The sequence below is a fragment of the Bradyrhizobium sp. C-145 genome (genome assembly GCF_023375135.1).
Lineage (GTDB): Bacteria > Pseudomonadota > Alphaproteobacteria > Rhizobiales > Xanthobacteraceae > Bradyrhizobium > Bradyrhizobium zhanjiangense.
This window is the reverse complement of record NZ_CP088150.1, coordinates 8,103,605-8,216,796: the sequence shown is the minus strand read 5'-3', so window position 1 is coordinate 8,216,796 and position 113,192 is coordinate 8,103,605. Positions and strand designations below refer to the sequence as shown.

The window sequence follows — 113,192 nt, the reverse complement described above, 5'->3', positions numbered from 1 at the left end:
AGGCCTTCGGAAGTGTCGAGCAGCTTTGCCACCCGCTCGTCGGCGTTCTTGAGATCGCGCGAGGACAGATCGACGCCCTTGGCGAGCTCGTTGAGCTCGCTGATGACGGTGTCGCAATGTCCGAGATTGGAGGTCGCCGCGCGCGTGACGCTGTCGATCTCCGCTTCCACGGAGGCAAAGCCCTGCTGGACGCGTGAGATGATGCCGGAGATCTGCTGGGCACCTTCGCCTGCGGTCTTCGCGCGCTGCGAGGCGTCGCTGCTCTCGCCGATCAGGCCCTCGATCTGGCCGTCGAGATCGCGCACGGTGTCGGAGATCTGATGCGTGGCCTGGCGGGTGGCTTCCGCGAGGTTCTTCACTTCGCTCGCGACCACGGCGAAGCCGCGGCCGGCATTGCCGGCGCGCGCCGCTTCGATCGTCGCGTTCAGCGCAAGCAGATTGGTCTGTTTCGCGATCGCCTCGATCGAGCCTGATACCTTTGCCACCTGCGCCAGCGCCGAGCCGACGGCGCTCAAGCGCGCTTCGATGCGCTCCACCGCGGCGACGAGCTCGGAAATGTGGCTGACCGCGGTATCGACTGCGCTGCGCGACTGCACGATCTCGCCGACCGCCGCGGACGTGGTCGTTTGCACTGCCTGTGATGCATTGGCGATGTCGTGGTTGGCCGAGACCATCGTCTCGGCCGTCTTCTGGAGGTGGTGGAACCGTTCCGACTGGTTCGCGACGCGGTTTGCGACTTCCTGGACGTTGCCGGCGATGTCGGCGAGCTCCACGCCGAGGCCGCCGATGCGATCGGCGAGCTGGTCGATCAGTCGTTCGGCCAGCGTCCGGTTGGAGCCGGTGTCCATGACTGCAACTTGAGCGACGGACATGTTCGATGAATCCTCCAGTCAGAGCCGTTCGCCGGCTCGCGGCGGCATTCCCATTCCAATGATGACTTAAGGGATGATTCGCCGCCGCCGTCTTGCCTGAGCGTGCACGAGGGCCATTCTTTGGTTGGAGCATGGTCTTGTAGAAAGACCGCTGCACAACTTTTCCGATTATGCTCTAGAGCTTGTAAGCGGTGCGGAATCCACCCCAGTGCCGGCCCTGCACGCGGATCGGGACGTCGATCTCCCGCATCATGACCGTGTTCCCGTTGCCCATGTCGCGCGCATAGCTTTGGACCAGGTACGAGCGCAGGTTGCGTGCCGCGGCCAATCCGGCCGGATCGTTGAATATCCGCCGGTTGCGGCTGTTGGCCATGTTCCAGGCGACATCGCCCGGCCGCTGCGGATGCGAATAGATCTTGTTGTGTACCGGCAGGAAGCCGTTGCGGTCGACCATGGCGCAGAACGCCATGCGCGGCTCCTTCGCCAGAAAGGCTTCCTGGAACGGAGGCAGCGCCCGGTCGGCCCAGTCGAGATACTTCGTGCGATATTGCTGCGGATTGGTGCCGGCAATTTCCACATAATCGGTGTCGAAGAGGTCGTCGATCCTGACCTCGCCGCGCGCGATCGCCTGCTCGAATATCCTGGTCAGCGCGTTGCCCGCTTCCATGGCGCGGGTGACGAACTCCGTGTTCTCCTCATGGATCGACCACAGCCTGTCTTCGATCTTCTCGCGGAGCTCGGTATTGGGATTGACGAATTGCGCGCGGGCGCCGGCCTTGGATTGCTCGACCACGCGCAGGCGGCAGGCGCCGACGTGTTCGAGGCTGCCTTCGATCAGCGCTTGCGGCGCAAGCCGGCCTGCGTCTGCGCCGCCGATCAGCACGCCGTCCATCGCGATTTCATAGACCGGCATCACGCCGCGCGCGGTTTCGAACTTGAGATGGCAGGGCAAGCGCTCGGTCTTGCGGCGGTCGTCGTGCTCGCTCTGGCGGAGCAGCACGGCGCAGCGCGATTTCAGCTTCTGCGCGAAAGTGGTGACGGCGCGGCCGGCGCTGGCGACATTCTCGCCATGGGTCTCGGCCGCCTTGGTCGCGGCATCGATCTCGGCCGCGCTCTCGCCGACCGAGACGATGAATTCCGACGCGCTTGTCGCATTGCCGGAGACTTCGCTGGTGGTGGCGTTCTGCTCGGCGACCGCGCCGTTGACGGTCGCGAACACCGGGCGGATCGCCTCGATCGCCTGCGAGATGCGATGCACCGCATCCGCGGAGCCGGCAGCGTCGCGCTGGAGCGCGTCGATCTTCCGGGTGATCTCTTCGGTCGCGCTCTGGGTCTGCACCGCGAGGGCCTTGACCTCGGTGGCGACGACCGCGAAGCCTTTTCCCGCAGCGCCGGCACGAGCGGCCTCAATGGTCGAGTTGAGCGCGAGCAGCGTCGTCTGCCGCGCGATCTGCGCGATCAGATTGACGACATTGCCGATTGCGGCGGAGGATTCGCGCAAGCGGTCGACGTTGGCGCGGGCTTCCTGCGCCGCGGCGCTGGCCTCGTCGGCGAGCTTGCCGGCCTCGCGGACCTGCGCCCCGATTCCCAGCGCGGACTGCGTGAACTTGTCGGCGGCATGGGCGAAGGTGGAGGCGGTCGATTGCGCCGCGTTGGTGCGGCCGGTCAGGGCGTCGGTGCGGTCGCGAATGGCGGCAAGGGTTGCGGCGGTCGCCTCGGCGCCGCCGGCCACCGAATTGGCGGCGCGCTCGAGCTGGCGGATCATGGCGCCCAGCTCGAGTTCCAGCAATTCCAGGATCTCCCTGGCGGAATCGCCGTCCGTGGCGGGGACGGGCTCGAAATTGGCCACCGGCTGCGGAGCTGCCGCGGGCGCAGCCATCTCCGGCAGACGCTTCCGAAATAGTCCGAACGCCATCACGTCTCTCTTGTCGGGGAACGGGCGGACGCTATTTTCGCAGGCCGAAATGAAATCAGGGTTAACAATGCCCGACCTCTAGGCACGGACCATTACGGTGGCTACCTCTACAGTGCTACCTTAAAGTACCAGAGCCCTTTGATTCCGGTGGGTTGGCGGCCTATAAGGCCGCGCTTCCCACCCCATCGGCGAACGATTCCAAAGACCATTCAAGAGATCACGCATGGCCGGACATTCCCAATTCAAGAACATCATGCATCGCAAGGGGCGGCAGGATGCCCAGAAGTCGAAGCTGTTCGGCAAGCTGGCGCGGGAAATCACCGTCGCGGCCAAGCTCGGCACCCCTGACCCCGCCATGAACCCGCGCCTGCGCGCCGCCGTGATCGCCGCGCGCCAGGAGAACATGCCGAAGGACAATATCGAGCGCGCCATCAAGAAGGCGCTCGGCAGCGACGGCGAGAACTATGACGAAATCCGCTACGAGGGCTACGGCCCCGGTGGCGTCGCCGTCATCGTCGAAGCGCTGACCGACAACCGCAACCGCGCCGCTTCCGACATCCGCTCCTTCTTCACCAAGTCCGGCGGCAATCTCGGCGAAACCGGCTCGGTCTCGTTCATGTTCGACCGCACCGGAATCATCGAGTACGACCGCAGCGTCGCCTCCGACGACGCCGTGCTGGACGCCGCGATCGAAGCCGGCGCAGACGACGTCGTTTCCGGCGAGGGCGGCCACGAGATCTATGCCTCGACCGAAGGCTATCGCGACGTCGCCAAGGCGCTGGAAGCCAAGTTCGGCGAGCCGCGCAAGGCCGCGCTGATCTGGAAGCCGCAGAACACGGTTGCGGTCGACGACGAGACCGGCGAGAAGCTGCTCAAGTTGATGGACCTGCTGAACGAGCACGACGACGTCCAGAACGTCTACGCCAATTTCGAGGTGTCGGACGCGCTGATGGCGAAGATGGGTGGGTAGGGCACTCTCGTGTCCCGGACGCGCTGCAGCGTGAAACGCTGCTGCGCAGAGCCGGGACCCATCATTCTCTAGGCATCGATGGCTAAATGGGCCCCGGTTCAGCGCCGCACCGCTTTGCGCTGCGTCGCGCCCGGGGCACCAGACCGGCTTTCCCCTGTTACTTCCGTTCTGTTTCTGTTTCGCTTCCAGTGGCCAGCCGCTATCACTGGCGCATGACTGCGCTCCCGATTCGTAGCCCCGTTCGCATCATCGGCATCGACCCCGGCCTGCGCCGCACCGGCTGGGGCGTGATCGAGGCTGAGGGCAATCGCTTGATCTACGTCGCCTGCGGTTCGGTGGAACCGCCGGACGATTTGCCGCTGTCGAGCCGGCTGCTCGCGATTCATGAGGGGCTCGCTTCCGTTCTTTCCGCTCACAAGCCGATGGAAGCCGCGGTCGAGCAGACGTTTGTCAACAAGGACGGCGTCGCGACGCTAAAGCTCGGCCAGGCCCGCGGCGTTGCCATGCTGGCGCCGGCGATGTTCGGCATCAGTGTCGCCGAATATGCGCCGAACCAGGTCAAGAAGACGGTGGTTGGCGCCGGTCACGCCGACAAGCAACAGATCGCGATGATGCTCAAGATTTTGCTGCCCAAGGCCGAGCCGCCGTCCGCGGACGCCGCCGACGCGCTCGCCATCGCCATCACCCACGCCCATCACCGCCAGAGCACGGCGCTTAGGCTGAAGGTGGTGGGGATATGATCGGCAAGCTCAAGGGCCTGATCGATTCCTACGGCGAGGATTTCGTCATCCTCGACGTCGGCGGCGTGGGCTATCAGGTGCACTGCTCGTCGCGCACGCTGCAGCATCTGCCGTCGCCGGGTGAAGCGGCCGTGCTGTCGATCGAGACCTATGTCCGCGAGGATCAGATCAAACTGTTCGGCTTCCGCACCGACCAGGAGCGCGAATGGTTTCGCCTGCTTCAGACCGTGCAGGGCGTCGGCGCCAAGGTCTCGCTGGCCGTGCTCGGCACGCTGGCGCCAGCCGACCTCGCCAATGCCATTGCGCTGCGCGACAAGGCCGCCGTATCCCGCACGCCGGGCGTTGGCCCCAAGGTCGCCGAGCGCATCGTCACCGAGTTGAAGGACAAGGCGCCGGCCTTTGCCAATGTCGATCCAGCCGTGTTGCATCTCGCCGGCGCCGTCGACGACCAGCGCGCGCCGCGCCCCGTGGCGGATGCGATCTCGGCGCTGGTCAATCTCGGCTACGGCCAGCCGCAGGCGGCTGCGGCGATTGCGTCCGCGTCGCGCAGTGCCGGTGAAGGCGCTGAGACGGCGCAGCTCATTCGCCTCGGCCTGAAGGAGCTCGCGAAGTGAGCGACCCCAAGGCCAACCGCATGGTCTCGCCCGAGCGCCGCAGCGATGATGTCGGCGACACCGCGCTGCGGCCGCAGTCGCTGTCCGACTTCGTCGGCCAGCAGCAGGCGCGCAAGAATCTCTCGATCTTCATCGAAGCGGCGCGCAAGCGCGGCGAGGCGCTGGATCACGTGCTGTTCGTAGGTCCCCCCGGCCTCGGCAAGACCACGCTGGCGCAGATCGTGGCCAAGGAGCTCGGCGTCGGCTTCCGTGCGACCAGCGGCCCCGTGATCGCCAAGGCCGGCGATCTCGCCGCGCTGCTTACCAATCTCGAAGAGCGCGATGTGCTCTTCATCGACGAGATTCATCGTCTGAGCCCTGCGGTGGAGGAAGTGCTCTATCCCGCGATGGAGGACTTTCAGCTCGACCTCATCATCGGCGAAGGGCCGGCCGCGCGCTCGGTGAAGATCGAGCTGTCGAAATTCACCCTGGTTGGCGCTACCACGCGCGCGGGCCTGCTGACGAATCCGCTGCGCGACCGCTTCGGCATTCCGGTCCGGCTCAATTTCTACACCATTGAAGAACTCGAGAGCATCGTCAGCCGCGGCGCACGCGTGCTCAATGTCGGCATGAGCGCGGACGGCGCCAACGAGATCGCGCGCCGCGCCCGCGGCACGCCGCGTATCGCGGGCCGTCTGCTCCGCCGGGTGCGCGATTTCGCTTCGGCAGCCGATGCCGACAAGATCGACCGCAAGATCGCCGACCACGCACTCAGCGCGCTCGAAGTCGACGCCGCGGGCCTCGATGCCATGGACCGCCGCTACCTCACGACCATCGCGCTCAACTATGGCGGCGGACCGGTCGGCGTCGAGACCATGGCCGCCGCACTGTCCGAGCCGCGCGATGCGATCGAGGACATCATCGAGCCCTATCTGATCCAGTGCGGCTATCTCCAGCGCACCCCGCGCGGCCGACTGCTCACCTCGCACGCCTTCCGCCATCTCGGTCTTGCCGAACCCTCGCGCGATGCGGCCCAGTTCGGCTTGTTCGGCACCGACCAGGCCGAGGACGACTGACTGCCTGAGACGGTGAACCCACCGGTTCAATCCCATCACTAATCCGAACGCGCGGCGAACGGCATCGCCGCTCACGCACACGGATTGGAGTGGGAAGCAATGGGGCCGACGAACGACACCGGATTGCTCGAGCCGCGCCGCGATCGGGTCGACCTCATCCTGGAGATGCTGAAGATCGAAGCCAATCCGGTGCTGCTATCCCTGCTGGCCGCGGGTCCCCTCGAAGACGTGATCAGCGCCGGGACGATCGACCGCATCGAGCGTGAGGCGCGTGTCAATGAACGTTTTCGCGATCTGCTCGGCGGCGTCTGGTACTACCGCGCGCCCGATGACGTGAGGACGCGGCTGGATGCGCTGATTGGCGAGAGCCGCTGGTCATTTCTGTGCAGGCGTCTGCACCAGGATGCAGACGGTCTGCACGAATGCACCCCAATTCCGCTTCAATCGGGTCGCATCGAGAAGCTGCATCACCATCGAGCGTCCATGATCACTCGCCGCCATCTCATCCGTTCCATTGGCGCCCTGTCCGCCTTCGGCGCCTCGACTGCGGCCTATGGTGTCGGCGTCGAGCCGATGCTGCGGCTTCGCGTTACCCGCTATCATCCGATGCCGCGGCAGTGGCCGGCGGATCTTCCGCTGAAGATCGCTGTCATCGCCGACATCCACGCCTGCGATCCCTGGATGCCGCTGGACCGGATCGAGGCCGTCGTCGACCGCACCAACGCGCTGAAGGCTGATATCATCGTGCTGCTCGGCGACTATGTCGCCGGCCTGCAGCAGGTCACGCGTATCATCCCGTCGAGCGAATGGGCCAGAGTGCTGGCCGGCCTCAAGGCGCCGCTCGGCGTCCACGCCGTCATGGGCAACCACGATTATTGGGACGACAAGACCGTGCAGCGGGCCGGACTTGGCCCGACCATCGCGCATCGCGCACTGGAAGCCGCCGGCATCCCCGTCTACGAGAACGATGTCGTGCGCCTCACCAAGGACGGCCGACCGTTCTGGCTCGCCGGTCTCGGCGATCAGCTCGCCTTCCTGCCGGCGCGACGCTTCCGCAGCATGGTGCACTTCGGTGCCGACGATCTCAACGCAACGCTCGCCAAGGTCACGGACGACGCGCCCATCATCCTGCTCGCGCATGAACCCAACATCGCGCCGCGTGTGCCCGCGCGCGTCGCGCTGCAACTGTCCGGCCACACCCATGGCGGCCAGGTCCGCCTGCTCGGTTGGTCGCCGGCGGTTCCGCCGCAGCATGGCATCCGGCTCGCCTATGGCCATGTCCGGCTGAAATGTGACGTCATCATCTCCGGCGGCCTCGGTTGCAGCATCATGCCGCTCCGCGTCGGCGTGCCGCCTGAGATCGTCGAGGTGACGCTGGGGCGAACCGCACCGGTTGTGTCCTAGCCACGCTTGCGCGACCGCCTGTTTTTGCGCAAAACGGGCGGGTTACAGAGAAGCGAAGAGGCTCGCGACGTGACAGCTCATCTCGACGGCGAGATCCGCGACGGCCGCCACCACATGCAGGTCCGTGTCTATTACGAGGACACGGATTTCTCGGGCATCGTCTATCACGCCAATTATCTGCGCTACATGGAGCGCGGCCGCACCAATCACCTGCGGCTGATGGGCGCCGAGCAGCAGGCGCTGTTCGAGCAGGTGGAGACGGAAGGCGCCGGCTTCGCCTTCGTGGTGCGCTCGATGCATCTGGACTTTTTGAAGCCCGCGCGGATGGACGACGTGCTCGACGTCGTGACCTGGCCGATCGCGGTCAAGGGCGCCTCGATCATGCTGGGGCAGGAGGTGAGGCGTGGTGAGGACGTGCTGGTGAAAGCGGAGGTGCGCGTCGCCTTCATCAGCGGCGGCCGCGCGCAACCGATTCCGAAATCGATCCGGACCTTGATGAAGGCCGATCTGATTTCGTGATCGCCTGATTTGTAATGGCCTATCGACTTCGCCAATCGCAGCGATAGATTGCGGCCCCAACCAACCGATGAGGCCATCATGTCGCGCCCGCCGCTTCCGCCTTTCACCCGAGAGACCGCTGCGCAAAAGGCGCGCATGGCCGAGGACGCCTGGAATTCGCGCGATCCGGCGCGCGTCGCGCTCGCCTATACCGAGGACAGCCGCTGGCGCAATCGCTCGGAGGTTTTTCAGGGCCGCGAGGCCATCGTCGCCTTCCTCACCCGCAAATGGGAGAAGGAGCACGACTATCGCCTGATCAAAGACCTCTGGGCCTTCGACGGCAACCGCATCGCGGTGCGCTTCCAGTACGAATGGCACGATGCCGGCGGCCAGTGGTATCGCTCCTACGGCAACGAGCAGTGGGAGTTCGACGAGCACGGCCTGATGAAGCGGCGAGAGGCCTCGATCAACGACATCGCGATCGCGGAGAAGGACAGCCGCTTTCACTGGGCCGCGCCGGGGCCGCGGCCGGCCGATGTGCCGGGGCTGGGAAGCGATCCGTTCTGAGGTGCTTTCTCTCCCTCTCCCCGTTCTTACGGGGAGAGGGTTGGGGTGAGGGGCTGCTTCAGCAAATTCGATGGCTGACGGACTCGCGGAGAATCCCCCTCACCCGGATTGCTCAGGCGCGCAATTGCGCGCCAAAGAAATCCACCTCTCCCCGCAAGCGGGGCGAGGTGAATCACCGCCGCGCCAAGAACCTCGTAATCGCGCCGCCGAGCGTCGCGTTGTCCATCGGCTGCGCCAGCGACTCCCTCGCCGTGGCGACGACATCATCCGGTGCCTTGCCGTCGCGTAGATCGCAGCAGACTTGCGCGAATTCCACGTCGAATTCCGGATGCGGCTGCACGGTCAGCGTTGCGCCGTTGGCGTAGAGCAGGCCGGCATGCGGGGTGAACTCGGAGGAAAGGATCGTCAGCGCATCGTTCGGCGGTTCGATCACCTGGTCCTGGTGCGAGGCGGCGATCGCGACCGCCTCGCCGTCGACCACGCCGTTCTCCGGCAGCACCTGATAGACGTGACGGCCGATGCCCCAGCCCTTCTCCGACTTGCGCACGGTGCCGCCGAGCGCCTGCGCGATCAGCTGATGGCCGAAGCAGACGCCGACCATCGGCGTCTTGTTGGCGTAAGCCGTGCGCACGAAATCTTCCAGCGGTGCGATCCAGTCGAGCCCGTCATAGACCCCGGCCGCCGCGCCGGTGATCAGCACGGCCTCCAAGCCGCGCGGATCGGGCAGCGCATCACCATTCGGAATGCTGACGATGTCGACTGTCGCCGTCGGGTCCTCGGCGCGGATCATGCGCTCGAACATGTCCGGAAACGAGCCGTGGCGCTCGCGATGCTTTTGAGGAACGAGCCCGGTCTCGATGATGGTGATGCGTGCCATGTGCTGCCCTGCTGAGACAGGGAAGATACAGCAGGACCTGCACGACGTCCAAGTCAGCCGGGCGCAAAACCGTTTGCGGACTGGTCTTCGAGCTCGGTGAGCGCCTTGCGCATGGTCTCGACCAGATCCAATGCCACCGGCGAGGGGCTGCGCTGCGCCGGGAAGACGGCCGAGAACTCAAAGTCGATGCGCGGCAGGAAGCGGCGTACGACGACGCCGCGCGTGGCAAATTCCTGCGCGGTGAAGGGATCGCAGATCGACACCCCAAGTCCCGATGACACCATGCCGCACATGATCTCCGACAGCGTGGTCTCGACGCGGAGCACGCGGCGGACATCGTGGCGGTGGAAGGCTTGGTCGACGAGGTGCCGGCTCGACGATCCCGCCGACAGCGAGATGAACGTCTCGCCCTCGAAATCGCGCGGCTGCAGCACTTCTTTCTCCGCCAAATGGTGCCCGGTCGGCAGCACCGCGACACGCGCCAGCGCCGGCAGTCGCAGACTTGGCAGGCCGGAATGCGCGATCGGCACCTCGGCAAAGCCGATGTCGCACTGGTTGTTCAGCACCCAGTCGACCACGATCGGCGAGATCACGCCGAAGAAAGCGAGGTTGAGGTTGGGCCGCTCCTTCAAAAAGTGTCCGGCGAGCCGCGGCAAATAGCCGTTTGCCAATGCCGGCAGCGCGGCGATGCGCAGCGAGCCGGTGCGGCGACCGCGGATTTCTTCGGCGGCCGCGGTGATGCGTTCGAGACCGACGAACGAGCGCTCGACTTCCGTGTAAAGCGCCATCGCCGCCGCGGTCGGCACGAGGCCGGTGCCACGTCGTTCGAACAGCTCCATCTTCAACAGCGCCTGGAAGTCGCGCAGCAAGCGGCTGACGGCGGGCTGCGTCACCACCATCAGCTTCGCTGCCTCGGTGACGCTGCCGGTCAGCATCGTCGCGCGGAAGGCCTCCACCTGCCGCGAATTGATCCGCGCCATCCCGCAATCCATTCATAACATTTTTGCATGCAGAGGGTGCCATTATTCATTGGACGATGGAAGTATACGTCTGCGATCTTTTTCATCAGAGCTGGAGCCAGCCCGCTTTTTCGGCAGATTGGAGGGGTTCAAACCTCCAGATCGCGCCAAAACCCGCCGAGCAGGGGCCGGAGCCCTGATTGGAGAGGATTGCGCGGAAGGAAATGCGGAAGGCGCTTCGGCCGGAGACTTGTCGGCACGTCACCTCATTCCGGTATGGAGATCGGTCCACATGAAGACTTCTCGCCTTCTGACTTCGCTCAGCATCGTGGCGCTCATGGCCGCCTCGTCGGCCGCCTTGGCCCAGCAAAAGACGCTCTACGTCGCCGGCTACGGCGGCTCGTTCGAGAAGACGATCCGCGACGAGGTGATCCCGACTTTCGAGAAGGAAAACGGCGTCAAGGTCGAATACGTCGCCGGTAATTCCACCGACACGCTGGCAAAGCTCCAGGCGCAGAAGGGCAATCAGCAGATCGATGTCGCCATCGTCGACGACGGCCCGATGTACCAGGCGATCCAGCTCGGCTTCTGCGGCAAGCTCGACGGCCTGCCCGCCGATCTTTACGACACCGCGCGCTTCAAGGACGATCGTGCGGTTGCGATCGGCATCGTCGCGACCGGCCTGATGTACAACACCAAGGTGTTCAAGGAGAAAGGCTGGGCGGCGCCGACCTCGTGGAACGACCTGAAGGACACCAAATACGCCAAGCAGCTCGTGATCCCGCCGATCAACAACACCTATGGCCTCGAAGCGCTGGTGATGCTGTCGAAGATGAACGGCGGCGGCGAGACCAACGTCGATTCCGGCTTCAAGATCTTCAAGGAGCAGATCAATCCGAACGTGCTCGCCTATGAGCCGTCGCCCGGCAAGATGACCGAGCTGTTCCAGTCCGGCCAGGCCGTGATCGCGGTGTGGGGCACCGGCCGGGTGCAGAGCTTTGCCAACACCGGCTTCCCCGTCGACTTCGTCTATCCGAAGGAAGGTGCCGCGACGCTGCTGACGACGGCCTGTCCGATCAACAAGCCCAACGCTTCGCCGCTGGCCGCGAGCTTCGTCAAGATGCTGCTCGATCCCAAGATCCAGCTCGTGATGCTGAAGGACTACGGCTACGGCCCGGTGCTGAAATCGCTGGTGATCCCGCCCGAGCTCGGCAAGATGGCGCCGATCGGCGAGCGCGCGGCCGAGCTCTATAATCCGGACTGGACCGTCATCAACGAGAAGCGCGAGGAGTGGACCAAGCGCTGGAACCGCGAGGTCGAGCGCTGATCTGATCGTCACAGCGGAGACCGCGCATGGCCTATCTCGAGCTCGATCGGGTCGCCAAACAATTCGGCACGCAGACTGTGGTCGACAACTTCAGTCTGTCGGTGGGGAAGGGGGAGTTCATCTCCTTCCTTGGCCCGTCCGGCTGCGGCAAGACCACGACGTTGCAGATGATCGCGGGCTTCCTTGATCCCACGCGCGGCGCGATCCGCCTGGAGGACAAGGATCTGACCGCGATTCATCCGGCCAAGCGCGGGCTCGGCATCGTGTTTCAGAGCTACGCGCTGTTTCCGCACATGACCGCGGCGGAAAACGTCGCATTTGGTCTGGAGATGCGCAACGTGCCGCGCGCTGAGCGAGCCGAGCGCGTCCGTGCCGCGCTCGCGATGGTCGGCCTTGCCGGTTACGAGGACCGTCACCCGCGCCGGATGTCCGGCGGCCAGCAGCAGCGCGTAGCGTTGGCCCGTGCGCTGGTGATCAAGCCGAGCGTGCTGTTGCTCGACGAACCGCTGTCCAATCTCGACGCAAAGCTGCGCGAGGAGATGCAGATCGAGCTGCGCCAGATTCAGCGCACCATCGGCACCACTACGATCCTGGTCACCCACGATCAGAACGAGGCGATGTCGCTGTCCGACCGCATCGTGGTGATGAGGCAGGGCCGCATCGAGCAGATCGGCACGCCGCAGGAGACCTATGAGAAGCCGGCCTCGGCCTTCGTCTCGCAGTTCCTCGGCAAGACCAACGACTTTGCGGCGACGATCGATCGAACCGTGATGCCGGCGCGGCTGACTGCGGGCTCCTGGAGTGCGCCGGCACCGGCGGGCCTGAATGGCCCGGTGACCATCAGCATCCGCCCCGAGCGCATCGGTTTTGGCGGTGCCGGCCTCAGCGCAAAAATCGTCACCCGCATCTTCCAGGGTAACCACTGGCTGTTCCAGTGCGAGAGCGAATGCGGCCCGGCGATTGTGATCCGCCAGAATGATGGCAACGCCCAGCCAACCGAAGGCGAGGCCGTTCATCTCGCCTGGCGGCTGGAGGACATGAGCGTGCGCGCGAGGAGCGTCGCATGAGCGCGGCCGCCGAGGAGCGCAGTGCGCGTGCGCCATGGGCGCTGACGGCGCCTGCGCTGATGCTGTTCGTCGGCGTGCTGCTGATCCCGCTGGCGATGACCGTGATGCTGTCGTTCCACGATTGGGGCCAGTACAAGGGCATCGAGCCGGTCTTCATCCTGAAGAACTGGCACGAGATCGCGACCGATCCCTATTACGCAGAAATGTTCTGGCGGACGTTTCGGATCGCTATTCTCACCACGCTGCTCACCGCCGTGCTCGGCGCACCCGAAGCCTACATCCTCAACCGCATGAGCGGCCGCTGGAAGAGCCTTTTCCTGCTGATCATCCTCGGCCCGCTGCTGATCTCCGTGGTGGCGCGTACGCTCGGCTGGGCGCTGCTGTTCGGCGGCAATAATGGGCTCGTCAACAAGCTCTTGATGTCGCTCGGGATGATTCGCTTCCCCATTCCCTTCATGTTCACCGAAACCGGCATGGTGGTCGCGCTCGCGCATGTGATGATGCCGTTCATGGTGCTGTCGGTGTGGGCGGCGCTGCAGCGGCTCGATCCGCAGATCGAGAATGCCGCAATGTCGCTCGGCGCGACACCTGCGACCATCATCCGCCGCATCATCATGCCCCAGATCATGCCGGGCGTGCTCTCGGGCGCGATCATCGTGTTCTCGCTATCGGCCAGCGCCTTTGCGACGCCGGCGATCATCGGCGGCCGCCGGCTCAAGGTCGCTGCGACGCTCGCCTATGACGAATTCCTCAACACGCTGAACTGGCCACTCGGTGCTGCGGTCGCGACGCTCCTTCTCGTGGCGCTGGTGCTGATCGTGGTCGGCAGCAACGGGCTGGTCGAGCGCCGCTATGCGGAGGTGTTCCGATGAGACGGAACGGCCCGCTCGCGCTGATCTTCCACACCATCTTCGTCATCGTCATGGTGGCGCCGATCCTGGTCGTCTGCCTCGTCGCGTTTACACCCGAGGGCTTCCTGTCGTTGCCGACCAACGGTTTTTCGCTGCGCTGGTTCAGGACGATCGCGAACTACCCCGAATTCATCCACGCCTTCTGGGTCAGCCTCGGCCTCGGGGCGCTGTCGTCCTTGGTGGCGCTGCTGTTCGCGGTGCCCGCGGCGCTTGCGATCGCGCGCTACCGCTTCCGTGGCCGCGATGCGCTGGCGGCGCTGTTCCTGTCGCCGCTGATGATTCCGCATGTTGTGCTCGGCATCGCCTTCCTGCGCTTCTTCACCTCCGCCGGTCTGGGCGGCAGTTTCGCGGCGTTGATCATCGCGCATGTCATCATCGTGTTTCCGTTCGCGTTGCGGCTGACTCTCGCGGCCGCAACCGGCATGGATCTTTCGGTTGAGATGGCGGCGGTCTCGCTCGGCGCGGGCGGCTGGACGCTGTTCCGCCGTGTGACGTTGCCGCTGATCCTGCCCGGCGTCATCAGCGGCTGGGCACTCGCCTTCATCCAGTCCTTCGACGATCTCACCATGACCGTCTTCCTCGCGGCGCCCGGCACCGAGACGTTACCGGTGCGCATGTTCCTTTATATCCAGGACAACATCGATCCGCTGGTGACGTCGGTCTCGGCCTGCGTGATCGCGATCACCATGACCGCCCTCATTCTGCTCGACCGCTTCTACGGGCTCGACCGCGTGCTCGCCGGCAAGGGCGATACGGGACGATAGGAGAATCTATGTCTAAAGCGTTTTCGAGCGAAGTGGACGCCGGTTCGCGTAAAGAAAACGCGTCAAAACAAAAGTCTGAATATGACGTCGCCGTCGTCGGCGGCGGCTTGCTCGGCTCCGCCATTGCTTGGGGCCTCGGCCGGCTCGGCAAGCGCGTAGCCGTGCTCGACGAAGGCGACATCACCAAGCGCGCCTCGCGCGCGAATTTTGCGCTGGTCTGGGTGCAGAGCAAGGGACTCGGCATGCCCGCCTATACGGTGTGGACCGTGCAGGCGTCGCAGGCGTGGGGCCGGCTGGCGTCGGAGCTGAAGCAGCAGACTGGCCTCGACGTCTCGCTTCAGCAGAACGGCGGCTTCCACCTCACGCTCGGCGAGGACGAATTCGGCCAGCGCGCCGAGCTGGTCAAGCGCATGCACAACCAGGTCGGCGCGGCCGACTACAAGATGGAGATGCTCTCCGCTTCCGACGTGAAGAAGTCGCTGCCGCTGATCGGCCCGGAGGTGTCCGGCGGCAGCTATTGCCCGCTCGACGGCCACGTCAATTCGCTGCGCACGTTCCGCGCCTTCCACACCGGCTTCATTGCGTTCGGCATCGACTATTTTCCGGAGCGTCCGGTCTCGGCGATCAGCAAGAGCGGCGGCGAATTCCGTCTGACCACGCTGAAGGGCGAGCTGCGCGCCGCCAAAATCGTCCTTGCCGCCGGCAATGCCAACCAGACGCTGGCGCCGATGGTCGGACTCTACGCGCCGATGGGCCCGACCCGCGGTCAGATCGTGGTGACCGAGCGCACCATGCCGTTCCTGCCGCATCCGCTGACCACGATCCGCCAGACCGACGAGGGCACGGTGATGATCGGCGACAGCAAGGAGGACGAGCTCGACGACCGCGCGCTGAAGCATTCGATCAGCGCCGTGATGACCGATCGCGCCCAGCGCATGTTCCCGCATCTGTCGCGACTCAATGTCGTCAGAAGCTGGGCCGGCATCCGCGTCATGCCGCAGGACGGCTTTCCGATCTACGACCAGTCGGAGACGCATCCCGGCGCCTTCGTCGCCTGCTGTCATTCCGGCGTGACGCTCTCCTCCAACCACGCCTTCGAGATCGCGCGCATGGTGGCCCAGGGCGCGCTGGAGCCCGAGCTGGTCGGCGCGTTCTCGGCCAGTCGGTTTGGCGGTGCCGGCGCTGCGAATAACAGCGGCTATTAGAGATCCAAGGAAGGAGCCAAGAGGCATCCCCATGTTTAGACGATCCGAACAGGACAAGCGCCCAAACGTGCAGATCTTCGTCGATGGCGTTGCCGTCGCGGCACGTCAGGGCGACACCGTCTCCGCGGCGCTGTTGGCCTCCGGCTGCGACGTGCGCAGATCGACCGCGGTGAGCGGCGCGCCGCGTCTGCCCTATTGCATGATGGGCGTGTGCTTCGACTGCCTCGTCACCATCGACGGTGTCGGCAACCGGCAGGGCTGTCTCGTGCCGGTCGCCGACGGCATGCAGGTCGAGATCCAGAAGGGCAAGCGGGAGATCGGAAAATGACTGTGGCTCCCAAACGCGAAGCCTACGACGTCGTGGTGATCGGCGCCGGTCCCGCCGGCCTCGCCGCGGCTGCGACATCTGCTGAAGCCGGCCTGTCGACGCTGCTGCTCGACGAGAACATCGGTCCGGGCGGTCAGGTGTTCCGCGCCATCGCCTCGACGCCGGTGACAGAGCGCAACCAGCTCGGGGCCGACTATTGGGCCGGTGCCGATCTCGTGCAGGCGCTGCGCGCCAGCAGCGCCGAGGTCATCCATCGCGCGACGGTCTGGAGCCTCGACCGCAATCTCGAGATCGCGGTCTCCATCGGCGGCGCCTCTGCCTTCGTCAAGGCGCAGCGTGTGATCCTCGCGACCGGCGCGCTGGAGCGGCCGTTTCCGATTCCCGGCTGGACGCTGCCGGGCGTGATGACGGCGGGCGCGGCGCAGACGATGTTGAAGTCGTCGGCGCTGGTGCCTGACGGACGCACGGTGATCGCCGGGCAGGGGCCGCTGCTCTGGCTGCTCGCCGCGCAGATCCTGCGTCTCGGCGGCCGCATCGACCGCATCCTGGACACCACCGAGCGCGGCAATTATTTCGCCGCGCTGCCACACGCCTTCGCCTTCCTGACCTCGCCCTATTTCGCCAAGGGCCTGTCGATGATGCGCGAGGTGAAAGCAAAGGTGCAGGTCGTATCAGGGGTGACGGAGCTCTCTGCGTCCGGCGAGGGTCAGCTCGCGAGCGTGAGCTATGTCGCCGGCGGCAAGCGCGAGACCATTCCTGCGGATCTGCTGCTGCTGCATCAGGGGGTCGTGCCCAACGTCAATCTGGCGATGGCGGCCGGCGTCGAGCATCGCTGGGACGAGCTGCAATTGTGCTGGTCGCCGGTGCTCGATGCGAGCGGGGCTTCGTCGGTCGCAGGCATCGCGATCGCCGGCGACGGTGCCGGCATTGGTGGCGCGAATGCCGCCGTGGTGCGCGGTCGCATCGCGGCGCGCGCGGCGGTGGAAGCGCTGGCGCCAGCGGCTGCCGCGAAGCTCACATCGTTGGCGGCGCTTCGTGCCGATCTCGCCAGGGCCGAGCGCGGCCGCGTCTTCCTCGACACGCTGTTCCGCCCCGCGCAACAGTTCCGCATTCCCACAGGCGACACCATCGTCTGCCGCTGCGAGGAGGTCACCGCAAAGGACGTTCTCGACTCCGTCGCGATCGGCGCGACGGGGCCGAACCAGCTCAAGGCCTATCGCCGCACGGGCATGGGTCCGTGCCAGGGCCGGCTCTGCGGTCTCACCGTCACCGAGCTGATGGCGCAGGCGCGCGGGAAGACGCCGCAGGAGATCGGCTATTACCGGCTGCGCGCGCCGGTGAAGCCGATCACGCTCGCCGAGCTCGCCGCCGTCCCGAAGAGCGAGGCCGACGTCAAGGCGGTGGTGCGCGGATGACCAAAAACGTGGATGCGATCGTCGTCGGCGGCGGCATCCACGGATGCTCGACCGCGCTGCATCTATGCCTTGCTGGCATGAAGCCGGTGCTGATCGAGAAGGACTATGCCGGCCGGCACGCCTCGGGCGTCAACGCCGGCGGCGTGCGCCAGCTCGCGCGGCACATCCCTGAGATTCCGCTCTCGATCCGTTCCATGGGGATTTGGGAGAAGATCACCGAGCTCGTCGACGACGATTGCAGCTTTGAGAGCCATGGCCAGGTGCTGGTTGCGGAGAACGAGGAGGAGCTTGCGGTCTGCCGCGCGCGTGTGGCCGAGCTCAATGCGCTCGGCTTCACCCATGAAGAGCTGATCGATGCGGCCGAGCTGCGGCGGCTCGTGCCCGCGGTCGCCGAGACCTGTCCCGGCGGCGTCGTGTCGCGTCGCGATGGAGCTGCCAATCCGGCGCAGACGACGACGGCGTTCCGGCGCAAGGCCGAGCAGCTTGGCGCGACCGTGCGCGAAGGCGAGGCCGCCGGCAACATCCGGCGGAATGACGGTCTGTGGCATGTCGACGTCGGCTCGGACACCTATGCCGCACCGGTGCTGGTCAACGCGGCGGGCGCCTGGGCCGGCAAGATTGCCGCTGCCCTCGGCGAGCCCGTTCCTGTCGAAACCGTCGCGCCGATGCTGATGATTACCTCGCGCGTGCCGCACTTCATCGATCCCGTCGTGATCCTGCGCGGCCGCAAATTGTCCTTCAAGCAATTCTCCAACGGCACCGTGCTGATCGGCGGCGGCCATCTGGCAACGCCCTATCAGGACCGCAACGAGACGGTGCTGGACTGGAAGAGCCTTGCCATCAGCGCGCGCACCGTGTTCGAGCTGTTTCCGGTGATGCGCAGCGCCACGATCATGCGGGCCTGGGCCGGTATCGAAGCGAAGATGAAGGACGATATCCCCGTGTTCGGCCCGAGCTCGCGTCACCAGGGCCTCTATCACCAGTTCGGCTTCTCACTGCACGGCTTCCAGCTTGGTCCTGGCGCCGGCGCCGTGATGGCGGAGCTGATCGTCAACGGCGGCACCCAGACCCGCGTCAGTGATCTCGGCATCGACCGCTTCCATCCTTCCACGCTCTAGGAACAAGAAGTTGTCGTATCCGATCGATTGCCCCGAGCTCGCTCAACCTCTCCCGCTTGCGGGAGAGGTCGGCGCGAAGCGCCGGGTGAGGGCTCTCTCCACACGGGGAAAGTCCCAATGCGGAGACACCCCCACCCCGGCCCTCCCCCGCAAGCGGGAGAGGGGGCGCACCTCCTTCGTGGCCCTCAGCCGAACTCAACTCCTTCCACGCTTTAAGAAGAGGACATCATGAGCATCACCCGCAGCATCCGCACGCCGATCATGCACCGCGCCGTCGAGGCCAACGGCTTCGTCTTTCTCGGCGGCACCATCGCCGACGACACCTCGGGCTCGATGGGCGAGCAGACCCGCAACATCCTCGGCAAGATCGCCGGCTATCTGAAGGAAGCGGGAACCGACAAGAACCGCATCGTCAGCGCCTCGATCTTCGTCACGGATCTGTCCAAGAAGAAGGAGATGGACGCAGCCTGGACCGAGTTCTTCGGCGACAATCTGCCGACCCGTGCCACCGTCGGCGTCGCCGACCTCGGCGGCAATGCGCTGATCGAGGTGGTGGTCACCGCGCTCAAGGGTTGATCGCGCCGACCACTAGGGATGTCAGCGCTTTCCTCGCGCTGTCGTCCCTTCAAACTGCGGCTTGATCTTGCGCTTCTGCGGCACTAGTTAGAGAGATCTCAATCAGGAACTTCGCAGCCATGGATTTTACCCCGACCGCAAAGCCCATCCGCCTTGCTCACGGGGAATTCCATGCCTGCTTCGATCATCCTGTCGAACCTGTCGCTGTCCACGCCTGACGGCCGTTCGCTTCTTTCCAACATCGATCTGACATTCGCGGCCGAGCGCACCGGTCTCGTCGGCCGCAATGGCGTCGGGAAAACGACGCTGCTTGCGTCGATTTTGGGCGAGCATGTTCCGCAGTCCGGGCGCATTGTTGTCAACGGGACCATCGGCGTGCTGCGCCAGGACGTTCAACCGCCTGCAGATGCGACGGTGGCCGATCTGTTCGGCGCGCGGCGGGCGCTAGAGCTGCTTCGCCGTGCGGGGCAGGGCGACGCCTCGGTCGATGACATCGCCACGATCGACTGGACGCTCGAAGCGCGGCTTCAGGCCGCCCTCGCGCGCCTCGGCTTCGATCCGTCTCCCGACACGGAGCTGTCCTGCCTGTCCGGCGGCCAGATCACGCGCGTTCGCCTCGCCGCACTGGTGTTTGCCGAGCCCGACTTCCTGCTGCTGGACGAGCCCACCAACAATCTCGATCAGGATGGACGCAAGGCGGTGACTGATCTCCTCGCTGCCTGGCGCGGCGGCGCGATCGTCGTCAGCCACGACCGGGGCCTCCTTGAAACCATGGACGCGATCGTCGAGCTGACCTCGCTCGGGTCAACCCGATACGGCGGCAATTGGAGCAGTTTTCGCGCGCAGAAGGCCGTCGAGCTCGCAGCGGTCAGGCACGACCTCGCACATGCTGAGAGGCACCTGTCCGAGATTGACGGCAAGGCACAGGAGGCTACGGAACGGAAGGCGCGCAAGGACAGCGGCGGCAGGAAGAAGCGTGCCAAGGGCGACATGCCGCGCATCCTGGCCGGCGCGCGCAAAGATCGCAGCGAAGACAGCGGCGGCAAGACCGCGCAAATCGCCGAGCGGCGGCGCGCGGAGGCGCTCGCGGCTGTCGACACGGCACGCCGGCGCGTCGAGATACTTCAGCCGTTGTCGGTGAAACTGCCGGCGACTGGCCTGCCGGCGAGCAGGGAGGTGCTTTGGCTCGACGGCGTCAGCGCAGGCTATCGGCCGGAGCAGCCGGTCTTGCGCGATCTCTCGCTTGCGATCGTCGGGCCGGAGCGCGTTGCGGTCATCGGGCCGAACGGCTCCGGCAAGACAACGCTGCTGAAACTCATTGCCGGTGAGTTGCGCCCCGTTTCGGGTACCGTGCGGGTCAGGCCCGACTTCGCGCTGTTCGATCAGAAGGTCAGCCTGCTTGATCCCGCGATCTCTATCCTGGACAATTTCGGCCGTCTCAATCCAACGGCAGGTGCGAACGCGTGCCATGCCGCGCTGGCTCGCTTCATGTTTCGCGCCGATGCCGCCCTGCAGATCGTGGGAAGCCTGAGCGGTGGACAAATGTTTCGCGCGGGCCTTGCTTGCGTGCTGGGCGATTCAAAGCCGCCGTCCCTGCTGATCCTGGACGAGCCGACCAATCATCTCGACATCGAGTCCATCGAAGCCGTTGAAGCGGGCCTGAGGGCCTATGACGGCGCGCTGCTCGTCGTCAGTCACGACGAGGCATTCTTGCAGGCGATCGGGATCACGCGCCGGCTCGAACTTGCCGGCAAGGCGCTTCACGTCAATGGCGGGATCATCTGATCCCGCCTTACGTCCCGATATGGCGGCTAGTCCTGGCGGAGATTTTCAAAAGCCCGACGCCCTGCCCCCAGCGCGTCGGGCGGAAAGATTGACTATCAATCGGTGATCCCAACGTCATTGTTGTGACGGGTATCTCACCGTTTTTCCATTCCGGGAAACTACCGCATCGGAACCGGGGTGCTATGTACTGCCGCCCGGTTCCAGCGCCTCGCCGATCTCCAGCGGATGGGCCATGGTCTCGTGCAGGGCGTCGCGGTCGAGCTCGCCTTCGGAGAGGCTGATGACGACGCAGGCGACGCCATTGCCGATCAGATTGGTGAGCGCACGGCATTCGCTCATGAACTTGTCGATACCGACCAGGATCGCGATCGACTGGATCGGGATATCAGGTACGATCGAGAGCGTCGCGGCGAGCGTGATGAAGCCGGCGCCGGTGACGCCCGACGCACCCTTCGAGGTGATCATGGCAATGCCCAAAATGCCGAGCTCCTGCCAGATGGTCAGATGGGTGTTGGTGGCCTGCGCCAGGAACAGCGTCGCCAGCGTCATGTAGATGTTGGTGCCGTCGAGATTGAAGCTGTAGCCGGTTGGGATGACGAGGCCGACCACCGAGCGCGAGGCACCGAGATGCTCCATCTTCTGGATCATCTGCGGCAGCACCGTCTCCGAGGACGAAGTACCGAGCACGATCAGCAGCTCGTCCTTGATGTAGGCGATGAAGCGCAGGACCGAGAAACCGGCGAGCCGTGCGATCGCGCCCAGCACGATCAGCACGAACAGGATGCTGGTCAGGTAGAATGTGCCGATCAGCGCGGCGAGGTTGAGCAGTGAGCCGAGCCCGTAGGCGCCGACGGTGAAGGCCATCGCGCCGAAGGCGCCGATCGGCGCCACGCGCACGATGATGCGGATGATGCCGAAGAACATTTTTGCGGCCTTATCGATCGCGTCCGCAATGGGCTCGCCGGCCTTGCCGAGGAAAGCGATGGCGAAGCCTGACAGAATCGAGATCAACAGCACCTGAAGCAGGTCGCCCCGCGCGATGGCGCCCAGATAGCTGTCGGGGATGATCGCCATCAGATGGGCGACGATGCCCTCTTCCTTGGCCTTGGTGACGTAGGTCGCCACCGAGTTCGGATCGATCGTGGCGGGATCGATGTTGAAGCCGCGCCCGGGCTGGAGAATCTCGCCGACGAGCAGACCGACCGCAAGCGCGACGGTCGAAACCGTCTCGAAATAGATCAGCGATTTCAGCCCGACGCGGCCGACGCGCTTGAGATCGCCCATCGAGGAGATGCCGTGCACCACGGTGCAGAAGATCACCGGTGCGATCATCATCTTGATCAGCGCGATGAAACCGTCGCCGAGCGGCTTCAAGGCCTTGCCGAGATTTGGATAGAAGTAGCCGATGAGCACGCCGAGCGCGATCGCGATCAGCACCTGGACGTAGAGGATCTTGTACCAGGGCTGGTGCCGGCGGAGGACGGCTGGCTGGATCGCGACTTGTGTCATATTGTAGGCCCCGGAACGTATTGATCTTGCTTGATTTGCATCATGTGATGGCCTTCGCGGGAGCGACAATCACATTTTTGTCGGATCGCACGAAGATCGTCCGCTGCACGGCAACTCGGGGGAAACATGTCGACTGCAACAGGCTCCGACGAGCAAATGCAAGGCTATTTTCCGCGCTGGAAACTCAAGACCTCGGGCGTGATCATGCCGGAGGAGCGGCTGTCTTGGGGCCAGACGATTGTCTCCGGTCTCCAGCATTGCGTCGCAATGTCGGGCTCAACGATCATCGCGCCGCTGCTGATGGGGTTCGATCCCAATGTTGCGGTCCTGTTCTCTGGCATCGGCACGCTGATCTTTTTCGTCATCGTCGCGGGGCGCGTGCCGAGCTATCTCGGCTCGAGCTTCGCATTCATCGCCGTCGTCATCGCTGCCACCGGTTATGCCGGGCAGGGGCCAAACCCGAACCTGTCAGTTGCGCTCGGCGGCATCGTCGGAGCCGGTGTGCTGTACGGCCTGATTGCACTGATCGTGATGTGGTCGGGCGTTGGTTGGATCGAAAGGCTGCTGCCGCCGGCGGTCACCGGCGCCGTGGTCGCCGCAATCGGACTCAACCTTGCGCCCGTGGCTGTGAAGGCTGTGAGCGCCGGCACGTTCGACACCTGGATCGGGCTTGCGACCGTTCTGATCATCGGCGTGGTCGCCGTCACGGCGCCGGGCCTATGGCGCCGCTTGCCGATCATTGTCGGTGCCATCGGCGGATATCTCCTGTACTTGCTGTTCGCAAACGGACTCGGTTTCGGCAAGCCGATCGACTTCGCGCAACTTTCGGCCGCGCCGTGGTTCGGCCTCCCCAACTTCACCGCGCCGAGCTTCCATGCCGATGCAATCTTCCTGATCGCGCCGGTTGCGATCATTCTCGTCGCCGAGAACCTCGGTCACATCAAGGCCGTCGGCGCGATGACGGGCCGGAGTCTCGATGCCTATCTCGGCCGCGCCCTGTTTGCCGACAGCCTCGCGACCATCGTGGCGGCCTGCGGCGGCGGTACCGGCGTCACCACCTATGCCGAGAACATCGGTGTCATGGCGGCGACGAAGGTCTATTCCACTTTGTTGTTCGCGTTCGCGGCCACGGTGTCGATCCTGCTCGGCTTCTCGCCGAAATTCGGCGCACTCATCCTGTCGATCCCCGGCCCCGTCATCGGCGGCCTGTCGATCGTGCTGTTCGGGTTGATCGCGGCGATGGCGGGACGGATATGGGTCGAGAACAAGGTCGACTTCGCAAATCCCGCGAACCTGATGACCGTCGCGGTGGCGCTCACCGCAGGCGCCGGCGATCTCACGCTCAAATTCGGTGCATTCACGATCGGCGGAATCGGCACCGCGACCTTCGGCGCCATCATCCTCTACCAGATCCTGACCTTGACGGTCGCCCGCCACGCCAAATGAATCACAGCAATGCGTCGAGAGATGGAACAAAGGGCGGGTTCCGTCGATGATCAGGCATCCCCGGAGAGAACTCATGCCACAAACTAATCGCTCAACCTCCTTTCCCTCGCGCCTCATCGGCCAATACGCGCTGGTGACCGGCGCTTCACAAGGCATCGGCCGCGCCGTCGCCATCCGGCTCGCCCAGGAAGGCGCGACCGTCGCCATCAATTATTTCGATCACCCCCAAAGCGCCGAGGAGACGCTCGCGCTGGCACGGACGGTGTCGGGCGATCGTGGCCACGGCAGGCTCGATCACATCATCGTCAAGGCCGATATCGGCAACGAGCAGGACATCGCCGCGATGTTCGAGACGATCCTGGCGCGCTGGAAGCGCCTCGACTGTCTGGTCAACAATGCCGGCTTCCAGCGGGAATCGCCGAGCGAAGCACTCGACGTCGAAACCTATCGCCGCATCATCGACGTCAATCTGAATGGCGCCGTGCTTTGCGCCCAGAAGGCGCTCGCGCATTTCGTCGCCCGCGGCGGAGGCGGCAGCATCATCAATTGCTCCAGCGTCCACCAGATCATCCCAAAGCCGGGCTATCTCGCTTATTCGATCAGCAAGGGCGGCATGGCCAACCTGACGCGAACGCTGGCGCTCGAATTTGCGGGCCAAGGCATCCGCGTCAATGCGGTAGGTCCCGGTGCGATCGATACGCCGATCAATGCGGCCTGGACCGGCGATCCCGAGAAGCGCGGCGTCGTCACCTCCCACATTCCGCTCGGCCGCGTCGGCACCCCCGAAGAGATCGCCGCCGTGTTCGCCTTCCTCGCCTCGGATGATTCGAGCTACATCACCGGACAGACCATCTATGCCTGCGGAGGCCTGACGCTGTTCCCCGAATTCCGGGACAATTGGGCGAGCTGAACGTCAACTTGGAAGCGTGCGCATCTGCGGCGGCCCGACCGGGTTGCAACGATTAGATCGTGGTCTCGAGGTAAGCCTTCCCACTGGGCCTACCTGGACACCGATGCACCGCGCAGGAGTGGCGGTTTGCGGCCGGGTAGGGGTCTGCGGCGCCGTGTGCTATCGACCGTGGACGACGCTGCCGCTATTGGCAGGCGCCGACACATGATGGGCTCGTGACCACAACCATAAACATCAATGCCTACAGTGACGCGCTGGTGGTCCTCGGCACTGCCGGCGTGGTGGTGCCAATTGTCCGCCACTGGGGCATCAACCCGGTGCTGGGCTATCTCGGCGCCGGCGCCATTCTCGGCCCGCTCGGACTCGGCTCGCTCATTCGAGAACTCCCGTTCCTGTACTGGTTCACCGTGGCGGACGCGCAGAACGTCGAAGGCATCGCCAATCTCGGCGTCGTGTTCCTGCTATTCCTGATCGGGCTCGAGCTGTCTTTCAGGCGGCTCGTGACGATGCGACGCCTGGTGTTCGGGCTTGGCGGCCTGCAGGTGCTGACGACGTCCGCGATCATTTTCGGCGCGACGCTTCTCGCGGGGCAGAATTCCGATACCGCCGTGATTCTCGGCGCGAGCCTTGCGCTGTCCTCGACGGCGATCGTGCTCGAGCTTCTGTCCACCGAGAGACGGCTTGCGACCACTGCGGGGCGCGCCAGCTTCTCGGTGTTGTTGGCTCAGGACCTTGCAGTGATTCCCATTCTGGTGCTCGTCTCGGTGCTTGGCGCAGGCAGCGGCGGCTCCGTCGTGGCGCACATCTCCAGTGCGATCTTGAAGGCCGGAGTAGCGGTCGCTTTTCTCATTCTGATCGGACGGCTGCTGATGCGTCCGCTGTTCCAGCTGGTTGCGGGCACCCATTCGACGGAGCTCTTCGTCGCGGCGACCTTGTTCGTCATCGTCGGCGCAGGCCTTGCCGCGCACCAAGCCGGCCTGTCGATGGCGCTCGGAGCATTCGTTGCAGGACTGATGCTGGCGGAAACGGAGTACGGCAAGGCCATTGAGGCCACCGTCGATCCATTCAAGGGCCTGCTGCTAGGCATCTTTTTCTTCACCGTCGGTATGGCCATCGACTTCCGCGTGTTCATGCGCGAGCCCGGTTGGCTGCTGGCAGCCGTTATCGGCGTTCTGACCGGCAAGGCGATCGTGCTCATCATCCTGGGCCGCCTCTTCAGGCTCTCGTGGCCGTCGGCGATCGAGATCGGCTTCCTGCTGGGTCCAGTCGGCGAATTCGCTTTCGTAAGCATCGGGATGGCGGCGGCGCTCGGCCTGATCGAACCTCGCGTGTCGAGCTTTGCCGTCGCCATCACCGCCGTGACGATGGCATTGACGCCGCTTTTGGGCGTGCTCGGACGACGATTGGCCGCGAAACTGGGGAGCGAGCGCACCCTCGATCCCGAACTGACGGTTCGGCCGCCCGGCGACCGGGCGCAGGCCATCGTGGTCGGCTACGGCCGCGTTGGAAAGGTCGTCTGCTCGCTGCTGACCAGCCACGGCCTGAACTACATCGCGATCGATAACGAAGCAGTCGCCGTGGCGCGCGACCGCCGCGATGGTCACAAGGTCTATTTTGGTGATGCGACAGAACCGGGCTTTCTCGAAGCCTGCGGCCTGATGCAGACGACCGGTGTGATCATTACCATTCAGTCGCGAGCAGCGATCGATGCCGTCGTCGAGCGGATTCGCGCAGTGCGGCCGGACGTGCTGATCGTCTCACGTGCGCGGGACGCCGATCATGCCCGCCACCTCTATGCGATCGGCGCAACCGATGCGGTGCCGGAAACCATCGAGGCAAGCCTGCAACTTTCCGAAGCCGCACTGATCGGCCTCGGAGTCGCGGTCGGGCATGCGATCGCCTCGGTGCACGAGAAGCGGGACGAATTTCGGCTGACATTGCAGCAAGCCGCCCGCATTGCAGCAGAAGAGAAAACTCGTCTCCTCGATAGCACGGGGCGCCGGTCCCCGAGATAGCCGCCTATCCGGGCGGCCGTGCGCTGCGGACTGTCGTGATCTGGCAAAACCCGCCCGCGCGGACTACATCTGCGCCATGACAAATGCTCCGCGGGCAAACCCTCCGCTCCAGGATTTCATCGGCCGGCACGAACGGCTGTTCGTGCTGACCGGCGCCGGCTGTAGCACCAATTCGGGCATTCCCGACTATCGCGACAGCTACGGCAATTGGAAGCGGACCCAACCGGTCAACTTCCAGGCTTTCATGTCGGACGAGCATACGCGCCGGCGCTATTGGGCGCGCAGTCTGATTGGATGGCGGCGGTTCGGCCAGGCGACGCCGAATGATGCGCATCATGCGCTGGCCCGGCTCGAGGCGAACGGCCGGTGCGGGATGCTGCTGACCCAGAACGTCGATCGGCTGCATCAGTCTGCCGGCCACCGCCAGGTGATCGACCTGCATGGTCGGCTCGATCTGGTCCGCTGCATGGGCTGCGGCGGCAAGACGCCGCGCGATGAGTTTCAGCACGCGCTTGGTCGCGCCAATGCGGCCTGGCTGACGCTCGATGCCGCCGATGCACCTGATGGCGACGCTGATCTGGAGCACGAGGATTTTTCGTCCTTCGAAGTGCCGGCCTGCGAAGCCTGTGGCGGCATCCTCAAGCCCGACGTCGTGTTCTTCGGCGAGAACGTCCCCCGCGACATCGTCGCCACGGCGCAGGATCATCTGGCGCAGGCCGACGCCATGCTGATCGTCGGCTCCTCGCTGATGGTCTATTCCGGATTCCGCTTTGTCCGGGCTGCCGCGCAGCGCAATATTCCGATTGCGGCGGTCAATCTCGGCCGCACCCGCGCCGACGATCTCCTGACGCTGAAGGTCGAGGAGCGCTGCGAGGCGGCGCTCGCATTCCTGCTCTGAAGATGGACAGCTAGCTGGACTTCGGATAGAGCTTCAGGAGCGCGGTCGACGCCTCGCTTGCTCGCCGTGCGATCTCGTTAGTGCTCGGGCGATTGGTGGCCTGTAGCAGTAGGCCCGTCATCAGATCTCCCCACAACAATCCAAGAAATTTCTCGGTCGTCGCGTCGGGGTCACCGGCAAGAAGACCTTTTGATCTGGCGTCCGCCATGATCATCCGCAGTGAATCGCGGATGGGCTTGCGGGCGACGGTATCTAGCGCATGCGCAACTCTTGGTGCATGTACGGCCTCGGATATGGCCAGCCGAAACACGGCGACGACGACCGGATCGGTCGTTTCCGTCAATAGCTTCGACCCAAACGCGGCAAGCACTTTTGCCAGCATGTCCCTGCTGCGGATCGTGGGAAGGTCCGCCGGTGCCTTGAGCCGCTGGGCGCGTTCGGTGATGCATGCGACCAGCATCGCCTCCTTGTTGCCGAACAGCGAGTAGAGCTCGCGTTTGGAAACGCGCGCACGCGTCGCGATCTCCAGAGTGCTCGTCTGCGCGTAGCCACCTTCCATGAACGCGGAAAGCGCTGCGTTCAGGATCCGCTTCCGGGCCTCAAGTCCATCGGCGTTTTCCTGGGGCGGCTCCATCTTCGGACTCATCGACGCAATCTTCCTCTTGACTTGGTACCAATCGGTACCATATCCGTTTTCGCGTGGTACCGCATCGTACCAGAATGTAGTGAAACAGGAAAGGACCGAGACGATGAGAGAGACAATCCTCGTGACCTCCGCCGCAGGTGGCACCCAAGGTCAGACCGGCCGGCACGTGTCCGAAATGTTGCTCCGGCGCGGCCATCAGATCCGCGCGCTCGTGCGCCAAATCGACAGTCGTTCCGACAGGCTCAAGTCGCTCGGCGCAGAGATTTTCGTCGGCGACTTCCTCGACGTCCGATCCGTTGAACAGGCGGCAAAGGACGTCTCGGCGATCTATTTTGCCTATCCCGTCCAGGACGGACTGGCAGAAGCAACCGCGGCAATGGCCTTCGCAGCACGCCGGCATGGTATTTCGCGGCTTGTCAATCTCGTGATGTATCAGTCATCGATCGATGCACCGACCCCGCGCATGCGGCAGAATTATCTGTCCGAACAGGTTTTCGAATGGGCAGGCGTCGGCCCGTTGCATTTGCGGGCCACCGTCTTCTACGAGAACGTGGCTCGTCTTGTCGGCGCGAACCTGCCGGAGCGCGGTGCAATCCGCCTGCCGTTAGGTGACGAGAGCACCATTCTGCCGTTGATCTCGGCTGAAGACGTGGCGCGGGTCGCCGTGGGTCTCCTCGTTGGCCCCAAGCAGGTCGCGGGATCCGCCTATCCCATCATCGGGAGCGTCAATTCCATCGGCGACATCGTCCGGGCGTTCGCGCACGTCTTCGACAGGGACGTCCACTACGAGGAAATCACCGACGCGGAGTGGCGCAGCGAAGTCCTGTCGCGAGGCTGGAATGCGCACGCGGTCGAGCACCTCTCCTCGCTCTGGAAATCGCTGCGGGCTGCCCGGCTCCCGGCTGAAGCTGCGCGTTTCGTTGCGACGGATACCATCGAAAAAATCGGTGGTGCACAGCCGAAGACATTTCAACAATTCGTTCGCGAGCGACAGTCCGAGTTGCTTGCGCCTGCTGCGAAGGCCTAGCCCGAGGGGAATGCACATGGACAGACGCCGGTTTCTGGCTGCGGCCTTGGCTCCGCTCGCATTGCAGGCGGCGCCCCGCGCAATGTCATCAAGCGCTTTTGCGGCAAGTTCGGAACGAGGTGAAAGAATGACTGGGATCAAGCAGCGAATTATCGAAACCAACGGAATCCGCCTCAACATTGCCGAGCAGGGTGAAGGGCCTCTGGTGCTGCTGGTCCACGGCTTCCCCGAGACGTGGTATTCTTGGCGGCATCAGATCGGCGACCTTGCCGCCGCCGGTTTCCGCGTCGTCGCTCCCGACATGCGCGGTTATGGAAAGAGCGACGCGCCGCAGGCGATCGACCAATATACGATCCTGCATCTCGTCGGAGACATGGTCGGCATTCTCGATGCGTTGGGCGTGCCGACTGCCGTCATCGTCGGGCACGATTGGGGCGCCAGCGTTGCCTGGCAGGCGGCTCTCACGCGCCCTGATCGCTTCAGGGCCATCGCCGCGCTCAGCGTCCCGTTCCGGCCGCGCGCAAAGGCGCCACCGACCAGTCTCATGCCGCGCACCGAGACTGCGCAATTCTATCAGCTCTATTTCCAGGAGCCGGGTCCTGCGGAGGCTGAATTTGGACGCGATCCGCGCGCAACGCTTCGCAACATGCTGTTTGGCGCGTCCGGCGACGGCGTGGCCGCGGCTCGCGCGGCCGGCGGGACACCGACGAACCTTGCGATGGTCCCGAAGGGTGGCGGTTTCCTGCAAGGACCCGGTGCGCCGGCAACGTTGCCATCCTGGATCAGCGAAAGCGACGTCGACCATTACGGAGAGGAGTTTCGACGAAGCGGCTTTCGCGGCGCGCTAAACTATTACCGTAACCTCGATCGCAATTGGGAAATCACGGGTGCCTTGACGGGCCTTCAGGTCACCATACCCGCGCTCTACATGGCGGGCGATCGTGACTTCCTGCTGTCTTCCCCCGGAACGGACCAGTTGCTCGCAAATCTGAAGACTCTCGTTCCCGGCTTGCGAAAGGTCCAGATGCTTCCGGGGTGCGGCCATTGGACTCAGCAGGAGCGGCCAGGCGAAGTCAGCGCCGCGCTCGTCGAATTCATGCGCGCACTGCCGAGCCGCTCCTGAGCGATTTGGCTTCCGCAAAGCGTCGTCATCAGGGCCGGTCGAACAACCGGCCCTGATTTGCAAGGGAGGTCGTCCAAGCCAACTTGGCAATGCTGCATAGGTGCCACGCAAAACCGCCTTCTCGACCGGCACGTTCGCTGGTATGAAAATTGCTCAGTTTCACCCTGAGTTATGACGATCAGCGCGGAGAATTTGGAATGCTTGAGGGAGCCGAGGTGCGGCTTGCCGTCGATATCGGGGGCACATTCACCGACATCGTGCTGGACGTGGGCGAGGCGCGCAAGACGCGCAAGGTGCTGACGACGCCGCAGCGGCCGGAGCAGGCGGTGCTGGACGGGATGCGCCTCATCCTCACTGATGCGCGTGCGCATATCAGCGACATCGACGTCTTCATTCACGGCACTACGCTCGCCACCAATGCCATCATCGAGCGCCGCGGCGCGAAAACCGCTCTGATCGCAACGGACGGCTTTCGCGACGTGCTCGATATCGGCACCGAGAGCCGCTACGACCAATATGATCTCAGCATCGACAAGCCGAAGCCGCTGGCGCCGCGCAGCCTGCGCTTTACCGTGCCCGAGCGCATCGACGCGCACGGTGCCGTTCGGCTCCCGCTGGACGAGATTGCTGTGCGCGCGCTCGCGCCAAAATTGCGCGAGCGAGGCGTCGAGAGCGTCGCGATCGCCTTCCTGCACTCCTACGCCAATCCCGAGCACGAGCGCCGCGCCGCAGCGATCCTGGGCGAGGAGATGCCCGGCATCTCCGTGACCGTGTCGTCGGCGGTGTGTCCGGAAATTCGCGAATATGAGCGCACCTCTACCGCGGTAGCGAACGCCTATGTGCAACCGCTGATAGACGGCTATCTCGCCCGCATGGCCGATGCCTTGCAGGTCGAGCAGTTCCGCGGCGCCATCTATCTCGTCACCTCCGGCGGCGGTGTCACCTCGATCGAGACGGCGCGGCGCTTTCCGGTGCGTCTCGTCGAATCCGGCCCGGCCGGCGGCGCCATCTTCGCGGCGCAGATTGCCGCAAGGTTGGGCGAGAGCAAAGTGCTGTCGTTCGACATGGGCGGCACCACTGCAAAGATCTGTCTCATCGAGAAGTACCAGCCCGAGACCTCGCGCGTGTTCGAGGTCGACCGTGCCGCGCGCTTCCTCAAAGGCTCCGGCCTGCCGGTGCGCATCCCCGTGATCGAGATGGTCGAGATCGGCGCCGGCGGCGGCTCGATTGCGCATGTGGACGCGATGAAGCGTGTCACCGTCGGTCCCGAGAGCGCCTCGTCCGAGCCGGGACCGGCCTGCTACGGCCGCGGCGGCCAGCGTCCTGCCGTGACGGACGCGGACGTTGCGCTCGGCATGATCGATCCCGATGCGTTTGCGGCGGGCACTATCAAGCTCGATCCGGAGCTTTCGAAGCAGGCGCTGCTGCGCGACGTCGGCGAGCCGCTCGGCCTGTCGGCGGAAACCGCGGCCTATGCCGTGCACGAGGTCGTCTGCGAGAACATGGCGAGCGCGGCGCGCGTGCATGCGGTCGAGCGCGGTGCCGTGGTTGGCCAACACACGCTGATCGCCTTCGGTGGCGCTGCGCCGTTGCATGCGGCGCGCGTCGCCGAGAAGATCGGCGTCTCCCGTGTGATCGTGCCGTCGAATGCCGGCGTCGGCTCGGCGGTCGGCTTTCTGGCCGCGCCGATCGCCTATGAGCTGGTGCGCAGCCGGCACGTCCGCCTTGATGATTTCGACACCGAGGCGGTCTCCGACCTCTTGCAGGAAATGGCAACCGAAGCGCGTGCGCTGGTCGAGCCTGGCGCTGCCGGCGCACCGGTGCGCGAGCGCCGCGCGGCCTTCATGCGCTATGTCGGCCAGGGCCACGAGATCACCGTCGAGCTGCCGAACCGGCGGCTCACCTCGGCCGATCTCGCCTCGCTGCGCCAGAAGTTCGAAACCGACTATTCCGCGATGTTCGAGCGGCCCATTCCGGGCGCGGCGATCGAGGTGTTGAGCTGGTCGGTGCTCGCCACCACGGAGCCGCGCAATCCGCCTGCCGTTGCGGCGGTGGCGCGCAAGGCCGCGGCCAAGGCGTCCGGCAGCCGCAAGTTCTTCGACGGCCGGGCCGGAGAAGTGATCGAGATCCCGCTCTATCGGCGCGAGGACATGGCGCCGGGGGCGACCATCGCGGGTCCCGCCGTGATCGCGGAAGACGAGACCTCCACCTTCGTCTCCACCAGTTTCGACGCCCATATCGACGGTGCTGGCAGCATCGTCATGGAACGAAAGGCGGCCTGATCATGAGCAAGGCAAATGGCGCAAGCCTGATCGACCTTCAAATCATGTGGCACCGGCTGATCGCCGTGGTCGAGGAGCAGGCGCAGGTGCTCTTGCGCACCGCCTTCAGCCCGATCGTGCGCGAATGCGGCGACCTCTCGGCCGGCGTGTTCGACCTCAAGGGGCGTATGCTGGCGCAGGCGGTGACCGGCACGCCCGGCCACGTCAACTCGATGGCGGAATCGGTCAAGCACTTCATCGCGCACTTCCCGATCGAGACGATGAAGGAGGGCGATGCCTACATCACCAACGATCCCTGGATGGGGACCGGTCATCTCAACGATTTCGTCGTCACCACGCCCTGCTTCAAGGACGGCAAGGTCGTCGCGCTGTTCTCCTGCACCAGCCATCTCATGGACATCGGCGGCATCGGCTTCGGGCCCGACGCCACCGACGTGTTCATGGAGGGGCTCTACATCCCCATGCTGAAGCTGATCGATCAGGGCGTCGTCAACGAGACGCTGATGGCGATGATCCGCACCAACACGCGGCTGCCGATCGATACCGAGGGCGATACCTATTCGCTCGCCGGCTGCAACGACGTCGGCTGCGAGCGCCTGGTCGAGATGATGACCGAGTTCGGCATCGACACGCTCGACGAGCTCGGCGATTACATCTGCGAGCGCTCGCGCGAGGCCGTGCTGGCCGAGATCGCAAAGCTGCCGAAGGGCAGCTGGCGCAATACTATGGTGGTCGACGGCTATGATGCGCCGGTGACGCTCGCATCGACGCTGACGATCTCGGACGAAGGCATCCACGTCGATTTCGACGGCACCTCAGCCGCCTCCAATTTCGGCATCAACGTGCCCCTGTCCTACACCACGGCCTATACCGTGTTCGGCCTCGGCTGCGTCGTCGCCTCGCACATCCCGAACAATGCCGGCTCGCTCTCGCCGCTGACGGTGTCGGCGCCGGCGGGGGCGATCCTCAATGCGCCGAAGCCTGCGCCGGTCGCCTCGCGTCACGTCATCGGCCAGATGCTGCCCGACGTCGTGTTCGGCTGTTTGCGCCAGATCATTCCCGAGCGCGTGCCGGCCGAAGGCACGTCGTGCCTGTGGAATCTCAATGTCCGCGGACAGACGCGAAGCGGCGCCGGCGGCAATTACGGGTTCTCGATGGCGGTGACCTCCAATGGCGGCACCGGTGCGCGCTTCGGCAAGGACGGCCTGTCGGCCACCGCCTATCCCAGCGGCGTGCGCGGCACGCCGGTCGAGATCGCAGAGACGCAGACACCTTTGATCTTCTGGCGCAAGGAGCTGCGTCCGGATTCCGGCGGGGCAGGGCGCACCCGCGGCGGGCTCGGTCAGATCATCGAGGTCGGCAGCGGCGTCAATGCGCCGTTCGACATCCTGGCGGCGTTCGATCGCATCGATCATCCGCCGCGCGGGCGCGATGGCGGCCGGGACGGCGAGGCCGGCTATGTCGGCCTCAAATCCGGCAAGAAGCTGCGTGGAAAAGGCTTTCAGCAGGTGCCGCCGGACGACCGGCTGGTGGTGCTGACACCGGGCGGCGCCGGCATTGGCGATCCCGGCAAGCGCGAGCGCGCGGCGGTGAAGGACGACGTCGAGAGCGGTTTCGTGTCTTCAGACAATGCAGTTGCAGTTTATGGGTACGCGCGGTGACGCGATGGTAAACGGAGGGGAGCAATGATCACGCGAAGGAATTTCACCGCGGGTGCAGCGACGCTGCTGGCCGCTGGTCACATCTCCACCCGCGCCCGGGCGGCTACGGTCAGCTGGGACATGTCAACGGTCTGGCCCGACGGCAATTTCCACACCCAGAACGCTTTTGCCTTCGCGGAAGAGGTGAAGAAGCAGAGCAGCGGCTCGGTCGCGATCACCGTGAAGGCCGGGGGCCAGCTCGGCTTCAAGGGCCCCGAGCATCTGCGCGCCGTGCGCGACGGCCTGGTACCGCTCGCTGACGTCCTCAACATCCAGCAGGTCGGTGACGAACCCTTCATGGGCGTCGAGAGCATCCCCTTCCTCTGCGGCTCGATGGACGAACTGAAGGTGCTGCACAAATATGTGCGGCCCGAATACGAGAAGGTCGCCGCCCGCAACAACCAGAAGATCCTCTACATCGTGCCGTGGCCGACGCAATATCTGCACCTCAAGGTCAAGGTCGCCGACGTCGAGGGCCTGAAGAACATCAAGATCCGCGTGCCCGACAAGAACGCCGTCGACATGCTGGCCGTGGTCGGCATGGCGCCGGTGATGATTCCCTGGGGCGAGACGATTCCCGCGCTGGCGTCGGGTGCGGTCTCGGGCGTTTCCACCTCGGCGGTCTCGGGGGTCGACGGAAAATTCTGGGAGTTCCTGAAATACATCTACCCGACCAACCACGTCTGGTCGTCGCAGATGCTCACCGTCAATCTCGATTCCTGGAAGGCGCTCTCCAGCGATCAACAGAAGCTCGTTACGGATATCGCGGCGAAGATGGAGCCGGCATTCTGGGCCAATTCTCTCAAGGCCGACGTCGACAGCCTCAACCGTCTCAAGGAGGGCGGCATGGAGGTGGTGCCGGTCTCGGACGCGATGATGACGGCCATCCGCAGCAAGACCGCACCGCAGCTCGATGCGTTCCTCAAGCGTGTGCCGGCGGCCGACAAGCCGGTGCGGGCCTATCTCGCCGAAATGAAGCGTGGCTGAGGGTGACGTCGTGGTGAGCGTCTCGCCCGAAGCTCCGCAGAGTCTCAATGCAGCGGCGCCGGCGCCGCTGCGCATCCTGCTCGACTGCATCGACCGCCTCGGCCGGCTCGACGGCTGGATCGGCGGCGGCTGCTTGTTGATGCTGACACTGCTGATGCTATGCGAGGTCGCAACGCGCTTCCTCTCGAACTTCTTTTCATTCTTCCCGCCGTCGATCTCGATCGCCTGGGAATACTCGTCCTATCTGATGGCGGCGTCCTTCACCTTCGGCGCCGCCATGACCTTGCGTGTCGGCGGTCACATCCGTGTCGTGCTGCTGCTCGAGAACGCGCCGGCCTTGGTGCAGCGTGCGCTCGAGATCCTGTCGGCGGCGGCCGGCTTCGCCTTCATGGCGTTCCTGACCTCGGCGATGGCAAAGTTCGCCTTTGGCGCCTATGTGCGCGGCCAGGTCTCGACCTCGAGCGATACGCCGCTGTGGTTTCCGCAAGCCGTCGTCACCTTTGGCATGCTGCTGCTAACGCTTCAGTTCCTGGCGCGTGCGATCCAGGCCATGCTCGGCCTGCCGCTGGAGGATCACCGCATGAAGGCCTCGCCCGTCGAATGATCGCCCACGCGCCAATCCCCGCACAGCGGATCCCATGACCATCGAAGTCGTCGCCCTGTTTGCGATCCTGTTCGCGCTGCTGGCTTGCGGCGTCTGGATCGGCCTGACGCTGGCGCTCACCGCGACGCTGCTGCTCGCGATGTTCCGCTCGATCCCGCTCGACAAGCTGTTGCCGCAATATGCCTGGAACATCCTGACCACGCAGGAGCTGCTGGCGCTGCCGCTCTTCATCCTGATGGGCGAGCTGTTGTTTCGCACCCGCCTGTCGCGCTCGCTGTTTCAGGGGCTCGCGCCCTGGGCCGGGCTTTTGCCCGGCCGCCTGCTGCATGTGAACGTGATCGGCTGCACCATTTTCGCGGCGATCTCGGGCTCGTCGGCCGCGACCACGCAGGTGATCGGCCGCATGTCGCTGAACGAGCTGCTGCGCCGCGGCTATTCCCGCGACATCGCGATCGGCTCTCTCGCCGGTGCCGGCACGCTCGGCTTCCTGATTCCGCCGTCCAACATCATGATCATCTATGGCGTGCTCGGCGACGTCTCGATCCTGAAGCTGTTCACCGCCGGCGTGCTGCCTGGTCTGCTATTGGCCGCCACCTTCATGGCCTGGGTGATGCTGCACACCAGCCTCAACGGCACCATGGTGCCGGAGACGGAAGCAAAACTCTCGCAGGTGCCGTGGAGCGAGCGCTTCGCGGCGCTGAAGGACCTCGCGCCGGCGCTGTTCCTGATCGCCTGCGTGCTCGGCTCGATGTATGGCGGGCTGGCGACGCCATCGGAGGCCGCGGCTGTCGGCGTGCTCGGCGCGGCGCTGGTTGCCTGGGCGCAAGGAGCGATGTCGCAGCAGGTGATGAGGGACGTGCTGATCGGCTCGGTCGTGACCTGCTCGATGATCGCACTGATCGTGCTCGGTGCCTCGATCCTCGGCAACGCGGCGGCCTTCCTCGGCATCCCGCAAGCGGTGGCGGCCTTCGTCAAGGGGCTTGGCCTGTCGCCTTTCATGCTGATCGTGGCTTTGGTCATCTTCTATCTCGTCCTCGGCTGCTTCCTCGACGGCTTCTCGATGATCGTGATGACGCTGCCGATCGTGCTGCCGATCGTGAAGGCGGCGGGCTTCGACGAGGTCTGGTTCGGCGTCTTCCTGGTTCTCGCCGTCGAGATGGCGCAGATCACGCCGCCGGTCGGCTTCAACTTGTTCGTGATCCAGGGCCTGACCGAGGACGGCCTCGGCTACATCGCGCGCGTGACGATGCCGTATCTCATGATCATGATCGGCTTCGTGCTGCTGCTCACATTGTGGCCCGGCATCGTCACGATCCTGCCGCGGGTGCTGTACGGATAGATTTGCGCCGTCCCGGCTGAGTGGCCGGGACGGCATTTCGATGCTTTCTGGCTTACGCCGCCGCCTTCTTCCGCGCCTGCTCGGCCTTGTACAGCTCGAACTCCTCCGCGATCGCCTTCGCGATCGAGGGCCGCTGGCGCAGGCGCTCGTAATAGGCCTTCAGGTTCGGCCATTTCGCGAGCTCGATCGGCGGAGTCGCCATGGTCCAGTTGATGACCGTGACGAGATAGGCGTCGGCGACGCTGAAATGGTCGAGCAGGAATTCACGTCCCTTGAGATGATTGTCGAGGTAGTCGAGTCGCGACAGATTCTTCTCTAGCGCATAGGCCTTGGCTTCCTGCGGCGCTTTGCGGTCGAGCACGGGCACGAACAGGGCCTTGTGCAGCTCGGTGCCGATGAAGCAGAGCCATTGATGTAGTCGCGTGCGCTCGATGCCCGCAGCGGCGCCGAGGCCGGATTGCGGGAAACGGTCGGCAACATATTGCAGGATCGCGGCGTTCTCGGTCAGCACCACGCCCTCGTCGGTGCGCAGCGTCGGCACGAGGCCAATCGGGTTTACGCTGCGGAAGTCGGAGCCGTCACTTCGCACTGTCTTCGTCGGTGGATCGACTTCGAGATAGTTCGCTTCGGCGCCAGCTTCATACAGCGCCACGCGGGTCGCCATCGAGCAGGCGAGCGGCGAGAAATAGAGATCCATCTGTAGCCTCCTTGGGCAATTCCTTCTGGGTGTCGCTCAACCTGGCCAGATTGATTTTTGTACTGTCTTGCATAATATAGGGTCGGTCAAGGATTATTTTGCGAAATGGTACAAAAATCGAAACCGCCAGCTGCTGCCAACGGACCCAAGCGCCGTGGCCGGCCGCGTGCCTATGAGCCCGATGTCGCGCTCGGCAGAGCGCTCGACCTGTTCCGCAAGCAGGGCTTTGCCGCGACCTCGCTCGACGATCTCAGCGAAGCCACCGGCATGAACCGCCCGAGCCTCTATGGCGCGTTCGGCGACAAGCGCGAGCTCTACATCAAGAGCTACCAGCGCTACCGGGAGGAAGCGCGCGCATCGATGGTGGAGATCTTTCGCCAGGAGATGCCGGTGCGCCAGCGGCTGGAGCGCATCTTCGCGTCCGCGCTGAACATCTATCTCTCGGGTGACACTGGTCCGCGGGGCTGCTTCACGGTGGTGACTGCGGCCTCCGAGGCGGTGAGTGATCCTGAGATCCGCGCCATGGTGCTCGAAGGTCTCACCGAACTCGACAAGGCCTTTGCCAATTGCTTCCGCCGCGCCAAAGAGAAGGGCGAGCTGCCTGATAGCGCCGACCCGGCGGTGCTGGCGCAGGTCGCATCCGCCACGGTGCACACGATCGCCATCCGTTCCCGCGCCCGCGTCCCGCGCAAGGAGCTCGAGGCCATCGTCAGCGGCGCGATCGACGTGATGGTGGGGGCTAAACCCTAGCTGTCGTCCTGGCGAAAGCCAGGACCCATAGCCACCGAATGCAGTTTTGGCGAAAGCTCGGGGTTCGTGCCGCAACTTCTCCCTGGGGTAATGGGTCCTGGCCTTCGCCAGGACGACATCCAATTTGCAGCGCAGCTACGCCGCGCGGATATGCGCGAGGAAGCGGTCCACTTCGTCCCGCAGCCGCTGCGACTGTTTTGACAGGTCGATCGCCGATCCCAGCACTTCCTCAGCCGCGGTGCCGGTCGCCGCGATGCCGGCGGTGACGCCGGAGATGTTTTGCGAGACCTCGCCGGTGCGAGCCGCGGCCTGCTGGACGTTCTGCGCGATCTCTTGTGTCGCCGTGCCTTGCTGACCGACGGCTGCCGCAATCGCGGCCGAGATTTCGTCGACCTCCCGGATCGTCGCACAGATCGACTGGATGCCGTCGACAGCACCGGTGGTCTCTCCCTGTACCGCTGTCACCTGCGCGCCGATCTCCTCCGTCGCCTTCGCGGTCTGGGTCGCCAGCGCCTTCACCTCGGAGGCGACCACGGCAAAGCCGCGGCCGGCTTCGCCCGCGCGCGCCGCCTCGATCGTCGCGTTCAGCGCGAGCAGATTGGTCTGTCCCGCAATGCCGTTGATGAAGGAGACGACGTCGCCGATCTTTTGCGCGGCGTCGGCAAGGCTCTGCACGCGCGCATTCGATCGTTCCCCGTCGCTCGCAGCCTTGCCGACGACCTCGGTCGCATGGGCGAGGCGGCGGCTGATCTCGGTCATGGACGAGGACAGTTCTTCCGCGGCGGCCGCCACCGTCTGGACGTTCTCCGAGGCCAGCGCCGAGGCCGAAGACACCGTGCGGGTCTGTTGTCGCGACTGCTCGACGATCTCGGACATCGAGCGGGCGGTGTGCTCCATCTCGACCGCGGCCGAGGATACCGTGGTGACGACGTCGCGGATGCTGGCTTCGAAATTGTCGGCGAGCGCGCCGAAAGCGCGCCGCTTCTCCGCTTCGGAATGCGCCTTGGCCTCGAGCTGCTCGGCCTGGAGTTTGCTAAAGCTTACGGCATTGTCGCGGAACACCGCGACGGCCTTCACCATTGCGCCGACCTCGTCATTCGCTTTGCTGGCGGGAATGGCGACGTCGAGCCGACCATCTGCGAGCTCGCGCATCACGCTCGTGATCGAGATGATCGGGCGCGAAATGCTGCGAGCAATGAGATAGCCGACGATCGCGGCCAGCACGAGCCCGAGCGCGGCGATCCCGATCGCGAGCATCCAGGCGCGGTCGGCCGAGGCCTCGTAGTCGGCATTGTCCATCACCAGCTCGACCGCGCCGAGCGGTTTGCCGGAAAAATCCTTGATCGGTCCGAGCAGCGCGGCGACCGGCGTGGTGTCGAGCTTGGCCTGCCGCACCGTGAAGTCGCCGCCGGTGGCGCGGCCGTAATCGGCCGCATCGAAGAAGCTCTTGCCCTTCAGCGTGCCACCGAACAGCTTGTAGCTTGAACCGTCGGCGAGATGGAAGGCGACGTCGACATGGCGGTTGGCCTTGAAGTCGTCGAAGAACGGTTGGCCGAAGGTCAGACCGAATTCGACCGTGCCGAGATGCTTGCCGGTTTGCGCGATCGGCACCACGCCGCGGATGCCGAGCCCGGCCACACCGCCCTCGAGACCGACCACGACCTTGCGGTCCTGGTTGGCGACGACGACCGTCTTGCGAAAGCCGGAGAGGTCGCCGCCGAATTTCGCCGGCTGGTGCACGCGCAAGAACGAGGTCGCCGGCGCCACATGGAACTGGAACTGATCGACGCCGTAGTCCGACTTGGTCGCGGCAAAGACCGGTCCGAACAGGCGCACCAGCGCCTCGCGATCCTGCTTCGCCATGGCCTCTTGCGTCGCCGGCATCGCCGCGACCACGGCGCTCATCGCGGCGGCGCGATGCGATTCCTCGGCGATGCGCGATTGCAGCGCATCGTAATGACTGCGCAGCTCGCGCTGGTCGGCGCGGTCGATGATCCCGGCGATGATCCACATCGCTCCGAGCACGGCAAATAGGGCGGTCGCCGCCGCCGTCACCGCCAGCGCAACCGTGATCCGCATCCTGAGGCCGAGGTTCGCTCGCATGTTCGACCCATTCGTTGAGCGTTGATTAACAACGTCTATCAACTTCTCGCTAAGAGAGGGTGAACGGGGATGCTGGTGGGGAGGGGCGGGGCGACGAGCCCAACAAAGCTGTCGTCCTGGACAAGCGCAGCTCTTGGCAACGCGTAGCGTTGTCCAGGGCGGAGCGCAGATCCAGGACCCATTACCCCCAGGAAGTGGTTTGGCGAAGACTCCGATTACGACTTCGCGCCGCAACTTCTCCCTGGGGTAATGGGTCCTGGCTTTCGCCAGGACGACATCGAAAGTGAGGCGCGGTCGTGCCTCTTCCAACCAGGCGAGGCCTCAATACCCCCTGGCCCGATCCACCACATTCTCCAGCACACCGCCCGCTTCGAACCGCGCTATCTGCTCGGCGACGTAGGCCGAGATCGCGTCCGCGTCGGTGTCGGCCGCATTGTGCGGGGTCAGCAGCACCTTGGGGTGGGTCCAGAACCGGCTGTTCGCCGGCTGCGGCTCCTGCACAAAGACGTCGAGCGAGACGGCGCCGAGCGTGCCGTCGTCGAGGCAGGCCAGGATGTCGGCTTCGTTCTGCAAGCCGCCGCGGCCGGCATTGATCAGCACCGGCGCGCCGAGCGGGCTGTTGTGGCTGAGCTTGGTGAAGACGTCGCGATTGAGGATGCCATGCGTGTCCGCCGTCAGCGGCAGCAGGCAGACCAGGATGTCGGTCGCGCGCAGGAACGCGTCGATTCCGTCCGTGCCGTGGAAGCATTCGACGCCCTCGATCGTGCGCCGGCTGCGGCTCCAGCCGGCGACGCGGAAGCCGAGCCGGCGCAGCACATCGGCCGCATCAGTGCCCAGCGTGCCGAGCCCCATGATGCCTACCGTGACCGCGCTCGCCGGCCATTGATATGTCGGCTCCCAGCGCTTGTCGCGCTGGCACTGGCGCAAATAGAGCTCCTGGCGATGGTGCATCAGCACATGCAGCACGACATATTCGGTCATGCGGTTGGTCAGGTCGGGCACGGCGACGCGCACCAGCGGCACATCGGGCAGGCTCTTGTCTGCCATCAACGCGTCGACGCCGGCGCCGAGATTGAAGATCGCACGCAGATTGGGGAACGCACCGAGATCGCCCGGCACCGGTTTCCACACGGCGGCATAGTGCACCTCGGCCGGATCAAGGGCGGAATCGGGCAGCAGCACCACGCGCCGGCCGCCGCAGACCGCGTCGAACCGGGCCTTCCAGCGCTCCGGCAGCCAGTTCTGCTGCGTGCTGTTGATCAGGACGGCCAGTGTGCCTTTGGTCATTCGAAGTGCCTCGTCGAGTTCCGCTTGAGAAGGCCCTCCTTTGGCACGATCTGCCGGATTTTTCTTGCAAATTTTTTCCGCAGGCCTGTCGGGGCGGGGCATATTGGCGCGTCTTTAGAACAGACGAGGAAAGTGTCGCCCATGCTTTATGCCATTCTTTGCTATCACGATGAGGACTTCGTCGGCTCCTGGAGCAAGGACCAGGACGAGGCCGTGATGAAGAAGCTTGCCGTGGTGCAGGAGAAGCTCACACAGCAGGGTCGGCTCGGCCCGGTTGCGCGGCTGTTGCCGACCACCGCGGCGGCGACGCTGCGCAAGGAAGATCCGCCGCTGGTGCTCGACGGCCCCTATGCGGAGACCAAGGAGCAGTTGCTCGGCTTCTATATCGTCGACTGCAAGAACCTCGACGACGCGCTCGATGTCGCGCGCGAGCTCGGCGCTGCCAATCCCGGCGGTGCCTATGAGGTGCGTCCCGTCGGTGTGTTCAGGCCCGGAGGGAATCTGACGTGAGCGAGGCCGATACCGCCTGGATCGAGACTGCGCTGACCTCGGCGCGCCCCCAGGCGGTCGGCGCGCTGCTGCGCTATTTCCGCGATCTCGACACCGCCGAGGAGGCTTTTCAGAACGCCTGCCTGCGTGCGCTGAAAACCTGGCCGCAGAACGGGCCACCGCGCGATCCCGCGGCCTGGCTGATCATGGTCGGCCGCAACGTCGCGATCGACGAGGTCCGCCGCGCCCGCAAGCAGCAACCGCTGCCAGAGGACGACCAGGCGATCTCCGATCTCGACGACGCCGAAGGCGCGCTTGCCGAGCGGCTCGACGGCTCGCATTACCGCGACGATATTTTGCGGCTGATGTTCATCTGCTGCCATCCGCAGCTGCCGGCGACGCAGCAGATCGCGCTGGCGCTGCGTATCGTCTCCGGTCTCACGGTGAAGCAGATCGCGCGCGCCTTTCTGGTCTCGGAAGCCGCGATGGAGCAGCGCATCACCCGCGCCAAGGCGAAGGTCGCTGACGCCGGCGTACCCTTCGAAGCGCCCGGCGCGGTCGAGCGTTCCGAGCGGCTCGCCGGCGTCGCGGCGATGATCTACCTGATCTTCAACGAAGGTTATTCGGCGAGCGGCGATACCGCGGAGCTTCGCAAGCCGCTGTGCGAGGAGGCGATCCGGCTGGCGCGGCTGCTGCTGCGGCTGTTCCAGAGCGAGCCGGAGATCATGGGCTTGACGGCGCTGATCCTGTTGCAACATGCGCGCAGCGCCGCGCGCTTTGCCGCGGACGGGTCGCTGATCCTGCTGGAGGACCAGGACCGTTCGCTGTGGAATGGCACCATGATTGCGGAGGGCCTCGCCCTGATCGACAAGGCGATGCGCCACCGCCGCAGCGGGCCCTATCAGATCCAGGCCGCGATCGCCGCGCTGCATGCGCGCGCATCGGCGCCGGAGGAGACCGACTGGACGCAGATCGACCTGCTCTACGGCGCGCTCGAACTGGTGCAGCCCTCGCCGGTGGTGACGCTCAACCGCGCGGTCGCGGTCTCCAAGGTGCGCGGACCGCAGGCCGCGCTCGAGCTGATCGAGCCGCTGGCGCCGAAGCTTGCCAACTACTTCCATTTCTACGGTGTGCGTGGCGCCTTCCTGATGCAGCTCGGCCGCAACGACGAGGCCCGCATCGCCTTCGACCGCGCCATCGCGCTTGCCAACACCTCCGCGGAAGCCGCCCACATCCGCATGCATCTCGATCGCCTGATCCGGGACAGCCAGCCGAAGCCGGAGGAAAGCGCTAAGGAAAGCGCTAAGGCGAAATAGGGCAACACCATCTCCGCCGTCATGCCCGGGCTTGTCCCGGCATCCACGTTCCCTCTTGGCGTTCAAGGCGTGGATGGCCGGGACATCTGTGCGACGACGCGCTTCGCGCTAATGCCCGGCCACGACGTAGGGCGGCATTGTGCCAAAAATTTCGCTTCGGTCTTGTCGACCGGGGTCTCCCTCGTTCGTCCTACGCACGTATCCCGGGAGCCAATCCATGCTGAAAGCCATTGCCGTCATCGCCATCGTCCTCGCGGCCGGAATTGCGGCCGTGCTCGTCTTTGCCCTGACGAAACCCGATACATTCCGCGTCGAGCGCAGTCTCGCCGTGAAAGCGCCGGCCGATGCGATCTATCCGGTGGTGGCCGATTTCCGCCGCTGGACCGCCTGGTCACCCTATGAGGGCCGCGATCCCGCCATGAAGCGGACCTTCGGAGGAACCGCGGAAGGCAAGGGCGCGACCTACGCCTGGGACGGGAACAACAATGTCGGCGCCGGTCACATGGAGATCCTCGAGGCCAACGTGCCCTCGAGGCTCCGCATCAAGCTCGATTTCGAGCGCCCGTTCGAAGGCCATAACAACGCCGAGTTCACCTTTGTGCCGCAAGGCGATGCCACACTGGTCACATGGGCGATGTCCGGTCCGGCCCCCTTCCTGTCCAAGGTGATGCAGGTGTTCATCAACATGGACAGCATGATCGGCAAGGATTTCGAGGCCGGACTCGCCAGCCTGAAGAAGCTCACGGAGAAGCAATAGGCGTTACTACACACGAAGAGGAGAGAAACGATGCTCAATCCCTATCTGTTCTATCAGGACACCTGCGAAGCGGCATTCAACCATTACGCCAAGGTTCTCGGCGGCAAGATTGATGCAATGATGCGTGCATCGGATGCGCCGCCGGAGGTGCCCGCCTCGCCGGGTCGCGAGAAGATGATCATGCATGCGCGGATGTCGCTGCCCGACGGCAGCGTATTAATGGGCTCCGATGCGCCGCCCGAGCATTTTCACAAGCCGCAGGGCTTCTCGATCTCGATCACGGTCAAGGATCCCGCGGATGGCGAGCGTAAGTTCAACGCGCTCGCCGACGGCGGCAGCGTCACCATGCCCTTCAGCAAGACGTTCTGGGCCAAGGGCTTTGGCATGTGCGTCGACAAGTTCGGGATTCCGTGGATGGTGAACTGCCCGGCGGAAGGAATGTGACGGGCGCGACCGCCCACATGATCGATTGAAATGTGATCCCCTCTCTCCAAACCCGCGGGAGAGGGGACACATAGCGCCTCGTACGGAGCGTAGAGTCGTTCCGTCGCGCGCGGATCGGCCGCTTGCCTCTCACCGGGTTGATCCGGTCACGTCCCCGTCCGGCGGCGCCGGTTGCACGCAGCGAGGACAGATCACGAGCTTGGTGCCGAGCTGCCTGTCGTTTTCCGCTTCGATCTCGTCATGGACCGCCCACCACGCGTCGGAGTACGGCCGCAGGGTGCCGAGCACTCGTTCCCGCTCCTGATTGGGATCACTTGTCGCGGGCGCGGGGTTCGTTGCGGGCCGCTTCGCGATATGAGGGCGGTTCGGGCCTTTGTTGGGGTCTTGGCCGAGGCCATCCCATGCGATCGGACGACGCTCCTGCGCCGGGGCGACTGCACATCCAAGCAGCGTTGTGCAGAAAGTGAGCAAGATCAAGCCATGTCGCATCATGCCGGGACCCAAAGTTCGGCGCGCGACGGGCAAGATACGCGTGGGGAAACTTGCATCGCGTCGGTCAAATGGAACTTAAGGCAAACCAATTGGCCGGCATGCCGAGCAATGAACTTACGATTCGCATCACTCTGCGCGAGCAGTGCGGCTGCTTCGTGAAACGATGCGGACTGCATCGCACAACAATTGACGCAATATTGGGCTGTGATCTGCAAGTAAGAATCGGTATTTGTGAGTCATAAAATCTACAAACTGGGATGGACGTCACTTGGAAGGGGAGCGACCGATGGCAGCGGCGCTACAGATCAATTTTGCTCTTTGGGGGATGCTCATTTGCGCCAGCATGAAGCTGGTGCCGGTGATCCAGACTCTCTTTTGAAGCCAGCCAGCGCGTGATGGCGAAGACCCCCGGTGCGCACATTGCGTGCGAGCACAGGGAACCTGCCGTATGGCCTCGGACCAGGCAAGCCAAAGGCCATTGGAGCGGCTGCCAAATTCGTCAGCGGCAGCGCGGATAGATCGCGGCGAGATCACGCCCCTTCAGCAAGAGCAACCGCGAGGTGAGGCCGCCACGGCGGCTGATCCAGTCGCGCACCGGGCCGGGATAGGCGGCAAGCACCGCGACCGATGCTTCCGGCTCGGCATAGAAGCGCCCGCGCCCGTCGACCGAGCGCGCGGCATGGAAGCCGAGCACCGCACGCTTGGTGACGCAGATGCGCTCGCCCGGCACGATGCTCAAGACCAGCGTGCAGGCTGACAGGCAAGGACCGTCGATCACCACGCGTTCGCCGCTCTCGCGCACCTTCTCGAACAGGTCGAGAAACGGCCCGACCGCTCCGCCCGGTGATTGGATGATGCGGATCTCGGCGGCCGCGGGCGCAGAGGTGAGCAGAGCTGTCGCGAGCATCAAGGCTTTGAAGGTGACGCGTCGCATGGCACTCTCCGAACTCTCGACATCGTAAGGGTGGGCAAAGTGAAAGCGTGCCCAACTATGGCGCAAATCGGGGGAGGTGAGTGGGCACGGCGCTTTCGCGCCTTTGCCCACACTTGTACAAATTCCACGCCTACCCGTTGCGCCGCTGGCCGCGCAGCGTCGGCAGGCCGATACCCGCCGCATCGAAGCCGCCATCAACGGCCAAAATTTGGCCGGTGATGTAGCTCGCATTTGCCGAGCACAGGAAGTAGATCGCTTCCGCGAGTTCCTCTTCCAGGCCGTAACGGTTGAGCGGAATGGCGTCGTGATAGTCGGCGCGGATCTCCCTGCTGTGAACCTGCTTCGCCATCGCGGTGTCGACAGGCCCCGGCGCGACCGCGTTGACGCGGATATTGAGCGAGGCGAGCTCGACCGCGAGCTGCTTGGTGAGGTGCGCCAGCCCCGCCTTGCTGGTGCCGTAGGCCGAGCGCAGCGTCGAGGCGCGCACCGCCGAGATAGAGGTGATGTTGACGATGGCGCCGCCATTGCCGTCGCGCATCAAGGGCACCGCCGCCTTGGTGCAGAGGAACGGGCCGGTGAGGTTGACCTCGAGCACGCGGCGCCAGTCAGCCTCCGACGTCTCCATCAGCGGCGCGAACACGGCAATGCCGGCATTGTTGACGAGCGCATCCAGCCGACCGAACCGCCGTTCGACCGTGGTCATCGCCGCGCCGACCGCCGCCTTGTCCGAAACGTCGCAGGTCAGCGCCAGCGTCGTCTCGCTTTGGCCGATCTCGGCGACCGCGCGGCCGAGCAACTCGCCCTCGATGTCGAGCAGCGCCACGCGCCAACCCTCGGCGAGGAACTTCTTCGCGGTCGCAAGCCCGATGCCACGTGCGGCTCCGGTGACGAGGGCGACTTTTTGCGGGGCTTGCGGCATTGGCTGATCTGTCCTGTGTCCGGGAGAGGGGCGCGTGAGCGCGGGCTCCTTTTACTTCGCTTTCGTTCCGGCAAGAAAGGCCTCAGGCCGAACCTATCGATCCCGATCCGGCCCGAATGCGCCTGCCGCGGCCGCACTGGCGCTGCCTCCAAATATTTTCTGCGCCGCTGTCGGGGCGGCGAGAGGTCGTTCGTCTTACAGGGGAATGCGGGCCGGCTGGACTTCGTCGCGCCCCGGAATGACAGCGAGCAACAAGGAACCCCCATGCGATTCATGATGCTCATGATCCCGCTCGGTTACGAGAGCGCGCCGCCGGATGTGCAGCTCGATCCGGAACGCGTTGCCGCGATGATGCGCTACAACGAGGCGCTGAAGGATGCCGGCGTGCTGATCACGCTCGATGGCCTGCATCCGCCCTCGATGGGCGCGCGTGTCTCGTTTGCGACCGGCGTGCCCATTGTCACCGATGGACCCTTTGCTGAGGCCAAGGAGGTTTTGGGCGGTTACTGGATGATCGAGGTTGCCTCACGCGCCGAGGCGATCGCCTGGGCGAAGAAGTGTCCGGCTTCGCCCAACGAAATCATCGAGATCCGGCAGGTGCAGGAGATGAGCGACTTTCCGCCCGATCTGCAGCAGGCCGCCGCCGGATTCGACGATCTGAAGAGGTAGCCACGGCGGGTCGCGATGAAATCGTGGCTGACGTCAATCGATCAACAAGGAGAGAACCGATGAGCACCGAACACAAATTCCTCGCCGTCTATCTCGGCAGCATGAACGGCGCGAAAATGGCGGCCTGGCGCGCGCTGCCCGAGGCCGAACGGAAAGCAAAGGAACAGGAGGGCATGGCCGCCTGGCACGGCTGGGTCGAGAAGCACAAGGCTGTCATCGTCGAGATCGGCGGCCCGCTCGGCAAGACCCGCAGGATCGACGGAAGCGGCGTTACAGAGATCAGCAATGCGCTGACCGGCTTCACGGTGGTGCGGGCTGCCTCGCAAGAGGAGGCTGCAAAGCTGTTCGAGAACCATCCGCATTTTGCGATCTTCCCGGGCGAGGCGATCGAAGTCATGCCCGTGCTGCCGATTCCGCAGATGTAGCTTCGGGCGAACTCGTTTCCGGCTCGATGTCGACGCATCGGCCCGGCACGACCGTGAAAGTACGGGGTTAATCACGCCGCATCGCCGCTAGTGACCTTCACGCCCGGCTCATGTAAAAGTCGTTCACATGAGCTGGCGCAAGGAGCAACGCCGCGCCGAGCGCGGCTATCACCACGGCAATCTGAAAGAAGCCCTGTTGCAGGCCGCTCTAGGCCTGATCGCCGAGAAGGGCGCGGCCGGATTCACCTTTGCCGATGCCGCGCGCATGGCCGGGGTCAGCGCGGCGGCGCCCTACCGGCATTTCCGCGACCGCGACGAGCTGTTGTCCTCGATCGCCCAGCGCGGCTTCGAGCAGTTCGAGGTGCGCCTGGCCGCGGCCTGGGACGACGGGCACCCTGATACGGTTACCGCGTTCGAACGCGTCGGTAAGGCCTATCTCGCCTTCGCCCGCGAGGAGCCCGCCTTCTACAACGCGATGTTCGAATCGGGCGTGCCGGTCGATGCCAATCCGGCGCTTCAGGCCGCGAGCGAACGTGCCTTTAACATCATTCGCGCCGCGGCCGAACGGCTTGCGGCGCTAACGCCGCCGGGAACGCCGCGGCCGCCGGCGATGATGATGGCGCTGCACATCTGGTCGATGGCGCACGGCGTGGCCTCTTTGTTTTCCCGCGGCGATGCCGCACGGCGAAAACTGCCGATGTCGCCGGACGAACTGCTCGAAGCCGAGGTGCTGATCTATCTGCGTGGCCTCGGCTTCCCGACCGACCGCCGTCCGCCAGCGAAGAGCGCCGAGCCGCCGCCGGTACCACCGGAGGCGTCCTCCGGTTCTGGCGTGCCGCCCGGCGGTCCTTGGGGCAAGCCGAAATAAAGTTGCGCAAATAATTCCGCGAGCCTGTCTTGCGGCCGGCTTGACAAAATCACGGGATGGTCTAGCTATGTAAATGTTATTTACATTCACAACGGCGCTGATGCCGTGATGGAGATGGGAAATGGCCTACACCGCTGATGTCAATCGATGGCGCGGCCCCTCGGACCAATACCAACAGTACCAACGTCCTCACATGCTCGAGACGCCCTGGCATCCCGGCTGGATCGCCGTGACCATTCTCGGCTTCATCATCTGGTGGCCGATCGGACTTGCCCTTCTCTTTTTCACACTCGGGAGCAGAAGAATGTCGTGCTGGAGCCACCAGGATCGCTGGCAGAACAAGATGGAGAGGATGCAGTACAAGATGGACCGCATGCGCGATCGCATGGAGCGTCGTGGCTTCGGCTTTGGCTTCGGCCCGCCGTCATCCGGCAACCGCGCCTTCGACGAATATCGCGCCGAGACGCTGCAGCGGCTCGAGGAAGAGCAGCGCGAGTTCAAGGATTTCCTGAGCCGACTGCGTCACGCCAAGGACAAGGAAGAGTTCGACCAGTTCATGGCGCAGCACAAGACGCGTCCGACCCCGCCGCCCAACGACCAGCAGCAGGGCTGATCTGGGAACTGGCACCTCTCAAAGCCTTCAGGCGCATGCCCCCAAAGTCCTGATGGCCCCGAGCCGCCCGCCTGCGCAACCCGCAGGCGGGCGGTTTGGTTTTTGGTGCTTTCTTTCCTCGTCCGCCGTGCCTGCGAGGGATTGTCATGCCCAGGCTTGTCCCCTGGCATCCACGTTCTTGCATCGCCGGGCAAGGCGTGAACGGCCGGGGCTCGGCTCCGCCAAGGCTGCGCCGGGCCCACAACGTGGTCGGCCACCGAAACTTCAGCGAAGGCGCCAAGCCCGGTCATGACGTTGCGAAAATGTCAGCGCCGGTCCTCGAACGGTGCGTCTATCGACACTAGGATGTGTGCGTGCCGCTTCGCCGATGGGCGCAGGTTATTCCAGGACGAAGTTCATGGACCGCCACACCCGATTGCTGCTCGGCATCACCGCGTTCGCGGTGTTGGGCTATATCGGCCTCATCTACGGCGGCTGCGCGCTTGATCCGGATTGCCATTTTGGCCGGTGTCCGGGCCAGCGCTCGTTCTGCGGTGTGGTCTACGGGCACGTGCAGGACCAGAAGGTGCCGTAGAACCCGGGCCGCGGGAGGCGCGACCAAGTCCTGACAACGCGTTTTCCGCGTGGGCAGGTATCACCATGACCGATGCCGGGAAGCAGGGCGGACGAAGCTGTGCTTACAGCAACTTGTCGCAAGAGCTGCCATCGGGTCCGTGATTGTCGGAGCCAGATCGTCGAGCGTCAAGACATCTCCGCTGCGCGGATGCAACGCGCGCGGCGGTCAGCCGCGACGTTCAGGTCGTGGTCGCGAGCTGCGCGCGCACCGACGCCAGGAAGTGTTCGTAGGCGTGGTCCACGATCTCGTTGAGCGATCGTGTTCGCGCGAACATCGCCTTGGCCTCGGCGAGAAACTCGTCCCGGGTCGGTATCTTCGGCAGATGCAGATGCGTCAGCGCATCGACGCCTTCATGCGCGCGATTGAGGATGTCGTGCAGGGTCGGCAGTTGCAGCTGGGCGAGGTCGGCCCGGCGCCGCGCCGACGAGATCGCATGCGCGAGCGTCTGCGCATCGAACCGTCCGGCAAGCTCGCGGGCCGCCCGATTGATGACCCGTGCGCCGAGCGGCTGCTCGTTGCGCAGCACCTGTTCGGGCGGCGCCTTCATGTTCCAGACGACGCCGATCCACGACAAGACCTTCAGGACGTAATAGGTCACGTCGATCTCCCACCAGCGGAAGCCTTGTCGCACGCTGCTCTGGTAGGCGTGGTGATTGTTGTGCCAGCCCTCACCCAGCGTGAACAGCGCCAATAGCCAGTTGTTGCGGGAGTCATCACCCGTCACGTACCGCTTGCGTCCATGCACGTGGGCGAGGGAATTGATGCAGAAGGTCGCGTGATAGAGCAGCACCGTGCTCCAGAGGAAGCCAACGACCAGGCCTGACCAGCCCGCCGCCAGGAAGCAGAGCGTTGCAAGCGCGAAAGCCGGCAGCAGCTCCAGCCGATGCAGCCACATCAGCTCCGGATAAGCGGCGAAATCACCGACCTTCACGAGATCGGTCGTGTCGTGTTGCCGCGAAAAGATCCAGCCGAGATGGCTGTAGAGGAAGCCGCGGTGACGCGGCGAATGCACGTCGGTCTCGGTATCGGAATGCAGGTGATGGTGCCGATGCTTGGCCGCCCACCACAAAACGCTCTTCTGCGCGCTGCTCTGCGCGAGGCAGGCCAGGATGAACTGAAACATCCGGCTGGTCGCAAACGCCCGATGTGAGAAGTAGCGGTGGTAGCCGGCTCCGATCGCAAACATCCGCACGCAATAGAGTGAGACGCAGATCGCGACGGCCTGCCAATCGATGCCTGACCAGATCGCCGCAAGACAGCCGAGATGGACCAGGAGAAACGGCAGGGCGGAGGGATACATGATGTCGTCGTGCTGGTCGTCGTCGGCGGTATTGGGCGACATGTTTTCGGAAGGACCTTGAACCAAGAGGATGCGGGATTCGCTCCGGCCGAGCTAAAGTCGGCCGCCTGCGAAAAACCCCGCTGATGGCGTGCCACCGCGGGGTCGTGAACGAGATGCTTTGCCGGGAGATTCCGGCCAAAGCAGTCGGCCGAAGCTCGATAATTGAGCATATGGTCCTGAATGCCTGCTATGCAAGCACGTAGTCTCACGGAAAGCGGCGCTGCGGCGCTGACCGCTTGATGCGCGCCTCGCTCAGGCGGCCCGCCGGTCGCTCTCGCCGCCATGAGGCGGCATGACCGGCTCCGAGCTGGTCTGGCCTGGCGCGTCCAGCACCGCGACGTGATGCCGGTGCACCATCTCCCAGCCCTTCCATCCCGTGAACAGGAGGATGCCGACGACGATGAGCGACAGAACCACGCCCCACGGCTTGACCGCAGCTTCAGTGCCTTGCGCGTAACGGAGATAGAAGTTGACCAGCGCCAGCACGACCGCCGCGAGATTGCCGACCATGTGATACCAGGCATCCTCGAGGCTGCGGATTCGGGGCTCGCTCAAGAAGTCGGTAAAACCGGCTACGGCAGCAACGAGCGCCATGACGATGCCGGCGCCGATCAGCCAGATCGCGGCGCGGGCCCAGAAGGCATCGCCGGTTCCGATGAAGGCCAAGTCGGCGATCGGCGCGCCGACCAGGAAGGCGACGGGGAACGGAATCAGCATAGGGTGCAGGGGGTGATCGCCGATCGCGGCAGTCGTTTTGGGGTTGATGCTCATGGCAAAACCTCGCCAAAGATGAATTTCCGGGACAACTTTTCCGGGCGAGGGCTGGTTCCTGCAGGCGCGAGGGGCGCTCCTCATGCTATGTGCGGGGAGGAAGCGGAACTCTGGTGTCCCGGACGTAGCGGGCCCTGTCCCCCCATCCCCCTGCGCTGCCTGCCTTTCCCGCAGCCAAATTCGTCCCCGGTAACCCCGCATTAACCAACGCCGGGCTCTGGTAATTGCGGACAGTCGCGCCCGAAGCCGTGTCGAGGCCCATAGTTTTGACATCTTGGCGGGGAATGCAGGCGGCCGGCTTTGGAGAGCCTTTGGACGAGCCCTGCACCCCAAAAAACCAAGGCTTTGAGCGGGCTTGCCGGCCGCGCCGGTTCTAGCGCGGCTGTTAGAGGATACCGGCCGCCATTTGCTGGCCGAAGGACATTAGGTAACGATCGCCTTGAGAGGATACTGCTTATGAATCCGGCCGACGTGGCTCAGTCAGCCCTTCCGGTTGCTGCCTCCGCCGACGTGTCGCTGATTGCGCTGTTCTGGCAGGCTCACTGGATCGTGAAGGCGGTGATGCTGGGACTTCTGTCCTGCTCGGTCTGGGTCTGGGCGATCGCCATCGACAAGATCTTTCTTTACGCGCGCACACGGCGCTCGATGGATCGTTTCGAGCAGGCCTTCTGGTCCGGCGAGTCGATCGAGGAGCTCTATCGCACGCTTTCGGCCAAGCCGACCCATTCCATGGCGGCCTGCTTCGTGGCGGCGATGCGCGAATGGAAGCGTTCCTTCGAGAGCCATGCCCGCTCGGTCGCGGGCTTGCAGATGCGCATCGACAAGGTGATGAACGTCTCGATCGCGCGCGAGGTCGAGCGGCTGGAACGCCGGCTCCTGGTGCTCGCGACCGTCGGCTCCGCCGGCCCCTTCGTCGGCCTGTTCGGCACGGTCTGGGGCATCATGTCGAGCTTCCAGTCGATCGCCGCGTCGAAAAACACCTCTCTGGCGGTGGTGGCCCCTGGTATCGCGGAGGCGCTGTTTGCCACCGCCGTCGGTCTCATCGCCGCCATTCCTGCCACTATTTTCTACAATAAGTTCACCTCCGAGGTGAATCGGCAGGCCCAGCGGCTCGAAGGCTTCGCCGATGAATTTTCCGCCATTCTGTCACGTCAGATCGACGAGCGGGGCTGACGGAGGGCATGTATGACGGCATGTATAGTGTGAAGGGCAATTTGGGCATCAGACCATGGGCATGAACGTCGCGAGTTCGTCCGGAGGCGGCGGGCGCCGCAGCCGGCGCAAGCCGGTCATGGCCGAGATCAACGTCACCCCCATGGTCGACGTGATGCTGGTGCTGCTCATCATCTTCATGGTGTCGGCGCCGCTGCTCACCGTCGGCGTGCCACTCGATCTGCCGCAGACCCAGGCCAAGAGCCTCGAGCAGAACGACCAGAAACCGATCCAGATGTCGGTCGACATCAAAGGCAAGGTGTTCATCAACGACGCCGAGATCGCAATCAACGAGCTGGTGCCGAAGCTCAAGGCGATCACGGACGCCCGCGGCGGGCTCGAGGAACGCATCTATCTGCGTGCCGACAAGAAGGCCGATTACGGGACGGTGGCCAGGGTGATGGGCCTGCTGTCCGGCGCGGGCTTCAAGAAGCTCGCCCTCGTCACGGAAGCGGAGCAGGGGTAGGCCGTGAAGGTGAAGGTCGACAAGACACTCGTTGCGTCGATTGCACTCCACGTCCTCGTGCTGGGATGGGGCCTCGTCACCTTTAGCAGCAAGGCTTACGTCGCGCCGGAAGAGTCGCTTCCGATCGACATCATCTCCACCGATCAACTCGCGAAGATGATGGCGGGGCAGAAGACCGGGGAGAAGGACAAACCGAAGCCCAAGGTCGAGAAGATCGCGGAGCCCAAGCCCGAGGAAGACGCCGTCGGCAAGGTCACCGAGAAGAAAGAGCTGATCAAGACCAACTCGACGCCTGAGCCGCCGCCAAAACCCGTCGAGAAGCCGGTCGAGAAGAAGCCCGAGCCGCCCAAGCCTGTCGCCGAGGCAAAGCCGAAGGAAGAGCCGAAGCCGCAGGAAAAGAAGCCTGATCCGGCCAAGGAAGATCCGATCGCCGAGCTCCAGAAGAAGCTGGACACCAAGAAGCCGCCGCCGAAGCCCGTGGAGCAGAAGGTCGCGGCGGTGCAGCCGCAACAGCAGCCCAAGCCCAAGGAGCGCACCTTCGACCCCGCCCAGATCCAGCGCGATCTCGACAAGCGCGCCGCCACCCGGCACGAACAGACCGGCTCGGCGCTGAATGCGTCGGCCTCGCTGGGATCGGCGACCGGGACTGCAGCCAACAACGTCGCGACCTGGCGCGGTGCATTCCAGGGCGCGGTCAAGCGCTGCTTCACGCCGACCTACAACGGCCAAGACGCCGACCAGTATGAAGCCGACATCGACATTCCCATGAAGATCGACGGATCGCTGGCGGCCGAGCCAATCGTCGTCGCGGTGCGCGGACCGTCGCGGTCGATCGCCCAGGCTGTGGCGGAGAGCGCCAAGCGCGCCATCGTGCAGTGCCAGGTCTATTCGTTCATGCCGAAGCAGCAGTACGAGAGCTGGAAGCTCATTCCGATGACTTTCGGTCTGAAAGATATGTTGTGACATCCGAACAAAAGAATTTTGCGATGAATGATGCCCGTTCGATGAACCGCCGCCGTTTCATGACCGTCACCGGATCGGCACTCGCGATGCTCGGGGGTGGACACGCTTTCGCCCAGGGGCAGCCGCGGCTTCGCATCGATCCCACCGAATTCCAGCCGGTCCCGATCGCGATCACCAACTTCCTGCCGGGCTCGCCGTCCGACGGCGACGTCGGCAACGGCGTCACGCAAGTGATCACCAACAATCTGAAGCGCTCGGGCCTGTTCGCGCCGATCGACCAGGCCGCCTTCATCGAGCGCATCAGCAACATCGACGTCGCGCCGCAATTCCAGAACTGGAAGACCATCAACGCGCAGGCCCTCGTCACCGGCCGCATGACGCGGCAGCCGGACGGCAGGCTCAAGGCCGAATTCCGCCTCTGGGACGTGGTCTCCGGCCAGCAGCTCGCCGGCCAGCAATATTTCACCTCGCCGGAATATTGGCGGCGCATCGCCCACATCATCTCCGACCAGATCTACGAGCGGATGACCGGCGAGAAGGGCTATTTCGACAGCCGCGTGGTGTTCGTGGACGAGAGCGGGCCGAAGGAGCGCCGCGTCAAGCGGCTCGCGATGATGGACCAGGACGGCGCCAATGTGCGCTATCTGACGCGCGGCTCCGACCTCGTGCTGACGCCGCGCTTCTCGCCGAACTCGCAAGAGATCACCTATATGGAGTTCGGCCAGGGCGATCCGAAGGTCTATCTGTTCAACATCGAGACCGGCCAGCGCGAGATCGTCGGCAATTTCCCGGGCATGACCTTTGCGCCGCGGTTCTCGCCGGACGGCCAGCGCGTCATCATGAGCTTGCAGCAGGGCGGCAATTCCAACCTGTTCGTGATGGATCTGCGCTCGCGCTCAACCACGCGCCTCACCGACACGCCGGCGATCGACACTTCTCCTTCTTATTCTCCAGATGGCACCCGCATCTGCTTCGAATCCGATCGCGGCGGCAGGTCGCAGATCTATGTGATGGCCGCGGGTGGTGGGCAGGCGCAGCGCATCTCGTTCTCTAAGGACGACACCAACGCCACCTATTCGACGCCGGTGTGGTCGCCGCGCGGCGACTACATCGCCTTCACCAGGCAGGGCGGCGGGCAGTTCTCGATCGGCGTCATGAAGCCGGATGGCAGCGGCGAGCGGCTGCTCACCTCCGGCTTCCACAACGAGGGTCCGACCTTCTCGCCGAACGGCCGCGTGCTGATGTTCTTCCGCGATCCCGGCGGCAATGCCGGACCGTCGCTGTACACTGTCGACATCTCCGGCCGCAACGAGCTGAAGGTGCCGACGCCGGGCTTTGCCTCCGACCCGGCATGGTCGCCGCTACTGTCCTCGACGGCAGGTCAATAGGACGGCAGGTCAATAGATCGCGCCTCTGGACGCGCGATGTTATCGAAAAAGCGTGCAGTTTTTTTCGGCTTCGGTGAGGAAAGCAAGCTTTCCTTCACCTTGCCCTCGGCAAGGCTTGCCTAGTTGATTGAAATATCAGCAGAAACAGGTTCGCTATTGCCGAAAAACAACTCGACTTTAACGATGTTCCCTCAGAAAGGCTTCATCTGGTCTGGGTAAGACTACGCGCCAAACAGGACGCGTAGCAACTCAATGCAGCTGGCCGACCAGAAGCAGAGCGATCGAGACGAGCTGGAGCCGATACTCTACGCCGCTCTCATCAACTCTATGGTGCAGAATTTCTGGGCGATCTTCCTCGGCTCGGCCTCCGCGGCCGTGGCCGCGGTGATGACTGCGCTGAAGACCGGCGACGTGTTGCTGTGGCCGATCGCGTTTCTGATCATTGCCATCGGCACCGGGCGCGCGTTTCAGATGCGGCCCTACGAAAACCGCGTGCCGGGCTTGACGTTCCAGCAGGCCAAGCATCTGGAGCCGCGCTATTGGTTCGGCGCGCTCGTCTACGCCGCGGTCATCGGCGTGTGGTGCTTCGTCGTGATCTTCAACAACGACGACGCGGTCGCGAACATGCTCTGCGTCGCAGTCACGGTCGGCTACACCGCCGGCGGCGCCGCCCGCAATTACGGCCAGCCCAGGGTCGTGCAGTGGCACGTCGCGCTCGCCTGCGGTCCGATGTCGCTCGCCTTGCTGCTGCACGGCGGATTCTACTATATCGGGCTCGCGATCCTGCTCGTGCTGTTCTTCATCGCGCTGAAGAACATCAACCTCAGCCTGCACGCGATCTTCGTCAAGGCGCTGACCTCGAGCTTTCGCGAATCCGCGTTGGCCAGCCCGTTCGACACCGCGCTCAACAACATGCCGCACGGCCTGTGCATGTTTCGCGCCGATCGGCGCCTCGCCGTGATGAACCACCGCTTCAGCGAGCTCATGGCGCTGCCCGAGGACCTCGTCAAGCGCGGCGCCACGGCCGCCGACATCGCCTCGGCCTGCGTCGCTGCCGGGTCGATCTCGCCGGAGAGCGGCAATCAGATCCTGTCCGAGATCGAGAAGGCGCGAATCTGCGAGATCGTCACCGCCGATCCGGATCAGGCGCGCGGCCGCACGCTGGCCTGGACGTTCCAGCCGATGACCGGTGGCGGCACGGTATTGCTGCTGGAAGACATCACCGAACGCACCAGCGCCGAAGCCCGGATCAGCCATCTAGCCCGCTATGACGAGCTCACGGCGCTGCCCAACCGCGTCAGCTTCCGCGACGAGATCGAGCGGCTGCTGGCGCATTCGCGTCATTCCGAACGGCTCTCGGCGCTGCTGTTCGTCGACCTCGATCAATTCAAGCAGGTCAACGACACGCTCGGCCATCCCTGCGGCGACCAGCTGCTGTGTGCGGTCGCCAACCGCCTGCGCGAGATGTTGCGGCCGGAGGATTTCGTCGCCCGCTTCGGCGGCGACGAATTCGTCGTGTTCCAGCAGAACATCTCCTCGCCCGAAGACGCAGCTAGTCTCGCCCGCCGCATCGTCGAGCGGCTGAGCGAGCGCTATCGCATCGACAATCATCTGGTCGAGATCGGCGCCAGCGTCGGCATCGCGCTGACCTCGCCGGATGGCACCAGCGCCGATACGCTGCTCAAGAACGCCGACATGGCGCTGTACCGCGCCAAGGCCGACGGCCGCGGCACCTTCTGCTTCTTCCGCGACGAGATGGCGGCGACCGTCGAGGCCCGCCGTATCCTCGAGCTCGACCTGCGCAAGGCGCTCGCCAACGAGGAGTTCGAGCTGTTCTATCAGCCGCTGGTCAATCTGAAGTCCGGCAAGATCACCACCTGCGAAGCGCTGCTGCGTTGGAATCATCCGGTGCGCGGCACCGTCTCGCCGGTCGACATCATCCCGGTCGCCGAAGACATGGGCCTGATCGTCGATCTCGGCCGCTGGATCCTGCGCCGCGCCTGCATGGAATGCATGAAGTGGCCGGAGGGCGTCAGCGTCGCCGTCAACTTCTCGCCGCAGCAATTCCACCAGCGCGACGTGCTGAGCGAAATCCGCTACGCGCTCGAAGTCTCGGGGCTTCCGGCCCATCGCCTGGAGATCGAGATCACGGAATCCTCGCTGCTGCGCAACACCCAGCTCACACATGACATCCTGTCGCAACTGCATGCGCTCGGTGTGCGCATCTCGCTCGACGATTTCGGCACCGGCTATTCCAGCCTCAGCTATCTGCACAATTTCCCGATGCAGAAGGTGAAGATCGACCGCTCCTTCCTCGAAGGCATCGACACCGACCGGCCGCTGACGCTGCTGCGCGGCGTGGCGCGGCTGTCCGCCGACCTCGGCATGGCCGTCGTGGTCGAAGGCATCGAGACCAACGAGCAGCTCGAGCTGATCAGCGCCGACGGCACCGTCTCCGAGGGGCAGGGTTATCTGTTCAGCCGTCCAGTGCCCGCGGTGCGAATGCGCCAGCTCCTCAACGCCTCGCATGGACGCCGGGGCGACAGCGCGCTCCAGGTCGCCTTCTCGCGCTCCTTCGCTTAAGACCGCCTCTCAAAAAATTTTCTGTCGTTTCAGTCTGTTGCGGCCACCGTAGTGCTACGGTGGTTAACCCTAATCTTTCGATTGCTTTGCATAGATGTTAAGAAGCTGTTAATAAATCATGACGCGCGTGGAAGTTGTTCTGGAGAAATCCTCCTTTCTTGCGCGCGTTTGCAGTGAGCGGTGTGGGTTGTGGGTAAGGAGTTGGGATGCAGTCCTCGGCCAAAGCGGTCATTTCGGCTGTTGGGCGGGGGGCAGAACTCCTCACCGACCTCGACTATCATCTCGCAGAGACGGCAGACGAGAAGGAGGAGATCTACAATCTCCGCTACCGCGCCTATCGGCGCGAAGGCGCCGTCAAGGAATCGGCGGACGCACGGGTCACCGACCGCTACGACGAACTGCCGAACGCGTGGACCTTCGGCGTCTATCTCAACGGCGAGCTCTGCAGCTCCGTGCGCATCAGCGTGCTGACCTCGGAATGGCGCGAGTCCACCTCGGCCGACGTCTTCCCCGAGATCCTGCTGCCACGGCTCGACCGCGGCGAGGTCATGATCGACCCGACCCGCTTCGTCGCCGATCCCGACCAGGTCAAACGTGTCCCGGAATTGCCCTATCTGACGACGCGCCTCGCCTACATGGCCTGCGAGCATTTTAATGCCGATCTCGGCCTTGCGATCGTGCGCCCCGAGCATCAGGCCTTCTACCGCCGGGTGTTCCTGCACCAGACCATCGCCGAGCCCCGGCTGGTTCCCGGTCTCACCAAGCCGTTCGGGCTGATGGCGGCGGACTTCCCGACCTTCCGCAAGAAGGTGTTCGAGCGCTATCCGATCATGCGGTCGACCGCCTTCGAGCGGCGGATGCTGTTCGGGCGCGGTGGTCAGCGCCAGGCGCCGCAACGGTCCGTTCCGCAGCGGCCGGTGTTCGTGGCGGACGCCGTTCACGCCTGATTCCGAAGCGGCGCCTCGGGCCGCCGTACGCCTTTCGGCCTAGAATCCCGGCAAAAAACAGTGCTGTGCCGGCTGGCGCGGCTTGCCTTCACCCTCGCGCCACATTTACAACCCATTAACCATCATGGGTGCTTTTCGCTGGTTGGGGGCATTTGATCGGCTGAGGCAAGGTTCCGTCAAGGTTGACGGAACGTTCGCTTAACCAACCCCCTGTAGACCGGACAGCAGTGGACTAACGCGAGCGTGGAGGCTCCGGAATGAAACATCCTATGCGTATCCTCCAGGGATTGAAGCTGGCCGCGGTGCTTGCCGTCGCGCTGTCGATGGGCGCCTGCGCCAACAAGAATGCTGCGACGGATGCGATGGCCAACGCGGCGACGCCGGGCAGCCAGCAGGACTTCGTCGTCAACGTGGGTGACCGCGTGTTCTTCGAAAGCGACCAGACCGATCTGACCCCTCAGGCGATCGTGACCCTGGAGAAGCAGGCGCAATGGCTCCAGACCTATCCGCGCTACAGCTTCACCATCGAAGGTCATGCCGACGAGCGTGGCACCCGCGAATACAACATCGCGCTCGGCGCCCGCCGCGCCCAGTCGGTGCGTTCGTTCCTCGCCTCGCGCGGCATCGATCCGAACCGCATGCGCACGATCTCCTACGGCAAGGAGCGGCCGGTCGCGGTCTGTAACGACATCTCCTGCTGGTCGCAGAACCGGCGCGCCGTCACCGTCTTGAACGCGAGCTCCTGACGTTCAGTCAGGCGCCGTTCAGCTTCAGAACTGGATGATGCCGGCGCCCTCTCGGGCGCCGGTTTCGTTTCAGCATTCTGTGACAGAAACCCCTTGGTACCAGTCACATTTTTGGCGTACTCCACTTCAATGTGTGGCGCGTCGAATGTTCCGTCGCAGGCCATTTCGCTTTTGTCGTCAGGGCAAGATGTCATCCAGATTTAAGGTCTTTACCGGCACCGCGGCGATTGCCGCGCTGCTCTCTTTGTGCTCGCCCGCATTTGCGCAGCCGGTCTTGGCGCAGTCGGATGATGCCGACCCCGAGATGCGGATCGAGCGGCTGGAGAACCAGCTGCGCCAGCTCACCGGCCAGAACGAAGAGCTGCAATATCGCAACCGCCAGCTCGAGGAGCGGCTGCGGGCGCTCGAAGGCGGCGCGCAAGCCGCGCCCGGACAGGCGCCCAACGTCGCGGCGATGCCGCCCGCCCAGATCGCACCAAGTCAGGTCGCGCCGGGCTATCGCCAGCAGCAGCCGCAGCAGCAGGCCGTGCAGCCGAATTACGAGCAGCCGCAGATCGCCGCTCCCGCGCCGATCGTTCAGGAGCAGCCGGCGCCCGGCACGCGCCGCCGCGGCGATGCCTTCGATCCGAACCAGAACCCGAACGCGCCCGGTGCGCCGCGCGCGCTTGGCGGCGGTCAGCAGCCGATGCCGGCAGGAGCTCCCAGTGGTGCCCCTGGCGGCCGCGGCGCCGGCGAGCCGCTCGATCTCGCCAACACCAGCCCCCGCTATCAGCAGCAGGCGGCTCCTCCGGCGGCGCAGCCCGGCTATCCGCCGGCCCAATCCGGCCATCCCGCGCCATCAGGCGGCGCTGGCCTCACAACGCTGCCGCCCTCGGCAACGCCGCGCGACGAGTTCGACCTCGGCATCGGTTACATGCAGCGCAAGGACTATGCGCTCGCCGAGCAGACCATGAAGAATTTTGCGCAGAAATACCCGAGCGATCCTCTGCTCGGCGACGCGCAATACTGGCTCGGCGAGAGCTACTTCCAGCGCCAGCAATATCGCGACTCCGCGGAAGCGTTCCTCGCCGTCACCACCAAATACGAGAAATCGGCCAAGGCGCCGGATGCGCTGCTGCGGCTCGGCCAGTCGCTCGCCGCGCTGAAGGAGAAGGAGGCCGCCTGCGCCGCCTTCGGCGAGGTCGGCCGGAAATATCCGCGCGCCTCCGCCGGCGTCAAAGCCGCGGTCGATCGCGAGCAGAAGCGGGTGAAGTGCTGACGCGTGGCGTTAGGGTCCTGACAATGCGGATGGTGCTGCGCTAAACATCGCAATCATCCGCTGACGATTTGCTGGGCCGTCATGTCAGACGACGACAATTCTCCGATCTCGCGAGGCGAGGCGAGGCGGCTGTTCGCGGGCCTGAAAGCTGCGCCGGCGCTGGTGCTCGCGGTCTCCGGTGGGCCGGACTCGGTCGCGCTGATGTGGCTCGCGGCCCGCTGGCGGCGCAGTCTTGTGCGCGGCCCGCAACTCACCGTCGTCACCGTCGATCACGGACTGCGTCCGGAAGCGGCCCGCGAGGCGCGCGAGGTCAAGCGTCTGGCAACCGAACTCGGGCTGCCGCACCGGACCCTGCGCTGGCGTGGCGCAAAGCCGAAGACGGGACTACCTGCCGCGGCGCGCGAGGCCCGTTACCTGCTGCTCGCACAGGCCGCGCGGGCCGTGGGCGCCAGCCATGTGCTGACGGCCCACACCCGCGACGACCAGGCCGAGACCCTGCTGATGCGAATGCTCCGCGGCAGTGGACTTGCCGGGCTGTCGGCGATGGCCAGTGTCAGCGAGCGCGATGGCATCGTGCTGGCGCGTCCGCTGCTCGACGTCCCGAAGGCGCAGCTGATCGCGACCTTGAAGCGGGCGAAGGTCGGCTTTGCCGACGACCCCACCAACCGCGACACCGCCTTCACCCGGCCGCGGCTGCGCGCGCTGCTGCCACAGCTCGCGGCCGAAGGCGGCGATGCCCGCACGCTCGTGCGGCTCGCGGCAAGGCTGGCGCGCGCCAATGCGGCCGTCGAGGTGCTCGCCGACGGCGCCGAGCGCTTCCTCCGCTTGCGGGATCGCGACGTTGCGCCGCAGGCGGGCGTTCGAAGCTTCGAGGCATCGGCGTTTGCCGTCCTGCCCGAGGAGGTCCGGCTGCGGCTGCTGCTGCGGGCCATCGCCGCGCTCGGGCACGAGGGGCCGGCGGAACTCGGCAAGGTCGAAACCCTGATGTCCGCGCTTGATCGGGCCATCGCCGCAGGACCCCGTGCAGCCGCAAATGGCCGGCCGGTCCTGAAGCAAACCCTTGCGGGAGCCTTGATCAGCCTCGCCGGCGGGCGTATCCACATCGCGCCGGCGCCGGCCCGGCGGCGCAAGGGTGCGTGAAGGGTGCATGAAGCGCCCATGAGGGCTGCATGAGGTCGGATCATGACACCGGCCGTTTCGGCTCGGCGCCGTCAGGCGACCTTAACCAGGCGGGAAAAACCCGGGCTAGGACGCCATTATTTCAGCGGGAATCGCGCTAAGATGGGATAAATAGTCCCATCTCGTTCCCTTGGCAGCGACCGGGGCGGCACCTAAATTGTATGCGTCTAACCGAGAGGATTCCTTGGGATTTCCTCGCATTGACCAAAGTAACTCCCCAAGGATCAAGGCCGCGATCCGCGCGACCACGAAGGAAGATCGATGAACGCCAATCTGCGCAATTTCGCCCTCTGGGTCATCATTGTCTTGCTGCTATTGGCATTGTTCACGCTCTTCCAGAATCCAGGTCAGCGCGCGTCCTCGCAGGACATCGCCTTCTCCCAGCTGCTGAGCGAGGTTGACCGCGGCAATGTCCGCGACGTCGTGATCCAGGGTCCCGACATCCACGGCACTTTCACCAACGGCTCCAGCTTCCAGACCTATGCGCCGAACGATCCGACGCTGGTGAAGCGGCTCTATGACAGCAAGGTGCAGATCACCGCGAAGCCGCCCGGCGACAACGTGCCGTGGTTCGTCTCGCTGCTGGTCTCCTGGCTGCCCTTCATCGCGCTGATCGGCGTGTGGATCTTCCTGTCGCGGCAGATGCAGGGCGGTGCCGGCAAGGCGATGGGCTTTGGCAAGTCGCGCGCCAAGATGCTGACCGAAGCGCATGGTCGCGTCACCTTCGAGGACGTCGCCGGCGTCGACGAGGCCAAGCAGGACCTCCAGGAGATCGTCGAATTCCTGCGCGACCCCGGCAAATTCCAGCGCCTCGGCGGCCGCATTCCGCGCGGCGTGCTGCTGGTCGGCCCTCCCGGCACCGGCAAGACCCTGATCGCGCGTGCGGTCGCGGGCGAGGCCAACGTGCCGTTCTTCACCATTTCCGGTTCCGACTTCGTCGAGATGTTCGTCGGCGTCGGCGCGAGCCGTGTCCGCGACATGTTTGAGCAGGCCAAGAAGAACGCACCCTGCATCATCTTCATCGACGAAATCGACGCCGTCGGTCGTCACCGTGGCGCCGGTCTCGGCGGCGGCAATGACGAGCGCGAGCAGACGCTGAATCAGCTGCTGGTCGAGATGGACGGCTTCGAGGCCAACGAGGGCGTGATCCTCATTGCGGCGACCAACCGTCCCGACGTGCTCGATCCCGCGCTGCTGCGTCCGGGCCGCTTCGACCGCCAGGTCGTGGTGCCGAATCCTGACGTCGTCGGCCGCGAGCAGATCCTCAAGGTGCATGTTCGTAAAGTTCCGCTGGCGCCGGATATCAACCTCAAGACCATCGCGCGCGGCACCCCGGGCTTCTCCGGCGCCGACCTGATGAACCTCGTCAACGAAGCCGCTTTGACCGCGGCCCGCCGCAACAAGCGGATGGTGACGCAGGCCGAGTTCGAGGAGGCCAAGGACAAGGTGATGATGGGCGCCGAGCGCAAGTCGCTCGTCATGACCGAGGAAGAGAAGCTGCTGACGGCCTATCACGAGGGCGGCCACGCCATCGTCGGCCTCAACGTGCCCGCGACCGATCCGATCCACAAGGCGACCATCATCCCGCGCGGCCGTGCGCTCGGTATGGTCATGCAGTTGCCGGAGCGCGACAAGCTGTCGATGTCGCTGGAGCAGATGACCTCGCGCCTCGCCATCATGATGGGTGGCCGCGTCGCCGAAGAGCTGATCTTCGGCCGCGAGAAGGTGACTTCGGGTGCCGCCTCCGACATCGAGCAGGCCACGCGCCTTGCCCGCATGATGGTGACGCGCTGGGGCCTGTCGGAAGAGCTCGGCACCGTCTCCTACGGCGAGAACCAGGACGAGGTCTTCCTCGGCATGTCGGTGTCGCGGACGCAGAACGCCTCCGAGGCAACGGTCCAGAAGATCGATTCCGAGATCAAGCGTCTGGTCGAGGAAGGCTACAAGGAAGCAACCCGCATCCTCACCGAGAAGCATGCCGACCTCGAGACGCTCGCCAAGGGCCTGCTCGAGTTCGAGACGCTGACCGGCGAGGAGATCGTCGACCTGCTCAAGGGCAAGAAGCCGAACCGCGAGTCCGTGCTGGAGCCGGCCACGCCGCGCGCTTCCGCCGTGCCCCCGGCCGGCAAGTCGCGCCCGCGGCCCGATCCGGATCCTGGCCTGGAGCCGCAGCCGCAGGCGTAAGCTCCGAGATGCAGATCGAATTGAAAAACGCGGCGGCAACGCCGCGTTTTTTGTGGTCTCGCAATTCAGATCTCGTGCCCCGGACACAGCGCAGCGCGTCGCCCTTGCGACGTGGTGCGCTGCTGAGCCGGGGCCCATGCTTCAGCGGTGTACGCGGCGGCGGGTCCCGGCTCTGCGCCACAACGCCGTAAGCGCGTTCACGCGCGTCTTCGATGCGTTATGGCGTTGCAGCGCGTCCGGGACACGAGAGGGAGGCGCGCTATTACCGCAGACTCGGTCATTGCGAGCGCAGCGAAGCAATCCAGAATCGTTCCGCCGAGGGATTCTGGATTGCTTCGTCGCAAGGGCTCCTCGCAATGACGGTGTCGAGAGAGCTGCGCTCGCAATGACGATGTTGATGCAGTTGCGCTCGCAATGACATGGCACCAGCTTCATAGGGTGGGCAAAGGCGCGCTCGCGCCGTGCCCACCATCTCTCGGAACGCACGGTCGACATGGTGGGCACGCTACGCTTTGCCCACCCTACAGCTCTTCATTTCGGCGATGCGCGCGGGCCTCCGCCACGCGCCAGGAAATGCAGCACGTCATCGTTGAACTGCTCGGGATCCTGCAAGAACGAGAAGTGACTGACCTCCGGCTGGAGCAGCAGGCCGGCGCCGGGAATGTTCGCCGCCATGAACTCGGTATTCTCGCGCTTGATCGCCTCGTCATGATCGCCGTCCACGATCCAGGTCGGGGCCTTGATCGAAGCGAGATCCGAAGCCGTCCATTTCGGCTGGCTCTCCCACATTTTGGTGATGTCGGCGACGAAGCTCTTGTACTCCGTCCGTGTCGGCGAGAGGCGCTTGTATTCTTCGCCGGCCCTGGCGATGTAGGCGTTGAAGACGTCGCTTGAAGCGATGTCCGCAACGCCTGACGGATCCGAGTTCGCCGCGAAGGCGAACAGCTTGCTCACCCGCTCCGGATGCTTCATGGCGATGTCGAGGCCGATGATCGCGCCGTCGCTCCAGCCGACGATCGCCGCCTTCCTGATCTTGAGATGGTCGAGCAGCCCGACCACGTCCGAGGCCATGAGGTCGTAACCGTAGGGCTCCTGATTGCGGCTGCTGCGCCCATGGCCGCGGCTCTCCATGACGATGACCTGATAGTGCTGCTGCAGCGCGCGGACCTGGTGGCCCCAGTAGTTCGCATTGGCAAGACCGCCATGCAGCAACAGGACGGGCTGCCCGCGACCGAACACCGCGTACCAGATCTTGACCCCGTTGATGGGCGCGAGACCGCTGTGGGCCGCTTTGGGCAGTGTCGGCGTCGGCGGCAGGCTCAGCCATTGCGGCGCCGCGCGCGCTCCGCCGATCGAGACCATGACGAGAAGCGCGGTGACGAGATGGCGAAACTTCATGATGCGTCTTCCTGTTCGACCATTCGATATTACCGCATGATCAGGCGGGCGCGTGGGATCGCAACATCGTGATCTCCATTGGCCGGACAGATGATGTCGATGCCATGACGCGACGTCGGTGTTCAAACGAGGCGCGCGCTCGGTCTGGCCTGTGTCGTCGCCACGCCTGACATCGCGAGCAGCCCACCGACGATCAACTTTGGCGTCATGCGCTCGCCAAGCAACAACACGCTCGACATCAAGGCGAACACCGGAAACAGCAGGCCGAAAGGTCCATTGCGCTTGGTACAGCCAAAATCCGCAATCTTGGTACTGTTTTATGACCAGGCGCAACGCATCTATTCGCCAGCACCGGCGACTGGAGCGATTCCGATCGATCAGGCTGAGTGGGAGCCCCAGTCAATGCAGACAGTTCAGATCGCAGACACGGAGACAGGAATTCCACACTGCCTGGCGTTTTGTTGATGGCCGGCACATCCACGCCCCCTGCAACACACTAACAAATGACCGAGGAGATAATTCCCATGAAGGCGATCGTTGTAACGGACCGAACCGCGGGAACGGCCGCGATGAAGCTGGTGGAGCGGCCCGCGCCGCAGGCAGCGATAAACGACGTCGTCGTTCAGGTTCATGCGTCGGGATTTGTCCCGACTGAGCTGGCGTGGCCCTCGACCTGGACCGATCGCCTCGATCGTGACCGAACACCGTCGATCCCTGGGCACGAGCTGGCCGGAGTGGTCACCGCTCTCGGATATGGCACCACGGGGCTGTCGGTGGGACAGCGGGTGTTCGGCCTCGCGGATTGGTATCGCGACGGCACGCTGGCCGAGTATGTGGCGATCGAGGCTCGCAACCTCGCGCCGCTGCCGGGCGACGTCGACTTCACGGTGGGCGCGAGCCTGCCGATCTCGGGCCTGACCGCATGGCAAGGGCTGTTCCAGCACGGCCGCCTTCACGCGGGGCAGAGCGTTCTCGCACACGGCGCGGCCGGCGCAGTCGGGTCGATGGTGACGCAACTCGCACGAGAGGCCGGCGCCTACGTCATCGGCACCGGACGTGCCGCCGACCGTCAGACGGTGCTCGACTTCGGCGCGAAGGAGTTCGTCGATCTCGACAACGACGCCCTGGAAGAGGTCGGCGAAGTCGATCTGGTATTTGATGTTATCGGCGGTGATATCCAGAAGCGGTCTGCAGGACTGATTCGAACTGGAGGAATATTGGTGACTGTCGTCGGGCCGGCCGAGGCGCGGCCCTCCGACGGCGTGGCGGTTGACTTCGTCGTCGAGCCCGATCGTGCGCAACTGAGTGAGATCGTCCAGCGGGTACGGGATGGACGATTGCGGACGAACATCGGCAACATCTCGACGCTCGACGATGCCGTCGCTGCCTTAAATCCGACCGAGCGACGCAAGGGCAATACGATCATCCGCGTTCGTCCCTGAGCGATGCATGCCCATTGATGCACGCAGCCGGCCCGGCGCTGTCCGGGTCGGCCGGACGTTAAGAAAATGTCCGAAGCGGGTCCATAAGCGGCAGTGGAAGCGAGCGAGTCACGCGCCGGTTTACCGCCTATAGCAGACATCACAATAGGCCCAACGTTGTTCGGCTAAGGGCCGTGTGTGGACGGCCTCGCAGGCCGCGAGCGATCTGGTACACGACCGCGCAGTCATTCCCTTCGGATGCGTTCAGGCAAGCAGCGGGGTTTCCCGAAATTCCTCATCGATGCATCCACGCCCTGGAAATCGAAAGCAGTGTGTGACCGATGACGCTGAGGAGCGCCGCGATGCCCCATATAGTGAACATGTTCTCTTTGTAGCTTCCAGAAAAGCCAGCGCGTTCGGCGATCACATCGCCGATATACTTCCACCAGCCGGTGAGAGTGCCCGGCAACCCGCCAATCGCATCAGCAATCGCAAGCGTGACTCCAGAGATTACGGGAAGATAGAAGACGAGAATCACGGATGCGGCGAGAACACGGAGAATGAATCGCATGAGACCCTCCAATGTACGCAATGATCGCCGCGAACTCACCGAGCCGTTGTTTCTACGTGAGTCCCCTTTGAGGACAGCAGCTCGAAACAATCCGCTTCGCTTACACTCATGACTGCGCACGCGCCCCTGCAAAAAACTGCTGCTCCCGCGCGCGCGTTTATCGCCGAGAGCGGAATCATTTTCGGCGCGACCGCGGCGCTCTATGGCGAGATCACGGTCAAGAATGGTCGGGTCGAGCACCAACTTCGACACTGCGCATTAACGAAACGCCCAATATCGAGGTCCATAGCGTCAAAGAGCTCGGAGCCACCGGGCTTCGCCGTGGCAGCCCGCCTCAAACCTGAATCAAGGCGTAGGGTCGACCGCTGGGCTTCTTGATTGACCGCGCCACGTTGTAAACCCGCGCGCCTCCGGGCGTGCGGCCTTCATAGCGGCCCTGATGAGCATGGCCGTGAACGACCGCACTCACCGTAAATCGATCGATCGTTTCGCCGAGGCGTGACGAGCCGAGGAACGGAAGAATCTCCAGCGGCTCGCCTTCAACCGTATCGAGAATCGGCGCATAGTGAAGGACGACAACAGCCTGCTTGCTCGCCACCGCGCGCATCGCATTTTCGAGGTGCGTCGCTTCGTTGACGGCTTCGGCGACCAGGCTCTTGACGACGGCCTCGCCGAACGAAGCGAGCATGCGGCGGCCGAACCCACCGATGAAGCCCTTCACGCCGACGAAGGCGACGCCCTCGATTTCGTACGACTGCCCGTTGAGCAGGTGCATTCCGGCGCCCTTCAAAATGCTCTTTACGTCTTCAGTCTGCCCGGACTCGTAGTCGTGGTTTCCGAGCACGCCGACAACGGGAATGGAGCAGGCGCGCAAATCCTCCGCCAGAAGTTCCGCTTCGGACGGCTTGCCGAGGTCAGTGAGGTCGCCGCAAAGGACGAGCACCCGGGCCTTGGTCGAGAGCTCGGCAAAGAGTTCCCGGAAGGACAACGTGCGGTCCTCCTTCACGTGGAGATCGCCAATGGCAGCGAAGGTGAGCGTGTCGGGTTTTTCGGACATCGCGCTACTCGCTATCCTGGTCTGCGTCGGCAAAGCCCCATTCCTCAACGGCCGGGGCATAATCGACCTGCGAAAACAGGCGCCCCCGACATACCTTCACGCGCGGAGGAGGAAGTTCGAACTGGGTCTTCAGGCGGGCGACCAGTTCGTCCATCAGCCAGCGCGGCAGGCAATCGCGCTCGCTCGGATAGGCCCAGCGGAAGTTGAGTAGATGTGCCAGAAGCACCTCCCAATGCAGCTCCATGTAGGCAAGCAGACGCCGCCAGTCGATCTGATCGTGCTGCTTGAGAATGAGATGCGCGATATCCGGGCCATCGTAACGGTGCCGCAGCTGGACGAAGGCCTTGGACCAGATCAACTCCGTCGGGGCGATGATGCGCATCGGCGTACCGAACACCTCGATGCGCGGCGCGGATTCGAACCATTGGTCGGTCACGGGAGCCATGCCATGCCAGAAAGCGAAGATCACATCGAAAAAGTGCTCGTCCTGGAAGACCTTGCCGAGCCAGCGTTCGTCCTCGATTGCGACGGTGTACCCGAGGTTGCGGAAGTGGTTGAGAACACGTGGATAGTCAGTCGGCTTGCACACGATATCGAGATCTTTGGTAGCGCGCACCACGCCGGTATAGGCGCTCAGCGCATACGTGCCGGCCAAAAGAAACGGCAGATCCAGCTTCGCGAGCTCGCGCAAGGCCTGAGTGTAAAACACCTCGGCGCGGGCCGATGGCACGGTCGGCTCGGCGGCCGCAGCGATCGTCTCTATCGATCCAGTGATCTCCTTGGCCATAATAGTTCACTCGAAGCTCATCGGCTTCGGCCATGAGGGTCCCTGTTCGACAATCGAATAGACCATGCAAAGTTCCGCGCGCCCTAGGTCCCACCGGCAACAAACCGGTTCGCAATGGTCGATGGACTTCGCTTTCAGCGTGCCTTGGCGACGTTGAGGAATTGATTCGTCTTCAAATTCGGTACGTCTTCAGCGAGGCAGAGAAGCGCGTCAAACATCTGCGCACGGCGGTCGACAACATCGTATGCGGTGAGGTCCGCTATACCCCTGATAGCGGCGCGATAACCGACCTCACCAGAGGTCCGAGGCGGGCATTCGCGCGAGGCGCCGGCCGCCTCGACAAATTCCGGCTCAGCAAGAACGGGACGTTTGCGAGCTTAGTTTTGTGAACGCGTAAAGGGGACAAAGCGCACGAGGGCGACGGCGCGCGTCGTCGTCTTGTCGGGGGCGATTTTTTCGACGACCGTGAGCTGCTGAGTGGTGTAACCGGGTCCCACCGGCATAACGAGCCGGCCACCTACTTTAAGCTGTTCAATCAGGGGCGGCGGTGGCTGCCCGAGCGCGGCAGTCACGACGATGGCGTCAAAAGGACCGCATTCGGGCCAGCCATCGTATCCGTCGCCAAGCTTGACGCTCACGTTGTCATACGCGAGGTCTCTTAATGTTTTCGCGGCGGTCTCGGCCAATTGCGGGATGATCTCGATGGTGCAGACCTTTCGCGCCAGGTGCGCAAGGACGGCGGCCTGATAGCCCGAACCCGTCCCCACTTCCAGCACAACGTGATCGGGCGCGACCTCGACCAATTGGGTCATCAAGGCCACGATGTACGGCTGCGATATGGTCTGCCCGAGACCGATCGGCATCGGTCTGTCCGCGTATGCGATGGAGCAAGATTTCTCGGGGATGAACAGATGGCGTTTCGTTTGCTCCATGGCCTCAAGGACACTCTCCGACAGGCCTTGCTGTCCCAAGGCACTGGCGGCGGATCGGGCGTATGCCCGGATGGTCTCGACCATGGCGACGCGCTCGCGGACGCATTGCGCGTCCTTTGGTGCGTCCTGAGCGGTCGCTTCCCGGGTCACGACAACCATGGCAAACACGAGCAGCAGCAAGGCCTTCATCGTGCGCTCTCCGAGAAGGAATGGGCTCACGTCGAGCGCTCGAGCGCAATGAGCCGATTCGACGCATCACCTCAGCGAAACAAGGCGTCCGGCGAACGACCGCAGAGCAACCACTAGAGCTCGGCCAATTCTGCGGTGAGTGCCTTTGCGGCAAGGAGATCAGGCGTTTCGAAGCCTTCCGTAAACCATCGGTACGCTGAGGCAAGGAGATCCCGTGCTTCGATAAGCCTGCCTTCATCGCGCCAAAGCCGAGCCAGACTCATGGCTGCACGCAGTTCGAGCGACTTCGCGCTTTGCCTGCGTGCCACATTAAGTGCAGTTTGCAAATAAGCCTCGACCTCACCCACTGGAGCTCCACGAATGCGCCGCAGTTCGCCCTCAACGCATGCAACCTCTGCCTCCCACATATGCTCGTCATTGCGCGCCGCGAGGTCCTTTGCTTCTGTCAGTGCAGCGAGCCCTTTCTCGCCATCACCAAGCTGCAAATAGGCTGATGCCAACATGCACAAGTACCGAACTTGGTACCAGCTGGCTCCGAGCCCGGCCCGATCGTTCAAGCCTTGACGCATGAGCGCCAGGCCCTTCTCCGCGTCGCCTTCCTGCGCCATGGCCCAACCCCGAAGGATGAGGCCGCTCAACCGCCAGTAGTTCAAGCTGTGCTGATCGGCGAGGTCGATGATGGCGTCCGCGTGCGCACGTACGGCCGCCACGTCACCCGTCAGCTCCGCAGGTCCCGCTCCGCCATACACCGCGACGTGAGCGGTAAGGTTCGTCTGGTTCAGCTCCGCAGCGTACTCAAACGCCGCACGGCTTGTTCTCAGGGCCTGATCGGGATAGCCAAGGACCCAAAGCACGACCGCCAGGTAGGGTAACGCGGAGGCCTTCGGGTCATGGACATAGTGCACAGGCGCTGGCCGATGGGCGACCGGGTCATAGCGGCTTAAAATCGTCTCGAACTCGGAGCGGGCCGTAAGGAAGTCACCGGCGTGCATAGCCGTGAGAGCCGCCAAACGATGCGCCCCCAATTCCAGTGCCATGTCCCCGGTTCGCTCGGCGGCGAGGCGTGCCTCGGCAACCAGGCTCTGCATGGCGCGGTAGTCGCCTCTCACGAAATGAAAAATATACTTGCCGCTAAGTGTGGCGAACAACGCATCCATGTCATCGAGTTCGTAGCAGAGCGCATGAGCCCTGCTGAAGGCAGTGCCGAGCTGAGGAGACGTGTATCCGTGAATGGCGATCAGCGGACCTCCAATTGCTGTCTGGAGTGCGAGTTCTTGACGATCCCGCTCCAACCCTTCTGGATAGGCCTTGAGCGCTTCCAGCCCTCTTGAGAGATGAGTGATCGCTTCGAGATTGGCGGAACGCCCCGCGGCATTTCGGCCAGCCTGCAGCCAATAGCCGACCGCTTTGGCCGCCAGCCCGGCCTCTGCGAGATGCAAAGCTATCGTCTCCGGCTCCATCTCCGCACGCGCAGGAAAATGTTCTTCGAGAGCTGCGGCAATACGGGTGTGGATCTGCTGTCGCTTGCTCTTCAACAGGCTCTCGTGCGCGATGTCCTGTACCAGCGCATGCTTGAAGGTGTAGCCGACATCCGGAGGCACTCCTCGTCGAAAGATGAGTTCCGCCTCCAAGAGTTCATCGATAGCGCGCTGGAGGGCATCTTCACTGAGCGGCGTTACTGCTTTCAGAAGGTTGTATCCAAATTCTCGGCCAATGCAGGCCGCGATCTGGGCGACCTCCTTAACGGGTGCCAACCGGTCAAGACGGGCCATCAATGAATCCTGGAGCGTTGTCGGGATCGCCAGCGGGGGCAACGGACCAACAAGCTCATAGTAGCTCCCGCGGTCCTTAAGCAGCCCAGATTCAAGGACGGTCTTGGTGAGCTCCTCGACGAACAACGGCACACCGTCTGTCTTGGCTAAGATCTGTTCGAGCACCTCGTGCGGAAGCAGTTTGCCGCCGGTTATCCGGTCGACCACGGCAGTACCTTGCCTGCGTCCCAACCGGCTCAAGAAGAGTGCTGCCACGTGTCCATGCGCCGTCCAGCGCGGAACAAATTCCGGTCGGAAAGTAACGATCATCAGGATCGAGTGGCGCTGCACCTCGTCAACGGCGCGATCAATGAGCTCGAGCGTGGTGGGATCGGCCCAGTGGACGTCCTCGTAGATGGCAAGAACAGGTCGCTTTGCTGCCAAGCCCTTTATCTGCTCCAACAGAGCCTGGAACGTTCGCTCCTTCTTTTGGTGTGGACTAAGCTCCAGTGGAGAGTAGCGCTCGCCTGTCGGGATGGCCAACAGGTCTGCGAGAACTGGTGCGCTCCCGCGTATGTCGTCCGTCGCAAGAGTGAGCAATGCCTCAAGTTTATCGAGCTGTTCTTCGGAAGGGTCTTCTCGCCGTATTCTCGCTGCCCGTTCAAGTAGCCCAACGATAGGGTACAGGGCGCTGTTGATATGGAATGGCGAACAGAAATGACTTAGGCATGTGTGCGGAACGCCTGCGAGCCGGTCGCGCAGCGCTCGCACGAGATGGGATTTGCCGATGCCCGGTTCGCCGCCGAGCAGAACGATTTGTCCCTCTCGCCCTTTTGCCTGTTCCCAGCGGTCCAAGAGAAGTGCGAGCTCCTGGTCGCGACCGATCAGCGCGGTTGTCGACATCCCATGCTGGGCGTCAAATCGACTCTCGGCCACGCCCTCGCCGAGGACGAGCCACGCCTGCACCGGTCCGGGGAACCCTTTGAGAGGCACCGTCCCCAAGTCTTGGTATATGAAGGCTTCTCCGATGAGGCGGCGCGTTGAATCGGCGACTACAACGCCGCCGGGCTCGGCGAGCCCCTGCAAGCGGGCGGCCAGATTCGGGGTCTCTCCAATGACCGACCGCTCGCGGGCTTCTCCCTCGCCGATCAGTTCGCCGACCACGACCAGACCGGTTGCGATGCCAACGCGAGCAGCAAGTGCTGCACCAGCCGGCTCTGTAAGGGCGGCGACCGCCTTGGATATCCGAAGCCCGGCGCGAACTGCGCGCTCGGCCTCATCTTCATGCGCCCGCGGCCAGCCGAAGTAAGCAAGAACGCCGTCGCCGAGGAGCTTGGCGACATGGCCCTCGAACCGGGTGATCTCGCCCGCTACGGTGTTGTGATAGGCCTGCATCAGGTCCCGCAGCTCCTCAGGGTCACGTCCCGAGGCGAGCGCAGTCGAGCCCACCAGATCGACAAACATGACTGTGAGCTGCCGCCGATCTGCCTCCAACGGCAGCGGCAATTTTGGCTGTCCAGCCGAGGCGCGAACCTCCACAGGTATGGGACGGCTTCCCGGAGCGAGTGCGTGAATCGCCTTCAGCACCGTCTTGCGCGGGCCGAGTGGCAAACCAAGTTCCCGCAAGTCGTCCTCGGTCAGCTCTGGCAGGACCTCAGGCGTGACTTCCGCATCCTGGAAGGCCTGGGAGTAACGCTCCAGCCCAAGACCATCGAGCCATTCCGCGATGTTCACGCGACGCCTCCTCGCCTGGTGTCAGGCGAGGCGTACGGCCGGCTTAGTTGAAGGTGTGCAACCTTAGCTTCAGCGAACCGTCCGCCTGACGCTCAAACACGTGCGTAGCAATCCCGCCGGCAGCTTGGCGGGACCCATCCGCTCCCTTGCCGTTGGCGCTCCATCTCGCCGTGCCGTAGGCCACCTTCTCGTCTCCACCCGCATCTATGATCGTCAGGTTGTGATCGGCGAATCCGCTCGCAAAAAGCCCAGCGAAGAAATTCTCGATCTCTGCCGGACCTGATATGATTTGATGTGTCGGAGGCAGCACTTTGGCGTTCGAGACGTACGCTTTGGCAATCGCTTTAGCGTCAGCTTTGTTGAATGCCGAATCCCAGGCGGCATAAGCCGCGGTAATTTCGGCTCTGACGTCAAAGCTCGTCGAGGGGCCCAAGTTCGTCATGATTCCCTCCCTCAGGGTAGCGCTGGTGACCGCCGGATCATACTCCAACTAAGCGGTGGGAAAATCCGGAATGTGCGGGGGGAGGGGAACCAGCCTACGTGCTGACGTAAGCGAGGACGTAGCCGAAAGTGCGCAAAGGGGTCAGATAGCCGCAGTGCCTGCCCACGTCCGCTCCGCACTTGGAAGCGGACTTCTTAAGCACACGCCCTGGACTTGCGCCCTCACTTCGACGGCGCCGCCGCCCCTTCCGCATTCTCCCGCACATGGATGACCGCGATGTCATCCGCATAGATCCGCTTCCAGCCCTTGAGCTGGTCGAGGATCTGCGGGCCCGGCGCATCGGCGACGAGGAGCGTCGCGTCGATCTTGTATTCATCGAGCAGGCGCGGGAGCAGCTCGGGCTTCTTGCCTTCCGTCGCCTTGAAGAAGTCCATGACGAATTTCTCGCCATAGAGCTCGGCGCGGCCGTCGACGAAGACGGGGATGTCGCGCGAGATCAGATAGCCGCCGAACTGATAGGCGTTGAAGATGCGCTGCGCCTTGCGCTGCTCGAGCAGGTCGACCGCTGCAACCGGCGTCTGCGTCATCGTGAAGCCGAAGCGGTGATGCCCCATATAGAGCGAGGTCGAGGTCCAGCTCGCGGCCACGATCATCAGTGCGCCGAGCGCGGTGACGTAGCGGGCCGGCCAACCGTCGGCATCAGTGGCGTCAGCCGGCGGCCGCGAGAACATCTCGCCGAGCGGCTTTGCCAGCACCAGCGGCACCAGGAAGGCAAAGGCCTCAATGCTCCGGACATGGGTCAGCGCGCTCCAGGTCAGGAACAGGATCAGGAAGATCCTGGGCGCCGAGAGCACGACGCCGCGATAGTAACCGAGCGCGATCAGGCCGAGCAGCGCGCCCTCGAATGATGTGAACGTGGCGAAGTTCGCCGGCATCCATTCGAAGATCAGCGACAGCAGCTCGCCGAGGCTGAGGATGTTGGTCGCGCCCATCAGCGTCCGCCAGCCGTAAGGCGTGCAGCAGCTCGCGATCAATGCGCCCACGCCGAACAGGACCCAGCGCAGGAACAGTTGGAGCCGTCGTCCCTTCTCGGCATGCTCGACCGCCTCGAGCGAGATCGGGCCGATCAGCGCAAGGCCCAGCACGAAGCCGCCGTGCAAATTCGCCCAGAGCGCCATCAGCGGCAGCCAGGTCCAGGACGGCGCGCTCCTGCGGTCGGCCGCCGCCATCAAGAAGCCGACCCACGCCACCATGACGGGCAGCGCCAGGATATGCGGACGCGCCAGCACGTGATGCAGCGCCAACAGCAGCGCCAGCATCGCAAACAGCACCGCGCGCGGTGCTTCGATCTGCGCATCTAACAGATAGACGAAGATCGCGGTCGAGAGCGCGATCCCGATCGCGGTGAGGATCACTGGCCCGGCCCAGCCCCATTGCGTGTAGGAGAACGCAAACATCACCTGCGACAGCCACGACGTCGAAATCCAGGGCGCACCCGTCCGCGTGAAGGAATAGAAGTCCGTGTACGGCATTGCGCCGTGGTCGAGGATCCATTGCCCGATCTTGATCTGCCAGAACGAGTCGGAGTCCTGAAGCAGCGTGTCGCCGACAAAAAGGAAGAACAGATAGGTGCCGGCACCGACGCACAGCGGCACCAGGGCGCGCGCGCGGCTCTGCACCGCGCTGCTGTTGGCAAAGGAAAGGGACATGCCGCCTTGTGGTCCTGTCGTTCTTGTCGGTCCGAGCATGAGCCGGAAAAGTGTGTCGCGGTTTTCCGGGAAGATCATGCTCAAACAATAACCCGCAGCGCGGTGAACGATTCATCTCATCGCGCTTCAGGCCGAGCGGACGGCATTGGACCATGCGCGGTCATAACTTCGGGTAAATCAGCGGCGCCGGGCCGATTTCATGTCCCGACAATTTAACCGATTGTTTTCAATTTCGATTTACCATCGACGAATACACGCAAACCGCTCCGTGTTTCCGCAGTCGAATTAACTGCGGCGAAATTCTTTGCCTCTAGGTTCGGTTTCATGGTCAGGCGGCGCTGGGAAGCCGAAAAGACCAGACCAGTTTGTAGCCCCGTTTAATCTTTGGAGCAGTCTATGAAGAACCTCGTTTCGCGTTTCGTGAAAGACGAATCCGGCGCCACCGCCATCGAATACGGCCTGATTGCCGCCGGCATCGCGCTCGCGATCATCACCGTCGTCAACAACCTCGGCAGCTCGCTGAACACCAAGTTCGGCTCGATCTCGAGCAGCCTGAAGTAAGACTGCACGCCTTAGGAATTTCGAGAGCCCCGTCCTGGACGGGGCTCTTTTCTTTTGGGTGTCGCTTCTCGCGGCGTTACAGCGGGGGCCTTCAGGCGGAATCGCTTGAGTCGCCGCGGGCTCCTTTAACCTCTCCCGCTTGCGGGAGAGGTCGGCGCGAAGCGCCGGGTGAGGGCTCTCTCCTCCTGGGTCTTGGGCTATTGATTGCCGGGACACCCACCGCAGCGCACCTATTGTTGTTATGCGGCAGGCCATCAAGCCTGATCTCATCGCGCTGTCGCCTTCGCGGCGTGGCTGACGCTCCAGCCCGTTCGCTGTGACGCTCCACGCATTTGCATCTTGTCATCCACCCTGAATAGTTGTTCAGTCTTTGCGGGGCGATTTGCATCTTTTGCAGTGACGAAGCGTTCGGCCGCAGGGCGTGTGGCTGGCGTGTGGGACAGGAAGCGCGCCATGGTTTATCGGCGGACGCATCAAGTGGTGAAGCGCCTTGCGGCCCGGCGCAGTGCGATATTGGCCGCGGCGCGGGAGGCTGCGGCGGAGGGCGGGATGGCGGCGGTGCAGATTGCGCCGGTCGCGGTCCGGGCCAATGTCGCGGCCGGCACGGTTTACCGCTACTTCCCCTCCAAGGCCGAGCTGATCTCCGAATTGATCGCCGAGGTTTCCCGCGACGAGCTCGCGGCGATCCGGCGGGCGGCCGACGCCGCGCCGGGGCCGTCTTCGGCGCTGGCGGCCGCCGTGACCACCGTGGCGGTCCATACGTTGTCGCAGCGCAGGCTGGCCTGGGGCATCCTGGCCGAGCCCGTCGATGTCGATGTCAGCGCCTCGCGTATTGCCAGCCGGCGCGAGATCGCGGGCGAGATCGCGTCCCGGATCGACGCCGCCGTGCGCGCCGGCCATCTGCCGGCGCAGGATACCGCGCTCGCCGCCACCGCGCTGCTCGGCGCGCTGCATGAGGCCCTGGTCGGGCCGCTCGCGCCCGACAATCTCGAGGATCCCGTCAAGATGCGTGACGCGGTGCAGACCGTGACGCTGCTGGCGCTGCGCGCCGTCGGCGTCATGGATGCTCGCGCCAGGGGTCTGGTGGTGCAGCAGACGCTGCTACCAACCACGAAGGCGCTGGTGGGGGCGTAAAATCGCCGCGCGCTTAGAGCGGAGGCCTGATTGCGCTCAGGCCGTTGGTCGCACAGGGTTTTTCGAAGAACCGCAGCATGGGCGCCAAATGCGCTTTCTACTGTGCATGGGGTTGTTTTCGCATTTTTTGTCGGAGCGACCGGAAATCAGATATGGGCGTCGCCCTCGGGGCCGACCGAGGCGATGCGCACCATGTTGGTAGTGCCGGGAATGCCGAGCGGCACGCCGGCGACGATGATGACGCGCTGGCCGGCGCGGACGAAGCCGTCCCGGAACGCGATCTGGCCGGCGCGGCCGACCATGTCGTCCTGGTCGCGCGCATCCTCGGCCACAACGCAATGCACGCCCCAGACGACGGCGAGGCGGCGGCCGGCCGAGATGTTCGGCGTGATCGCCACGATCGGCGGCTTCGGCCGCTCGCGCGCGACGCGCACGGCGGTCGAGCCCGAGCTGGTCCAGCAGATCAAAGCGGGCAGGTCGAGCGTCTCGGCGATCTGACGCGCGGCGTCCGCGATGGCATCGCCCGCGGTGGATTCCGGCGCGGGGCGTTGCGCCATGATCACCGAGCGATAGGTCGGGTCGCGCTCGACCTCCTCGCCGATGCGGTTCATGGTCGAGACCGCCTCGACCGGGAATTTGCCGGCCGCCGATTCCGCCGACAGCATGATGGCGTCGGCGCCCTCATAGACGGCGGTGGCGACGTCGGAGACTTCGGCGCGGGTCGGCACCGGCGACTGGATCATCGATTCCAGCATCTGGGTCGCGATCACCACCGGCTTGCCGGCGCGGCGCGCCATCCGCGTCATCTGCTTCTGCAGGCTCGGCACCCGCTCCAGCGGCAGTTCGACGCCGAGATCACCGCGCGCCACCATCAGCGCATCGGAGGCCTCGATGATGTCGGCGAGGCGGTCGATCGCCTGCGGCTTCTCGATCTTGGCCATCACGGCGGCGCGGCCGCGGATCATCTTCTTGGCTTCGAGCACGTCGTCGGCGCGCTGCACGAAGGACAGCGCGATCCAGTCGACGCCGGTGACGAGCGCCGCCTCGAGGTCGGCGCGGTCCTTCGGCGTCATGGCCGAGACCGGCAGGTCGGTGTCGGGCAGGCTGACGCCCTTGCGGTCGCTCATCTTGCCGCCGACCACGACACGCGTCACCGCGTGCTCCTTCGAGGTCTCCTCCGCGATCAGCCGCACCTTGCCGTCGTCGAGCAGCAGCGCATGTCCCGGCCGCAGCGCGGCCAGGATCTCCGGATGCGGCAGGTGGACGCGCGTGGCATCGCCCGGCGCCTTGTCGGAATCGAGGGTGAAGGTCTGGCCGTTCTGGAGCTGGACCGCGCCATCAGTGAAGGCGCCGAGCCTGAGCTTCGGGCCCTGGAGGTCGACCAGGATGCCGATCGGCCGGCCATAGCTGCTTTCGACGTTACGGATCGTCGCCACCAGCTCCCGCATCTTGTCGTGCGGGGTGTGGCTCATGTTGATGCGGAACAGGTCGGCGCCGGCCTCGAACAGGCGGCGGATCATCGCGAGGTCTGAAGAGGCGGGTCCCAGGGTCGCGAGAATCTTGATACGGCGAAGGCGCCTCATGGCTTACTTCCAGACGGGGGCGGGGCAGCGCCTGGCGGGAGGCCAGGCGCGGGGGCGTACCACCGGGCGGGCTATTGGGCAAACCCGGAACCCCGCCCGGACCGACCGGGCCGGGCAGACCGGGCACGCGCTGCTGCGCCGGCTGTTCGTTGGCGTCGGTGAGCTGGACCGTCCAGGCCCGCTGCTCGCCGGTATCGACCTCGAAATAGCCGGTCCGGTCGTAGCCGCGCGCCAGGCAATCCTCGGTGCCGCGGATGGTGAACTCCTTGTCGCGCGAGCACATGAAGGCCTGACCCGACCATTCACCGCCACGGTCGTAGTCGATGGCGTAGATGTAATAGTAACGGGCGACCAACGTTCCCCGCAGCAGCGTCTCGCAGGAGCGGGACGAGATGTTCCACCAGCCCTCGGTGGTCCAGCCCTCGGCGTCTTTGTAGCCCAGCGCAATCCCGACCCGGCTCGACGTGTTGTTGCAGAGGCGGAAATCGGCGGACGCCGGGCTGGTCCAGAGGCACAGCAGCGCGACCGCCAGCACCGGGACCAACCGGGCGAGCATGCGAAGGAGGGAGCGGGGAGATTCGGCGATCATAGTCGCGAAAAGCTATATCAGATCATTGACGATTTGGCGTAGGGGCCGGGAACTGTCCCAAGGCCGGGGTTTCGGCCCGTTTGCGCCGTGATATGGCAAAATCTGTGACAGGACCCACCTGATCCCGTAAGGGTGACCGCCATCGGGGCAGGTCTTAAGGAATCCAGTTATGGCAATCGACGACAAAACCAGAACGGAGCTCGAAGCGGCCGCTTTCCGGCGCCTGGTCGATCATTTGAGGACGCGGACGGACGTCCAGAATATCGACCTGATGAATCTGGCCGGCTTCTGCCGCAACTGCCTGTCCAATTGGCTCAAGGATGCCGCCGACGCCCAAGGCGTCGCTTTAAGCAAGGACGAGAGCCGTGAAGCTGTCTACGGCATGCCCTACGAGACCTGGAAGTCGAAATACCAGGGCACGGCCACGCCGGAGCAGCTCGAGGCGATGAAGAAGGTCCATCCCCACGGGCACTGAACGGCCGCCTGCGGCCTGCTGAGTCGCGCCGCACAACAGCTTTCTTCAGGCAGCTGCAGGAAGGTGTGGGCGCGCTGTGGACGAGCGCGATGCTGCCTTGAACGCGGAGGGCGCCAACCCTAAGGGTCTACGCAGCACGCGCGGTGAGGATGCCGGCGTCACCTCGTTTTGCCAGTTCCATTGGGAGTACCAAGATGGCCACCTCCGCCGCCGTCCGCGACGACGAGCCCGCGACGAAATTTGCCAAGGACCAGCTCAAATCCATCATCGAGCGCATTGAGCGGCTGGAGGAAGAGAAGAAGGCGATCTCCGACGACATCCGCGACGTCTACGCCGAGAGCAAGGGCAACGGCTACGACGTCAAGGCGCTGCGCACCATCGTGCGCCTGCGCAAGCAGGACCCCAACGAGCGCGCCGAGGCCGAGACCATTCTCGAGACCTACATGCAGGCGCTGGGAATGCTCTGAGGCGTCTCGCCCGGTAGGCGTTGCAGCGCACCAAGCTTGGGCGAAATCCCTTCATCTGCTAGAGTGCTCGGTGAAGGGACCGAGCGATGGATGTGCCGGGACCAGAGCGCAGGCTTGCCGCGGTCCTCGCCGCCGACATGGTCGGCTTTAGCCGGCTCATGGAAGTCGACGAGGCGGGTACCCTTGCGCGCCTCAAGACCCACCGGGTCGAGCTCATCGATCCGGCCATTGCCAAAAATCGCGGCATCATCATCAAGACGACTGGCGACGGCATGCTCGCCGAATTCCACAGCGTCGTCGATGCCGTGCTGTGTGCCGCCGAGGTTCAGCGCCGCATGGCGCGGCGCAATGCCGATGTCCCGCCGCCACGATGGATACAATTCCGCATTGGCATCAATCTCGGCGATGTCATCGTCGATCAAGACGACATTTTCGGTGACGGCGTCAACGTCGCGGCGCGACTGGAGACGCTCGCCGAGCCTGGAGGGATCTGCGTTTCAGGCGCAGTGCGCGATCAGGTTGGCGACCGGCTCGACGGAGTTCAATTCGACGATCTCGGCGAGCAGAGCGTCAAGAACATCACGCGTCCGATCCGCGTCTTCCGCATTCGCCTGGCGGAGGGGCCTGCAAGCCTGCCTGACGCGACCAAGGCTGTTGCGTCACCGGTTGTGTCAAAAAAGCCGTCGATCGCCGTGCTGCCGTTCGCCAACATGAGCGGCGATCCGGAACAGGAGTTCTTCGCCGACGGTCTCACGGAAGACATCATCACCGAGCTCTCGCGCTTCCACGACTTGCTCGTCATCTCGCGAAACTCGACCTTCGTCTACAAGGGCAAGGCCGTAAAGGTCCAGGACATCGGCCGTGAGTTCGGCGTCGACTATGTCATCGAGGGCAGCGTGCGGAAGGCCGGGGGGCGCGTCCGCGTCACCGTGCAGCTGATCGATGCGGAAACCGACCGCCATATCTGGGCCGAACGTTACGATCGCGAGCTCGAGGATATTTTCGCCATCCAGGACGAGATGACCCGCGCAATCGTCGCGACGTTGCCTGGTCGCGTGGAAGCGGCAGCGCATGACCGCACCAAGCGCAAGCCGACCGAGAACATGCGCGCTTACGAATGCGTGCTGGCTGCAAAGCTCCTGCATCACCGTTCAACACGCGAGGACAACGCGCAGGCGCAGACCCTGCTCAACCGGGCGCTGACAATGGATCCGAATTACGCCCACGCTCACGCCTGGAAGGCGTGTGTGCTCGGCCAGTGCTGGATCTATGGCTGGTGCGCTGACCGCGACGCGACCTTTGAGCAGGTGGCCTCTGAACTCGAGATCGCATTGGCGCTCGACGACAACGATGCGGACGTGCACCGGATCCTCGCCGCGCTCAATCTGACGCGCCACGACTATGAAAAGGCCACCTATCACCAGGAGCGTGCGCTGGCCCTCAACCCGAACTACGATCTGATCGTCGTGCAGCAGGGAGAGCTCCTGACCTGGCTGGGCTTGCCTGAGGAGGGCATCGACTGGATCAGGAAAGCGATGCGTCTCAATCCTCATCATCCCGAGCGATTCTGGAGCCATCTCGGTCGTGCGTATTATTGCGCAGAGAAATACGCCGAGGCCGCCGAGGCGTTTTCAAGGATCACGCGGCCCGACTATACTCATCATGCGTTCCTTGCAGCGATATTCGCGCAGATGAACAATGCCGTCGCGGCTGGCGCTCACGCCGCAGAGGTCCTGAAGCGCGAACCCGGGTTCTCGGTGGCAGCCTATCTTGCAACCCTGCACTACAAGCGCGAGATCGATCGCGAGCGTCACGAATCCGGCCTCATCAGGGCTGGCCTGCCGGCATGATCGATGCGCGGGAAGAAGAACGGGGCAGGGGAAAGCTTTGCCGGGCCGCGGCTCTCAGCGCAGCGCGGCGGTACGCATGACGAAGGACGTCGTCTGGAGCTTTGCGGTCGCGCTGCCCGAGAAGCTGTCGCAGGACAGGCCTTGCATCGGGTCCTCGACAAAATCCATCGCGATCACGGCCTGCGGCTTGACGAAAAAGCGGCGCAGCGCCGCCGTATCGAGCTCGCCCATCAGCGTCACCGACATCGCACGGCTGGCGCTCGGTGACAGCATCACGATCTTGAGCCAGATGCTGTCGCCCTTGGCCGCGGAGAGCCGGGTCGCGGTGGCGATCCTGCCATCGACGCTCTTGCCGACCACCGTATTGATCTCCGTCGCCTGAGCGAGGCTGCGCGTCGCGGAAGCGGGACGGGCCGAGCGCGGGATCGGCGCGGAGGCGGCGACGACGTTGGCGCGATCGACCGGCGAGGCGGATGCCGGCGCAAAGGCCAGCGCCTGATAGGCCGCGCTGGAGACGCTCGCGGTGGCTTGCGGATCGGTGGCTGCGGCGAGCGCCTGGCGCGCCTTCAACGCGGCGACTTGCGCCGGCGTCGCCTGCTGTGGCGCAGCCGGGATATCATCCCAGAATCCGCGGGCATTGATGATGTCGGCGGGGGTCTCGGGCTTGCCAGTCGCCGGCTTGTCAGCCACGGGCGCGGGCTTCGGCTTGGGTGGCGCAACGATCTGCGCATCGGCCGAGGCGAGCTGGAGCATTGCGGCCACTTGCGGCTTGGCGCGCGGCGTCGGCACCGGCTCGGCGGGTTTGGTCACGGCGGCGACCACGGTCGGCGCCGACGGTTTCGCGGCCGGTGCGCCCTCGTCATCCTCGTCGCTGCTGCTGGCGGCCGGAGCCGCCGACTTGCCCTTGAACAAGGCGGCGAAGAAATTCGTCTTGCTGCCGGAATCGTCGCCGCTGCCGCGTCGCTCGATCTCGGCCTTGGCGAGCTCATAGCCCTTCAGCGGAACGCCGTCGGTCGGCAGATGCACCGTTTTTCCGTCCGGGAAGACACGGGCGAGCTGGTCATGCGTCATGCGCGGCCAGTGCCGGATGCTGCCGGTGTCGAGGTGCACGAAGGGCGAGCCGGAGGTCGGATAGAAACCGACGCCGCCGCGCTGGAGCCGCAGGCCGGCGAAGCGGATCTGCTCCAGCGGCACGCCCGGGATATAGAAGTCCATCGCATGGCCCAGCATGTGCTGGCTGAAGCGCGCCACACCGGAGGAGCGGCGGCGGAGCATGGCGTTGGTGGCGGGGGAGCGGTAGGAGGAGATGATCTGGATCGGCTGCTTGCCGTCGACGTCGCGATAGACTTCCCAGAGGATGTCGAACAGGCGACGGTCCATCACCGTCTCGTCCTGGGTGCGCCAGTCGCGCAGGAAGTGGTTGAGCTGCTTCAGCGCGGCTTCGTCATAGCGGCCGTCGCGCTTGAAAGTGACGGTGAGGTCTTCGCCGGAATGGGTGTGATGGAACGAGAGCGTCTTGGTTTCGTTCAGCGCGGCGGCGTCATGAACCGAACCTGCGGCGGCAAGCAGCAATACGGAAGCGAGGCCGATCCGGGATCCGGCCTTCACTCCCGCATGGGACAACGACAGCACAGCGAATTGGCGTGCGAGACCAGTCAGCACGTATGAGCCCACCCAGTCGACGAGCGTTCAAAATGGACTCTCCCGCCAACCCCGTTAGCAGCGCGAAAGAGGGTGAACGCTTTCTTAAAGCGAGAAGGTTAATTCGAGGTTGACCTTCCCGCCCCCAAACCAAGTCAGAATACGATCCTAAACGGTTGACTGTGGCAAAAAAACGCCCGCTCTCTGGGGCCCGGCTGGAGAACGGTTAACGTCAAGCGACCCCATCCAGGGGACGGGGTCGCTAATTTCATTGCAGAATTTTTGTGAACCAGGCGCTCAGCCGGACTCAGCGGGTAAAGACCCGCTGCGGACGACGGCCGACTGGCGCTGGCGGCTGGGTCGGGGTCGGCGCTCCGAACAGCCGCTCGAAGAAGTTTGGCCCAGACGAGCCGAAGCCGCCGCCATTGTTGGCCACCGCCACGCCTGAGGGGAGCGTCGTCGCCGGGCGCGAATAGCTCGGCTGGGAATGCGCCACGATAGCCTCGAGGTCCTTGCCGCGATTGTTCTTCAGGATGTTGATCATGGTCGCGTCGCGGCCATAGACGTCCTTGCGGAATTGCAGCTTACCGGCGTCATCCACGAACGCGGTCTGATAGGTGATGTTGACCGGGATCGGGGTCGGGAATTTCAGGTCGATCTCGCTCTTGCCGTACATGCTGCGCACGCGCTCCGGCGTGTACTTGTCGCTTGGCATGGTGATGTTGAGCAGCACGGACGCGTACTGATCCGGGTTCTGCACGCGCATGCAGCCGTGGCTGAAGGCGCGATCTTCCTTGGCGAACAGATGCTTGTCCGGCGTGTCGTGCTGATAGACCAGGAACTTGTTCGGGAAATTGAAGCGGATGCGGCCGAGCGCGTTGGCTTCACCCGGCGGCTGCGAGATGTGCACCGAGCCGTCGCGGTTCTGCTCGAGCTTGAGGCCCATGCGCTGGAGCACGGTCGGGTCCTGCTGAAGCGCCGGCAGATATTCGTTGTAGACGATCGACGGCGGCACGTTCCAGGTCGGATTGACCGTGATGTACTTCATCGTCTCGCTGAGCAGCGGGGTGGCATGCGTGCCAGGCTTGCCGGTGACGACGCGTGTGGTCCAGACCTGCTGGCCGCGCTGCATCACCTTCAGCGTGTAGTCGGGAATGTTGAGGATGACATAGGCATCGCCCAGCGCGGGCGCGCCGAGGTCGCGCGGCAGCCAGCGCCAGCGCTCCATGTTCACCAGCACCACGTCGATCTGCTTGTCGCGCTTGGGCGTGTTGAGCGCCTTGACGGTCTTGTCGTCGAGGATGCCGGTCGCCTTCATCTCGGCGCCGCCCTGGAATTTGCGCACGGCATCGGCGACCGCCGCGTCATAGCGGGTGTCGCTCGCGTTCTCGGTGATGCCGAGCTTGGCGCGCAGCTGCGGCACGCGCGGATCTTCCACGACGATCTCGGCCTGCTTCTTGCCGGCCGGGGTGTATTTCAGCGCCGGACCGTCGGCGATCTCGATCGCGGGGCCGTTGCCCTGGCCGCGCAGCTCCGCGAGCTTGGCCTTCAGCTCCTTGTAGAGCTTGTGCGGCGGATTGTAGCTGTCGAGCGCCGCGGAGGCGTCCGTCGCGGTCGTGACCTTGGCGAGCACCTCGTTCGGGTCGACCGGATGTTCGGGATAGAGGATGTCGCCGCTGACCTGCGACCAGTGCATGCGGCCACTCTGGGCCTGCCGCGCATAGTCGAACATGCTGGCGGTGAGCTTCAGCTCGGCATCGGCGAGCGCATCGGGCGTGGTGGCGGCGGCGAAATCCGGCACCGGATAGTCGGCGGGGTTGAGGCCGTCGGAGGCTGCATCCTTCAGCCGCGCAATGACGCCCTTGGCCGCAGCGGTCAGGCTGCCGCCGTGGGTCCAGACCGGCGCGAAGTCGCGCGCACCGTAAAAATTCTCGATCGCCGCGCGCTCGTTCTTGCGGTCGAAATGGCGCGAGGCCTTGGCGCCAATGATGTCCCTGAGCTTGTCGGCGACCGGCTGGTCGGCGGCGGGAACGTTGCTCGCGGCCTTCACCGGCTCGGCGGCCGGAGTCGCAGCAGGTGCCGTCGCAGTGTCGGCCTTGGCGGGTTCTGTCTTCGCAGGTTCTGTCTTCTCAGGCTCGGTCTTGGCCGTCTCGCTCTTCGGCGCCTCGGTGGCGGGCGAGGTGGCGACGTCGGAAGGCTTGGTCTCGACCTTGTCGGGCGCCGGTGCGACTTCGGCCTTCACGGGCTCTTTCGCAGAGTCCGGGATGGTGGCGGTCGTGTCGAGCTTGATGTCGGAGGCGGTCGGAGGCGGAACGTTGGCCGGCTCGGGGCGCGGGATCGCGGCCTCGATCGCGAGCTCGGCGGCGCTGCTGCGCGTCTGATCCTGCGCCAGGGCTGAGCTGGCCGACACCGTGAGGAAGGTCGCCGCGACCGTCATCAAGACACGGTCAAAGCCTGCACGGTGGTTCAAACAGTCACGCATTGTGTCACACCCCTCGGGTGAACTGTCCCTCTTGGAACAGCTTCGTTATCGTCTCTAAAACTTCGGCTAAATCGCGCCGGCCCCTCGAAAGTCGCACGCCTGCACGCAGCGATTCATACGCAGACGATATACAGGCCCCGCTTTTGCGGCCAGCGCTACCCGGGACAACTCACGACAAACTGACGTCAAGGCAGCCTCTTTGGCAACGGATTATGCGCTTGCCCCACGCAATTTTCCCTGTGTCTGTCACTTCCAGGTCACGGTTCACGTCGCCGCCAAATTTCGCCGAAATGCGAAGAGCTTGCGGCCGCGTCGCAACATCAGCCAAGCCGCTGTTCAGACATGGCTCAGTGCGTCTCCTCCTCGCTTTTCCCGCCATGGCCAGGCACGCCTGCTTCGTCGAGTTTGCGGTAGAGCGTGGACCGACCGATTTTGAGGCGGCGGGCGACTTCGGACATCTGCCCGCGATAATGCGAGATCGCGAAGCGGATGATTTCGTTCTCGATGTCCTCCAGCGGGCGGACATCGCCGCTCGCGGTCAGCATGGAGAGGGTTCCCGCTGACGGGAAGAGAGCGATCGGTATTTCATTACCCGATACCAAGGAAGGCGCCGCGATCGGCTCGAGCAGCAATGGCGCGGTCGGAATGTCGGCTGCGGGATGCGGCCGCGAGGCAAGCAGGGGGAAATCGCCGAGGCCAAGCTGGTCGCCGTCGCTCATCACCACCGCGCGGTAGACCGCGTTTTCGAGCTGGCGGATGTTGCCGGGCCAGTCGAGCTGGGCGAGGTGCGCCACCGCTTCGCCGCTGATGCCGGTGATGGGGCGGTTCTCCTCGGCGGCAAAGCGCGCCAGGAAATGCCGCAGCAGATGCGGAATGTCCTCGCGCCGGACGCGTAGCGACGGGATCGTCAGCGGCAGCACGTGCAGGCGATAGAACAGATCTTCCCGGAAGTGTCCCTGTTTCACCCGCTCCAGCAGCTTGCGGTTGGTCGCGGAGATGATGCGCACGTCGACCTTGACGGGCTTGCGGCCGCCGACCGCCTCGACCGCGCCTTCCTGGAGCGCACGCAACAGCTTGACCTGCGCGGTCAGCGGCAACTCGCTGACCTCGTCCAGGAACAGCGTGCCGCCATGGGCCTCGACGAACTTGCCCATGTGCCGCTCGGTGGCGCCGGTGAAGGCGCCTTTCTCGTGGCCGAACAGGATGGACTCGACGAGGTTGTCGGGAATCGCGCCGCAATTTACCGCGACAAAAGGTTTTGCCTTGCGCTCGCCGCTGCCATGGATGGCGCGCGCGAACATCTCCTTGCCGACGCCGGACTCGCCCTCGATCAGCACGGGAATCGAGGAGTTCGCCGCCTTCTGCGCGGCGCGCATCACGCCCGCCATCGCATCGGAGCGGGTGATGATGTCGGAGAAGGTCAGCCGGCCCTCGCGGCTGTGACGGATGCGCTGCAATTCGCCCTTGAGCGCGGAGGCGTTGAGCGCGTTGCGCAGCGAAACCTGAAGCCGCTCGAGGCCGACCGGCTTGACGACGAAATCGGCCGCGCCGGCACGCATCGCCGAGATCACGTTGTCGATGCCGCCATGCGCGGTCTGCACGATGACGGGGATGCTGAGGCCGGCTTCGCGGATTTTCGCCAGCACTCCCATGCCGTCGAGGCCGGGCATCACGAGATCGAGGATGACGCCGTCGATGGCCGGGGCGTCGGGCGCGGTGAGCGCGGCGATCGCAGCGTCGCCGGACTCCACGACGATCGTCTCATAGCCGCATTTCTGCACCATGTTTTCGACCAGCCGGCGGGCTACAGCGTCGTCGTCGGCGATCAAAATACTGGCAGCCATGGTGTTCCCTGCACGCTACAACTATCTGTCTCGAATCGGGGCACTCTGGCCGAAGCCGATTAACGCACTCTTAAACCTTGATGCCCCCGCCCGCCGTCGCGACTGTTGAACACAGGTTTCCCACACAATGAATTCGCGCTCCAAGCCCGCTCTCAAAAAGTCTGCTCTCAAGAAGGCCGCTTCCAGCAAGCCCGCTCCTCGCGAGCCGAGCACCAGGAAATCCGCCGCCAAAGCAAAGTCCTCCAGGCCTTCGTCTGCCAAGCCTTCACTCGCCAAATCCCCACCCGCAAAGCCTTCATCCGCAAAGCCTGCAAGCAAGACCGGCAAGCTTCCCGAGTGGAACCTGGCCGATCTCTATTCCGGGATCGAGGCGCCGGAAGTGGCGCGCGATCTCGAAAAGATGGATGCCGATTGCGTCGCGTTCGAGACCGACTACAAGGGCAAGCTCGCGACAGGGACAGCAAACGAAGATGGCGGAAAATGGCTCGCGGAAGCCGTGCGACGCTATGAGGCAATCGACGATCTCGCTGGCCGCCTCGGCTCCTATGCCGGCCTGGTCCACGCTGGCGACAGCGTGGACCCTGCGATTTCAAAGTTTTACGGCGACGTGTCCGAGCGCCTGACGGCGGCGTCGACGCATCTTCTGTTCTTCGCGCTCGAGCTCAATCGAATCGATGACGATATTTTGAACCGCGCGATGCAGGCCGCCGAGCTCGCGCACTATCGTCCGTGGATCGAGGATTTGCGCAAGGAGAAGCCGTACCAGCTCGACGACAAGCTCGAGCAGCTCTTCCTGGAAAAGGCGCAGACCGGCTATTCCGCCTTCAACAGGCTGTTCGACCAGACCATCTCGGGCCTGCGCTTCAAGGTCGGCGCCAAAGAGCTCGCGATCGAGCCGACGCTGAATCTCCTACAGGACCGCGACGGCGCCAAGCGCAAGAGCGCGGCGGAGGCTCTGGCCAAAACCTTCAAGGCCAATGAGCGCACCTTTGCGCTGATCACCAACACGCTCGCCAAGGACAAGGACATCTCCGACCGCTGGCGCGGTTTCAAGGACGTCGCGGATTCCCGCCACCTCAACAACCGCGTCGAGCGCGAGGTGGTGGATGCGCTGGTTGCTTCCGTGCACGCGGCCTATCCGAAGCTGTCGCATCGCTATTACGCGCTGAAGGCGAAGTGGTTCGGCAAGAAGCGGCTCGCTTATTGGGACCGCAACGCGCCGCTGCCCTTTGCCGCGACCGACGTCATTGGCTGGCCCGATGCGCGGAACATGGTGCTGACGGCCTATCGCGGCTTCTCGCCTAAGATGGCCGACATCGCGGAGCGCTTCTTCACCGACCGCTGGATCGACGCGCCGGTGCGTCCGGGCAAGGTGCCCGGCGCGTTCTCGCATCCGACCACGCCGTCGGCGCACCCTTACGTGCTGATGAACTACCAGGGCAAGCCGCGCGACGTGATGACGCTGGCGCATGAGCTCGGCCATGGCGTGCATCAGGTGCTGGCGGCGAAGAACGGCGCGCTGATGGCGCCGACGCCGCTGACGCTGGCGGAGACCGCGAGCGTGTTCGGCGAGATGCTCACGTTCAAGCGGCTCCTTGCCCAGACCAAGAATGCAAAGCAGCGCCAGGCGCTGCTCGCCGGCAAGGTCGAGGACATGATCAATACCGTGGTGCGGCAGATCGCGTTCTATTCGTTTGAACGCGCGGTCCACACCGAGCGCAAGAACGGCGAGCTCACCGCGATGCGACTCGGCGAGATCTGGCTGTCGGTGCAGGGCGAGAGCCTGGGGCCCGCGATCGAGATCAAGGCGGGCTACGAGAACTACTGGATGTACATCCCGCACTTCATCCATTCGCCGTTCTACGTCTACGCCTATGCGTTCGGCGATTGTCTCGTGAACTCGCTTTATGCGGTCTACGAGCATGCGGCCGAGGGCTTTGCCGAGCGCTACCTCGACATGCTCGCCGCCGGCGGCACCAAGCACTATTCCGAGCTGCTGCGGCCGTTCGGGCTCGATGCCAAGGACCCGAAGTTCTGGGATGGCGGGCTCAGCGTCATCGCCGGGATGATCGACGAGCTGGAGGCGATGGGCTGAGGCGCGAGCCTGCCTCATTTATATGCAGGGAAAGCGTAAAACATCTGTTGAACTGTCGCTGAGGCTGTGTTGTACATCTGTATAACACAGCCTCAGCGACGGTTCGGCCATGAAGATCGAGATCAAGAAGATCGGAAATTCGGATGGTTTGTTGCTTCCGCGCGAACTGATGCAGCGCCTCGACCTCAAGCGCGGCCAGCAACTGCACATCGTGGAACTACCCGGTGGCGGCTTCCAGGCGCTGCCCTACGATCCCGACTTCGCGCGAACGATGGAAATCGCCGACGGGATCATGGACAAATATCGCGACACGATAGCAGCGCTAGCGAGGTAGTCGGCTCGCATGAACGAGCTTCAGGAACCGCTTTGGATTGGCTACGCGCAGGCTGTCGCCATTCACAATCGACAGCTTCGCCGCTTTGGTGGCGCGCCGGGAATACGCGACGAAGACATGCTGCACTCGGCGCTGGAGCGGCCGCTCGACAAATGGCGCTCCGAGCAGGCGCCGCTGGACGAACTCGCCGCAGCCTATGCATTTGGCCTCGCGAAAAATGTTGGATTCGTCGATGGAAACGAGCGCATCGCTTTCCTGACGATGATGGCGTTCCTCCGCAAGAACAGCGCGGACTTCAGTCCTGATCCCGCGGAAGCTGCCATCATCATCGGCTCACTCGCTGCAGGCGAAGTCAGCGAGCAGAGCCTTGCCCGCTGGATCCGCGATCATTGGGATTCCAAATGAGTCCATTTGCGGGAAAACTGCGCGTCCGTGCCGTTGCCCTGTCCGGTTTATTGCGGTATTGCCAGCGAAGAATTCGACTTTCGACTGGGGACAATCCATGGCTGACCATAGCGAAGTGGCGTACACCACCGCCGACGGCAACGACTACGTTGCGCACGAGCAGACCTATGAGGGCTTCATCAAGCTGGTGAAGTACGGCACGGCCTCGGTCGCGCTCATCGTGATCCTGATGGCGATTTTCCTCACCTGATCCGTCTTCGGTAGCTGCACACGCCAGCGGCAGCAGCTGCCCAGAATACTTGCATACAAGCCGGTCCCAGAACCGGTATCGAACGCTGCGGGAGTTACGCTTAGTTTGCGCGTGCGCTGTCCCGCGCCGCCGGAGGACCTATGAAGATCGCCGTTGCCAAGGAAATCGATCCGCTCGAGCCGCGGGTCGCCGCTTCGCCTGATACGGTGAAGAAGTTTAAGGCGCTCGGTGCCGAGATCGCCGTCGAGCCGGGCGCCGGCATCAAGTCAGGCCTGCCGGATTCCGAATTCACCGCCGTGGGCGCCACAGTCAGCGCTGACGCGCTCAAGGACGCCGATATCATCATCAAGGTGAAGCGTCCCGAGGCGTCGGAGCTTTCACAATACAAGCGCGGCGCGCTCGTCATTGCCATCATGGATCCCTACGGCAATGAGGCCTCGCTGAAGACGATGGCCGATGCCGGCGTCTCCGCCTTCGCGATGGAATTGATGCCGCGCATCACGCGCGCGCAGGTGATGGACGTGCTGTCCTCGCAAGCCAATCTTGCCGGCTATCGCGCCGTGATCGAGGGCGCCGAGGCCTTCGGCCGCGCCTTCCCGATGATGATGACGGCGGCCGGCACCGTGCCCGCGGCCAAGGTGTTCGTGATGGGCGTCGGCGTCGCCGGCCTTCAGGCGATCGCGACCGCGCGCCGTCTCGGCGCCGTCGTGACCGCGACCGACGTGCGGCCCGCCACCAAGGAGCAGGTCGAGTCGCTCGGTGCGAAATTCCTTGCCGTCGAGGACGAGGAGTTCAAGAACGCCCAGACGGCCGGCGGCTACGCCAAGGAGATGTCCAAGGAATATCAGGCCAAGCAGGCCGCGCTCACCGCCGAGCACATCAAGAAGCAGGACATCGTGATCACGACCGCGCTGATCCCGGGCCGGCCGGCGCCGAAGCTCGTCAGCGCTGACATGGTCAAGTCGATGAAGCCGGGCTCGGTGCTGGTCGATCTCGCCGTCGAGCGCGGCGGCAATGTCGAGGGCGCTAAGGCCGGCGAGGTCGTCGACCTCGATGGCATCAAGATCGTCGGCTACACCAACGTCGCCGGGCGCGTCGCGGCCTCGGCCTCCAGCCTCTACGCACGCAATCTGTTCTCCTTCATCGAGACCATGGTCGACAAGAAAGAGAAGAAGCTCGCCGTCAATTGGGACGACGAACTCGTCAAGGCCACTGCGCTCACGAAAGACGGCGCCGTGATCCACCCGAACTTCCAGCCGAAGGTTTAAGGAGAGTCGCCATGGAGCATGTTGCACAGGTCGTCGACCCCTTCATCTTCCGGCTGTCGATCTTCGTTCTCGCCGTCTTCGTCGGCTATTTCGTGGTGTGGTCGGTGACGCCGGCGCTGCACACGCCGCTGATGAGCGTGACCAACGCGATCTCCTCGGTGATCGTGGTCGGCGCGCTGCTCGCGGTCGGCGTCGGCATGGTTTCGAGCGGCTCGGGCTGGGCGCGCGGCTTCGGCTTCGTCGCGCTCATCTTCGCCTGCGTGAACATTTTTGGCGGCTTCCTTGTCACCCAGCGCATGCTGGCGATGTACAAGAAGAAGTCGAAGTAAGCGGCCACCTCGGGCTGAAGGGATTAATGGGGACCTGAGATGAGCGCCAATCTCTCTGCATTCTTGTATCTCGTGGCGGGGGTGCTGTTCATCCTGTCGCTGCGCGGGCTGTCGAGCCCGGCATCGTCGCGCCAGGGCAATCTGTTCGGCATGATCGGCATGGCGATCGCGGTCGGCACCACGCTCGCGAGCCATCCGCCAGCCGACGGCGTGGCCTGGATGCTCGTGATCCTCGCGGTCGCGATCGGCGGCGGCATCGGCGCGGTGATCGCCCGCCGCGTGCCGATGACCTCGATGCCGGAACTGGTCGCCGCCTTCCACTCGCTGGTCGGCATGGCCGCGGTGCTGGTCGCTGCCGGCGCGTTCTACGCGCCCGAAGCCTTCGACATCGGCACGCCCGGTAACATCCACACCCAGAGCCTGGTCGAGATGTCGCTCGGCGTCGCGATCGGCGCGCTGACCTTCACCGGGTCGGTGATCGCGTTCCTGAAGCTCTCGGCGCGCATGAGCGGCGCCCCGATCATCCTGCCGGCGCGGCACCTCATCAACATCGCGCTCGCGATTGCACTGGTCGTCTGCATCGTTGGCCTGGTGATGACCGGCAGCCCGGTGTTCTTCTGGCTCAACGTGATCCTCGCACTCCTGCTCGGCGTGCTCATGATCATCCCGATCGGCGGCGCCGACATGCCGGTCGTGATCTCGATGCTGAACTCCTACTCCGGCTGGGCCGCCGCCGGCATCGGCTTCACGCTCGGCAATTCCGCGCTGATCATCACCGGCGCTCTGGTCGGCTCCTCGGGCGCGATCCTGTCCTACATCATGTGCCACGCGATGAACCGGTCCTTCATCTCGGTCATCCTCGGCGGCTTCGGCGGCGAGACCGCTGCCGCCGGCGGGGCTACAGGCGAACAGAAGCCCGCCAAGCTCGGCTCGGCCGATGATGCTGCCTTCATCATGAAGAACGCCTCCAAGGTCATCATCGTGCCCGGTTACGGCATGGCGGTGGCGCAGGCCCAGCATGCGCTGCGCGAGATGGCGGACATGCTGAAGAAGGAAGGCGTCGAGGTGAAATACGCCATTCACCCGGTCGCCGGCCGCATGCCCGGCCACATGAACGTGCTGCTCGCCGAAGCCAACGTGCCCTATGACGAGGTGTTCGAGCTGGAGGACATCAACTCCGAATTCGCGCAGGCCGACATCGCCTTCGTGATCGGCGCCAACGACGTCACCAACCCGGCCGCCGAAGAGGACAAGACCTCGCCGATCTACGGCATGCCCGTGCTCCAGGTCTGGAAGGCCGGCACCGTGATGTTCATCAAGCGCTCGCTCGCCTCCGGCTATGCCGGCATCGACAACCCGCTGTTCTATCGCGACAACACCATGATGCTGCTCGGCGACGCCAAGAAGGTCACCGAGAACATCGTCAAGGCGATGTAGCGCGGAAGTAAACGGACCGTGGCCATCAACAAGGAATGGCACCGGTCCCATCCCATGCCGCCCAAAGCGACGCGCGCGCAGCGCGTCGCCTGGCACGCCGCCCACAAGGCGGCGTGCGGCTGCCGCGCTGTTCCGACGAGCCTCCGGCCCGATGTCATGAAATTGCTGCGGAGCGGTCGCAAGCCCTGAGCCGAAAGGCCGGCCGCGCATCATGACCATCGTCAAGTGGATCGCCATCCTGCTCGTGACCGTCTATTGCGTCGGTCTCCTCGTGCTGTACGTCCGGCAGCGCGAGATGCTGTTTCCGATCCCGCCCGTCGGTCGCACCGCCCCCGATGCCGCGGGCCTTCCCGAGGCGGAAGAGCACATTCTGACCACGTCCGACGGTGAGAAGGTCATCCTCTGGCACGTGCCGGCGAAGCCTGGCCGTCCCGTGATCCTGTATTTTCCTGGCAATGGCGATTTTCTCGCCGGCCGCGTCAGCCGTTTCAGGGCGATGACCTCCGACGGCACCGGCCTCGTCGCGCTGTCCTACCGCGGCTACGCCGGCTCGAGCGGTGCGCCGAGCGAAGAGGGCCTGCTGCGCGATGCCGCAGCCGCCTACGCCTTCACGATCGCGCGCTACGCGGCGGAACGAATCATCGCCTGGGGCTTTTCGCTCGGGACGGGCGCGGCGGTTGCGCTCGCCTCGGAGCATCATGTCGGGAAACTCATCCTGGAAGCCCCCTATACGTCGACGGTCGACGTTGCAGCGTCGTCGTTCTGGTTCGTTCCGGTCCGCCTGCTGATGCGCGATCCGTTCCATTCGGACCAGCGCATCACGCGCGTCACGGTGCCGCTCCTGGTGATGCATGGCACCAATGACCTTGCCATTTCGATCGTGTTCGGAGAGCGTCTGTTCGCGCTCGCACATGAACCGAAGCAGTTCGTTCGCTTCGCGGGCGGCGGACACGACAATCTCGATGCTTTCGGTGCGATCGAAACGGCAAGGCGCTTCATTGAATCCTAAACGGCTCGTCACGTGGCCCTGGAGCCTGGCCTTCGCCGCGATCCTCACGCTGTCGCCGCAACACGCATGGGCCGCGACCGGGTTCGATGGTGCGGCGATGCGCTGGCCCTATGCGCTGCCATTTGCCGGTCTGTTGCTATCGATCGCATTGGGGCCGCTGCTGTTTCCAAAATTCTGGCATCATCACTACGGCAAGATAGCCGCAGCTTGGTCGCTGCTGGCACTCGCCGCGCTTGTCCTGTTTGCCGGCAGCATGGCAACGCTGGCGGCGCTCGTCCATGCCATGCTCGCCGAATATCTCGGCTTCATCGTGCTGCTGTTCTCGCTCTATGTCGTGGCCGGCGGGATCCTCATCACCGGCGACATCAAGGCGACGCCAGCGACCAATGTCGGCATCCTCGCGCTCGGCACATTGGGTGCGAGCATTGTCGGCACCACGGGGGCCGCGATGATCCTGATCCGCCCCTTGATCCGCGCCAACCGTCCGCGGCGTCACAACGCCCATGTCATCATCTTCTTCATCATCCTGGTCGCCAATGTTGGCGGCGCGCTGAGTCCACTTGGCGATCCCCCGCTCTTCGTCGGTTTCCTGCACGGCATCGACTTCTTCTGGACCACACGGACCATCTGGTTGCAGACCGCAATCGTCGCCGGACTGCTGCTCGCGATCTTCGTCGTCATTGACGTCTGGCGCTTTCGCAGCGAGCCGCCGCTCGGCGAAGCCGGCCGCGGGGAGCCGCCGCGCATCCGCGGGCTCGTCAATTTGGTGCTGATCGCGGCCATCGTCGTGAGCCTGCTGGCGTCGGCGATGTGGAAGCCCGGCGTGGCGTTCGACATTCTCGGCACCAAGCTGGACCTGGAGGACGTCGTCCGCAATTCGGTGCTGCTGGCCATTGCGGCGCTGTCGGTGTGGCTGACGCCGGACGAGCACAGGCTGGCCAACGGCTTCACCTGGGAGCCGATCCGCGAGGTCGCGAAACTGTTCGCGGGGATCTTTGTCGCGATCATCCCGGTCATTGCCATGCTCAATGCCGGACATCACGGCGCCTTCGCCTGGCTGTTGTCGGCTGTGACGGCGCCGGACGGTGTGCCGCGCGAGGTCGCCTATTTCTGGTTCACCGGCCTGATGTCCGCGTTCCTCGACAATGCGCCGACCTATCTGTTGTTCTTCGAGCTCGCCGGCGGCGACCCGCAAGTGCTGATGCATGAGCTCTCGGGCACGCTCGCCTCGATCTCCATGGGCGCGGTCTACATGGGCGCGCTCACCTATATCGGCAACGCGCCGAACTTCATGGTGAGCAGCATCGCCAGCGAGAACGGCGTCGAGATGCCGAGCTTTTTCGGCTATCTCTTGCGCGCCGGCGCCGTGCTGATCCCGCTGTTCCTGCTGCTGACACTGCTGCCGGTCGCGCCGATCCTGCACTGGCATTGAATCTCGCGCCTGATTTGCTACTGCTCATTCAAGCAAATGGAAGTAGTGGATGAGCGCGCATAGTCCGATGCCCCGGTCGGCCTGGATCTTCCCGGCGCTGGCCGTGCTGTTGTTCGCGGCCGTCAGCGCGACGGACTACGTGTTCACGCTGTCGCTGGCCGGGCTCGTCTTCGCCATCGTCCTTCTGGTCATCCTGTTCGGCACGGTATTCGCTGCGGTTCATCATGCCGAGGTGATCGCGGAGCGGGTCGGCGAACCCTATGGCACGCTGGTGCTGACGCTCTCGGTGACCATCATCGAGGTGGCTCTGATCACCACGATCATGCTGGGCGACAAGCCCGCGCCGGAACTGGCGCGCGACACCGTGTTCGCCGTGGTCATGATCGTCTGCAACGGCCTCGTCGGGCTCTGCATCTTCATCGGCGGCCTGCGCTATCGCGAGCAGGGCTTTCAGCTGTCCGGCGCCAACGTCTATCTCAGCGTGCTGTTCGCCCTTGCGACCATCACGCTGATTCTGCCGAACTATACCACCACCACGCCGGGGCCGGTCTATTCGGCGGTTCAGCTCGGCTTCGTCGACGTGGTCACGCTCGCGCTGTACGGGGTGTTTCTCTACACCCAGACCGTCCTGCACAAGGATTACTTCGTTCACGAGCGGGCGGACGGCGGCAGCGGTGGAGCGCATCTATCGGGCCAGATGTTGGTGCTCAGCGTCGTGCTGCTGCTGATTGCGCTGCTGGCGGTCGTGCTGCTTGCCAAGAAGTTCTCGCTGGTGGTCGACGCCGCCGCGGCCAAGATCGGTGCGCCGCCGGCCTTTACCGGACTTCTGGTCGCCCTCCTGATCCTGATGCCGGAAGGCGTCGCGGCCGTTTCGGCGGCCCGCAGGAACGACCTCCAGAAGAGCATCAACCTTGCGCTCGGGTCGTCGCTGGCAACCATCGGGCTGACCATCCCGGCCGTCGGCGTTGCCACCTACGCGCTCGACAAGGAGCTCGAGCTCGGCCTCAACGCCCAGGGCAGCGTGCTTTTGCTCCTGACCTTCTTCCTGAGCATGCTGACCTTCGGCACGGGCAGGACCAACGTCCTGTTCGGACTGGTCCATATGGTGGTATTTGCCGTCTACGTGTTCATGGTCTTCGTGCCCTGAGGCGCGATAAGGAGAGTTCCCGATGCTTGCCGCCAGGTCCGAGGTTCAGGTCGACAACGAGCAGGTTCGTGTGACCGAGTGGCGGCTTGCGCCGGGGAGCGCCACCGGGCATCACACTCACGGCATGGATTATGTGATTGTTCCCGTGATGGCGGGGGAAATGACCATCGTGGCGGCCGGCGGCGAGAGGTCCAAGGCGCAGCTTGCGGCCGGCAAATCCTATTTCCGCAAGGCCGGCGTCCAGCATGACGTACTTAACGAAACCTCAACCGAGATCGTGTTCCTTGAAATCGAGCTAAAACCGTAAGTTGGCGTTACTGTTTGCCATCGATCCGTCGCAGTTGATCCCTCACAATGCCCCAAAGTTCCCGCATCAGATCGCGCGGGGAGTGGCCGAGAAATGCTGAAATACCTCGCTAAAATCTCGATGGATATCTTCCCCTCGGTGCTCGCGACGATCATCGGGGCTTACATCGTTAATCACTACATCAATGCCAAGCCCGCGCCTGATGCTCCTGCGACCGTGGTCGCGCCTGCGAAGACTGGCAGTGAGGGCAAGCCGGCGGACACTGCCAACCTTCCCGCACCCGGCGTCAAGGCCAAGGGTGTCTCCGAGAAGAGCGTTTCCGAGAAGAACGTGACGGACAAGGCGCCGGCCGAGAAGCCTGCCGATCATCAGCCGGCTGCCGAGACCAAGGCCGCAGACGTGGCTCCCGCCGAGACCGGCCCGCGCGGCCGCACCCCCGCACGCGAGAAGGCGGTCGCCAAGTCCGCCCCTGCGGCCACCGCCCCGGTGGTGGAGGCCAATTCGGCCCCGGCGGCAGTTTCGCCGGCCGCGACCCCCGACGCCAATGACCTCGTGCGCGCCGCGATCGAGCGTCTGCGCAAATCGCCTGAGGGCAAGGCCGCTGAGGCCAAATCGGCCGAGACCAAATCTTCCGAAACCAAGCCCGCTGAAAGGCCGGCGGAGCCTGCTGTGCGAGAAGCCGCCCGCATCCCGGAGGCCCCGCGTGTGATCACCGCGGAGCCGTCCCCGGTGCGTCCGCTGCCGCCGCCGATCACGGTGTCGACGCCGTCATCCGAGGCCTATGGCAATGGCGGCTCATCGCCGGTCAACCCGCCCTATACGGCCTCGGTCGGCAATGACGACCCGAATCGGGTGACGCCGCCGGCTGATATCCCCGTGCCGGTGATCGCACCCCCGCTCGATCTGCGTGCCGACGCCGGCGCGACCACGACCATGCAGCGGCCGAAGACCAATGTCGCCGATGAAATGCTGTCCGGCATGAAGTCGATGTTCCACGCCGTTCTGCCGAAGCCCGCCACTCCCGATTAGGACGCCATCTGAGCCGCGCTGTCAGCCGCCGACGCGGGCGAGGCCGCTGCGGGCGGCATCGTCGCGTGGGCGAAGCGAGACCGCCTTGGTGTAGGACGCCGCTGCCTTGGCCCTGTCGCCCAGCCGCTCATAGGCCTGTCCGCGGGTGGTCCAGACCTGGGCGTTGTGCGGATCGGCCTCGGAGGCCTCGTCCAGATCGGCTGCGGCCTCCTTGACCTTGCCGAGCGCGAGATAGCTGGTGGCGCGGCCGAGCAGCGGTTCGACCTTCTGCGGGTTGAGCCCGCTCGCAGCGCTGAAATCGGCGATGGCGAAATCGTGCTGGTTATTGCCCTGATAGATCAAGGCACGGCCATAGAGCGCCTGCGCATTGTAGGGATCGAGCCCGACCGCACGATTGAACTCGTCGAGCGCAACTGCGGTCTCGCCTGACTTCGCCAGGGATTGGGCCTTTGCCGTGTGGGCCTGGGCTTCGCTGACATTGACGGCGCTGACCGCGCTTTCGGTGGCCGCGGTCGCCTTCGGCGCCTCCTGAGGCTTCTCCTTCTCTGGCATCAGCGATCCCAGATCGAAGGAGCAGCTGCACAGCGCAATCCCCATCAACGCCAGCACGAACGGCTGCTGCCAGATCTGGCGCAGCCGCGCCAAGCTGCGCTCGGGGAAAGGGGAGGCCATCTACGGTTCGCTCGCGCTAGAGCATGATCCGGAAAAGTGTGCAGCGGTTTTCCGAAAGAATCATGCTCAAACATCAAACCAAAGCGCGATGGCTTTCAATCCAATCTCATCGCGCTTTAGCGCCGCATCGGTAGTGCCCGCGTCCCAGAAGAAGGCACCGCTCACAAAACAATAACGCGGGCCAGGGGCCCGCGTTATCGAAAACTGAAGTCTTGCAAGATCCGGTAGATCAGCGCGGTCCGCGCGGACCCGCACCGGGGCCGCCACGACCACTGCGATCACCGCCGGGACCTGCGCCGAACACCGGCTTCGGCTTCATCGGCAGCAGGCCTTCGCGCTGTAGCTTCTTGCGGGCCAGCTTGCGCGCGCGGCGCACGGCTTCGGCCTTTTCGCGGGCCTTCTTCTCGGAGGGCTTCTCGTAATGGCCGCGGAGCTTCATCTCGCGGAAAATTCCCTCGCGCTGCATCTTCTTCTTCAGCGCCTTGAGGGCTTGATCGACATTGTTATCGCGAACGAGAACCTGCACGCGGCATCCTCTTCAGGTGGATCGGATTTGAATTCTGCTAAGTCAAAGGGGATGGCAAAACGCGCAAGCCCTTAACCTTGAGCGCGCGGATGTATCAGACAAAACTGCAGATGTCCACCGGCCAAGGGGGATTTTGGGCCAAGTTCGGCCATTAAATGCGGCGAAAATACCTCTGTGCGGCCCCGATTTGGGCGATTCGGTGCCAATGACGGGGCCGTTTCCGGAGCTTTGCTCCGGAAACTTGAAATCAGGGGACCACACATGGATATGAAAAAATACGCCGCCGAAGCCATCGGCACCTTCTGGCTCACATTCGCAGGCTGCGGCAGCGCGGTCATTGCCGCCGGCTTTCCCCAGGTCGGCATCGGTCTCGTCGGTGTGTCCCTGGCGTTCGGGCTCAGCGTCGTCACCATGGCCTATGCGATCGGCCACATCTCGGGTTGCCATCTCAATCCGGCCGTCACGGTCGGCCTTGCCGCCGGCGGGCGCTTTCCGGCCGGCCAGATCCTGCCCTATGTGATCGCTCAGGTGGCGGGCGCGATCGTTGCCGCGTGGCTGCTCTATGTCATCGCGAGCGGGGCGCCCGGATTCGACGTCACCAAGGGCTTCGCGTCCAACGGCTATGACGCGCATTCGCCCGGCCAGTACAGCATGATCGTGTGCTTCCTCACCGAGGTGGTGATGACCATGATGTTCCTGTTCATCATCATGGGCGCCACCCATGGCCGCGCGCCCGCGGGCTTCGCGCCGCTCGCGATCGGGCTCGCGCTGGTGATGATCCATCTCGTCAGCATCCCCGTCACCAACACCTCGGTGAACCCGGCGCGCAGCACCGGTCCCGCGCTGTTCGTCGGCGGCTGGGCGCTGTCGCAGCTCTGGCTGTTCTGGGTCGCGCCATTGATCGGCGGCGCGCTGGGCGGGGTGATCTACCGCTGGCTCAGCGAGGAGCCCACAGGCATCGTCGCAGGCGTGAAGACCGCGTAATCGCTAGAGCATGATCCGGAAAAGTGTGCAGCGGTTTTCCGGAAAGATCATGCTCAAACAATACCTAAAGCGCGATGACGATTCATCCTGATCTCATCGCGCTTTAAGGGGATCGCAGCGATGGCTGCGGTCCCCTCAGGTGCCTTTCGTTGGCCTGACTTCGGTGACGTGTCCCATCTTGCGGCCCGGGCGCGGCGTGCCCTTGCCGTAGATGTGCACCGTGGCGCCGGGAACGGTCAGCCACTTGTCGTAGTCCTTGATCTCGTCGCCGATCAGATTGGTCATGGTGACGACGTCGCCGTGGCGCACGGGCTTGCCGAGCGGCCAGCCGGCGATGGCGCGGATGTGCTGCTCGAATTGCGAGATGGATGCACCGTCCAGCGTCCAGTGTCCGGAATTGTGCACGCGCGGAGCGATCTCGTTGACCAGCACCTTCGGTCCGGTGCCATTGGCGAGCACGAACATCTCGACGGCGAGCACGCCGACATAGTCGAGCGCGGTCGCGATCTTGCCGGCGACGCTGCGCGCTTCCTCGGCGAGAGAATCCGGGATCGGCGCGGGCGCGCGCGATATCTTCAGAATGTGGTCGCGGTGTTCGTTCTCGGTGACGTCGAAACACTCGACCTGACCCGCGGCCGAGCGCGCGGCGATCACGGAGATCTCGCGCTCGAACGGCACGAAGGCCTCCAGGATCGCCGATTTGGTGGCGAGACTGGTCCACACCTTGGCGATGTCGTCGCCCTCGCGGATGATGGCCTGGCCCTTGCCGTCATAACCGAAGCGGCGGGTCTTCAGTACGGCCGGAAGACCGATTCGCGCGATCGCCTCGCGCAGCGAGGAAACGGAGGTCACGTCGGCATAGGCGGCGGTGCCGATGCCGAGCCGCGTCACGAAATCCTTCTCGGCCAGCCGGTCCTGGGTGGTCTCGAGGATCTTGCGGTTGGGCAGCACCGGGCGGCGCGCATCCAGCACCATCGCCGCGGCCGCCGGCACGTTCTCGAATTCGTAGGTGATGACGTCGACGTCGTTGGCGAACAGCTCGAGCGCCTCGACATCGGCATATTCGGCGCAGGTCGCATTCAGGACCACGTCGAAGGCCGGCGAATCCGGATCGGGCGAGAACATCTGGCAGCGCAGCCCGAGCCGCGCCGCAGCCATGGCCAGCATCCGGCCCAATTGTCCGCCGCCGAGAATTCCGATGGTGTCACCGGGCTTCAGCTTCACCTGCCTGGCGTCGGTCACGCCTTGTCCTCCGGACGCTCGGCAACCGCCTCGGTCTGCGCCTTGCGCCAGGCGGCAAGGCGACCGGATAGGGCGGGGTCGGACAGCGCCAGCACGGAAGCCGCCAGTAGCGCCGCATTGATCGCGCCGGCCTTGCCGATGGCGAGGGTGCCGACCGGGATGCCGGCGGGCATCTGAACGATCGAATACAGCGAATCGAGGCCTTTGAGCGTCTTCGATTCGATGGGCACACCGAACACCGGCAGTTCCGTCAGCGACGCCGCCATGCCCGGCAGGTGCGCGGCGCCGCCGGCGCCGGCGATGATGACCTTGTAACCCGCCGCCTTGGCGCCCTTGGCGAAAGCGAACAGCCGATCGGGGGTGCGGTGTGCCGAAACGATGCGGGTGTCGGCGGCGACGCCGAGCGCGGCAAGCGTATCGGCGGCATGCCGCATCGTGTCCCAGTCCGACTGGCTTCCCATGATGATGGCGATCGGCGCGGTCATGACGTCAAATGTGCCCGGAAAACAGAAAGATAGGCCAGATTAAAGGTTCCGGCCGGCGGCTCGCAAGGCGGTGGCAAGGAGAAGGGAATGCACTATCCTGTCTTGGTGAATCCCCGCAAGCCTTCATTGAGCAGGATGCCCATGAAGAAACCAAAAAGGGCGAGTGCTGCGAAGGCCAAAACGGGCCGAAAGACCAGCGCCAGCCGCTCCAAAGCCGCTGCCAAGCGTCCGGCCAGGCCGGCGCGGCGCCAAACGCCGGCCGATGCCACGGAAACCATCAAGGCGACCATCCGCGGCTTGCGGAGCAAGCTCAAGGCGGCGGAGCGGCGGGTCGCGGAGCTCGAGGCGGCCGCTGACACCGATTTCCTGCTCGAGATTCCGAACCGGCGCGGTTTCGAGCGCGAGCTCAACCGTGCCATTGCCTACATGAAGCGCTACCGCGCCTGCGGGGCGCTGATCGTGCTCGACGTCGATCGGCTGAAGCCGATCAACGATTCCTTCGGACACGCCGCCGGCGACGAGGTGCTGAAGGCGATTGCCGCGACCCTGACGCGGCAGGTCCGCGCCTCGGATGTGGTCGGTCGTCTTGGCGGCGACGAGTTCGCGCTGCTGCTGTGGAATCTCAGCGAGACCGACGCCAAGGCGAAGGCCGCCATCCTCGAGCAGTCGATCGACGAATTGTCTTTCACGTTTCAGGGCCGGCACGTGGCTGCGGGCGCCTCCGCCGGCGTCGCGCTGCTGGGGGCGCAGTCCGACGCAGGCCGCGCCCTCGAGGAAGCCGATGCCGCCATGTATGTGCGCAAGGCGCACCGGCGTCACGAGCCACGGATCAGGCTCGCCAGCAGCTGATCCTACAGCGTGGCGAGATCTTGCGGCACATTGCCGAACTTGCGCAGCAGTGTGGCGTCGCCGAATTCGCCGGTCATGGGATCGCCGCTGCGGCTGAACGCGATCGCGCCGATGTGACCGGCACCGCGCGACAAGATTTCGGCGCGCCGCAACGCGGCCGCCGAACTCTGGCACTCCTCTGCGGCGCCAGCGACGGGCGATCCGTCAGCATCGATCAGGAAGGGCATTGCAACGTAGTAGGTCACATCCGACATGGCGTTGCTCCGATGTTGAACTCAGGCGGCGCTGCTCTTGCTCCGCATCTCGTTGGGCGAGGTCTCCGGAATGCAGCCGGCGGAAATCGCCGCCTGTAATTCCGCCAGCTCGGCTTCCAGATATTCATAAGCCATGATCAGCGCCTTGATGGTGCTGCGCAGATTGCCGTCGCACATCGCGATCGCCTGATCGCAGGCTTGTTCATAGTGGCTGTTGTCGAGAAGGGCGATTGCCGACATCTGCGTTGTCCTTCTGCCTTTCCTTGGCGTTTTCCCTTGGCGTCTTCCCTTGGCCTGTCTGGAGCCGAGTATGTCCCGAATGTTCCTATTTTGTTCTTCTTGAGTCAAGCGGATTCGGATACGGCGAGCCGCCGCGAACGACCGGCTCAGGGCTCAGGCGATGATGTCGGGCGTAATCTGGTCTTCGATGAACGCGATGCGATCGCGTAACAAGAGCTTACGCTTCTTCAACCGCTGTAACCGCAACAGGTCGGGCGCGGGCGATTGATGCAGTGCATCGATCGCCGCATCGAGATCTCGGTGTTCCTGCTGCAACCGGGTGAGCTCGACTTCGAGCTCACGCTCGTTTTCATTGGTCATGTCTGCGGTGGCCGAAAACCGATAGGCGTGAGATCTGGGCTGTGGATGCCCTGTGGAAATTATCGTCCTTGCGCGGCGTGACCGCAAGCGATCTGCGGCCATTGCCCGCCGATCTCCCGCAACATATTTCTGCGATTAGCTGCGCCGCCGCGCAGACGCATTGATATCATGGATTTTTCTCGCGTGGTTCCTTACTCACGCTTCGTTACATATGAATTTTCAAAAATGACGCCGCGACGACGGATACCCATCGACAGAACGAATCGGTGATGTACAGTCTCTCGTCCGGATCGAATCCTGAGGTTCAACCCTACCGAGGAGGTTTCGAATGACAATTCAGGCACATCTTGTTGAATTGGAACGGAAGCACAAACTTCTCGAAAACGAATTGCACGAAGCTCTCGTGCACCTTTCAACAGACGACCTGCAAATTGTTGAGTTGAAGCGCCGGAAGTTGATGGTCAAGGACCAGATCGAGCGTCTGAAGCAAGGCGACACGCTCCACTAGTGACCCCCGTAACAGCGTAGAGTTGATCGTACCCTTTCAAGCGGGGATGAGTGCCTTTGCGCTCACCCCTGCTGCGATGTGCGTCGTGCAAGTTTTGCGCGGCGCCTAGATGTCTGCGAGTTGGGCGACGTGATCCGCGATCGCAAGCGACGACGTCAGTCCCGGCGATTCGATGCCGAACAGGTTGATCAAGCCTGCGACGCCGTGATCGCGCGGGCCCTGCATCAGAAAATCCTGCGTGGCCACCGCCGGCGGCACGATCTTCGGGCGAATGCCTGAATAGCTCGGCATCAACGCCCCGTCGGGCAGCGTCGGCCAGTATTTGCGGATCGCGGGATAGAAGCGCTCCGCGCGTGACGGATCGACCTCGTAATTGATCGTCTCGATCCACTCGACGTCAGGGCCGAAGCGGGCCTGCCCTGCCATGTCCAGCGTCAGGTGCACCCCTAACCCGCCGGGCTCGGGCACCGGGTAGATCAGGTGCGAGAACGGCGCCCTTGCATTGCAGCTGAAGTAATTTCCCTTGGCAAGATAGGCCGGCGGAATCCGGTCCAGCGGCATGCCGTCGATGTTGCGCGCCACCGTCGTTGCCGAGAGCCCCGCAGCATTGACGAGCAGATCGCATTGCAGCGTCATCGGCGCCTCGCCGCCAGCCTCGATCTCGATGCCGCCGGCGGTTGCCTTGGCACGGACCAGTGGCGTGTGGAACGCGAAGGCGGCGCCAGCCTCCTCGGCTTCGCCGCGCAGCGAGAGCATGTAGGCGTGGCTGTCGATGATGCCGGTCGACGGCGACAGCAGCGCGGCGTCACAGGCGAGCGCCGGCTCCAGCGCGCGTGCGGCCTCGCCCGAAAGCAGCTGCATGTCGATCACGCCGTTGGCCTCGGCATGTGCCTTGATCGATTGCAGCTTCTCCGTCTCTTTCGCGCTGGTCGCGACGATCAGCTTGCCGCAATTTTTGTGCGGGATGCCGCGCTCGGCGCAGTAGCGGTAGAGCGCGTGCTTGCCGCCGACGCACATGCGCGCCATCCAGCTGCCGGCGCGGTAGTAGATGCCGGCATGGATCACCTCGCTGTTGCGTGAGGAGGTGATGGTGCCGATGGCCTCGGCTTCCTCGAGCACGATGACCTCGCGCCCGGCCTGCGCGAGCCGCCGAGCCACCGCGAGCCCGACCACGCCGGCTCCGATGACGACGCAATCGACTTTATCCATGGTCGTGCAGGACGTCCGCTGGAAGCGCCGGTGGCAGCGGCTCTGGAATCGAGGGCGCGCGGCCGTTCTCCGTTAAGGAAGCATTTATCATGTCAGGGCAATTGCCGTATTTCGCGTCAAATTTTTCCGTTGCACGTACAGGCGTTTACCCGATCCAAACCCGTGAAGCCAGACAATCCGACGTTGAAATCGCGGGTGGCTGATGGCTGAGAAGAACTGGCACGTGGGCAGCACGCTTCCGATCGCTGTGCAGGCCGTCCTGTGCCTGGCCGGCGCGGTCGCGCCCGCGCGCGCCTTTGCGCTGTCGGACAGCTTCACCGCTCCAGGTGATCTCGCCAAGCTCGATCCCAGCGTGATCTGGGAAGTCCTGATCGCGGGCATCGTCGTCTGCTCGTTCCTCGCCGCGATCGCGCTGTGGATCCATTCCTCGCTGCGCCGGACCAGGCGCTTGCAGCTGCGGCGCAATGCCTTCGTCTCCTCCGCCATGAACAATCTCAACCAGGGCGTGGTGATGACGGACGCGCAGCGGCGCGTCATCTTCTGCAACGACCGCTATCTCGATATCTATGGCCTGACGCGGTCGGATGTCCGGGCCAACATGAATGGCTACGAACTCCTCGCGCTGCGACGCAAGCGCGGGGTGCTCGGCGGCGCCTCCGACGACGAGTTCTACGAGAAGGCGGCAAGCAGCAACGGTTTGATCACCGAATTGCCGGATGGACGGGCCATCCTGGTGAAATTTCACGTGCTGCCGAACGGCGGCTCGGTGGCGACGCATCTCGACGTCAGCGAGCAGCGCAGGCTGTCGCAGCAGCTCGCCTCCACCAAGCAGTTCCTGGAAACGGTGCTGGACAACGTGCCGGCCTGTGTTGCCGCGAAGAACATCGAGGACGGCCGCTACATCTTCGCGAACACCGCCTATGAGCGCTTCTGGGGCTTCTCGCGGGATCACGTCGTCGGCAAGAATGCACGCGAGCTGTTTGCGCCCGCCTCGGCGGCCAGCATCGAGGCGGCCGACCAGGCCGCGCTCATTTCGTCGGACGGCCAGTTCCGCAACGAATTCGAGGTCGAGCGTGGCGGGGAGCGGCGCATGGTCGCCTCGATCCGGATCGCGGTCCGCAATGAAAGCAATCGGCCCGGATTCTTGCTGCTGGTCTTCGAGGACATCACCGACCGCCGCTCACTGTCGCAGGAGCTGGAGAGCACCAAGAAGTTCCTCGAGCTCGTGGTCGACAACATCCCGGTGGCGCTGATCGTCGAGCAGGTCAAGGACGGCCGCTATCTGCTCGCCAACCGCAGCGCCGAGACGATTCTCAACCGCAGGCGCGAGGAAGCCACGGGCTTGACCGCCGCCGATATCTTCAATCCCAAGGAAGCCAAGCTGATCATCGCGCGCGACGAGGCCGCGATCAAGAAGCGCGGGATGATCACCGAGGAGCATCCGATCTCCACCAAGGACGGCCTGCGGCTGTTCCTGACCCGCCGCGCCACTGTGCTGAGCGATGCCGGCGAGCCGCAATATCTGATCAAGACCCACGAGGACGTCACCGATCGCCGGCAGACCGAATCGCGCATGGCGCACATGGCCTATCACGACGGCCTCACCGATCTGCCGAACCGCGCCGCCTTCCTCCAGGCGCTGACCCAGATGATCGAGGCTTGCGAAGGCACCGGCGAGGAATTCGCCGTCCTCTGCGTCGACCTCGACGGCCTCAAGGAGGTCAACGATGTCTTCGGCCATGCGCTCGGTGACAAGCTCCTGATCGAGGTGGCCCAGCGGCTTCAGGATTCGGCGCGCGGCGGCGTGGTGGCGCGCCTGTCCGGCGACGAGTTCGGCCTCATCCTCGATGGCAAGCAGCCAGAGGCCGGTCTGGCGCTGGCGCAGCAAATCGCCGAGGCCGTCGCGAAGGAATTCCAGATCGACGGCCGTCCGGTCCGCGCCGGCATCACCACCGGCATGTCGATCTTCCCGCACAATGGCGCTGATGGCGCCTCGCTGCTTGCCAATGCCGGCGCGGCGCTGTTCCGCGCCAAGCAGAAGTCGCGCGGCACGATCAGCCTCTACCAGCCCGAGATGGACCAGCAGATCCGCGACCGCCGCGTGCTGCACCAGGACCTCTCGATGGCGATCAAGAATGGCGAGCTCTCGCTCGCCTTCCAGCCGCAAGGCGCCGCCGGCCACAGCGTCGCCGAGAGCGAGATCATCGGCTTCGAAGCATTGGCGCGCTGGCAGCATCCGGTGCGTGGCCAGGTCTCGCCTGCCGATTTCATCCCGATCGCGGAAGAGAGCGGCCTGATTGTCGAGATGGGCGAGTGGATCCTGCGCGAGGCCTGCCGCGAGGCGGCGTCCTGGCCAAAACCGCTCCAGGTCGCGGTCAATCTGTCGCCGGCGCAGTTCATGCACGGCGACGTGGTCGGTCTGGTCCATTCGATTCTGATCGAGACGGGCCTCGCGCCAGGCCGGCTCGAGCTCGAGATCACCGAAGGCGTGCTGATAGAGGATTTCGACCGCGGCCTTGCGCTCTTGCGCCGGCTGAAGGCGCTCGGCGTGCGGATCTCCATGGACGATTTCGGCAGCGGCTATTCCTCGCTGAGCTATCTCCAGGCGTTTCCGTTCGACAAGATCAAGATCGACCGCGCCTTCATCATCAATCTCGGCCGCAACCCGCAATCGGCAGCGATCGTGCGCGCCGTGATCGATCTCGGCCACGGCCTCGAAATGTCGATTATCGCCGAGGGCGTCGAGACACTCGACCAGCTCGCCTTCCTTGCCAAAGAGGGCTGCGATGGCGTGCAGGGCTATCTGCTCGGCAAGCCCTTGCCGATCGGGAAATATGCAGGCCTCGTCGGCCGTGCTGAGGTCATGGAGCTTGCGCTCAAGACCGGCTAATGATGATGGGGCGCTTCGCTCCTTCTCGACGGCCTCATGGCAGATTACGACCTTGCGATCATCGGCGGCGGCCTGAACGGTGTCAGCCTCGCGCGCGATGCGGCTGGCCGTGGCCTGAGGGTCATCCTGTTCGAGCAGGGCGATCTCGGCGCCGGCGCGTCGTCGGCGACGCCGCGGCTCATTCATGGCGATCTGTCGGTTCTGGAGCGGCGCGGCTTCTGGCGGGTGCGGCGGGCGCTGGCGGAGCGCCGGACCTGGCTCAGGATCGCGCCTCATCTGGTCCGGCCGATGCACTTCGTCATCCCCGCCCATTCCGAGGAACGCCCGCCATGGCTGCTGCGTGCCGGCCTGTTGCTTTATGACAGCCTCTCCAGCCGGAATGGGCTGCCTGTCGCGACGACCCTCGACATCACGCATCATCCGGTCGGCAACGCGCTGAAGCGTCCGTTCGGCACGGCGTTCGAATATTCGGACTGTGTCGTCGATGATTCCCGCCTGGTGGTGCTCACGGCGCTCGATGCCGCCGAACGTGGTGCGGTGATCCGGACCGGGGCGCGCTGTGTCCGCGCCGACCGAACCGACACCTGGCGGCTTGCGGTGGTCGATCGTGGCCACCGCCGCACGATCACGGCACGGGCCCTGGGCAACGCCACCGGCGCCTGGACGCCGATGGTGGCGGAGACGGTGCTGCGGCAGCCGCAGCCCGCCATGGCCGCCACGCAGATGAGCCAGATCATCGTGCCGCGGCTGTTCTATTCCGATAACGTCTACGTTTTCCAGAACAACGATGGACGACTGATCTTTGCCCAGCCCTTCGAGCGCGACTTCACCCTGATCGGCACGGTGACGCATGAGTTCACCGGCGATCCCGCGATCGTGGCGATGCCGGGAGCCGACATCAGCTACCTCTGCGAGGCAGCCAGCCGCTATTTCCGCGAGCACGTGACCCCGATCGACGTGGTCCGGACGGTCTCCGGCGTCAACCTGACGCTGGCGTCGGTGCGGCAGCGCGATGGCACGACCCTGTTCCACGCGCGCCGGCGCGAGGCGCCGCTGATCACCATGTTCGGCGGCGACGTCACGACGTTGCGCCTGCGCGCGGAGCGAGCGATAACGAAGCTGACGCCGTTCTATCCGATGTCGCCGCGCTGGACCGCTGGCGTGGCGCTACCGGGTGGAGATTTTGCCTGGGATCGTTTTGACACCGAGGTCGATCTCGCACGTGACCGCTGGCGCTTTCTTTCGGAGCCGCAGGCCCAGCGCCTGGTCGCGGCCTATGGCTCGCGCCTGCCCACGGTGCTCGGCGAGGCGAAGACCCGTGAAGAGCTCGGCCCCGCCTTCGGTCCCGAACTGACCGGCGCCGAAGTACGTTACCTGATGAACAATGAATGGGCGCGCTTCCCCGACGACATCCTGTGGCGCCGTTCCAAGTTCGGCCTGACC

105 protein-coding genes and 3 pseudogenes (2 of these 108 running past the window's edge) are annotated in these 113,192 nt (G+C 64.3%); 72 read left to right on the top strand and 36 right to left on the bottom strand.

The window, feature by feature from the left end:
• Positions 1–872 carry the 5' portion of a methyl-accepting chemotaxis protein gene (locus LRP30_RS38670; RefSeq protein ID WP_249758204.1) on the bottom strand. 553 nt of this gene lie to the left of the window's left edge, so only the first 872 of its 1,425 coding nucleotides appear in the window; it begins with the start codon at positions 870–872; its stop codon lies beyond the left edge, outside the window.
• A 175-nt stretch (positions 873–1,047) separates the two neighbouring features.
• A complete protein-coding gene (locus tag LRP30_RS38665) occupies positions 1,048–2,787 on the bottom strand; it encodes a methyl-accepting chemotaxis protein (RefSeq protein ID WP_249758203.1) in 1,740 nt (579 codons plus the stop codon).
• A gap of 223 nt (positions 2,788–3,010) precedes the next feature.
• Here LRP30_RS38665 and LRP30_RS38660 point away from each other — a divergent pair, with 223 nt between their 5' ends.
• The 8 genes and pseudogenes from LRP30_RS38660 to LRP30_RS38630 all read left to right on the top strand — a co-directional run bounded on the left by LRP30_RS38660 (position 3,011) and on the right by LRP30_RS38630 (position 8,635).
• A complete protein-coding gene (locus tag LRP30_RS38660) occupies positions 3,011–3,757 on the top strand; it encodes a YebC/PmpR family DNA-binding transcriptional regulator (RefSeq protein ID WP_126261898.1) in 747 nt (248 codons plus the stop codon).
• 212 nt (positions 3,758–3,969) lie between these two features.
• A complete protein-coding gene (gene ruvC / locus LRP30_RS38655; protein WP_249758202.1) occupies positions 3,970–4,497 on the top strand; it encodes a crossover junction endodeoxyribonuclease RuvC in 528 nt (175 codons plus the stop codon).
• Complete coding sequence (gene ruvA / locus LRP30_RS38650) at positions 4,494–5,111, top strand: Holliday junction branch migration protein RuvA (protein WP_249758201.1); 618 nt, start codon at positions 4,494–4,496, stop codon at positions 5,109–5,111. The genes ruvC and ruvA overlap by 4 nt, the downstream gene beginning before the upstream one ends.
• A gap of 20 nt (positions 5,112–5,131) precedes the next feature.
• Positions 5,132–6,166 (top strand): Holliday junction branch migration DNA helicase RuvB, encoded by a 1,035-nt coding sequence (gene ruvB, locus LRP30_RS38645; RefSeq protein WP_206732769.1) that lies wholly within the window; start codon positions 5,132–5,134, stop codon positions 6,164–6,166.
• A gap of 99 nt (positions 6,167–6,265) precedes the next feature.
• Positions 6,266–6,463: pseudogene (locus LRP30_RS45315) on the top strand (DUF6869 domain-containing protein); the annotation flags it as partial.
• 186 nt (positions 6,464–6,649) lie between these two features.
• On the top strand, positions 6,650–7,570 hold the full coding sequence (locus LRP30_RS38640) for a metallophosphoesterase (RefSeq protein WP_249761931.1): 921 nt from the start codon (positions 6,650–6,652) through the stop codon (positions 7,568–7,570).
• 69 nt (positions 7,571–7,639) lie between these two features.
• Entirely contained in the window at positions 7,640–8,089 is a 450-nt protein-coding gene (gene ybgC, locus LRP30_RS38635; RefSeq protein ID WP_164934731.1) for a tol-pal system-associated acyl-CoA thioesterase, read from the top strand.
• Positions 8,090–8,167: 78 nt separating this feature from the next.
• A complete protein-coding gene (locus LRP30_RS38630) occupies positions 8,168–8,635 on the top strand; it encodes a nuclear transport factor 2 family protein (protein ID WP_249758200.1) in 468 nt (155 codons plus the stop codon).
• Positions 8,636–8,807: 172 nt separating this feature from the next.
• On the opposite strand, the gene LRP30_RS38625 is transcribed toward LRP30_RS38630, so the two are convergent.
• Complete coding sequence (locus LRP30_RS38625) at positions 8,808–9,512, bottom strand: type 1 glutamine amidotransferase (protein WP_249758199.1); 705 nt, start codon at positions 9,510–9,512, stop codon at positions 8,808–8,810.
• Between the two features lie 53 nt (positions 9,513–9,565).
• Positions 9,566–10,492 carry a LysR substrate-binding domain-containing protein gene (locus LRP30_RS38620; RefSeq protein WP_128936558.1) on the bottom strand — a complete coding sequence of 309 codons (927 nt, stop codon included), beginning with the start codon at positions 10,490–10,492 and terminating at the stop codon, positions 9,566–9,568.
• Between the two features lie 271 nt (positions 10,493–10,763).
• On the opposite strand from LRP30_RS38620, the gene LRP30_RS38615 reads away from it, so the two are divergent.
• The 10 genes from LRP30_RS38615 to LRP30_RS38570 all read left to right on the top strand — a co-directional run bounded on the left by LRP30_RS38615 (position 10,764) and on the right by LRP30_RS38570 (position 20,967).
• Positions 10,764–11,798 (top strand): ABC transporter substrate-binding protein, encoded by a 1,035-nt coding sequence (locus LRP30_RS38615; RefSeq protein ID WP_249758198.1) that lies wholly within the window; start codon positions 10,764–10,766, stop codon positions 11,796–11,798.
• A gap of 26 nt (positions 11,799–11,824) precedes the next feature.
• Positions 11,825–12,865: an ABC transporter ATP-binding protein gene (locus tag LRP30_RS38610; RefSeq protein WP_249758197.1), complete on the top strand. Its 1,041-nt coding sequence runs from the start codon at positions 11,825–11,827 to the stop codon at positions 12,863–12,865.
• Positions 12,862–13,737 carry an ABC transporter permease gene (locus tag LRP30_RS38605; protein ID WP_249758196.1) on the top strand — a complete coding sequence of 292 codons (876 nt, stop codon included), beginning with the start codon at positions 12,862–12,864 and terminating at the stop codon, positions 13,735–13,737. The genes LRP30_RS38610 and LRP30_RS38605 overlap by 4 nt, the downstream gene beginning before the upstream one ends.
• Positions 13,734–14,540, top strand: a complete 807-nt coding sequence (locus tag LRP30_RS38600) for an ABC transporter permease (RefSeq protein ID WP_091880538.1) — start codon at positions 13,734–13,736, stop codon at positions 14,538–14,540. Before LRP30_RS38605 ends, LRP30_RS38600 begins: the two co-directional genes overlap by 4 nt.
• Before the next feature lie 8 nt (positions 14,541–14,548).
• Entirely contained in the window at positions 14,549–15,745 is a 1,197-nt protein-coding gene (locus LRP30_RS38595) for an FAD-dependent oxidoreductase (RefSeq protein WP_249758195.1), read from the top strand.
• Positions 15,746–15,776: 31 nt separating this feature from the next.
• Positions 15,777–16,073: a (2Fe-2S)-binding protein gene (locus tag LRP30_RS38590; protein WP_249758194.1), complete on the top strand. Its 297-nt coding sequence runs from the start codon at positions 15,777–15,779 to the stop codon at positions 16,071–16,073.
• Complete coding sequence (locus tag LRP30_RS38585) at positions 16,070–17,488, top strand: (2Fe-2S)-binding protein (RefSeq protein ID WP_249758193.1); 1,419 nt, start codon at positions 16,070–16,072, stop codon at positions 17,486–17,488. The genes LRP30_RS38590 and LRP30_RS38585 overlap by 4 nt, the downstream gene beginning before the upstream one ends.
• On the top strand, positions 17,485–18,606 hold the full coding sequence (locus tag LRP30_RS38580) for an FAD-dependent oxidoreductase (RefSeq protein WP_128945095.1): 1,122 nt from the start codon (positions 17,485–17,487) through the stop codon (positions 18,604–18,606). Before LRP30_RS38585 ends, LRP30_RS38580 begins: the two co-directional genes overlap by 4 nt.
• A 228-nt stretch (positions 18,607–18,834) precedes the next feature.
• Complete coding sequence (locus tag LRP30_RS38575) at positions 18,835–19,182, top strand: RidA family protein (RefSeq protein ID WP_128936549.1); 348 nt, start codon at positions 18,835–18,837, stop codon at positions 19,180–19,182.
• Between the two features lie 171 nt (positions 19,183–19,353).
• Positions 19,354–20,967, top strand: coding sequence for an ABC-F family ATP-binding cassette domain-containing protein (locus LRP30_RS38570; RefSeq protein ID WP_249758192.1), 1,614 nt, complete (start codon positions 19,354–19,356; stop codon positions 20,965–20,967).
• A gap of 180 nt (positions 20,968–21,147) precedes the next feature.
• Here LRP30_RS38570 and LRP30_RS38565 read toward each other — a convergent pair whose 3' ends face one another.
• Positions 21,148–22,476 (bottom strand): dicarboxylate/amino acid:cation symporter, encoded by a 1,329-nt coding sequence (locus LRP30_RS38565; RefSeq protein WP_249758191.1) that lies wholly within the window; start codon positions 22,474–22,476, stop codon positions 21,148–21,150.
• A 126-nt stretch (positions 22,477–22,602) separates the two neighbouring features.
• Between LRP30_RS38565 and LRP30_RS38560 the strand changes: the two genes are divergently transcribed.
• From LRP30_RS38560 to LRP30_RS38545, 4 genes are all read left to right on the top strand, one after another.
• Positions 22,603–23,922 (top strand): solute carrier family 23 protein, encoded by a 1,320-nt coding sequence (locus LRP30_RS38560; RefSeq protein ID WP_249758190.1) that lies wholly within the window; start codon positions 22,603–22,605, stop codon positions 23,920–23,922.
• Positions 23,923–23,995: 73 nt separating this feature from the next.
• On the top strand, positions 23,996–24,832 hold the full coding sequence (locus tag LRP30_RS38555) for an SDR family oxidoreductase (RefSeq protein WP_249758189.1): 837 nt from the start codon (positions 23,996–23,998) through the stop codon (positions 24,830–24,832).
• 215 nt (positions 24,833–25,047) lie between these two features.
• Entirely contained in the window at positions 25,048–26,847 is a 1,800-nt protein-coding gene (locus LRP30_RS38550) for a cation:proton antiporter (RefSeq protein ID WP_249758188.1), read from the top strand.
• A gap of 76 nt (positions 26,848–26,923) precedes the next feature.
• Positions 26,924–27,745, top strand: a complete 822-nt coding sequence (locus LRP30_RS38545; protein ID WP_249758187.1) for an NAD-dependent protein deacetylase — start codon at positions 26,924–26,926, stop codon at positions 27,743–27,745.
• A 10-nt stretch (positions 27,746–27,755) separates the two neighbouring features.
• On the opposite strand, the gene LRP30_RS38540 is transcribed toward LRP30_RS38545, so the two are convergent.
• On the bottom strand, positions 27,756–28,379 hold the full coding sequence (locus tag LRP30_RS38540) for a TetR/AcrR family transcriptional regulator (RefSeq protein WP_128936542.1): 624 nt from the start codon (positions 28,377–28,379) through the stop codon (positions 27,756–27,758).
• Between the two features lie 115 nt (positions 28,380–28,494).
• Here LRP30_RS38540 and LRP30_RS38535 point away from each other — a divergent pair, with 115 nt between their 5' ends.
• The 7 genes from LRP30_RS38535 to LRP30_RS38505 all read left to right on the top strand — a co-directional run bounded on the left by LRP30_RS38535 (position 28,495) and on the right by LRP30_RS38505 (position 37,453).
• A complete protein-coding gene (locus tag LRP30_RS38535) occupies positions 28,495–29,418 on the top strand; it encodes an NAD(P)H-binding protein (RefSeq protein WP_249758186.1) in 924 nt (307 codons plus the stop codon).
• A 127-nt stretch (positions 29,419–29,545) separates the two neighbouring features.
• Positions 29,546–30,541 (top strand): alpha/beta hydrolase, encoded by a 996-nt coding sequence (locus LRP30_RS38530; RefSeq protein ID WP_249758185.1) that lies wholly within the window; start codon positions 29,546–29,548, stop codon positions 30,539–30,541.
• 197 nt (positions 30,542–30,738) lie between these two features.
• Positions 30,739–32,823 carry a hydantoinase/oxoprolinase family protein gene (locus LRP30_RS38525; protein WP_249758184.1) on the top strand — a complete coding sequence of 695 codons (2,085 nt, stop codon included), beginning with the start codon at positions 30,739–30,741 and terminating at the stop codon, positions 32,821–32,823.
• 2 nt (positions 32,824–32,825) lie between these two features.
• A complete protein-coding gene (locus LRP30_RS38520) occupies positions 32,826–34,484 on the top strand; it encodes a hydantoinase B/oxoprolinase family protein (protein WP_249758183.1) in 1,659 nt (552 codons plus the stop codon).
• Between the two features lie 24 nt (positions 34,485–34,508).
• Positions 34,509–35,510, top strand: a complete 1,002-nt coding sequence (locus LRP30_RS38515; protein WP_128945083.1) for a TRAP transporter substrate-binding protein — start codon at positions 34,509–34,511, stop codon at positions 35,508–35,510.
• A 10-nt stretch (positions 35,511–35,520) separates the two neighbouring features.
• Positions 35,521–36,114, top strand: coding sequence for a TRAP transporter small permease (locus LRP30_RS38510; protein ID WP_249761930.1), 594 nt, complete (start codon positions 35,521–35,523; stop codon positions 36,112–36,114).
• Positions 36,115–36,148: 34 nt separating this feature from the next.
• The gene (locus LRP30_RS38505) at positions 36,149–37,453 is read left to right on the top strand and encodes a TRAP transporter large permease subunit (protein ID WP_249758182.1); all 1,305 of its coding nucleotides are present in this window, start codon (positions 36,149–36,151) and stop codon (positions 37,451–37,453) included.
• 52 nt (positions 37,454–37,505) lie between these two features.
• On the opposite strand, the gene LRP30_RS38500 is transcribed toward LRP30_RS38505, so the two are convergent.
• Positions 37,506–38,150: a glutathione binding-like protein gene (locus tag LRP30_RS38500; protein ID WP_249758181.1), complete on the bottom strand. Its 645-nt coding sequence runs from the start codon at positions 38,148–38,150 to the stop codon at positions 37,506–37,508.
• A 105-nt stretch (positions 38,151–38,255) separates the two neighbouring features.
• Between LRP30_RS38500 and LRP30_RS38495 the strand changes: the two genes are divergently transcribed.
• Positions 38,256–38,900 carry a TetR/AcrR family transcriptional regulator gene (locus LRP30_RS38495; RefSeq protein ID WP_128940105.1) on the top strand — a complete coding sequence of 215 codons (645 nt, stop codon included), beginning with the start codon at positions 38,256–38,258 and terminating at the stop codon, positions 38,898–38,900.
• Between the two features lie 135 nt (positions 38,901–39,035).
• Here LRP30_RS38495 and LRP30_RS38490 read toward each other — a convergent pair whose 3' ends face one another.
• Both LRP30_RS38490 and LRP30_RS38485 read right to left on the bottom strand, forming a co-directional pair.
• On the bottom strand, positions 39,036–41,003 hold the full coding sequence (locus tag LRP30_RS38490; RefSeq protein WP_249758180.1) for a methyl-accepting chemotaxis protein: 1,968 nt from the start codon (positions 41,001–41,003) through the stop codon (positions 39,036–39,038).
• A 321-nt stretch (positions 41,004–41,324) separates the two neighbouring features.
• On the bottom strand, positions 41,325–42,290 hold the full coding sequence (locus tag LRP30_RS38485) for a glyoxylate/hydroxypyruvate reductase A (protein WP_249758179.1): 966 nt from the start codon (positions 42,288–42,290) through the stop codon (positions 41,325–41,327).
• 141 nt (positions 42,291–42,431) lie between these two features.
• On the opposite strand from LRP30_RS38485, the gene LRP30_RS38480 reads away from it, so the two are divergent.
• The 4 genes from LRP30_RS38480 to LRP30_RS38465 all read left to right on the top strand — a co-directional run bounded on the left by LRP30_RS38480 (position 42,432) and on the right by LRP30_RS38465 (position 45,296).
• Positions 42,432–42,800, top strand: a complete 369-nt coding sequence (locus LRP30_RS38480; protein WP_128936532.1) for a YciI family protein — start codon at positions 42,432–42,434, stop codon at positions 42,798–42,800.
• Complete coding sequence (locus LRP30_RS38475) at positions 42,797–44,095, top strand: RNA polymerase sigma factor (protein WP_249758178.1); 1,299 nt, start codon at positions 42,797–42,799, stop codon at positions 44,093–44,095. Before LRP30_RS38480 ends, LRP30_RS38475 begins: the two co-directional genes overlap by 4 nt.
• Positions 44,096–44,312: 217 nt before the next feature.
• Positions 44,313–44,852 (top strand): SRPBCC family protein, encoded by a 540-nt coding sequence (locus tag LRP30_RS38470; protein WP_249758177.1) that lies wholly within the window; start codon positions 44,313–44,315, stop codon positions 44,850–44,852.
• A 30-nt stretch (positions 44,853–44,882) separates the two neighbouring features.
• Complete coding sequence (locus LRP30_RS38465) at positions 44,883–45,296, top strand: VOC family protein (protein WP_128936529.1); 414 nt, start codon at positions 44,883–44,885, stop codon at positions 45,294–45,296.
• A gap of 129 nt (positions 45,297–45,425) precedes the next feature.
• Here the strand turns inward: LRP30_RS38465 and LRP30_RS38460 are convergent, their stop codons facing one another.
• From LRP30_RS38460 to LRP30_RS38450, 3 genes are all read right to left on the bottom strand, one after another.
• Positions 45,426–45,788 (bottom strand): hypothetical protein, encoded by a 363-nt coding sequence (locus tag LRP30_RS38460; protein WP_128936528.1) that lies wholly within the window; start codon positions 45,786–45,788, stop codon positions 45,426–45,428.
• A gap of 499 nt (positions 45,789–46,287) precedes the next feature.
• Positions 46,288–46,722 carry a hypothetical protein gene (locus LRP30_RS38455; protein WP_128936527.1) on the bottom strand — a complete coding sequence of 145 codons (435 nt, stop codon included), beginning with the start codon at positions 46,720–46,722 and terminating at the stop codon, positions 46,288–46,290.
• 130 nt (positions 46,723–46,852) lie between these two features.
• Positions 46,853–47,641, bottom strand: coding sequence for an SDR family oxidoreductase (locus LRP30_RS38450; protein ID WP_249758176.1), 789 nt, complete (start codon positions 47,639–47,641; stop codon positions 46,853–46,855).
• A 264-nt stretch (positions 47,642–47,905) separates the two neighbouring features.
• On the opposite strand from LRP30_RS38450, the gene LRP30_RS38445 reads away from it, so the two are divergent.
• From LRP30_RS38445 to LRP30_RS38425, 5 genes are all read left to right on the top strand, one after another.
• Entirely contained in the window at positions 47,906–48,310 is a 405-nt protein-coding gene (locus LRP30_RS38445) for a YciI family protein (RefSeq protein ID WP_249758175.1), read from the top strand.
• A 59-nt stretch (positions 48,311–48,369) separates the two neighbouring features.
• Positions 48,370–48,735 carry a YciI family protein gene (locus LRP30_RS38440; protein WP_249758174.1) on the top strand — a complete coding sequence of 122 codons (366 nt, stop codon included), beginning with the start codon at positions 48,370–48,372 and terminating at the stop codon, positions 48,733–48,735.
• Positions 48,736–48,862: 127 nt separating this feature from the next.
• Positions 48,863–49,603, top strand: a complete 741-nt coding sequence (locus LRP30_RS38435) for a TetR/AcrR family transcriptional regulator (protein ID WP_249758173.1) — start codon at positions 48,863–48,865, stop codon at positions 49,601–49,603.
• A gap of 121 nt (positions 49,604–49,724) precedes the next feature.
• Positions 49,725–50,216 (top strand): DUF2852 domain-containing protein, encoded by a 492-nt coding sequence (locus tag LRP30_RS38430; RefSeq protein ID WP_091880452.1) that lies wholly within the window; start codon positions 49,725–49,727, stop codon positions 50,214–50,216.
• A 397-nt stretch (positions 50,217–50,613) separates the two neighbouring features.
• Positions 50,614–50,790: a hypothetical protein gene (locus LRP30_RS38425; protein ID WP_249758172.1), complete on the top strand. Its 177-nt coding sequence runs from the start codon at positions 50,614–50,616 to the stop codon at positions 50,788–50,790.
• A 220-nt stretch (positions 50,791–51,010) separates the two neighbouring features.
• Here LRP30_RS38425 and LRP30_RS38420 read toward each other — a convergent pair whose 3' ends face one another.
• Both LRP30_RS38420 and LRP30_RS38415 read right to left on the bottom strand, forming a co-directional pair.
• Positions 51,011–52,174, bottom strand: a complete 1,164-nt coding sequence (locus LRP30_RS38420; protein WP_249758171.1) for an acyl-CoA desaturase — start codon at positions 52,172–52,174, stop codon at positions 51,011–51,013.
• Positions 52,175–52,426: 252 nt separating this feature from the next.
• Complete coding sequence (locus tag LRP30_RS38415; protein ID WP_091880443.1) at positions 52,427–52,945, bottom strand: DUF2231 domain-containing protein; 519 nt, start codon at positions 52,943–52,945, stop codon at positions 52,427–52,429.
• A 456-nt stretch (positions 52,946–53,401) separates the two neighbouring features.
• Here LRP30_RS38415 and tolQ point away from each other — a divergent pair, with 456 nt between their 5' ends.
• The 10 genes from tolQ to ftsH all read left to right on the top strand — a co-directional run bounded on the left by tolQ (position 53,402) and on the right by ftsH (position 65,871).
• Positions 53,402–54,118: a protein TolQ gene (gene tolQ / locus LRP30_RS38410; protein WP_028180156.1), complete on the top strand. Its 717-nt coding sequence runs from the start codon at positions 53,402–53,404 to the stop codon at positions 54,116–54,118.
• Between the two features lie 55 nt (positions 54,119–54,173).
• Complete coding sequence (gene tolR / locus LRP30_RS38405) at positions 54,174–54,623, top strand: protein TolR (protein ID WP_128936520.1); 450 nt, start codon at positions 54,174–54,176, stop codon at positions 54,621–54,623.
• Positions 54,624–54,626: 3 nt separating this feature from the next.
• Positions 54,627–55,586 (top strand): protein TolA, encoded by a 960-nt coding sequence (locus tag LRP30_RS38400; RefSeq protein WP_249758170.1) that lies wholly within the window; start codon positions 54,627–54,629, stop codon positions 55,584–55,586.
• A gap of 41 nt (positions 55,587–55,627) precedes the next feature.
• Positions 55,628–56,974 (top strand): Tol-Pal system beta propeller repeat protein TolB, encoded by a 1,347-nt coding sequence (tolB, locus tag LRP30_RS38395; protein WP_249761929.1) that lies wholly within the window; start codon positions 55,628–55,630, stop codon positions 56,972–56,974.
• Between the two features lie 252 nt (positions 56,975–57,226).
• Positions 57,227–59,557 (top strand): EAL domain-containing protein, encoded by a 2,331-nt coding sequence (locus tag LRP30_RS38390; RefSeq protein WP_249758169.1) that lies wholly within the window; start codon positions 57,227–57,229, stop codon positions 59,555–59,557.
• Between the two features lie 206 nt (positions 59,558–59,763).
• On the top strand, positions 59,764–60,504 hold the full coding sequence (locus LRP30_RS38385; protein ID WP_128936516.1) for a hypothetical protein: 741 nt from the start codon (positions 59,764–59,766) through the stop codon (positions 60,502–60,504).
• Between the two features lie 257 nt (positions 60,505–60,761).
• Positions 60,762–61,250, top strand: coding sequence for a peptidoglycan-associated lipoprotein Pal (gene pal, locus LRP30_RS38380; protein WP_018641585.1), 489 nt, complete (start codon positions 60,762–60,764; stop codon positions 61,248–61,250).
• Between the two features lie 187 nt (positions 61,251–61,437).
• Complete coding sequence (gene ybgF / locus LRP30_RS38375) at positions 61,438–62,508, top strand: tol-pal system protein YbgF (protein WP_249758168.1); 1,071 nt, start codon at positions 61,438–61,440, stop codon at positions 62,506–62,508.
• An 81-nt stretch (positions 62,509–62,589) separates the two neighbouring features.
• Positions 62,590–63,648, top strand: a complete 1,059-nt coding sequence (tilS, locus tag LRP30_RS38370; protein ID WP_249758167.1) for a tRNA lysidine(34) synthetase TilS — start codon at positions 62,590–62,592, stop codon at positions 63,646–63,648.
• Between the two features lie 300 nt (positions 63,649–63,948).
• Positions 63,949–65,871 carry an ATP-dependent zinc metalloprotease FtsH gene (ftsH, locus tag LRP30_RS38365; protein ID WP_091880422.1) on the top strand — a complete coding sequence of 641 codons (1,923 nt, stop codon included), beginning with the start codon at positions 63,949–63,951 and terminating at the stop codon, positions 65,869–65,871.
• 531 nt (positions 65,872–66,402) lie between these two features.
• On the opposite strand, the gene LRP30_RS38360 is transcribed toward ftsH, so the two are convergent.
• Positions 66,403–67,269 carry an alpha/beta hydrolase gene (locus LRP30_RS38360; RefSeq protein WP_249758166.1) on the bottom strand — a complete coding sequence of 289 codons (867 nt, stop codon included), beginning with the start codon at positions 67,267–67,269 and terminating at the stop codon, positions 66,403–66,405.
• A gap of 122 nt (positions 67,270–67,391) precedes the next feature.
• Positions 67,392–67,541, bottom strand: a pseudogene (locus LRP30_RS38355) (EamA family transporter); the annotation flags it as partial.
• 252 nt (positions 67,542–67,793) lie between these two features.
• On the opposite strand from LRP30_RS38355, the gene LRP30_RS38350 reads away from it, so the two are divergent.
• A complete protein-coding gene (locus LRP30_RS38350; RefSeq protein WP_249758165.1) occupies positions 67,794–68,711 on the top strand; it encodes an NADP-dependent oxidoreductase in 918 nt (305 codons plus the stop codon).
• Positions 68,712–68,985: 274 nt separating this feature from the next.
• On the opposite strand, the gene LRP30_RS38345 is transcribed toward LRP30_RS38350, so the two are convergent.
• From LRP30_RS38345 to LRP30_RS38315, 7 genes are all read right to left on the bottom strand, one after another.
• Positions 68,986–69,261 (bottom strand): hypothetical protein, encoded by a 276-nt coding sequence (locus tag LRP30_RS38345; RefSeq protein ID WP_249758164.1) that lies wholly within the window; start codon positions 69,259–69,261, stop codon positions 68,986–68,988.
• A gap of 334 nt (positions 69,262–69,595) precedes the next feature.
• The gene (locus LRP30_RS38340) at positions 69,596–70,318 is read right to left on the bottom strand and encodes a metallophosphoesterase (RefSeq protein ID WP_128936509.1); all 723 of its coding nucleotides are present in this window, start codon (positions 70,316–70,318) and stop codon (positions 69,596–69,598) included.
• 4 nt (positions 70,319–70,322) lie between these two features.
• Entirely contained in the window at positions 70,323–71,105 is a 783-nt protein-coding gene (locus LRP30_RS38335; protein WP_249758163.1) for a nucleotidyltransferase family protein, read from the bottom strand.
• 377 nt (positions 71,106–71,482) lie between these two features.
• A complete protein-coding gene (locus LRP30_RS38330; RefSeq protein ID WP_249758162.1) occupies positions 71,483–72,226 on the bottom strand; it encodes a protein-L-isoaspartate(D-aspartate) O-methyltransferase in 744 nt (247 codons plus the stop codon).
• Positions 72,227–72,339: 113 nt separating this feature from the next.
• Complete coding sequence (locus LRP30_RS38325; RefSeq protein WP_249758161.1) at positions 72,340–75,711, bottom strand: adenylate/guanylate cyclase domain-containing protein; 3,372 nt, start codon at positions 75,709–75,711, stop codon at positions 72,340–72,342.
• A 43-nt stretch (positions 75,712–75,754) separates the two neighbouring features.
• Positions 75,755–76,153: a DUF4440 domain-containing protein gene (locus LRP30_RS38320; protein WP_128940127.1), complete on the bottom strand. Its 399-nt coding sequence runs from the start codon at positions 76,151–76,153 to the stop codon at positions 75,755–75,757.
• A 221-nt stretch (positions 76,154–76,374) separates the two neighbouring features.
• Positions 76,375–77,862, bottom strand: coding sequence for a hypothetical protein (locus tag LRP30_RS38315; RefSeq protein ID WP_249758160.1), 1,488 nt, complete (start codon positions 77,860–77,862; stop codon positions 76,375–76,377).
• A 396-nt stretch (positions 77,863–78,258) separates the two neighbouring features.
• Here LRP30_RS38315 and LRP30_RS38310 point away from each other — a divergent pair, with 396 nt between their 5' ends.
• A complete protein-coding gene (locus tag LRP30_RS38310) occupies positions 78,259–78,423 on the top strand; it encodes a Flp family type IVb pilin (protein ID WP_014492421.1) in 165 nt (54 codons plus the stop codon).
• 453 nt (positions 78,424–78,876) lie between these two features.
• A complete protein-coding gene (locus tag LRP30_RS38305) occupies positions 78,877–79,557 on the top strand; it encodes a TetR/AcrR family transcriptional regulator (protein ID WP_128936503.1) in 681 nt (226 codons plus the stop codon).
• A gap of 146 nt (positions 79,558–79,703) precedes the next feature.
• On the opposite strand, the gene pyk is transcribed toward LRP30_RS38305, so the two are convergent.
• Positions 79,704–81,140 carry a pyruvate kinase gene (gene pyk, locus LRP30_RS38300; RefSeq protein ID WP_091888192.1) on the bottom strand — a complete coding sequence of 479 codons (1,437 nt, stop codon included), beginning with the start codon at positions 81,138–81,140 and terminating at the stop codon, positions 79,704–79,706.
• Positions 81,137–81,729 (bottom strand): annotated as a pseudogene (locus tag LRP30_RS38295) (DUF1036 domain-containing protein). Before LRP30_RS38295 ends, pyk begins: the two are co-directional and overlap by 4 nt.
• Before the next feature lie 169 nt (positions 81,730–81,898).
• On the opposite strand from LRP30_RS38295, the gene LRP30_RS38290 reads away from it, so the two are divergent.
• The 3 genes from LRP30_RS38290 (at position 81,899) to LRP30_RS38280 (ending at position 84,521) form a co-directional block, all read left to right on the top strand.
• Positions 81,899–82,204 carry a DUF1244 domain-containing protein gene (locus tag LRP30_RS38290; protein WP_128936501.1) on the top strand — a complete coding sequence of 102 codons (306 nt, stop codon included), beginning with the start codon at positions 81,899–81,901 and terminating at the stop codon, positions 82,202–82,204.
• A gap of 194 nt (positions 82,205–82,398) precedes the next feature.
• Positions 82,399–82,671: a DUF2312 domain-containing protein gene (locus LRP30_RS38285; protein ID WP_018641571.1), complete on the top strand. Its 273-nt coding sequence runs from the start codon at positions 82,399–82,401 to the stop codon at positions 82,669–82,671.
• Between the two features lie 86 nt (positions 82,672–82,757).
• Complete coding sequence (locus LRP30_RS38280) at positions 82,758–84,521, top strand: adenylate/guanylate cyclase domain-containing protein (protein WP_249758159.1); 1,764 nt, start codon at positions 82,758–82,760, stop codon at positions 84,519–84,521.
• Positions 84,522–84,575: 54 nt separating this feature from the next.
• Here the strand turns inward: LRP30_RS38280 and LRP30_RS38275 are convergent, their stop codons facing one another.
• The 3 genes from LRP30_RS38275 to LRP30_RS38265 form a co-directional block, all read right to left on the bottom strand.
• Entirely contained in the window at positions 84,576–86,183 is a 1,608-nt protein-coding gene (locus LRP30_RS38275) for a DUF882 domain-containing protein (protein WP_249758158.1), read from the bottom strand.
• A gap of 286 nt (positions 86,184–86,469) precedes the next feature.
• Positions 86,470–88,644, bottom strand: a complete 2,175-nt coding sequence (locus LRP30_RS38270) for a L,D-transpeptidase family protein (protein WP_249758157.1) — start codon at positions 88,642–88,644, stop codon at positions 86,470–86,472.
• Between the two features lie 347 nt (positions 88,645–88,991).
• On the bottom strand, positions 88,992–90,488 hold the full coding sequence (locus tag LRP30_RS38265) for a sigma-54 dependent transcriptional regulator (protein WP_249758156.1): 1,497 nt from the start codon (positions 90,486–90,488) through the stop codon (positions 88,992–88,994).
• A 127-nt stretch (positions 90,489–90,615) separates the two neighbouring features.
• On the opposite strand from LRP30_RS38265, the gene LRP30_RS38260 reads away from it, so the two are divergent.
• The 12 genes from LRP30_RS38260 (at position 90,616) to LRP30_RS38205 (ending at position 101,530) form a co-directional block, all read left to right on the top strand.
• Positions 90,616–92,583, top strand: coding sequence for a M3 family oligoendopeptidase (locus LRP30_RS38260; RefSeq protein WP_249758155.1), 1,968 nt, complete (start codon positions 90,616–90,618; stop codon positions 92,581–92,583).
• A gap of 109 nt (positions 92,584–92,692) precedes the next feature.
• Positions 92,693–92,917 (top strand): AbrB family transcriptional regulator, encoded by a 225-nt coding sequence (locus LRP30_RS38255; protein WP_128936495.1) that lies wholly within the window; start codon positions 92,693–92,695, stop codon positions 92,915–92,917.
• Between the two features lie 9 nt (positions 92,918–92,926).
• Positions 92,927–93,322, top strand: coding sequence for a type II toxin-antitoxin system death-on-curing family toxin (locus tag LRP30_RS38250; protein WP_206732765.1), 396 nt, complete (start codon positions 92,927–92,929; stop codon positions 93,320–93,322).
• A 97-nt stretch (positions 93,323–93,419) separates the two neighbouring features.
• Positions 93,420–93,572: an aa3-type cytochrome c oxidase subunit IV gene (locus LRP30_RS38245; protein ID WP_008136857.1), complete on the top strand. Its 153-nt coding sequence runs from the start codon at positions 93,420–93,422 to the stop codon at positions 93,570–93,572.
• A 140-nt stretch (positions 93,573–93,712) separates the two neighbouring features.
• Complete coding sequence (locus LRP30_RS38240) at positions 93,713–94,840, top strand: Re/Si-specific NAD(P)(+) transhydrogenase subunit alpha (RefSeq protein ID WP_128936493.1); 1,128 nt, start codon at positions 93,713–93,715, stop codon at positions 94,838–94,840.
• An 11-nt stretch (positions 94,841–94,851) separates the two neighbouring features.
• Entirely contained in the window at positions 94,852–95,169 is a 318-nt protein-coding gene (locus LRP30_RS38235) for a proton-translocating transhydrogenase family protein (RefSeq protein ID WP_091888212.1), read from the top strand.
• A 39-nt stretch (positions 95,170–95,208) separates the two neighbouring features.
• The gene (locus LRP30_RS38230; RefSeq protein ID WP_249758154.1) at positions 95,209–96,606 is read left to right on the top strand and encodes an NAD(P)(+) transhydrogenase (Re/Si-specific) subunit beta; all 1,398 of its coding nucleotides are present in this window, start codon (positions 95,209–95,211) and stop codon (positions 96,604–96,606) included.
• Positions 96,607–96,817: 211 nt separating this feature from the next.
• Entirely contained in the window at positions 96,818–97,615 is a 798-nt protein-coding gene (locus tag LRP30_RS38225) for an alpha/beta hydrolase (protein ID WP_249758153.1), read from the top strand.
• Positions 97,569–99,047 (top strand): sodium:proton antiporter, encoded by a 1,479-nt coding sequence (locus LRP30_RS38220; protein ID WP_249758152.1) that lies wholly within the window; start codon positions 97,569–97,571, stop codon positions 99,045–99,047. Before LRP30_RS38225 ends, LRP30_RS38220 begins: the two co-directional genes overlap by 47 nt.
• A gap of 49 nt (positions 99,048–99,096) precedes the next feature.
• Positions 99,097–100,194: an ionic transporter y4hA gene (locus LRP30_RS38215; RefSeq protein WP_128940138.1), complete on the top strand. Its 1,098-nt coding sequence runs from the start codon at positions 99,097–99,099 to the stop codon at positions 100,192–100,194.
• 22 nt (positions 100,195–100,216) lie between these two features.
• The gene (locus LRP30_RS38210) at positions 100,217–100,501 is read left to right on the top strand and encodes a cupin domain-containing protein (RefSeq protein WP_249758151.1); all 285 of its coding nucleotides are present in this window, start codon (positions 100,217–100,219) and stop codon (positions 100,499–100,501) included.
• A 93-nt stretch (positions 100,502–100,594) separates the two neighbouring features.
• On the top strand, positions 100,595–101,530 hold the full coding sequence (locus LRP30_RS38205; RefSeq protein ID WP_249758150.1) for a hypothetical protein: 936 nt from the start codon (positions 100,595–100,597) through the stop codon (positions 101,528–101,530).
• 21 nt (positions 101,531–101,551) lie between these two features.
• Here the strand turns inward: LRP30_RS38205 and LRP30_RS38200 are convergent, their stop codons facing one another.
• Positions 101,552–102,202 (bottom strand): tetratricopeptide repeat protein, encoded by a 651-nt coding sequence (locus LRP30_RS38200; protein ID WP_249758149.1) that lies wholly within the window; start codon positions 102,200–102,202, stop codon positions 101,552–101,554.
• Between the two features lie 229 nt (positions 102,203–102,431).
• Positions 102,432–102,728 (bottom strand): 30S ribosomal protein S21, encoded by a 297-nt coding sequence (gene rpsU / locus LRP30_RS38195; protein WP_249758148.1) that lies wholly within the window; start codon positions 102,726–102,728, stop codon positions 102,432–102,434.
• 261 nt (positions 102,729–102,989) lie between these two features.
• Here rpsU and aqpZ point away from each other — a divergent pair, with 261 nt between their 5' ends.
• Complete coding sequence (gene aqpZ / locus LRP30_RS38190) at positions 102,990–103,712, top strand: aquaporin Z (RefSeq protein ID WP_128936485.1); 723 nt, start codon at positions 102,990–102,992, stop codon at positions 103,710–103,712.
• A 135-nt stretch (positions 103,713–103,847) separates the two neighbouring features.
• Here aqpZ and LRP30_RS38185 read toward each other — a convergent pair whose 3' ends face one another.
• Together LRP30_RS38185 and purE are read right to left on the bottom strand one after the other, a co-directional pair.
• Positions 103,848–104,954, bottom strand: a complete 1,107-nt coding sequence (locus LRP30_RS38185; RefSeq protein WP_249758147.1) for a 5-(carboxyamino)imidazole ribonucleotide synthase — start codon at positions 104,952–104,954, stop codon at positions 103,848–103,850.
• Positions 104,951–105,439 (bottom strand): 5-(carboxyamino)imidazole ribonucleotide mutase, encoded by a 489-nt coding sequence (purE, locus tag LRP30_RS38180; protein ID WP_091888231.1) that lies wholly within the window; start codon positions 105,437–105,439, stop codon positions 104,951–104,953. Before purE ends, LRP30_RS38185 begins: the two co-directional genes overlap by 4 nt.
• Before the next feature lie 141 nt (positions 105,440–105,580).
• Here purE and LRP30_RS38175 point away from each other — a divergent pair, with 141 nt between their 5' ends.
• Positions 105,581–106,288 carry a GGDEF domain-containing protein gene (locus LRP30_RS38175; RefSeq protein WP_249758146.1) on the top strand — a complete coding sequence of 236 codons (708 nt, stop codon included), beginning with the start codon at positions 105,581–105,583 and terminating at the stop codon, positions 106,286–106,288.
• Positions 106,289–106,290: 2 nt separating this feature from the next.
• Here the strand turns inward: LRP30_RS38175 and LRP30_RS38170 are convergent, their stop codons facing one another.
• The 3 genes from LRP30_RS38170 to LRP30_RS38160 form a co-directional block, all read right to left on the bottom strand.
• A complete protein-coding gene (locus LRP30_RS38170; RefSeq protein WP_128936481.1) occupies positions 106,291–106,542 on the bottom strand; it encodes a hypothetical protein in 252 nt (83 codons plus the stop codon).
• A 21-nt stretch (positions 106,543–106,563) separates the two neighbouring features.
• The gene (locus tag LRP30_RS38165; RefSeq protein ID WP_249758145.1) at positions 106,564–106,782 is read right to left on the bottom strand and encodes a hypothetical protein; all 219 of its coding nucleotides are present in this window, start codon (positions 106,780–106,782) and stop codon (positions 106,564–106,566) included.
• A 153-nt stretch (positions 106,783–106,935) separates the two neighbouring features.
• Positions 106,936–107,142 carry a DUF465 domain-containing protein gene (locus tag LRP30_RS38160; protein WP_091888239.1) on the bottom strand — a complete coding sequence of 69 codons (207 nt, stop codon included), beginning with the start codon at positions 107,140–107,142 and terminating at the stop codon, positions 106,936–106,938.
• 328 nt (positions 107,143–107,470) lie between these two features.
• On the opposite strand from LRP30_RS38160, the gene LRP30_RS38155 reads away from it, so the two are divergent.
• The gene (locus LRP30_RS38155; protein WP_025034152.1) at positions 107,471–107,650 is read left to right on the top strand and encodes a DUF465 domain-containing protein; all 180 of its coding nucleotides are present in this window, start codon (positions 107,471–107,473) and stop codon (positions 107,648–107,650) included.
• A gap of 105 nt (positions 107,651–107,755) precedes the next feature.
• Here LRP30_RS38155 and LRP30_RS38150 read toward each other — a convergent pair whose 3' ends face one another.
• Positions 107,756–108,859 (bottom strand): NAD(P)/FAD-dependent oxidoreductase, encoded by a 1,104-nt coding sequence (locus LRP30_RS38150; protein ID WP_249758144.1) that lies wholly within the window; start codon positions 108,857–108,859, stop codon positions 107,756–107,758.
• A gap of 202 nt (positions 108,860–109,061) precedes the next feature.
• Between LRP30_RS38150 and LRP30_RS38145 the strand changes: the two genes are divergently transcribed.
• On the top strand, positions 109,062–111,749 hold the full coding sequence (locus LRP30_RS38145; RefSeq protein ID WP_249758143.1) for an EAL domain-containing protein: 2,688 nt from the start codon (positions 109,062–109,064) through the stop codon (positions 111,747–111,749).
• Between the two features lie 36 nt (positions 111,750–111,785).
• Positions 111,786–113,192: the 5' portion of a glycerol-3-phosphate dehydrogenase gene (locus LRP30_RS38140; RefSeq protein WP_249758142.1), read on the top strand. 72 nt of this gene lie beyond the right edge of the window; only the first 1,407 of its 1,479 coding nucleotides appear in the window; it begins with the start codon at positions 111,786–111,788; its stop codon lies beyond the right edge, outside the window.

Excerpts from the sequence above, each read along its gene's own strand:
- LRP30_RS38480 (WP_128936532.1), top strand. The coding sequence starts at position 42,432 with ATGCTTTATGCCATTCTTTGCTATCACGATGAGGACTTCGTCGGCTCC.
- LRP30_RS38175 (WP_249758146.1), top strand. The coding sequence starts at position 105,581 with ATGAAGAAACCAAAAAGGGCGAGTGCTGCGAAGGCCAAAACGGGCCGA.
- LRP30_RS38440 (WP_249758174.1), top strand. The coding sequence starts at position 48,370 with ATGAGCACCGAACACAAATTCCTCGCCGTCTATCTCGGCAGCATGAAC.
- LRP30_RS38465 (WP_128936529.1), top strand. The coding sequence starts at position 44,883 with ATGCTCAATCCCTATCTGTTCTATCAGGACACCTGCGAAGCGGCATTC.
- LRP30_RS38455 (WP_128936527.1), bottom strand. The coding sequence starts at position 46,722 with ATGCGACGCGTCACCTTCAAAGCCTTGATGCTCGCGACAGCTCTGCTC.
- LRP30_RS38265 (WP_249758156.1), bottom strand. The coding sequence starts at position 90,488 with ATGGCTGCCAGTATTTTGATCGCCGACGACGACGCTGTAGCCCGCCGG.
- LRP30_RS38270 (WP_249758157.1), bottom strand. The coding sequence starts at position 88,644 with ATGCGTGACTGTTTGAACCACCGTGCAGGCTTTGACCGTGTCTTGATG.
- LRP30_RS38245 (WP_008136857.1), top strand. The coding sequence starts at position 93,420 with ATGGCTGACCATAGCGAAGTGGCGTACACCACCGCCGACGGCAACGAC.
- LRP30_RS38285 (WP_018641571.1), top strand. The coding sequence starts at position 82,399 with ATGGCCACCTCCGCCGCCGTCCGCGACGACGAGCCCGCGACGAAATTT.
- LRP30_RS38215 (WP_128940138.1), top strand. The coding sequence starts at position 99,097 with ATGAGCGCGCATAGTCCGATGCCCCGGTCGGCCTGGATCTTCCCGGCG.
- LRP30_RS38595 (WP_249758195.1), top strand. The coding sequence starts at position 14,549 with ATGTCTAAAGCGTTTTCGAGCGAAGTGGACGCCGGTTCGCGTAAAGAA.
- LRP30_RS38585 (WP_249758193.1), top strand. The coding sequence starts at position 16,070 with ATGACTGTGGCTCCCAAACGCGAAGCCTACGACGTCGTGGTGATCGGC.
- LRP30_RS38150 (WP_249758144.1), bottom strand. The coding sequence starts at position 108,859 with ATGGATAAAGTCGATTGCGTCGTCATCGGAGCCGGCGTGGTCGGGCTC.
- LRP30_RS38485 (WP_249758179.1), bottom strand. The coding sequence starts at position 42,290 with ATGACCAAAGGCACACTGGCCGTCCTGATCAACAGCACGCAGCAGAAC.
- LRP30_RS38220 (WP_249758152.1), top strand. The coding sequence starts at position 97,569 with ATGCTTTCGGTGCGATCGAAACGGCAAGGCGCTTCATTGAATCCTAAA.
- LRP30_RS38605 (WP_249758196.1), top strand. The coding sequence starts at position 12,862 with ATGAGCGCGGCCGCCGAGGAGCGCAGTGCGCGTGCGCCATGGGCGCTG.
- LRP30_RS38445 (WP_249758175.1), top strand. The coding sequence starts at position 47,906 with ATGCGATTCATGATGCTCATGATCCCGCTCGGTTACGAGAGCGCGCCG.
- LRP30_RS38590 (WP_249758194.1), top strand. The coding sequence starts at position 15,777 with ATGTTTAGACGATCCGAACAGGACAAGCGCCCAAACGTGCAGATCTTC.
- LRP30_RS38210 (WP_249758151.1), top strand. The coding sequence starts at position 100,217 with ATGCTTGCCGCCAGGTCCGAGGTTCAGGTCGACAACGAGCAGGTTCGT.
- tilS (WP_249758167.1), top strand. The coding sequence starts at position 62,590 with ATGTCAGACGACGACAATTCTCCGATCTCGCGAGGCGAGGCGAGGCGG.
- LRP30_RS38390 (WP_249758169.1), top strand. The coding sequence starts at position 57,227 with ATGCAGCTGGCCGACCAGAAGCAGAGCGATCGAGACGAGCTGGAGCCG.
- ruvC (WP_249758202.1), top strand. The coding sequence starts at position 3,970 with ATGACTGCGCTCCCGATTCGTAGCCCCGTTCGCATCATCGGCATCGAC.
- LRP30_RS38545 (WP_249758187.1), top strand. The coding sequence starts at position 26,924 with ATGACAAATGCTCCGCGGGCAAACCCTCCGCTCCAGGATTTCATCGGC.
- LRP30_RS38435 (WP_249758173.1), top strand. The coding sequence starts at position 48,863 with ATGAGCTGGCGCAAGGAGCAACGCCGCGCCGAGCGCGGCTATCACCAC.
- LRP30_RS38290 (WP_128936501.1), top strand. The coding sequence starts at position 81,899 with ATGGCAATCGACGACAAAACCAGAACGGAGCTCGAAGCGGCCGCTTTC.
- LRP30_RS38330 (WP_249758162.1), bottom strand. The coding sequence starts at position 72,226 with ATGAAGGCCTTGCTGCTGCTCGTGTTTGCCATGGTTGTCGTGACCCGG.
- LRP30_RS38460 (WP_128936528.1), bottom strand. The coding sequence starts at position 45,788 with ATGATGCGACATGGCTTGATCTTGCTCACTTTCTGCACAACGCTGCTT.
- LRP30_RS38525 (WP_249758184.1), top strand. The coding sequence starts at position 30,739 with ATGCTTGAGGGAGCCGAGGTGCGGCTTGCCGTCGATATCGGGGGCACA.
- ftsH (WP_091880422.1), top strand. The coding sequence starts at position 63,949 with ATGAACGCCAATCTGCGCAATTTCGCCCTCTGGGTCATCATTGTCTTG.
- tolR (WP_128936520.1), top strand. The coding sequence starts at position 54,174 with ATGGGCATGAACGTCGCGAGTTCGTCCGGAGGCGGCGGGCGCCGCAGC.
- LRP30_RS38520 (WP_249758183.1), top strand. The coding sequence starts at position 32,826 with ATGAGCAAGGCAAATGGCGCAAGCCTGATCGACCTTCAAATCATGTGG.
- LRP30_RS38310 (WP_014492421.1), top strand. The coding sequence starts at position 78,259 with ATGAAGAACCTCGTTTCGCGTTTCGTGAAAGACGAATCCGGCGCCACC.
- LRP30_RS38625 (WP_249758199.1), bottom strand. The coding sequence starts at position 9,512 with ATGGCACGCATCACCATCATCGAGACCGGGCTCGTTCCTCAAAAGCAT.
- LRP30_RS38575 (WP_128936549.1), top strand. The coding sequence starts at position 18,835 with ATGAGCATCACCCGCAGCATCCGCACGCCGATCATGCACCGCGCCGTC.
- LRP30_RS38515 (WP_128945083.1), top strand. The coding sequence starts at position 34,509 with ATGATCACGCGAAGGAATTTCACCGCGGGTGCAGCGACGCTGCTGGCC.
- ybgF (WP_249758168.1), top strand. The coding sequence starts at position 61,438 with ATGTCATCCAGATTTAAGGTCTTTACCGGCACCGCGGCGATTGCCGCG.
- LRP30_RS38170 (WP_128936481.1), bottom strand. The coding sequence starts at position 106,542 with ATGTCGGATGTGACCTACTACGTTGCAATGCCCTTCCTGATCGATGCT.
- LRP30_RS38640 (WP_249761931.1), top strand. The coding sequence starts at position 6,650 with ATGATCACTCGCCGCCATCTCATCCGTTCCATTGGCGCCCTGTCCGCC.
- LRP30_RS38535 (WP_249758186.1), top strand. The coding sequence starts at position 28,495 with ATGAGAGAGACAATCCTCGTGACCTCCGCCGCAGGTGGCACCCAAGGT.
- LRP30_RS38225 (WP_249758153.1), top strand. The coding sequence starts at position 96,818 with ATGACCATCGTCAAGTGGATCGCCATCCTGCTCGTGACCGTCTATTGC.
- LRP30_RS38235 (WP_091888212.1), top strand. The coding sequence starts at position 94,852 with ATGGAGCATGTTGCACAGGTCGTCGACCCCTTCATCTTCCGGCTGTCG.
- LRP30_RS38430 (WP_091880452.1), top strand. The coding sequence starts at position 49,725 with ATGGCCTACACCGCTGATGTCAATCGATGGCGCGGCCCCTCGGACCAA.
- LRP30_RS38560 (WP_249758190.1), top strand. The coding sequence starts at position 22,603 with ATGTCGACTGCAACAGGCTCCGACGAGCAAATGCAAGGCTATTTTCCG.
- aqpZ (WP_128936485.1), top strand. The coding sequence starts at position 102,990 with ATGGATATGAAAAAATACGCCGCCGAAGCCATCGGCACCTTCTGGCTC.
- LRP30_RS38620 (WP_128936558.1), bottom strand. The coding sequence starts at position 10,492 with ATGGCGCGGATCAATTCGCGGCAGGTGGAGGCCTTCCGCGCGACGATG.
- LRP30_RS38345 (WP_249758164.1), bottom strand. The coding sequence starts at position 69,261 with ATGCGATTCATTCTCCGTGTTCTCGCCGCATCCGTGATTCTCGTCTTC.
- pyk (WP_091888192.1), bottom strand. The coding sequence starts at position 81,140 with ATGAGGCGCCTTCGCCGTATCAAGATTCTCGCGACCCTGGGACCCGCC.
- LRP30_RS38155 (WP_025034152.1), top strand. The coding sequence starts at position 107,471 with ATGACAATTCAGGCACATCTTGTTGAATTGGAACGGAAGCACAAACTT.
- LRP30_RS38610 (WP_249758197.1), top strand. The coding sequence starts at position 11,825 with ATGGCCTATCTCGAGCTCGATCGGGTCGCCAAACAATTCGGCACGCAG.
- LRP30_RS38530 (WP_249758185.1), top strand. The coding sequence starts at position 29,546 with ATGACTGGGATCAAGCAGCGAATTATCGAAACCAACGGAATCCGCCTC.
- LRP30_RS38240 (WP_128936493.1), top strand. The coding sequence starts at position 93,713 with ATGAAGATCGCCGTTGCCAAGGAAATCGATCCGCTCGAGCCGCGGGTC.
- LRP30_RS38660 (WP_126261898.1), top strand. The coding sequence starts at position 3,011 with ATGGCCGGACATTCCCAATTCAAGAACATCATGCATCGCAAGGGGCGG.
- LRP30_RS38340 (WP_128936509.1), bottom strand. The coding sequence starts at position 70,318 with ATGTCCGAAAAACCCGACACGCTCACCTTCGCTGCCATTGGCGATCTC.
- ruvA (WP_249758201.1), top strand. The coding sequence starts at position 4,494 with ATGATCGGCAAGCTCAAGGGCCTGATCGATTCCTACGGCGAGGATTTC.
- purE (WP_091888231.1), bottom strand. The coding sequence starts at position 105,439 with ATGACCGCGCCGATCGCCATCATCATGGGAAGCCAGTCGGACTGGGAC.
- LRP30_RS38665 (WP_249758203.1), bottom strand. The coding sequence starts at position 2,787 with ATGGCGTTCGGACTATTTCGGAAGCGTCTGCCGGAGATGGCTGCGCCC.
- ruvB (WP_206732769.1), top strand. The coding sequence starts at position 5,132 with ATGGTCTCGCCCGAGCGCCGCAGCGATGATGTCGGCGACACCGCGCTG.
- LRP30_RS38200 (WP_249758149.1), bottom strand. The coding sequence starts at position 102,202 with ATGGCCTCCCCTTTCCCCGAGCGCAGCTTGGCGCGGCTGCGCCAGATC.
- LRP30_RS38305 (WP_128936503.1), top strand. The coding sequence starts at position 78,877 with ATGGTTTATCGGCGGACGCATCAAGTGGTGAAGCGCCTTGCGGCCCGG.
- LRP30_RS38260 (WP_249758155.1), top strand. The coding sequence starts at position 90,616 with ATGAATTCGCGCTCCAAGCCCGCTCTCAAAAAGTCTGCTCTCAAGAAG.
- LRP30_RS38425 (WP_249758172.1), top strand. The coding sequence starts at position 50,614 with ATGGACCGCCACACCCGATTGCTGCTCGGCATCACCGCGTTCGCGGTG.
- LRP30_RS38555 (WP_249758189.1), top strand. The coding sequence starts at position 23,996 with ATGCCACAAACTAATCGCTCAACCTCCTTTCCCTCGCGCCTCATCGGC.
- LRP30_RS38320 (WP_128940127.1), bottom strand. The coding sequence starts at position 76,153 with ATGACGAACTTGGGCCCCTCGACGAGCTTTGACGTCAGAGCCGAAATT.
- LRP30_RS38615 (WP_249758198.1), top strand. The coding sequence starts at position 10,764 with ATGAAGACTTCTCGCCTTCTGACTTCGCTCAGCATCGTGGCGCTCATG.
- LRP30_RS38315 (WP_249758160.1), bottom strand. The coding sequence starts at position 77,862 with ATGTCCCTTTCCTTTGCCAACAGCAGCGCGGTGCAGAGCCGCGCGCGC.
- LRP30_RS38415 (WP_091880443.1), bottom strand. The coding sequence starts at position 52,945 with ATGAGCATCAACCCCAAAACGACTGCCGCGATCGGCGATCACCCCCTG.
- LRP30_RS38160 (WP_091888239.1), bottom strand. The coding sequence starts at position 107,142 with ATGACCAATGAAAACGAGCGTGAGCTCGAAGTCGAGCTCACCCGGTTG.
- LRP30_RS38470 (WP_249758177.1), top strand. The coding sequence starts at position 44,313 with ATGCTGAAAGCCATTGCCGTCATCGCCATCGTCCTCGCGGCCGGAATT.
- LRP30_RS38565 (WP_249758191.1), bottom strand. The coding sequence starts at position 22,476 with ATGACACAAGTCGCGATCCAGCCAGCCGTCCTCCGCCGGCACCAGCCC.
- tolQ (WP_028180156.1), top strand. The coding sequence starts at position 53,402 with ATGAATCCGGCCGACGTGGCTCAGTCAGCCCTTCCGGTTGCTGCCTCC.
- LRP30_RS38570 (WP_249758192.1), top strand. The coding sequence starts at position 19,354 with ATGCCTGCTTCGATCATCCTGTCGAACCTGTCGCTGTCCACGCCTGAC.
- LRP30_RS38385 (WP_128936516.1), top strand. The coding sequence starts at position 59,764 with ATGCAGTCCTCGGCCAAAGCGGTCATTTCGGCTGTTGGGCGGGGGGCA.
- LRP30_RS38250 (WP_206732765.1), top strand. The coding sequence starts at position 92,927 with ATGAACGAGCTTCAGGAACCGCTTTGGATTGGCTACGCGCAGGCTGTC.
- LRP30_RS38205 (WP_249758150.1), top strand. The coding sequence starts at position 100,595 with ATGCTGAAATACCTCGCTAAAATCTCGATGGATATCTTCCCCTCGGTG.
- tolB (WP_249761929.1), top strand. The coding sequence starts at position 55,628 with ATGAACCGCCGCCGTTTCATGACCGTCACCGGATCGGCACTCGCGATG.
- LRP30_RS38450 (WP_249758176.1), bottom strand. The coding sequence starts at position 47,641 with ATGCCGCAAGCCCCGCAAAAAGTCGCCCTCGTCACCGGAGCCGCACGT.
- LRP30_RS38230 (WP_249758154.1), top strand. The coding sequence starts at position 95,209 with ATGAGCGCCAATCTCTCTGCATTCTTGTATCTCGTGGCGGGGGTGCTG.
- LRP30_RS38420 (WP_249758171.1), bottom strand. The coding sequence starts at position 52,174 with ATGTCGCCCAATACCGCCGACGACGACCAGCACGACGACATCATGTAT.
- LRP30_RS38145 (WP_249758143.1), top strand. The coding sequence starts at position 109,062 with ATGGCTGAGAAGAACTGGCACGTGGGCAGCACGCTTCCGATCGCTGTG.
- LRP30_RS38500 (WP_249758181.1), bottom strand. The coding sequence starts at position 38,150 with ATGGATCTCTATTTCTCGCCGCTCGCCTGCTCGATGGCGACCCGCGTG.
- LRP30_RS38360 (WP_249758166.1), bottom strand. The coding sequence starts at position 67,269 with ATGAAGTTTCGCCATCTCGTCACCGCGCTTCTCGTCATGGTCTCGATC.
- LRP30_RS38335 (WP_249758163.1), bottom strand. The coding sequence starts at position 71,105 with ATGGCCAAGGAGATCACTGGATCGATAGAGACGATCGCTGCGGCCGCC.
- LRP30_RS38600 (WP_091880538.1), top strand. The coding sequence starts at position 13,734 with ATGAGACGGAACGGCCCGCTCGCGCTGATCTTCCACACCATCTTCGTC.
- LRP30_RS38630 (WP_249758200.1), top strand. The coding sequence starts at position 8,168 with ATGTCGCGCCCGCCGCTTCCGCCTTTCACCCGAGAGACCGCTGCGCAA.
- LRP30_RS38165 (WP_249758145.1), bottom strand. The coding sequence starts at position 106,782 with ATGTCGGCAATCGCCCTTCTCGACAACAGCCACTATGAACAAGCCTGC.
- LRP30_RS38490 (WP_249758180.1), bottom strand. The coding sequence starts at position 41,003 with ATGCGAGCGAACCTCGGCCTCAGGATGCGGATCACGGTTGCGCTGGCG.
- LRP30_RS38580 (WP_128945095.1), top strand. The coding sequence starts at position 17,485 with ATGACCAAAAACGTGGATGCGATCGTCGTCGGCGGCGGCATCCACGGA.
- LRP30_RS38540 (WP_128936542.1), bottom strand. The coding sequence starts at position 28,379 with ATGGAGCCGCCCCAGGAAAACGCCGATGGACTTGAGGCCCGGAAGCGG.
- pal (WP_018641585.1), top strand. The coding sequence starts at position 60,762 with ATGAAACATCCTATGCGTATCCTCCAGGGATTGAAGCTGGCCGCGGTG.
- LRP30_RS38350 (WP_249758165.1), top strand. The coding sequence starts at position 67,794 with ATGAAGGCGATCGTTGTAACGGACCGAACCGCGGGAACGGCCGCGATG.
- LRP30_RS38495 (WP_128940105.1), top strand. The coding sequence starts at position 38,256 with ATGGTACAAAAATCGAAACCGCCAGCTGCTGCCAACGGACCCAAGCGC.
- LRP30_RS38280 (WP_249758159.1), top strand. The coding sequence starts at position 82,758 with ATGGATGTGCCGGGACCAGAGCGCAGGCTTGCCGCGGTCCTCGCCGCC.
- LRP30_RS38505 (WP_249758182.1), top strand. The coding sequence starts at position 36,149 with ATGACCATCGAAGTCGTCGCCCTGTTTGCGATCCTGTTCGCGCTGCTG.
- LRP30_RS38255 (WP_128936495.1), top strand. The coding sequence starts at position 92,693 with ATGAAGATCGAGATCAAGAAGATCGGAAATTCGGATGGTTTGTTGCTT.